Raw genomic sequence first — 115,343 nt, 5'->3', positions numbered from 1 at the left:
GCCACCCAGGCGGCAGCGGACGCGGACGCCGCGGCGACTCGCGCCGAGGCGGCTGCCAAGCGCTCCCGCGCGGCAGCTGACCAGGCACAGGCGGCGAAGCTGCGGGCGGACGCCGCGGTGCGCACCGCGACCAGCGCGGCAGCCGACGCCATCGACGCCTCCGAGCACGCCTCGGCCGAGGCGGCGCTGTCGGTCGAGGCGGCCGACGAGGCCGAGGCGAAGGCGAAGACGGCCAAGACGGAGGCGGACGCGGCCAAGGCCGAGGCCGACAAGGCCACCGCGGCCTCGGCGAAGGCGGCGGGGTTCGCCTACGTCACCGCTCAGGCGGCGGTGGACGCCGGGAACTCGGCGGCCCAGGTCGCCGCTCCCGCGAACGACGCGATCCAGCTCGGCTCGCCGTACGTCACCAAGGACTCGGCCGCCTCCCTGGTGGTCCTGTCCGGCCAGGCGGCCAAGACCATCGCCGAACAGCAGAAGGCCGTCGCCGACGCCCACGCCGTCAACGCGGCCCAGGAGGCGGCTGCCGCCCAGGCCATCGCCGACCAGGCACAGGGCGACGCCAAGGCCGCCTACCAGCACGCGGCGAATGCCGCCAAGCACGCCGCGGACGCCCGCGGCTACTCGAAGGAGGCACTGACCTACGCGGCCGCGGCAGCGACCGCGGCGGCGAAGGCCCAGCAGTCGCTGGCCCGCACCATCGAGTACGGCCGGCAGGCCACGGCCGACGCGGAGGCCGCCGACAAGGCCGCGGGCCGCGCCGAGGGCCACGCGGCGGCCGCCCGTACCTCCGCCGACGCCGCCGCCCTCGACGCCGAGGCCGCTCGTTCGGCCGCCACGCGCGCGGAGGAGTCCGCGAGCCAGGCCAGGGACGCCGCCGACCGGGCCGACGCGGCGGCGACGGCGGCGGAGGAGGCCGCCAAGGACGCCCAGGCGTACGCCGAGTCCGCCCAGGAAGCCGCCACGCAGGCCGAGAACGCGGGGAACAAGGGGCAGATCGAGACCGGGACGGTCCCCGACGGGGCTGGCGGCCTCATCGGGGGCGTGTTCTACGTCGTCAACGACATCGAGCAGGTCGGCGAGCCCCAGGTCCTGAAGAAGACCGAGGGCTGTGACGGCTGGTGGGACCAGCTGTTCTACGACGGCGACTGCACGATGACCCAGAAGATCGGCTACAAGGCCGATCTCGACCTCTACCTGTGCCGGACGGAGGTCTGGGAGAACTCCTGCTACTCCGGGGACACGCTGTACCTCGGCGAGCACCGGACGGATACGCAGTACACCGAGGTCACGCACACCATCACGATCGGCGAGTACCAGAAGGGCGTCGACCCCGTCGACATCCTCTTCGGCAGCTGGATCCGATGCGCCCAGAAGCTCACCCCCGGGGGCGAGAACGGGAGCTGGGGCGGCTGCGCCTGGGCCGTGGTGGACGTGGCGTCCCTCTTCGCCGGCAAGATCATCCGGCCGATCGCGGACGCCGTGCGGGCCCTGGACGGCGCGGCCAGGACGGGCATCGGGTTCATCGACGCCTGGGCGGCGCTGCGCTCCCTCCGGATCTCCGAGGTCGCCGTCGCGGGCATCGCCGGCAAGATCATGCAGGCGGTCTTCGAAGCGTGCGAAGCGGCCTCGGCACGGGGGCCGTCGCGCCTCGCCGCCCGGGCACTCGCCGCCCAGAACTCGAACGAGGACTGCATCCGGGAGGTCCTCAAGGGCCTGGTGAAGGAGGGCGACCACGTCGTCCTCGGCATCAACCCCCGGGCGGACCAACTGGCGAAGGCCATCGGCGCCAAGACGTTCAACAACGGCGCCTACGGCACGAACCTGCCGGCGGCCATGGGGATGGGCGAGCGTCCGATCTGGACGGTCGGAGTGGAGAGGACCGTGTCCAACCCCAACATCCGGTTGACGGTCTCCCTGGACGGCGTCGCAGGCGCCACCAACGCCGACGACGCGCTCCGGCTGCTCCTGGAGCGGGGCGAGACGATCAAGGGCAGCGACTGGGCGACGATCCGGAGCGACGGCTTCGGCACCGCGTGGGAGATGATCAAGCTGCGCACCGCCGTCAGGGTCGGCGACCGGCCCTGGTCCTCGATCGAGTGGCAGTTCGGCGGCAAGAAGGTCACCCCCGAGCGCTTCAAGCTGGCCAACGGGGAGCCGGTGCCGTGATCGAGAGAGGAACCCTGGCATGACCGACTTCGTCCGCACCGGGAGGCTGTTCCGCCTCCACGGCTACACCTCGTCCCACCGGCAGCTCTATCTCCGGAGTGACGCCGATCCGCTCGATGGCACCTCGACCCACATCGAGGTGCACATCGGCCACGTGCGGCTGATGCTGCTGCTGCCGTACTACCTCGACGGCCTCCACATCCGGCGCGCCGGCCTGGAGGAGTTCGCGGTGCTGGCGGAGCGGCACGGGCTGGAGCCGGACGAAGCGCCCTTCACCTGGCTGCTGGACCCTGACGGGAACAGCTTCGTCGTCGCCAGTCCTCCGGACTGGCGCGAGGCGGAGGCCGCGCTGATGGGCGACCGGACGTCGCTGTTCGACGGTCCCTGGCCGCCGGACTTCCCGACGGAGTCGGGAAACCTCTTCTGACGCCTCGGCGCCACGGAGAGGAAGGTGAGGGCGGCACCCGCATCACGGGTGCCGCCCTCACCGACGAGAGGCCCTTCGGCGCCTGGCGCCCGGATCGGTCCCGCAGGCCCGGCTCGATCCGAACGAGCTGGACCTAACGAGCTCAGGCATGGTTCGTGGGGGTGCGTCGAGGGGTGCGGTCCCGCCCGGTATTCACATTCGCTCATCGGCCGAAAGGGTGCTGGTCCGCTGGTGAGACAGCAGACCAGCGATGGCTTGGATGGTGTCGGTCATGTGCCGGCGGCGGCCGTGGTGGCGGGCAAGCGCCCGCCAGTTCTCCAAGTGCGCGATGCCGTGCTCGACCCGGATGCGGCGGGACGAGTGAGCGTTGCGCCGGCGTTCGTGCATCTCCCCATACCAGTCGGGGGCGTCCTTCCTGAACTTGCGGTGTGGCGGCGTCACGACTCGACTGATCGCCGCACGTGCCCGGTTTCCCACCACACAGAGCATGATCAACAATCACAGTCGCGACGCCCACCGCTCACCATGCACGAACTTGTCAGGTCGCTGCGGAGTGCTTGCCGGTGGAGAAAATGCGGTGCGTGCCAGCACCGCGCTGGTCAGACTCGCTGATATGACTGAGAAGATCACCCGCATCAACCCCGAACAGCTGCATGAGACACCGGGCTACCACCACATCACCGTGGTGGAGGCAGGCCGTACCGCCTATCTGGCGGGTCAGTGCCCGCTTGACCGGAATGGTGGCCTCGTCGGTTCCGGTTCCCTCGATACGCAGGTCGACCAGGTTGTCGCGAACGCTCTCGCTGCCTTGGCAGCGGTGAGTGCCCAGCCTGAACATGTGGTGCGGTCAGTGATCTACGTGCGGAGCGATGAGAGGGACGACCTCGGAGCCGCATGGCGTCGGCTCACCGAGTCTGCCCTGGGTCCGGCGTTCACTACCGCCAGCACGCTCTTGGGCGTCGCCCAGCTGGGTTTTTCGGACCAGCTCGTCGAGGTGGATCTCACCGTGGCGCTGCCTGACTGACTTCGAACGGCACCATGGGGTAGATCAGCTGGGCATGCGCGGGACGCTGGGGAGGCCTACGTCTGATCATGTGCCGCGACCAAGGCGTACCGATCGACATGAAGGCCGTGAGGGTGATTCCGCTGCCTGACGCCGGTTCCGGCCTCCGCCCGTACGTGCACCTCCCGGGGCGCACCCCGGGGCGCACCCCTCAACCCTCGGAGCTGGCAGTCCACTTGGCTCCATCGACGGCTTCCTCGACCTCTCGACCTGGATCGCCACCATCATCGGCTGCGTGTTCCTCCTCGCTGGCTACCGGCTGATCACCGGCAACAAGCGCAGCCACCGCCACGCCTGACCAACCCAGTCACACCGCAGATGGGAAACGGCTCCCCTTCTCAAGCGAGGGCGGAGCCGTTCTGCTGCTGTCAGGTAGTTCCACAAGGACCGCCGTATCCGTTGCCAGACTGCGAAGACCGAGGTGGTGCAGACCTGACAAGGCCTCTGCCCGCTGGCTGGTCCGCGCGGGCGAACGCGGGAACGCGGAGGCCTGCCTGCGCGCCGAGTATGTCCACTGCGCCACCGACTTCGCCCGAACCGCCGCCCGCGGCCTCCCCGGAGTCGACGTCGTCGGCGGTCGGCCGGTGAAAGCCGTGGGCAGGCCGGGGCATCTGTGCGTTCGCGATAGGTGTTCGGCGGTTCAACCCTGCTTGGCGACGTCCCGACAATGCTGGTGCGCGCGGCGTGATGACCGCCCCCGGGGGCAACTCATTGTGTGTCCGCGACTGCACAATGTAGTTGCTGCAGGATGTGAGGGGTCACCATGCCTGTTTCCACCACGCCCGGGACCAACTGGGGTACCTGGATCAACCTCGAAGGCGACATCTTCGCCGAGCCCGCTCCCGTGCTCAACGCCGACAACCGCGTCCAGGTCTTCGTCCTGGGCGGGTCCAACACGCTCTGGAGCAGCGCGACCCGGGTCGAACGTGGAGCCCCTGGTACCACCATCAGGACGTGGCCATCGTGGGCGCCCCCAGCCCGGTGCGTGGCAAGGACGGCAAGATCCGCGTGTTCTACCGTACGCCCGCGGGCCACCTCGAGGTCATCACCCAGACCTCCCCGAACGGCACCTTCGGCACCCCGCAGCAGCTGGTGACCAACGTCGGTGGCGAGCCGGCCGCGGCACTCAACGCGGACGGCCGCATCCAGGTGTTCTTCCGCGGCACCGACGGCTCCCTGTGGTACGTCCGAAACCAGGGCCTGTACTACGAGGCGTACACCAACCCCGTCTCCCTGGGCGGCACCATCTACGCCACCCCCTCCCCGGTCCTCGACGGATCGGGCCGCATCGTGGTCGCCGTCCGGGGCGGCAGCGACACCCTGTACACCATCCAGCAACGTACCCCCAACGGACTCGACAACTGGAAGCCGTTCCAGCAGGAGACCACCGGCGTGACCTCCCGCCCCTCGGTGGTGCTCGACGCCGCCGCGCGGGTGCAGGTCCTCTACCGGGGCTCCGACGGAGCCGCCTGGCGAGTCGGCCAGCACGACGACCACGAGGGCTTCCACACCTCCGTGAGCCTCAACGGCCAGATCATCGACCGGCCCACCGCCGCCCTCGGTCTGGACGGACGGATCAACGTATTCGTCAAGGGCACCGACAAGGCCCTGTGGGTCTCGGTCCAGGCCGCCGAGAACGACAACGCCTACCAGGACTTCCAGTCCTTGGGCGGCGTCATCGGCGACGCTCACGTCAGCCCCGCCATCGCCAACCACGAAGCCCTGCTCTACGTCTTCACCCAGGGCTCGGGTACCGCGCGCGAGCTCTGGACGCACCGCCAGACCTGGTCCTGACCCCCGCCCGGAGCAGGCAGGGGCCCCGGCCAACGGGCGGGACCCTGCCTGCTCCACGCCGCTCCGAGCTGGTTCTTCGGGCCCGTGTCGTGCTCCCCTTCGAGGCGGTTCCGCCTCCACGCCTCCTTGGCCGCCGGCGACGACGCTGATGAGGGCGGTGGCGCGGTTGTCGTGCCGCAGGGTGGTGATTGCGGTGGGGGTCAGGCGGTCTCCGGCTGCGCCGTAGGGCCCGCCGAGGGCGATGGACCCACCGCGCGGGTTCATCCGCGCAGAATCCAGGCCGAGTTCGGTGCAGGGGGCCAGGACCTGGGCGGCGAAGGGGGTACGTTGCCGGCGATGGTGTCGACATCGGCCAGGGACATGCCGGCCCGGGAGAGAGCACTGCGGGTGGCTGTGACGGGGACGGAGCCCTTCGGTCTCAGGGGTGCCGGCCGAGACGGCGCTGGCCAAGATCCGCGCGGGCGAGGTGTGGCCGTGCGCGCGGGCGTAGTCCTCGGACACGACGACGACGGCTGCGGCTCCGTCGGACAGTGGTGCGCTGTTTCCGGCAGTGGCGCGCCCGTCAGGCCGGAGGCGAGGCGGCAGCCCGGCGAGGGATTGCTCGCTCAGGCCGGCGCGTGGGCAGTCGTCGGGCGTGGCGGTCGTCCCGTCCTGAACCTTGACCGGGACGACGTCACCGAAGCGGAACCCTCGGCGATGGCATGCCGGCAGAGCTGGTGAGAGCGGGCGGCGTACGCGTCCATGTCGGCGCGGGTGATGCCGTACAGGTCGGCGGTGCTCTCGGCGGCCAGGCCGACGAGGATGCAGGGGACGGGGTGCTGGCCACCCTGATAGCGACGGGTTCGGGGCGCGATGAACAGGCTTTGTCGCCGCCAAGGCCGATCTTGCCCCACCGGCGTACGGGCGCGCATGTCCCCTGGCCTCGCGAGGTGCGCGCCTACGGCCACACGTAGTGTGAGGTCACCGTCTTCGCTCCTGCTAGCTGGGCGAGGCTGACCGGAAGGTACGTGGAACATGACTGGGCGACGCGACCGTTGGGCGGAACTGACCGACGGACAATCCGGACAGGAGTACGCTGAGCGTTTCGCGCAGCTCGCCGAATCAGGCCACGACATCCACGGCGAGGCAGCGTTCTGCACCGCATTGCTCGATCCCGCCGCCCGGGTGCTCGATGCCGGCTGCGGCACCGGTCGGATCGCGATCCGACTCGCGGAGCTGGGCCACCACTGCACCGGCGTGGACGTCGACCCCTCGATGCTCGCCGTGGCCCGCCGAGACGCCCCCACGCAGGAATGGCGCTTCGGCGACCTGGCCCGCCTGGACACCCTCGACCTGGATCAGGGTTTTGACATGGCACTCGCCGCCGGAAACGTCATCCCCCTGCTGGCCCCGGGCACCGAACCCATGGTTGTTCGGCACCTGGCCGCCGCACTGCGCCCCGGCGGTCTACTGGTCACGGGCATGGGACTGGACGCAGCGCACCTGCCGCTGCCGGAACCCACAGTGACCCTGACGGAGTTCGACCACTGGTGCACGCAGGCCGGACTGACCCTGCGGCAGCGCTACGCCACCTGGAGCGGTGATCCCTACCACCCAGGCTGCGGCTACGCCGTCAGCGTCCACGTCCGCCCCGTCACGTGAGTCCGAGCCTTCGTACGACGGTCTGGCCGGGCAGGCGTGCCCGAGTGCTCCCATGACTTGACGGTCTGCACCCCACGACGGGGGACAGGGCGTCGGACCCGACCACGCATCCGATCCCGACGGGTCAGAAGCAGAAGGTCAAGCGGTCAGGGCTTGGTCGAGGGTGGGGTGGCAGGGGATGACGGTGTCGATGCCGACCAGGGTCAGGACGCGCAGCACGCCATCCTGGGCGGCCGCGATACGCAGCCATCCCCGTGCGCCTTCGGCCTGGCGATGGGCGAAGATGAAGACGTTGATACCGCTGGAGTCCAGGAAGGTCACCCCTTCCAGGTCCGCCACGATCCGCGGCGGAGCGGCCCCGTGCGGGGGCATCAGAGCGGCACTGAGGGCTTCCCTGCTGGTGTGGTCGATCTCGCCCGCCAGGGCCACGACACGAACGCCGTCGACCGTGCGGTGCGTGATCAACAGCCGTGCGGGCCGGTCCGTTTCTTCGTTGCCGCTCATGCTCTCCTCACCTGCGCATACGCTTCTCCCCGGGCGGGAGTGAGTGGGACGATTCTGCCCCACCGCACAGGCCGGCTACACCCGGATGGCCGGACCGCTCACCTCGCATTGCGTAGGGATCAGCCGGGCGGGTAACCGCGCCGCGTGGACGGGAAAGAGGATGAGGCCGTGGAACCCCAGGGTGATGGCGAGGGCAATGACCAACCCCTCCCGGACAGGTACCTGATGCGCGCCGGCTACGCGTTCGAGGGCGACAGCGGATGCATCGCCGCAGCCCGCCACCAAGCCACCACCTTCCTCGAGCAAGCCCGTACCGAGCACCGTCTGCCGGTGTCGGAACGCGCAGAGGATCTCACCGTGCTCGTCGTCAGCGAACTGGTCACCAACGTCCTCAAGTACGCCCCCGGACCCGTGCTGATGGAGCTCCGTGCCACCACCGGCTTCGTGGACATCGTCGTCTGGGACAGCAACCCCGCCGTTCCTGCGGCCCGGGCCGCCGACCCGAGTCGGATCGGGCAGCACGGCATGGAGATCATCAAGGCTGTCACCGAGGCCCTGCTCATGGAGCAGGAACCGGTCGGCAAACGCATCACCGCCCGCCTCGCCCTGGCCGACACCCTCAGCCCCGCTTAGCGGTCCTGCCGAAGGACCAGTGGCCCCGCGAGTAGGTGGGAACGGGCGAGGCTCTGGACACCCCGGACGGTGAGCGGCTGAACGAGGGGGAGATGGAGCGGTCCCGCAGGCATCGGCGGAACGCGAAGCCGTGGAGCGGGAAGTAGAGAGGCCGGTGGTGCAGACCGTCACCAACCTGGTCGGCGTCGTTCATCTCGTGGCGACGGTCGCCGCACTCGTCAGGGTGACTCTCGGGGCCCCGCCATCGCGGCCGGCGGGGCGGAGGAGTCACGTTCGAGGGAGTGGCCACGGTTGGCAGGAAGATCGCGAGTTACGTAACGTCGCACACGGAACGTCGCACACGGAGTAACCACACAGGTGCGTGCCCTCCCGCACGGGGGAAACTAAAAGGGCACGAATGGGTCGGGCGGCCTCTCTCGGGGAGCCATCGGCGGCGCTTTCCCCGCCAAGGTGGTTGCGGCAGGCAGCCGTGACCACAGTTCCGGCCCCAGGATTGCGTGATCATGCGACGTGACCGGCACGGTGCGTCTGCGGACCGGCCCGAGGACAGCGCACACCTCGAGGAGTTCGCCTCCCGACGCGTTGACCTCGTCTCCGCCGTGGCGACGGCGCACCGCAGGTAAAGCGGGTGGGGGAACAGGTCGCGGAGCCGGAGTAGACGTCGGCGAGAAAACGTCTGATCGGGGCGGACGAGGTAAAGCATGAACAGTTGGAGCAGGCCCCGCACCTGCTCCATATCGACTTGCCCACGGCCGAGTGGTAGGCGATCACCGAGATGATGTACCGGTCCGCGACGGCCGGGCCTGTCGGCAGGGATCCACGGATCAGGTCGGTGGAGGGCAGCCCCCCGGACAGGTAGAACGCGAACTGCGACAGCGCACCGCAGTCGCAGTTGACCGCCGCGCACCACGGATGATGCGGCGCGGGCACGGTGTGCAGACTCGCCGGATCAAGGCGCGCCGACAGCGTCCGTGCGAGCGTGGATTTCCCGATGCCGGAATCCCTTCGAGGATCGCGAACGGTCCGCCCCGGTCGACGGGCGGTCCCGGACTGTAGGTTCCGTGAAGGAGAGTCACAGCAGTCCTTCCGTGAACGCGTCCACACGCCCGGCCACGCTCTCAGCGAGCCGGTCGATGTCGTCGACGAGCGGCAGCATGTCCAGCCGCGTGTCGGAACCGGAGGACGCAAGGCTGCAGCCCGCCGGAGTGGTCCAGGCGCAGCGCCCTGAACCCCTCGACACAGTTCCGTGTGCGCGGGCACCTACCGCACTGCCCGACGTGGCGCCAGTCGGGACCGCGTTCGCTCACATCGACCTCGACGTCGTCGATCCGGACACCCACCGGCCCTGCCCCGTGCCGGCGAGTTCCACCCGCTCCTGGCTCGTGAGCGTCCCAGATGGTTGACGATGCCGCGCGCGGAGACGGCCGAGGGCCGGCTCTCCTGGTTGAACCCGGTGTCGACGAGCTTGATGAACTGGACCGGTAGCCCGCGCGTCAGCGCGTACTCCAGGATGGGCGCGATCTCGTTCTGCTTCTGCAGCAGCGTGTTGTGCCCGACCTCGCCCCCCCTCGCGGGCAACCTCGATGCACTCGAGGACCCTGCCTACCGGCAGCGGCGTCTTGGCGATCTGTGCGGACGCCGCGTCGCTGAAGTAGCGCAGGACACCTTGACCTTGTCCAACCGACGATGGGCGCCCGCTCGGTCAGCCCCGTCGGCACCTCACCCGCCACCGGCGACGTCACAGGCGACGTCACAGGCTCCCTGCCGGTGACGAACACGCGCTTGATACCGGCGCGTACCGGGGCGGCGATGATCTGGGTGTAGTGCTCTGCCCGCAGTTCCTTGGGCCGGACGGCGTGGTGGGGCTGTTCGTCGGGAGGGGCGTCGCCTTCCTTGTGACAGAACCAGCACTCGGTGTTGCAGTACGGCGTCAGGGGCACGCGCAGCTGGCCGCGTAGGGCGGCGAAGTTGTGTAGCGCTGTCCAATGGGTGATGTCCGCGAGCCGGTGGTGGGCGGGCATGACCGGTAGCGTCGTGATGAACCCTCCCTCTGTCAGGGGATCCACTTGCGGGAGCCCTCCCGGCACTACGAGACTGTGGCTCGATGCGAGGGGCAGACCTGACGCTCCGCCCCGCGCCGTGCCAGGAGGCTGGATTCGCCCCTGTTGGCTCCAGGTCAGCAGCCGGTCTGGGGCGGTGGTCTGAGGTGCCTTCCAGCCGGGCATCGCAGAACCCCGGCGTCGGGTGCCGTGGAAGAGGGACGCGGTTGCACTTGACCAGTGCAGGCCTGGGTGCGGTCGCGATGTCTGTGAGGCGCTGCCCTTCGCGGGACTTCGCGGCTGTCGGCTGCGGGCTGTGGGCTGCGCGGGCTGCGGAGGAAGCGGAGAGAAGACCTGATGAGTCAGTTCACGCGCCGGACGGCGGAGACGTCGGTGCCGAACTCGACGTGGTCGGGGCCCGGTCGACCACCTGCCGACGCCTCGTACGGCGGGAGTGCGGTGACCACCTTCGCTGCAGCGCGCAGGGCGGGCACCGCGGTACCGCGTTCAGGGGCGGCGACCTCATGCCCGCCCGACAACGCTGAGCGTTTGCCATTGAGTGACGGGCTGGCGGGCAGCTGGGGAGCGACAGCGAATCGGCAGCGGAACGTTAGCGGTGAAACGGACACTGATACCTAAACCGGCGGCACCCCCGCCCCCGGGCCTGCACGTGACAGTCCCTCACCACCTTTGGGAGCAGCAGCCCATGTCCAGTACGAAGAGATTGCAGGCCGCCCTGGTCGCGGTCACCGCCGTTGCCGGCCTTGCGGTGTCGGCCGCACCGGCCCAGGCCTCCACGTGCTACGGGAACGGTGGCGCGTACATCTGTGAGTACGGCGTCTCAAGAACGACCCTCGCCGACGGGACGGCACAGGAGTACGTCGTCGGTACCGACAACGCGGTGTGGGCGAACCGTGCCCGCCCCGACGGCACCTGGAAAGGCTGGGTTTCCTTGGGCGGTTGGGTCAAAAGCCGCATCGAAGCCACCCCCCGGCAGGAGTCCCCCCACGACAGCATCAGCATTTCGGCCATCGGTATGGACGGCAAGGTCTGGTTCCGTGTAGGGAGGTCCGACGGCTCTTGGGGCACCTGGCAGATGAACTGCTACGACAGGCCGAACGGTCCGTACTGCCCGTGACCGCCGTGGGTATACGGCCCCGGCCCTGATCCGGACCCGTCTGACACTGGGCACGTCCTGGCTCACTCGGTGCCTCTACGTCACCGTGGGGAATGATCGCGTCGTTCGTCTGCGCGTTCGTGGGCAGCGTCGAGAACGGCGGCGGGAACATATACGGCGACGGGGGAATCGGGCTCGGGGCCTGGCCCAGCAGAGGAGTGCGTCATGCCGACGAATCAGTCCGCCGTCGCGCAGACCGCCCGCCAGACCCCGCATCCTCAACACGGACTATGCGGCTCGTGCCAGCGTAGTTGGTGTGAGGGCGAGGGCGTTCTCGTACGCGATCGGTGATCGTTGTCCGAGTGCCTGCGTGAGGTCCGGCTCGGTGTCGAACGTCCCCGTAGCACCTGGTGACTACGGGCGCACAGACTGACTGACCCGGTGAGCCACCACGTCCCGCGCCGCGCCTACTGCGGCACCAGCCCCGCCAATCCCGACTCCGACCCGGCCCCCGGCCGTTACTACGCCGAAATCGGCGGGCCGCTCGACGGCGAGCTGTTCGACGCCACCGGCTGGAGTCCCGACGAGATTCGAGACCGGCGCCTACGGGCCCGGTGGGCGCTTCCTGTACGACCCTCGCCTGGTGACTCCGGCCGCTGGGACTGGAGCGGCGACACCCCCCAACCCGGCCGGGGCTTGCCCGAGCCGTCCCTGGCCCCGAGCGTGCGCCGTATGCTCCAGGCTCGCTCAACTGGGAGGGGACGGAACGTGAAGACGGCGTTGCTGAAGCGGACGTGGGTCGACTGGGGTGTGTGCCTCTCCACGGCCGTGATCGCCGTCAGGTGCCAGAGCCCTTTCCTGGTGGTCTTCCTTGCCGTGGTCGCGCTGGTGGCGGCCGGAGTCGGTGCCCGCAAGACCTGGCAGATGACCAGGCCGCAGAACCAGAACCTGGGGTCGCGCGTTGCGCGGCTTGCCCAGGACGCGCACGGCAGGGCAAGCCTTTGCGCCTCGCAGCGACAGATGTCACCAGTTGTGCGTCATGACGTGGTTCTGTGCGGCGGGTCGCAGCGGTGGTTGTCACCAGATACGCGCGGCAATTGTCACTCCTGAGCTGGTCTCAATCGTGTTGTCACCAGCATGGAGATCGCAGGCTGGCCGGGATGCGATGGCCGTTCGCTGGGTGGGTGAACGAGGAGGCGCGTGAGCGCGTACGGCCCCGGGCTGTGGTCGCATGTCTGCGGTTGGGAGGATCTTCTCGTTCCGCTGGATGTGGCACCGGGCCGGATGACGTGGGCATGGGGGAGGGGTGGACGCGTCGCTGGTCGGTGGCGTGGCGGAACGGCAGGGGCGAGGTGTCGTGCGGGGTGCGCGATCTGGCCCAGATGCCGCTGGCGGACGGCGGCCCGACTCGCTGGTTCTCCTGGCGGCGCGGAATTGTAGGGATGGTCAGCGAGCCAGTCCCGGACTTTCCTGGAGCAGTGGGCTGAGTGCCCGTCGACTGCGAGATGGGCCTTGCGGTTGAAGTGGCCGGCGAGCCATTCCAGGAAGCGGCACATCGCCGCGGCGGTGAAGCCCTCGGCGAGAACCACGAAGTGCATCCGGCCCTTGGTACTGATCGCCGACATCGCGTTCACCGAGAACCGGTTCCCGCTCCGTCGCACCGCGGGGGTCCTGCCCTTCTCACCCCAGGGGCGGCCGGCGACCTGGTCGGATCGGATGCCGACCTGGCCCGCGAGGAGGATCTCGCCGCCGTACATATTCGCCTTCGCCCGGATCTTCGGCCAAGTCTCCCGAAGCCAGTGCCGGACGGCCTCGGAGTCCTGCTCGGCGGTCCGCTTGTCCGGGTGCTGCAAGGACAGCCCCCGCTGCTTCAGGTACGTGCCCACCCCTGGCTCGGTCAGCCGCACCCGGTACAGCTTCGCGATCAGCTCGCCCACCAGCCGCCGCGTCCACAGCTGCCCGGTCAAGCCCACGTCACAGGGGCGGTGGTCGAGGACCGCCTGCCGCACCGCTGCCTGCTCGGCCTCTCCGAGCACCTGGTGCACCTCGACCGGCTTGTCCCGCGCCTGCATGACCAGCGCCTCTCGCCCGTCGGCCTGCCACGTCGCCCACCAGATGCCGACCCCCTTCCGCGACGCCCCGAACACCGCCTCCACGTCCTCAGGGTCCCGGCCCGCCACCGACGCGGCCACCGCCCGCAGCCGCAGGACCTCCTGCGCCCACGGCGACAGATGCCGCGCGTCCTCCACCGGATCGCTCACCCTTGCGTCTGCCCGGGAAATTTCAGGTCTGTTCTTCGACGCCGATCACGGTGCGCAGTGCGTCCCGAGCTGGCCCGGACTTGCCCTCATGTGCTTCCAGCAGTGCGGCAGCGATGGCGTTCAGTTTCTGTTGGACTGCATGCTCGGCGCGGCGCTCGCTGTTCTTCAGAAGCGCCAGGAGCAGGAGCGTGACGGCGGTCATCGACTCGCCGGCGAGTAGCATCCATGTCACCGGCACCTTGGCGATGTGGACACCGATGACCACTCCGACCATCAGTATGCACAGAGCGAAGAACGCCGGGCTGCTTGTGAAGTTCGAGGCTCGTTCTGCGAATCGCGCGAAGAAGCCAGGCTGGTTCCCGCCGCGCTCGGCCGGATGTTCGAGAGTCATGTTCGGTACTTTCCCATGTCCGATGGTCGGACCAGCACAGTGTGCCGGGGCGCGACCCGAGGGAGATCGGTAGCCGCGCGGCTGCTGTCTCCGGCTCGGTCAGACCATCGCCTGAGCCACGAGTCATAGATGTGCACGCCCTGATGATGCGCGTTCGGACCACATCTCGGGATGATCCCTTCGAAGTCGGCAACGTCCTGAACCGCTGGGCAACGACTGAAACGCTGTCCGCGGGGCGCCCCTTCCAAGGCGCGCAGCACACGATCACGCCCTTCAGCCTGGAGACGCTCCAGCCTCCGCACGACCTCGGCAAGATCGCCCCCAACCGAGGTCACTGCTCGTCCGCAAGGTCGAGATCGTCGCTGCGCTTCTCGGGCTCGGCCTCGGCATGCCAGGGGAGGCGCCACGGGCGCGCGATCGGACGGGACACCACCCGCCACCACGACTCCCCGGACAGCTTCCCCGCAGGCTCTAACGGCTCAGCAGGCCGAGGGAACGCCACCGCCTTGCCAGCCTCCACGGCCGCGTCCCTCGTTCACCCGGCTCCGCCCGCGCGTGCAATGCCAGGCTGAAGGTGCCCCAGTGGAGCCATCTGGTGGACCTCCCTGCAGGTCAAGGCGGGCATGGCCCCTGGGCGGCGGGCTACATGTGAATGTCCGGCCACCCGCTGACCAGCGCCGCACAGTCCGCGTGGTTCTCGGCCGGCGTGAGCTCTATCGAGTCTCAGAACCCCGCCACTTGCCGACCCGGCACACCTGACGTCGGCTCATGGCCTTCCCGAGCTACCTTCATCGCGAGGTTCCCGTTCCCGGGCCTGAAGGGGTGCTGGGCGGCAAACTCCGGGCCCTCAGCGCCGCGACTTCGCCCCGTAGCTCGGTCAGTTCCCGGTGCAGTGCCTGAATGGCGACGAGCGCCACCCCGTTGGCATCGGTGCAGCAGATCGTCCTGTCGTTCTCACCCACCCCGAACGCCTTCCACCAGTCCTGCGCCATCGGCCCCAGGTGGCGTACGTGCGGAGGGTCCCAGTGGTACCGCCACGTGCTGACCGGTAGTCGTACCACCTGTTCGAGCAGCTGGTGGCCGTTGACCGGATCGCTGTCGCTCACCGCCCCGGACACGGCCCCCGACGCCAGGCCCGCCGCTGAAGCATCTTGCCGAAGACGCCTCCAGACCAAGGTCGGGATCCACATCCTGACCAGGATTCCCCTCAACCGCAGGCCGCTCATCGCTCCCAGACCACCGCGGTGATCTCGGTCTTCAGCGCACGATCCGAGAACAGCAGGCTGCCGCCGCCACCACGGTTGGCGGGGTGGTCCACCGGCACCTGGACAAGACCGTTCCCCAGCCCGCTGCTGTAGGAGGTCTCACCGACCGCCGTGGAGTCATGGTTCTTGTTGATCATCGTGGTGTCGTAGGCGGCGTTCCCGACCGCCAGAACGTTCGTGCTCGCCACGGCTGGAACGCTCAGGGCACCCGTGCAAGTAGCCGCCGTGGCCGACAGCACCAGCAGACGACGGGTAACGCGCTTCGTGGACATGGGGCATCCTTCCGGCCGGGGACGCCGAATGCGTCCGTGACACCCCTAACGGCCTAACGCCCCGAAAGGTACGTGGCCTTCCGCACACGACTCTGCGGGCTCTCTGGAGCAACAGGTGTGACACGACTGTGTCCTGGATAGACCCCTGGCCCTGGGAAGGGGCATGCACCCGAGCGAGGTAGCCCCCGGAGCGTGGACACGGGGGGCTCATGCTGGGAGTGAGAGTTCAGCTGTCTTGCGGTGTTGCTGTTCGAACTCGATGGGGGAGAGGTAGGAGAGTGCGCTGTGGACGGCGGGCGTTGCAGATGGTGAGTCACCGGAAGATCTCCAGCCTTGCCTGCCACGTCGTCAAGAACAGCTTCCCCTGCTTCGTTTCTCGCTTCAGTTCTTGAGCCGTTTCCAACCTCACGCTGATGCGTGGTGAAGGACGAGGACGGCCGTCATGACGTCGGGGAGTCGGTTGGTGCTGTAGCGGAGCTTTCGCAGGAGGGAGATGGCGGACGCCTTCTCCCGGATCGTCCGCATCGCCTCGGCCAGGGACGGGGGCGAGGGTGGCCAGGACCTCGGCGGCTTCACGTATTTAGCGGTAGACGGACGCGATCTCGATGCCGACCCCGGCGGCAGCTGGGCGTAGGTGTCACCGCACCGCGGTGGACCATGACGAGCAGGGCCTGTCGCGAGGCAGGAAGGCCGCGCCCGCGCTGCCCGCCCGCGCGTCGAAGGACCCGCCCCGACGGCGGGCGTGGCCCCAGCCAGCTGCTCCTCGAACGGCGGCTGAAGCCGCTCGGTGGGCACGTTCTCGTACGAGATCCCGTCCACGGGCGAGATCCCGCCCACGGGCTTCAGGTGGTCTTGCGGGCGAAGCCACGTCCGGTACTCCGCCGGCTCCACCCCACCGTCCTGCCGGTGAAGAGGCGGTGTTCCGACCGTGCGCCATCCGTTCACTCCCCGACCGTGGCTGTACGCAGAAGCCGTTGGGGGACGCGCCTGTCGTCAACTCGCCTCTGGCCCGAACCGACGCTTGTATGCCGATGGCGTGATGCCCGTCTCGCGACGCATCAGCGTGCGCAAATTGGTAGCGGTGCCCAGCCCACTCCGCCGCGCGACCACCTCAAAGCGTGACTCGCCTCGTTCGATCAATCGGCAGGCCAAGGCAAGTCGCTCTCCCGTGAGCCACATCAACGGGGTCGTTCCCATCTGTGCCCGGAAGCGACGATGCAGCGTCGCCGGGCTGACCGCCGCCTGTGCCGCGAGGTCTGACACCGTGAGCGGCGAGTCGAGCCGTTCCTGCGCCCAGGCGAGGAGGGGTGCCAGGGACTCGTCGGGGAAGTCGGGCATGGGGCGCTCCACGAACTGCCGCTGTCCGCCGTCCCTATGCGCCGCGAAGACCAGTCGCCGACTCACGGAGTTGGCAATCTCGGCGCCGTAGTCGCGGCGGACCACATACAGACCGAGATCGAGTGCGGCCGCGCTTCCCGCAGCGGTGAGGATGTCACCGTCATCCACGAACAGCACGTCCGTTTCGAGGTGGACAGCAGGGAAACGGGACCGGAAAGAAGCCGCCCACTGCCAGTGGGCGGTGGCCCGCCGCCCGTCGAGCACGCCGGCCTCGGCCAGGGTGAAGGCGCCACTGCAGAAGCCGATCAGGCGTGCGCCACGCGCGTGCGCCCGCCGGATGGCGTCGAGCACAGCGGGTCGGCGGGGCACCTCGATGTCGGGGCGGTTGGGGACGATCAAGGTGTCCGCCGCATCGGCCGCTTCCAAGCCGGCGACTCCCGTGAGCGTGAAGAATCCGTCTCGCATCGGGGTGCGGGGCGCGGGGGAGCAGAGCCTGAAGTCGTAGAGAACGCGGCCGATCTCCGGCCTGCGGAGGCCGAAGACCTCGGTTGCACAGCCGAGCTCGAAAGGGTTTGAGTTCTCGTCCACGATCACGACCACCCGGTGTATGCCCGCCACGTGGGCTTGATGCGAGGATTCTTTCGCCATGTGCGATTCCTAGCACTCACGCTGCCCCTGCGAAACCGCGGAGGATGAGCCCATGAGTAACCAGCCCATCCCCCTCAGCCAGGCTCTGGCCTCCTTCGATGCGGTGTGGAGCCCCCGCATCGTCACGCGCGTCAACGACTACGACGTCCGGATCGCCAAGGTCGCAGGCGAACACATCTGGCACGCCCACGACGACACCGACGAATTCTTCATGGTGCTCGACGGGGAGCTGCACATCTCCTTGCGTGAGCCCGAGGGTGAGCGCACGGTCCTGCTTCCGCAGGGAGCGGTCTTCACCGTCCCCGCAGGTACCGAGCACAAGCCGTACGCACCGTCCGGTGCCGCGATCCTCATGTTCGAGCCGACTGGGACACCAACCGTGGGCGACCGCCACGATGAGATCCCCGATCACGTGGACGCCACGACTGGACACTCCCTCAAGGCCTGAGCGGACAGGCCGCATCGGCAGTCGACCACCCCGGATCAGACCTTCCCGATGCGTGATGCGGACTTCCTGCGCTCGGAGGGTGCTGTTCGAGGAACCCGATGCCGCCGACCTCGACGGGTCTGAGGTGGGCGGGCCGCGATCTCGGTGTGGACAAGCAGTACACGGACGTATCGCGTGGCCGGCTCCTGCGGCAAGTCATCGAGAAGTTCACGCGTGATCTCAGTCCGCCTTGCCGCGAGCGCGGCCAGGAGGTGGGCACTCGGGCTCCGGCGGAGCCATGCCATGAGGGACTCGGGTCGTGGCGCCGCGGTGAGAGTTTGGGCAAGCGGTACGAGTACCTCAGTGACCTGCCCGTTCTCGTCGGCGAGGAGCTCGTGGACGCGGTCGCTGGCAACGCAGCGTGTGCGGCATCCGTCCGTGCTGATGTCCGCCGGCGACCCGCATCGGCGGCAGGTGAAGGCGATGGCGACGCCGCAGCACGGGCCGCAGGTTCCGAGGTCGTCGTCGCTGCGGCCGACCCGCACGCGGGTGACGCCGCAGAGGGTGCATGGCTCAGGGTTGCGTCGACGTCTGGAGTAGCAGAAAGGGCGAAGAGGACTGATCGGCCATGTGGTGACGGTGGCCTTCTTGTTGCGTCCGCAGTCGACGCATCGGTGCGAAGGCCGAGGTCGTCACGGGTCACGGAGGAAGGCTCCGTCGGCCCCGTGCGCGCGCCATCGCGGAAGCGCCCTACGAGATCCCGACGGCGGGAGTGGGTGGTCCTGCGGCCCGAATCCCATCCGGTACCCCGCCGGCTCGACCCCACCGTCCTCCACGTTCCGGTACGCAGGAATCGAGACCAGGTTGACCCACCCGTCCGGCGGTTGCCGCCGCGCGTGCAGACGCCCGACGACCTCCTGGTCCCCGGCGAGCATCAGCACCAGGATCGGCACCGGCTCGAACTCGGAGGACGTCGTCGTCACGTGCTCGCCGTAGAAGCCGAAGCGGTGAGCGGTCTCCAGTGCCTGCCTTCGAACCTCACACGGCGCCGGTCCACGGGGTGTCCGCCATGAAGCGTTTCCGGAACACCGTTCCGGGACTGGTGAGGGCTGCGGCGACTGCCGCTCCCGGAACCCTGCCGTACATAACCCGCCTGGGAACCTTCCGGTAGCCGCATGCTCTGAAGAGATCCGCTGCTGAAGCCCAACTGTCGGCGGCCACCACCACCTCATCCAGCGCGTCACAGGCGTTCGACGCGTCTACCAGAGCCGCGTACGCCACGACGAGACCCCCCACACGACTCCTGGCAGCCATGGCCATATCCACTCCCCTCCGACAACCGATCGGGCCGAAGACCCCTACCCATCGTCCTACTGCCGGGCTCTGGACTCTCCAGGGTCCCGTACAGGAGTAGTCAGCGCCCCGCCCTCTCGCCCGCACCCCTTGACCACCTGGCCACAGCCCCGCCCGAAGCTCCAGCGCCAGGACCTGGAGGCGGGTTGAAAGGCAAGTTCCAGGGCTAGCTGGTCCGCCGCGACGTTGCTGTGGCCAGTCCACGACGCGGGCACGGAGCGGCCGGCATGCGGCTGGCCGGTAGGAGGATGTCCGTGCGACCCGGATGTGCCAGCCGCCGAGGCTGCTGGCACATCGCCGTCCTCCGCACCTTGCCGATTCAGCACAGCAGTTTCAGTGCCGCTGTGGCCAGTCTTTGGGCGGTGAATTCCGGTTCGCAGGCCGGCAGGATCAGATGACTGATGGTCATGCGGACGATGACATCCGCTGCCATTTCGAGATCGTTTGTGCCCTGTTCCGGGTACCGTGTGGCCAGCCAGCTCTGGACCAGGCTTTGGCCTGCATCGAAGATCGGGTCTGCTCGGGCAGTGAGAAAGGGGAGCAGGCTGTCTGATCCCTCGCGGGCGGCTGTGATCACGGCCCGGACCAGAGGCTGGTTGTCAGCCTCCGTGAGTGCGTACAGGATGGCGGCTTCGAGGCAGGCGTGGGTGTCCGGGAGGCCGGGGTAGAGGGTGGCGGCTATGCCTGCGAGGAATTGTTGGGTTTCACGGACTACCAGGGCGCGGCCCAGGCCGGCTCGGCTTCCGAATTCCTTGTACACCGAGGGGCGTGACACCTCGGCTCGGGCTGCGACGGCTGAGAGGCTGACCTGGTCCCAGCCGGCGTCGCAGGTCAGGTCACGAGCTGCGTTGAGTACGCGGAGTCTCATCTGCTTCCGCCACGCGACGCGCGGGGGGTCGGGTACCGGTTCACCGGTGGGTGACTCCGTTCTGCTCTGATGCTCGTCCGCCATGGCGTCAAGTCTGTCAGTGACGTCGTACACCTGGTTCGGCAGCCCGGCGACGTGCGGTGGTGCCGGCCCCTCTGAGTACGGGGTGGGGCCAGCACCACGTTCTGGTGGTCGAGGTGTTTAGAGGCCATCTCATTTGGGTGCATCGGTATTCTGTGAGTCATGGTGGGGATCGTTGAGCGGTTGGTGCCGGACGAGTTGTGGGAGTTGTTCCAGCGGGTGGTGCCGGAGGCGCCGTCGCGGCCGCAGGGCGGTGGTCGGCGTCGGCACGGCGACCGGGAAGTGCTGGCCGCGATCGTCTTCGTGGCCACGTCGGGTTGTACCTGGCAGCAGCTGCCTACGGCGTCGTTCGGCCCGTCCGGAGCGACCGCCCACCGGCGGTTCTCGGAGTGGTCGAAGGCCAGGGTGTGGGCCAAGCTCCACCGCCTGGTCCTCGACGAACTAGGTGCCCGCGGTGAGCTGGACTGGTCGCGGTGCGCGATCGACTCGGTGAACATGCGGGCCCTGAAAAGGGGGACCTGACGGGTCCGAATCCTGTCGACCGGGGCAAGTACGGCTCGAAGATCCACCTGATCACGGAACGGTCGGGTCTGCCCATATCCGTCGGCATTTCCGGGGCCAACCTGCACGACAGCCAGGCCCTGATCCCGCTTGTGAAGGGCATCCCGCCGATCCGCTCGCGCCGCGGCCGACGACGGCGCAAGCCCGGCAAACTCCACGCCGACAAGGGCTACGACTACGCCCACCTGCGGCGATGGTTACGCGAGCGCGGCATCACCCACCGCATCGCCCGCAAGGGAGTCGAGTCCTCGAAACGGCTGGGCCACCACCGCTGGACCGTGGAACGCACCATGGCCTGGCTCGCCGGCTGCCGCCGCCTCCACCGACGCTACGAACGCAAGGCCGACCACTTCCTCGCCTTCACCAGCATCGCCTGCACCCTCATCTGCTACCGCAGACTCGCCAAATGAGATGGCTTCTTAGTGCCGGGAGCGCTTGCGCCGGGCGAGGAAGAGGAGGCTGCCGCCGATGCCGAGGACGGCCGCCGCGATTCCGACCGGGAGTACCGGGTTGGAGCCGCCGGTCTCTGCGAGCGGCTCGCTTTCGCCGTTCGGCTTCGGCCCGGAGCCGCTGTCGGTGCCGAGGGTCGCTTCTGCGGCGGGCGACGTGCCGGCGTCAGATTCTCCGGAAGGCTCTGCCGGGGTGGCGCTCGACTGGCTGGGAGAGGCGGACTCGTTGGCGGAGGGCTTGGATGCCCCTTGTGTCGCGTCGTTGCCTTCGGCTGTGAAGCTGAAGGCTCCGCGGTCGGGTGCGCCGCCGGACCGGCGTGTTTGGGTGAGGTCGGTGGTCACGGCGGCGAACGGGGTGCCGGAGCCGATGGCGGGGGAGCCCTTGCTCAGCCGGAAGTCGGCGTCAGCGCCGGTACCCGGATGGGTGAGCTTCGGATCGGAGACGATGTCGTTCGGGCCCTTGACCTCGGGGGCCTTGCCGCCGAAGTAGACGTTGTAGTCGTACGTGACATCTACGTTGCGGGACTTGCTGTTCGTCGCCTGGCCCGGACGGCCGTAGGCGATGTTGTTGAGCAGCCGGACGTCGGTGCTGTCGTGCGCGAAGATGTTGGCGTAGCTCTCCATGCGGGGGCTGCGACCGTTTTTGTACGCCGTGTTGTTGACGATGTCGACGTGCTGGCTCTTGAAGGAGTGGATTCCTGAGCCGCCGTTGTTGTAGGACAGGTTGTTGGCGACCAGGACCCTGCCCTGGTAGTCAGGGCCGTTTTCTCCGGCCTTCGACTTGTCCTTGAGGGTGTCGATGATGATGCCGTTACCGTCCGAGTAGCACTTGCAGCGCTCCCACTTCACCTTGGTCTCGTTGTCGTGGACCGTGTTGCTGGTGACGCGGATCTTGTACGTGCGGGGGTTGCCGCGGTCGATGTCGTGCGCGGCCAGGATCGAGATGCCGCTGGTGGCGTAGACGGTGTACCACGAGGTCGCGTAGACGTGGTTGCGGTCGATCGTCATGTAGTCCGCGCCGCGCGAGCCTATGCCCAGGCCGGGGCAGTGGTGGACGGTGTTGCCGACGATGTCGATGTGGTGGGGTTTGGCGCCCGTGGCCTTGTTCGGCTCCGCCCAGATGCAGTTGGTGTTGTACGTGGGATCGTTCTTCTTCGCATCGCGCTCCGCCCCGGCCAGGGTCAGCGCGTCGCTGTTGCCCTTGACTTCGAGGTTCTTGATGGTGATGTAGGACGTGCCGTAGACACTGATGCCGTTCCACGCGTTCACGGGGTGGATCACCGGGTTGTGGCCGGGGTGGGCGGTGAAGGTGATAGGTGCGCCGGGGCGGCCGGAGCGCCTGACGGTCAGCACGTTCGAACCCTTGGAGCGCTCGGAGTACGTGCCGTTCATGATCGAGACAGTGTCGCCCGGTCCGGCGCTGTCCGCGGCCTTCTGGATGGTGCGGAAGGGAGCCCCGGCCGAGGTTCCCGGGTTGCTGTCGTCGCCGCTCGGGCTGACGAAGTACGTGCGGCCGGCAGCGTGGGCGGTGCCCGCTCCCAAGGTGACGAGACCGAGCGGGGCGGACGAAGCGAGCAGTGCTGCGGTCACGGCAAGGGTGCTCGTGCGTTTCATTGTTGCCTGATCTCCGAGATCGTCCTGGCGGTAGCGGTGGGTGTCCTGCGCCGGCGGAGGCCGTGGGCAGGAGGACGGGCGCAGAGGGACGAGTTGTCCGTGGCACGGTGCCGGGTCAGGGCGCCGTGCGTCGCGCTCCGAAGTCCGCTGTGAGGGGGGTGAGTTGCGTGAGTGACAGTCGCAGACCCCAAAACCGAACGCAACCCCGTACCTGCTGTAAATGTTCTGACGGAACGTCAGTTTTGTTTCTGTTTCCGGCTGTCGTCCGAGGCGTTTCGAAGAACTTCATGCATGGGGCTTGCGGCACGGCATGCTGGTATATCAGCATGCCGCCATGTCACAGATCGACTATCCAGTGAACAGTGCGGAAGCTTCGGCCCCTCTCTCGCTGCCCCCGCTGCGGCAGGCCGTTTCCCGGACCGACCGTGTCCGGGAGGCGTTGCGGCAGGCGATCCTCGAAGGCGCGCTCCCCCCGGGGAAGGCGCTGGTCGAGCGGGAACTCGCCGAGATGTACGGCGTGTCCAAGACCCCGGTGCGAGAGGCGCTCAAGCAGCTCCATTCCACCGGGCTGGTCGAGATCAACACCTACCAGGGGGTCAGCGTCCGACGACCCGACAACCGCCTGGTAGAGGAGCTCTACACCGCCCGCTGCGCGGCGGAACCCGAGGCCGTACGTCTGGGCGCACTGCGTCTGGGCGCCGCGCCTCTCGCCGCCGCCCGACAGGCTCTCCAAGAAGCGACCGTGCTCGTCGGCTCGGGTGAGACACGGGGCCTGGGCGTTGCGAACCGGCGGTTCCACCGCGAGCTCTACAGCGCCTGCGACAACAGCTTCCTCTGTGGGTTCCTGGACCGGCTGCAAGACCTCACCGCGTTCGTGGCCGGCCTGGGCTGGCGGCTCCGGGCGACGTGGGAGGAAGAGGCCGCGGAGCACGCGGCGATCCTCGAAGCGATGGAGCAGGGCGATGGCCCGCTCGCCGAGCGGTTGACCCGAGCGCACATCGAGAAGGCCAGGCGGACCATCTCCCGCGCGCTCGAGGTCGACCCCGGTGACGGCCGATGAACATCGGACTGTTCGCCCATCCGCTTTCCTTCCGTGAGCGGCCTCAGGCCCAGGCGGACTGGCTGGCAGCCCATGGTGTGGATGGCGTGCGCCTGGCGTTCAGCTATCACAGCGGGCGGTGGCTCCTGACGACCAGCGACCCCTGCGCTGTGGCCGACTTCGGGGCCGGCCAATGGTTTCGTGACGGATCGGCCCCCCACGACGCCAGCCGACTGCAGCTGGCAGTCCTCGGGGACGAGGCGACGACCGCTACAGCGTCCTTGCTGGAGTCCGGCATCGAAGTAACGGCCTGGCTCGTAGGACTTCACCAGTCCGGCCCTGCCACCCGCCACCCGGAGTCGGCCCTGCGCAACGCTTTCGGGCACCCCTACCGCCATGCCCTGTGCCCGGCCAGACCCGAAGTCCGCGCCTGCGCCGCCGACCTCGTCGCCAGGGCCGCCCGCCGCCCCGGCGTCAGCGGACTCGAACTCGAAGCCTTCGGCTACCTCGGATGGCAGCACCAGAGCGCCCATGACAAACTCGGCGTCGTCCTTCGCCCGGTCGACCGCTGGCTACTGTCCCTGTGCTTCTGCTCCGCCTGCTCCGAACGCTTCACCGACGCGGGCATCGACGTCACGGCCATGGCCGAAACCGTCCGGACAACGTTGCGCGCTCAGCTCATCGACCCGTGCGAAGCCGGCGACATCGAAGCTGACGCACGCGCCGTTCTCGGCTCCGAGCAGCACGACACGGTCCTGGGTGTACGCTCGCGCGTCACCGCCGAGCTCGTACGGGAAGCCGTCATCGCAGCCGCAGGACTGCCTGTCTCCGTTCGTGCCACCAGCAACCCCTACGCCTGCGACGGTAAGTCCGCCGCCGGCCTGGACACCCTGGCCGGGGCGACAGGCGCTCTCACCGTCACCGATCTGACCGGTGACCGTGACGCCCTGCGCCGCGAGCTCGCCGCAGCATCCCAGACCGGGGCCCGGGTGACCGCCGGATGGAACCTGGCCGTGAACCGGACCACCGACGAGCAGCAGCTCGCGGAAGTCGCCGAGGACGCCCGGGCCGCCGGAGCTCGCTCGCTGGTCCTCTACGCCTACGACCTCGCCCCCGCGCAGCGCCTCACCTGGCTACGTAACCTTTCCCGCTTCTCAGACCGCCCCGAAGCGGCTGCCGTGACGCCCCCGCCCCCTATACCGGAGCCGGTGAAATGACCGGATACCTCGTACGCAGACTCTTCCAGCTGATCCCGGTCGCCCTCGTCGTCTCCATGGTGCTCTTCATGCTCCTGCGACTGATGCCGGGCGACCCCACCCTCGCCATTCTCGGCCAGGAGGCCACCGAGCAGGACCGAGCGGTACTCCGAGAGGACCTCGGCCTCGATGCGCCGCTGTGGGAGCAGTTCACCCAGTGGCTCGGCGATCTCGTCCGCGGCGACCTGGGCAGCTCATGGCTCACCGACGAGAAGGTGGGCACGGTCATCTCCGAGCGGTTCGCCGCCACGGTCGAACTCGGAGTCATCGCGTTGGTCTTCGCCGTCCTCGTCGGGATCCCCGCAGGCATTCTCGCGGCCGTCCGCCGTCGCACCCGCACGGACACAGCGCTGAACTCCGTCGGTCTGCTCGCCCTGTCCGCCCCTCACTTCTACCTTGCCGCACTGCTCATCCTCGTCTTCGCCCTGTGGCTCAAGGTCCTCCCGCCCTCGGGATACGTTCCCTTCACCGAGGACCCCGTCGAGAACCTGCGCCGCATGGTCCTCCCAGCCGTCACGATCGGCTCCACCATCGCCGCGGTCACCATGCGCCAGACCCGCGCCGCTCTCCTCGCCGCGTTCAACGAGGACTACATCCGCACAGCCGAGGCATCAGGTCTCTCACGCGGCCGGATCGTGGGCGTCTACGCCCTGCGGAACGCCATCGTGCCGGTCGTGACCGTCATCGCTCTCCAGATCGGGGCGCTGATGAGCGCCACCGTCGTCACCGAGACCGTCTTCACCGTTCCCGGCATGGGCACCCTGATCGTCAACGGCATCTTCAGCCGGGACCTCCCCGTCGTCCAGGGCGCCGTGCTGATGGTCGTGGTCCTCGTCCTCCTGGTGAACCTTCTGGCAGACCTGGTCTACGCCTGGCTCGACCCGCGCATCACGTACTGACTCGGCCCTCGCCCACGACCTCACCCGATCCGCGCCTCCCCGCGCGCCGATCAGCACGTCCCGCACCGCACGTCCCGCACGCACATCCTGGAGCGCCGATGGCCATAGACCTCGCGCCGAAAGTCTCCCGCAGACCGGTTCTGGACCGGCTCCGCCGTGACCGCCGCGCCCACATCGCCGTACCCCTGCTGTTCCTCCTGCTCTTGGCCGCCGCCGCCGCACCCTTCATGTCGGACTCGGCCGGCGCCACGGACACCGGCCGGCTCCTGACCGGCCCCAGCCTCCAGCACCTCCTCGGCACCGACGAGATCGGACGGGACGTCCTGGCCCGGATCGTCGCCGGCGCCGTGGTCACCGTAGGGGTGGCCACCATCACCGTGGGCGCCGCCCTGATCGCCGGCACGGTGCTCGGTCTGATCGCCGGATACCGCGGTGGCTGGGTGGACACCCTCGTCATGCGGGTCTCCGACGGACTGCTCGCCTTCCCCCTCCTCGTCCTCGCCCTCACCGTCGTCGCGGCCCTCGGCCCCGGGCTGCGCAACGCCCTGATCGCGATCGCCGTCGTCACCACCCCGCGTTTCGCCCGTGTGGTCCGGGGCGAGGTGCTCTCCCTGCGCACCCGCGAATGGGTGTCCGCCGCACGTATCGTGGGCGTCACACGGACCACGATCATGCGCCGCCACCTGCTGCCCCACCTCGCCGGCACCCTGCTGGTCTTCGCCGCCCTCCAGGTCTCCACCGCGATCATGGCCGAGGCCGCGCTGAGCTTCCTGGGACTGAGCGTCCAGCCCCCGCAGCCGAGCTGGGGCGCGATCGTCGCCAGCGGCACCGACCACCTGAGCGCGAGCTGGTCGCTCAGCGTCTTCCCCGGCCTCGCGATCCTCCTCACCGTCGCCGCCTTCAACCTGCTCGCCGACGCCCTGCGCGACGCGCTGGACGCCCACCGCCCGGACCTCGCACCCGCGCGCTGAGCCGTCTCCCAGGCCTCCACCCCTTTCCCCCCGTACAGAGGAAGTACTTCGTCATGCCCAACGCCACGCCGCCCCGGATACCACGTCGCACCATCCTGGCCGGTGCCGCAGCCACCGCGGCCCTCGCCACCCTGGCCGGATGCGGCTCCTCGGACCCCTCCGACGGCGCCTCCGGGGGAACGCTCACCGCCGGTTTCGACAACGAGCCCGTCACCCTCGACCCGGCGCTGAGCTCCGCCATCTCCTCCGACCGCAACGTCCTCAACCTGTTCTTCGACACCCTGCTGCGTCAGCGCCGCGACGGGACCTTCGAACCGGCCCTCGCCACCCAATGGACCGACACGGGCACCGAGATCACCTTCGAGCTCCGCCAGGGCGTGAAGTTCCACGACGGCACCCCGTTCGACGCCGACGCGGTCGTTCTCAACCTGAAGCGGATCTCGGATCCCGCCACCCGCTCCACCAAGACGGCCGCACTGGCCTCCGTCCGCGAAGTGAAGGCCACCGGCCCGCGGACCGTCACGGTCACCCTGAAGGCGCCCGATCCGCTGCTGCTCACCCAGCTCGCCCACGAGCCCGGGATGATCGCCTCGCCCACCGCGCTCGCCAAGGGGGCCGACGAGTTCGGCCGCAGGCCGGTCGGGACCGGCCCCTTCACCTTCCGCCAGTGGCGGACCAAGGTCCAGCTCACCGCCGAGCGCAACAAGACGTACTGGGCCAAGACCGCGGAAGGTGACGCGCTTCCGTTCCTCGACAAGGTGGTCCTGCGCTTCGTCACCGAGGCCAAGGTACTGCGCGCCGAACTGTCCACCGGGGGAGTGCACCTGGTGCGCGCCCTGCCCCCGGAGGAGTACAAACAGCTGGCCGACGCGCCGCGGGTCACCATCAAGGACGAGGGCGTACGCCGCAACTACTACGCCTCGCTCAACGTCACCAAGGGACCCTTCCGCGACCCGCGGGTACGCGCGGCCTTCGCGATGGCCGTCGAGCGCAGGTCCGTCGGCAAGGCCGCGGCCGGCGGCGACTTCGACATCGCCCCCTCCTTCGCCACCTCCGGCGACTGGTTCTACGACGACGCCCTCGCCCCCGTGCCGTACGACCCCGAGAAGGCCCGCGCCACCCTGGACAAGGCGGGGCTGCGCGGAAAGGTGCCCCTCACCCTCGTCGCCCGCCGTCGTGCCCCCGACCCCACCGTCGCGGAACTGCTCCAGAGCCAGCTCACCGCGGCGGGATTCGCCCCCAAGGTGGAGATCCTCGAATTCCAGACCCAGCTGGAACGCATGCGGAACCAGGACTTCGACGCGGCGATCCTCGTCATCGACATCCCCCGTCTGGACCCCTCCCTCACCTTCGACCCGTACTTCGCCAGTGACGGCCCGAGCAACTGGTCGGGCCTGAAGGACTCCGCCCTCGACGCCCTGCTGGACAAGGGACTGAGCACGGACGACCGCGCCGTGCGCAAGCAGGCGTACGTCGACGTGCAGCGCCGCATCCTGGAGAACAACTACTGGGTCTTCCTGCACCAGGCCAAGTCGCCGCTGATCCACAGCAGCGACCTCAAGGGCGTCAGCCTCGACGTCGACGGCCAGTGGCGCCTTGAGCGTGCCCGGCTCGGCGCCTGAGGGGCCCACGATGACCCTCTTCGACATCAGCCGGCTCGGCGTCACCTTCCACAGCGCATCCGACGAGCCGCCCGTGCGCGCCGTGGACGACGTCAGCCTGCACGTCGACACCGGTGAGACCCTCGCCATCGTGGGCGAGTCCGGGTCGGGCAAGACCGTCACCGCCCTGAGTCTGCTCGGCCTCAACCCGCCCCCGCCCCTGTGCGAGACCACCGGGTCGATCCTGCTGGACGGCACCGACCTGCGCGGCCTGGACCGGCGCTCCTGGCGGGAGGTACGCGGCAAATGGGTCGCCATGGTCTTCCAGGACCCCGGCACCGCCCTCAACCCGCTGCTGACCATCGGCACACAGATCATGGACGCTGTCCGCGCGCACGAACGCATGAGCCGCGATCAGGCACGGAAGCGGGCGGTCGAGGCGCTGACGCAGGCCCGCATGCCCGAGCCCGAGAAGCGCCTGACCCAGTACGTCCACGAACTGTCCGGAGGCATGCGCCAGCGCGCCGCCATCGCCCTGGCGATCGCCGCCCGCCCACGACTCCTCATCGCCGACGAACCCACCACCGCCCTCGACGCCGCCGTCCAGGCCGAGATCATGACCATGCTCCGCTCACTGTGCGACGACCTCGGCATGGGCCTGATCCTCATCACCCACGACCTCGGCGTGGTCGCCGAACAGGCCGACCGGGTCGCGGTCATGTACGCCGGACGGATCGTCGAGAGCGGACCCACCGCCCAGGTCCTGGCCGATCCACGCATGCCCTACACCCAGGCACTCCTGGCAGCGACCCCGCGCCTGGACGCACCCGCCCGCACCCGCCTCGCCTCCATCGAGGGCCGGCCGCCCCGGCTCAGCGACCGCCCCCCGGGCTGCTCCTTCGCACCACGCTGCCCGGTCCGCACCGATGGCTGCGAGAGCGTTGTGCCCCCGCTGCTCACGGTCGGTGAAAGCCATGCGGCGGCATGCCTGTTCGCCGACGCACCACGCGAACGGCCCGTGCCGCTGCCCGTGACGACGGACGAACCGCCCAAGGACGCCGAAGAGGAGGGCGGCACGCCGCTCGTCGAGTTCGACGCCACCGACCTGCGCTATCCGGTCCGCACCGGGGCGCTGCGCCGTATCACCGGGCACGTCGACGCCGTCCAGCAGGTGAGCCTGAAGGTCGAGCCGGGGCGCACCCTCGCTCTTGTGGGGGAGTCCGGCTCGGGCAAGACCAGCCTGACCAAGATGCTGCTGCGGCTCGAGACCCCCTCCGGGGGGACCGTCCGCTACGACGGCATCGACGTCCGACGGCCGTCCGCGCCGGAGCTGCGGCGCCTCCAGCGGGAGATCCAGGTTGTCTTCCAGAACCCGTACGCCAGCCTCGACCCCCGTATGACGGTCCGCGAGATCCTCGCCGAGCCGATGCGGGTCCACCGGCTCGACACCGCGGAACCCGAGCTCGTACGCCTCCTCCAGGACGTCGGCCTCGACGCGTACGCGCTGGACCGCTTCCCCTCCGCCTTCTCCGGCGGACAGCGCCAGCGCATCGCGATCGCCCGGGCGCTGTCCCTGCGGCCACGGCTGATCGTCTGCGACGAGGCCGTCAGCGCCCTCGACGTGTCGGTCCAGGCCCAGATCCTCAACCTGCTCGCCGACCTCCAGGCCGCGCACGGCATGGCCTACCTCTTCATCACCCACGACCTCGCCGTCGTCAGATCGGTCGCCCACCGCATCGCCGTCATGCGGCAGGGCCGGATCGTCGAGGAAGGCCCGGCGGACCGGATCTACGAAACCCCCTCCCACCCGTACACCCGCGAGCTGCTCTCGATGGCTCCGGGGCGCACCACACCCCGGCTCGTCGACGCGCGCAACGCTGCCGGCACCGACAAGGAACGGAGCACCACATGGCCAAAGTGACCCGAGTCCGCCTGACCTCGATCAACACGCCGCGGCACAACAGCATCACCTGCGGACACATCCTGGTCGAACTCCTCACCGACGACGACGCGCTGACGGGCATCGGTGAGATGTCCGACCTCCAGCACCTCCCGCGCTACCACCTCGACGTACCCGATCTGGAGGCCACCCTCAACGAACTCCTCGTCGGTCTGGACGCCCTCCAGATCACGGAGATGGAACGCCGCCTGGAAGCGAACTTCCCGCAGGCCGGATACATCTACGACAAGAGCCGCGCCATCAAGTGCGGCGTCGACATCGCCTTCTGGGACCTGGCCGCGAAACAGCTCGGTGTCCGGGTGTGCGACCTGCTCGGCGGCGCGGTCCGCGAATCGGTGCCCATCGCGTATCCGATCTTCCGCCAGCAGCACGAGGAGGACGTCGAACGCAACCTCGCCATGGTCGAGCGCCGGCTGACGGAGGGCTTCACCTTCTTCCGCGTGTATGTCGGACGCCGCCTCGACCTGGACGAGCGGTTCCTGCGCACCGCCCGCGAACGGTTCGGCGACCGCATCACCATCAAGTCCCTGGACTTCTCCAACCTCCTCGACGCCAAGGCGGCATGCGCCTTCGCCGAGCGGGTGGCCGACGTCGGCTACGACCTCATCGAGTCGCCCGCCCCGCACCACGACATCCGCGGTCTGGTCCAGGCCCGCGACCGGCTCGCCGTCCCGATCAGCGAGCACGTCTACAGCTTCCGGTGGGCACTGGACCTCGTCGCCGCGGACGCGGTGGACGTGTTCAACGTCAGCGTCATCGCCATCGGCGGCATCACACCGGCCCGCCGGATCTTCGCGATAGCCGACGCCGCCGGCAAGGCGTGCCTGGTCGGCACCACGCAGGAGCTGTCCATCGGCACGGCCGCCGCCGCCCACGTCGCGATGGCCATGTCGGCCGTCACCGTCCCGAGCGACCCGGTCGGACCGCTCCTCTACACACGGGACGTCGTCACCGACCCCGTCCGTTACACCGGCGGGCTGCTGTCCGTGCCGCACGGCCCCGGCCTCGGCATGACACTCGACCCGCAGCGGGTGTCGGCCTCCGCCGGACCGCTGACCTGGGCGGCCACCAGTGCCGCCGCTGTCGTCGACCGACAGGTGGCCGCCACGTGAGCGACGCACCGCAGCCGGCGAGCGACGCCCGTGCCGAAGGCCGCTTCACCGGCCGGGTCGCGCTGGTCACCGGCGGCGCACGCAACATCGGCCTCGCCATCGCATGGCGGCTCGCCCAGGAAGGCGCGGCGGTGGCCCTCAACGGCCCCGATCCGGCCGAGACCGAAGCAGCAGCCGCTGCCATGCGCGACAGGGGCGTGTCCGCGGTGGCCTGCCCCGGCGACGTATCCGACGCCCGCCAGGTCGACGCCTGCCTCAACCGTACGGTCGATGTCCTCGGCGGACTCGACCTACTGGTCAACAACGCGGCCGCCCCCATGCTGGCCCGTGGTCCGCTGCTCGACATCGACGTCGCCGACTGGGACCGCAGTTTCGCCGTCAACGCGCGCGGGGTGTTCCTGTGCACGGTGGCGGCCGCCCGGGTGATGCCCGCCGGCTCCTCGATCGTGAACATCTCCTCGGTCGGGGCCACCCGCGCCCACCGGGCAGCCGTCGCCTACGACGCCAGCAAGGGCGCAGTCGACGCGGCGACCCGAGCGATGGCCCTGGAACTCGCCCCCCGGGGGATCCGCGTCAACGCGGTCGCGCCCGGCCCGGTCATCAACGACCGGTTCGCCCTCCTCGATCCGGACCAGCAACGAACCCGCGCGCAGCCGGTCCCGCTGGGCCGGGTCGGTGACGGATCCGATGTCGCCGGGGCCGTCGCGTTCCTCGCCTCGGCGGACGCGTCCTTCATCACCGGACAGGTCGTGAACGTCGACGGCGGTCTCAGCGCGCAGCTCAGGCCGCCGGGCGTCGACCTCAGCCTCGACAACCCCACTTCCTGACCAGCCCCGTCGCCGCCCATCCGGCACCTGCCATCCGTCCTGACGCACCGAAGGAAGCACGAGACATGACCCAGACCCCCCGGCCGCCCCTCGACCCCGACGATCTGGCCGCCCTGGGAGAGGCAAGCACCGCCACCATCACCACCCAGCTCTTCAAGCACGGTCTGCGCAACACCTTCCTGGCGGGCCTGACCTGTGTCACGCCCGACGCCAGGCGCATGGTCGGCGAGGCTTTCACCCTGCGTTACATCCCGGCCCGCGAGGACATCGACACCCTTGAGGTCTACGACGACTACGACCACCCGCAGCGCCTGGCGGTCGAGCAGGCCGGCCCCGGCCAGGTTCTCGTCGTGGACTGCCGCGGCCAGGGACGTGCGGCCGCCGCGGGCAACATCCTGCTGACCCGCATGGCGGTCAACGGCGCCGCCGGTGTGGTCACCGACGGCACCCTGCGCGACATCGAGGAGATCAGCCGCCTGCCCCTGCCGGTCTTCGCCACCGGGGCGGCGGCCATGACCAACCTTGCCCAGCACCACGCGGTCGACCTGCAAGTCCCCATCGGATGCGCCGGCGTCGCCGTCTACCCCGGGGACGTCATGGTCGGCGACGCCGACGGTGTGGTCTGCGTACCCCGCCACCTCGTCCCGGTCATCGCCAAGGCGGCCCGCGAACAGGAACTGCAGGAGGCGTTCATCGTCGCCCGCGTCGCAGGCGGCGCCCCCCTGCGCGGCACCTACCCCCCGGACGAGGCGACCCGCCGCGCCTACGACGAATCGCGCGGCGCGCTCCCTTGGGCCGACTGACCCACCCGGCCACCTGCCCGGTCACCGACCGCGCTGGCGACCCAGTCTCCGGAGCGCCGGAACCGGCGCTCCGGAAGCACGGCTCAATCCCGTCCACCGATCGATCCGCCCTCCCCCGCAGAAGGCAGGAATCATGGTCAACCCCGCCACATCCGGTTCCGTACGGTCCCGTACGGGAAGGACCGTCCCGCTCCTCCTGACCGGCGCCCTGGTCGGCGCCCTGATCTCCGTCGCCTCGGCCGGCCCGGCCGCCGCGGCGAACCTCTCCAGCACCTTCGACACCATCGCCCCGGGTGCTCCCGCTCCCGGCTGGACCGTCAGCGGCGACGTCACCGTGCAGGACGTGACGGGCACCGTCGACCGGAGCCTTCGCCTGCGAGACGTCTCCAGCACCGCCAACGCCACGGCCACCGCCACGTTCGGGACCACGACGTCGACCGTCGTCGCCGGATTCCGGCTGCGAGCGGCACAGACCACCGCCACGGTCGGTGTACACCTCGACAGCTCGGGCGGCCACAGCGTCACGGTCGCCATGAGCCCCACCGGCCGTCTCTACACCTACGACGGCGCCACCCAGGTCGATCTCGGTGCCTATGCCCCCAACCGCTGGTACGACATCCGTCTCGTCGCCCGGCCCGGCACCGCCAGCGCCGACCTCCACATCGACGGCGAACGCCGCGCGGCCGGGCTGGACTTCCGCACCTCCACCACCGATCTGGGCAGCCTGCAGGCCGGGGTGTCCGTAGCCGACACCGGCACCGCCTACCTCGACGACATCCGCACCACCGTCGAGGCGTCCCCGACGGCCTGGCCGCACCTCGGCACGATCGCCCCCCGCACGGCCGCGCAGGTGGGCACCTCCCAGCTGCTCGTCGGAGCGGAGACCCTCGACCGCGACTACACGAACTACCAGGCGTACGCCCCCTACCTGGGGCGGCTGGGGGCTACCGGAGTCCGCCTGCAGGGCGGCTGGGCCAAGACCGAGAAGACGAAGGGGGTCTACGACTGGACATGGCTCGACCGGATCGTCGACGACGCCAGGGCCCGCGGCGTCAAGCCCTGGCTCCAACTGTCCTACGGCAACGGCATCTACACGGGCGGCGGAGGCTCCGGCCTCGGCGGCCAGATCCCGACGTCCACCGAGGCCCTGGCCGCCTGGGACGCCTGGGTGACCGCCATGGTCAAGCGGTACGAGAACCGGGTCACCGAGTGGGAGATCTGGAACGAGCCCAACCTCGCCGGCATCCCGGCGGCCACGTACGCCGACTTCTTCGCCCGCACCGCGGCCCGTGTCCGCGCCGAACAGCCAGGCTCCGTCATCTACGGGCCGGGCGAGGCCGGCATCGACGTCCCGTACACCAACGACTTCCTCGTCCGGCTCTCCGGACAGGGCAAGAGCCACCTGCTCGACGGCATCAGCTACCACCCCTACAACCCCAACCCCGACGACGTCTGGACCTACCAGCAGGTCGACAAGATCCGGGCCCTGATCAACCAGTACGCCCCCGGAGCCGTACTGAGGCAGGGCGAGAACGGTGCCCCCAGCGCGCCCAACAGCTTCGGCGCGCTCGGTGACCTGGACTGGACCGAACTGAGCCAGACCAAGTGGTTCCTGCGCCGCCTCACGCACGACCTCGGCCAGGGCATCAGCACCAGCGCCTTCAGCATCTCCGACCTCCACTACCCCTCGAAGATCAACAGCAAGGGCCTGCTCCAGACCAACAGCGACAAGTCGATCCGCTACGCCAAGCCGTCCTACTACGCGGTCCAGACCCTCGCCTCCGTCATCGACAGCACGGTGACGGCGCTGCCGGCCTACCCCTTCACCACCGACTCCGCCACGACCCTGACAGTTCAGGGCTTCGCCAAGCGCGACACCGGGCGCCAGATCGTCGGCGTCTGGAACGGCACCACCACCCCCGGCGACAGCACCACCCGCACCCCGGTTCGCCTGACCCTCCCCAACGGCAACTTCACCGACCCCGTCTACGTCGACGTACGGACCGGCGCCGTCTTCGACATCCCCGCCGCTGACTGGACGGTGTCGGGCAGCACCCACACCTTCCGCAACGTGCCCGTGTACGACTCGCCCGTTCTCATCGCCGACCGCTCCGCGATCAGGCTCTAGAACCGCCGGGCCCCGCTCCCTCCCCCGGGCGGGGCCCGGCTCCGAGGAGAACCCCATGCACGCCACCGCACGAGCGGCCATGCGGTCGGTCGTCGGACCCGGTCACTTCCGTGAGACGGACGGCGAACTCGTCCCCTACAGCCGGGACGCGACACCGCTGTTCCACGCCCGGCCCGACGCCGTCGTCTTCCCGGCGGACACCGCCGAGGTCGCCGCCGTCCTGGACATCGCCACCCGCTGCGCCGTCCCCGTGATCCCACGCGGCGCCGGCTCCAACCTGTGCGCCGCCACCGTCGCCTCCCAGGGCGGCGTCGTCCTGGTCCTGACCCGTCTGAACCAGATCCTCGAGATCGCCCCGGCCGAACTCCTGGCCCGGGTCCAGCCCGGCGTCACCAGCGCCGCCCTGGCGGATGCCGCCGCCCGCGACGACCTCCTGTGGGCCCCCGACCCCGGCAGCCGCACGGTGGCCACCATCGGCGGCACGATCGCCACCAACGCCGGCGGCCTGCGCGGCCTCAAATACGGCGTCACCCGCGACTACGTCCTCGGCCTGGAAGCGGTCCTGCCCACAGGAGAGGTGATCCGCACCGGCGGCCGCCTCCACAAGGACGTCGCCGGATACGACCTCACCCGACTCCTCACCGGCTCCGAAGGCACCCTCGCCGTCATCACCGAAGCCACCCTCGCCCTGCGGCCCGCCCCCGCGACGGCCGGTACGGGAGTCGCCTACTTCCCCGACCTGGCAGCCGCGGGCCGGGCCGTCACCGCGATCATCGCCGCCGGCATCCTCCCCGCCACCCTCGAATTCCTCGACCGGTCCTGCGTCCGGGCAGTGGAGGACTTCGCCCGTCTCGGGCTGCGCACCGACGCCGGCGCACTGCTCCTCTTCGGCGACGACGGCGAAAGCGACACGGTCGCCCGCGCCCTGGAGCGCATGAGTGACGTCTGCACGGCCCACCATGCCCTCGACGTCACGACCGCAGCCGAAGTGGCCCAGGCCGAGGCCCTGCTCGCCGCCCGGCGATGCGCACTTCCCGCCCTCTCCCGGCTAGGTGAACTGACCATCCTGGAAGACGCCACCGTGCCCCGGCCCCGCATCGCGGAGATGGTCGACCGCATCGACGCGATCGGAGCCCGCCACGGCGTCACGATCGCCACCTTCGGCCACGCCGGCGACGGCAACCTCCACCCCACCTGCGTGGTGAAGTCCCAGAACGACACGGACACCATCGCCCGCGCGGAGCGGGCCTTCGCCGACATCTTCGCCGCCGCGATCGACCTGGGCGGCACCATCACCGGCGAACACGGCGTCGGCGCGGCCAAACTCCCCTATCTGACCGCGCAGCTGGGCGCCGACCAGATCACCCTCCTGCGCCGACTGAAGACGGCCTTCGACCCGGCCGGCATCCTCAACCCCGGAAAGCTGGGCTCATGACCGACCGCACGGGCGGCCCCCTCCCGAAGCCCGTCCTCGACCCGGACCTCCTCTCCCGCTGCATCTCCTGCGGCTTCTGCCTCCCCGCCTGCCCCACCTACGCCGAGACCGGTGACGAGGCCTCCTCTCCCCGCGGTCGGATCAACCTCATGCGTGCCCTGCAGAACGGCGATCTCGCACCCGACGACCCCACCCTGAGGGAACAGTCCTCGCAGTGCCTGGGCTGCCGCGCCTGCGAACCGGTCTGCCCGGCCGGCGTCGAGTACGGGCAGCTGCTGGAGCAGTGGCGCGACCACCAGTGGCGCGGGCGCCGGATGCCCGTTCTCGCCCGTGCCCTCATGCTGGTCGCCGACCAGCGGGGCCTCTTCCGCCTGCTGGGACGGCTTCGGGGCACCCCGCGCACGAACGTCGCCGAGACCCCGGCCGCCGCTTCCGGCAGGGCCTCACTCATGCTCGGATGTTTCGAGCGCGTCCTCTTCCCGCGCGCCGGCCGCGCCGCTCTCGCCCTCGTCCCCGGACTGACCGTCCCCCCTTCCCAGGGTTGCTGTGGCGCGCTGCACGCCCACAACGGCGACACCGCCACCGGCGAACGCCTCGCCCACCGGATGGGCGAGGATCTTCCCGGCACCATCGTCACCACCTCCGGCGGCTGCGCCGCCCACCTCGCCTCGGTCCTCGGCAGGGATCGCGTCCGTGAACTCTCCGACCACCTGGCCACCGGCTCCTCGTACCGGCCCCTCGGTGAACTCCGGGTCGACGGCCGTCGAGCCCGTATCGCCCTCCAGGACTCCTGCCACCTGCGCAACGGCCTCGGAGTGTGGACCGCCCCGCGTGATCTGCTCGCCGGAATCGCCGACTACGTCGAACTCCCCTCGGCCGGCACCTGCTGCGGCGCCGCCGGGACCTACTCCCTCCTGCGGCCCCGGGAATCGCGCCGCATCCTCACGGCCAAGATCGACGAGGTCGAGGCCGCGGGCGTCGACTTCGTCGCCGCGGTCAATCCGGGCTGTCTGCGCCAGCTCCGCACCGGCCTGCGCCGCAGACGCTCACAGGTCAAGGCCGTGCACCTGGCCGAACTCCTGCTCATGGCAGGAGAGAACACGTCTCCGATCACCTAGCGCCGCCCGACACCCCGCCCGGGACACCGACTTCAGCCCACCCTGCGCCACACCACGGAGAGAAGACATGTCCTCCCGCACCCCGCTCGACCCGCTGGCTACCGAAGCCGCCCGCGGCGCCGCCCCCGCCCTCGCCTCACACTCCCCGGCCGAGGCCGGCACACTCCTCCGCGACCTCGCAGACGTGCTCCGCGAGCACACCGACGAACTGGTCGGCCTCGCGGAGGAGGAGACCCGCCTCGGCGTCGACAGACTGCGGAGCGAGGTACTGCGTACCCGCGTACAGCTGGAGATGTTCGCCGAGATCGCCGAGGAGGGCGGCCACCTCGACGTCATGATCGACCGGGCGGACGACACGGCCGCCCCCGCCCCGCGCCCGGACGTACGGCGCATGCTCGTCCCGCTCGGCCCGGTCGCCGTCTTCACCGCTTCCAATTTCCCCTTCGCCTTCTCCGTCCTCGGCGGAGACACGGCCAGCGCGCTCGCCGCCGGCTGCCCGGTCGTGATCAAAGCCCACGAGGGCCACCCCCGTCTCACCGACCGCACCGCCGCCCTCGCCGCCGAAGTCCTGCCACCGGGGGCGCTTTCCGTCGTCCACGGTCGCGAGGCGGGCCGCGCCCTGGTCACCGACCCCGTCGTCCAGGCCGTCGGCTTCACCGGTTCCACCACCGGCGGCCGGGCGCTGTTCGACCTTGCCTCCGGCCGCCCCCACCCGATCCCGTTCTACGGAGAACTGGGCTCCCTCAACCCCGTGGTGGTCACGCCCCACGCCCTCGCCACACGCGGGCCCGCCCTCGTGAGCGAGTACATCGCGTCCGTCACCCGCAGCCAGGGCCAGCTGTGCACCAAGCCGGGCCTGCTCTTCCTGCCTGACCACCACGACCTGCACGGGCTGCTCCGCCTGGCCGTCACGCAGACCTCCTCCGAGCCGATGCTGGGGTCCTGGATCGCCGAGGCCTACCGCGCGACCCTCGACGAGCTGGCCACGCACCCCGCCGTCCAACGGATCGAGGCCGCACCCACCGGCGCCCACCGCGCCGGGCAACCCACCGAAGGACCCTCGGCGACGCTCCTCACCGTCACGGCTCACGACCTGCGCGCCCACCCCGAACTCCTCCGGGAATGCTTCGGCCCGGCATCGACCGTCGTCACCTACGCCTCCACCGAGGACCTGCTCACCACCCTCCGCGAGCTCCCGGGCAGCCTCACGGCCACGGTGCACGGCCAGGAGGACGCGGACGAGGAACTGTCGCGGGACATCTGGTCGGCCCTGCGCGCCGGCCGCCTGATCTGGAACGACTGGCCGACAGGAGTGGCGGTCACCCGAGCCATGCACCACGGCGGCCCCTGGCCGGCCACCACCAACCCGCTCCACACCAGCGTGGGCGCCGCCGCCGTCGCCCGGTGGCTGCGCCCGGTCGCCTACCAGAACATGCCCGAGGCCCTGTTGCCATACCCCCTGCGGACCACCAACCCATGGCGGGTACCGCAGCGGACAGGGGCGTAACAGAGCGGACCACGGTGCTGGCCTGGTCGCTCTGCGGGAGGCCGGGCAGCGGGAGCCGAAGGCCGGCGGGGCCGCCCCGGACCCCGCCACATCGGTGTCCTCGTTCCGGTGCCGGACGCCGGTGTCCAGCCCGCGCAGACGGAGAGGTATCTCGGCGGGACCGAACCGGGTGCCAGGGCGCGACAGACCAGGACGACCGAGCGGTCGGCGTCGTCGGCCACGAACTGCACCGCTGTCAGCGGGCCGTCACCGGGGTGCGGCACACGGCGGAGCCGGCCGTCCTGGACCACGAAACGGATGTCCTTGTACAGCCGCACCAGGTTTGCGGCCTCGGCCAGCTCGTCCCGTGTCCAGCGAGTCAGCTCGTCGCCGATGGCCCGCACGCCAGCGCGTGCGCCGAAGGCGGCCCTCGACCTGCGGCAGTGGGTTCCCGGCCCAAGGGGCGGCGGGGGTGGGGTTCGAGGAACCAGGTCGAGGCCGCGGGTTCGGAGCCGCGTGAGTCGGCGCTTGCGTATATGCAGGGGCTGATCGCCCCGTTGGAGCGGAAGAATGGCCGGACGCTGGCGGAGGAGGCTGGGCCTGCGGGTCCCGACCGGATCCACCGGCTGCTGAACGGATCGACCGCGCCGAACGGCGCCGCAGCGGCGAGTCGGACCGGCGGGAACCCCGGCCGCCTCCGGACCGAGGCTTCGCTCGCAGCCCTGTGCGGCGTCGCCCCCGTCCCGGCCTCCAGCGGCAAACCAACCGTCGCCGCCTCTCACGAGGCGGCGACCGCGCCGCCGACGCGGCCCTCTACCGGATAGTCCTCGTCCGCATGACCAGCGGCAGCCGGACCCGCGACTACATGGTCCGACAGACCGCGGCCGGCCGGACCAAAAAGGAGATCATCCGGCTTCTCAAGCGGGCTATTGCCCGCGAGGTGTTCCGCTACCCCACCACCACGGTCACGGTCCCGGACATCGCGGGGGTGCAACACCGCACTGCGGTTCCCCGGCCTACGCGTTCTGATCGACCGGGGAACGTGCCGCGACCCGTGAGGAATTCCAGGGTTTCTGTGTGGTGGGTGGCTGGTCGCTGAGACGATGCCAGTGACCCGCCAGGTCCGGTCATCGGGCTGGGTCGTCAGGCTTTCGCGGTGCGATTCTGCCGCGATGGTGCGCGAGGGGCGTTGTGTGCCTGCGGGGTGGTTGGCCGCTGGTGCGGGGCGTCGTGTGTGACCGCGTGACTGCCGGCTTCCGGGGCCCTCGGTCCCCGCCGTCGTGCCGCGGCTGATGAGGGGGGAAGCACCGTGTCCTCGATATCCCCGTTACATCCATCTCGTGTTCCCTGGCGCCGGCGCATCGCGGCGGCCGCTGTGTTCGCGCTCGCCGTGAGCGGCTTGAGCGCCCTGACCGTCACCCGGCGGCCGCGGCGACACCGACCGTGATCGCCACCGCGCCGCTCGCATCGACCTCGGAGCACCTGGCCGTGGCACCCGACGGCGCGCACGTCTACGTCACCAACTCCGACAGTTCCACGGTCACCGTCCTGAACACGGCCACCAACACCGTGGGTGCCACCATTCCGGTCGGTACCTATCCCACCGGAATCGCCGTCACGCCGGACAGCGCGCCTGTGCGTGGCCAACGCCGACGACGGCACGGTCAGCGTCGTGAGCACCGCCACCAACACGGTGACCAGCACCATCGCCGGGTTCGTCACCCCGGGGGCGGTGGCGGTCAACGCGGCGGGCACCCGGGCCTACGTCACCGACGACATCGGCTTCCCCAACGGCTCGGTCCGCGTCGTCGACACCGCCACCGACGCGATCATCGCGTCGGTCGCCGTCGGCCCGTTCCCGAGGGACATTGCCCTCAGCTCCGACGGCACACGCGCCTACGTCACCACCTTCGGGAACAACAAGGTGGCCGTCATCGACACCACCACCGACACGCTCACCACGAACGTGGCGCTGAGCGACCAGCCGTTCTTCGTGGCGGTCAACCCCGTCACCGGGACGGCATACGTCAGCCACTCCAACGACAACTTCATCTCCGTCGTCGACCCGGCCACGCTCACCGTGTCCACGACGATCACCACCACGAGCAACCCCACCGGTTCCGCGTTCAGCCCCGACGGCGCGACCGCCTACGCGGCGCTCGCCGGCGGCAACAGCCTGGCGGTGATCGACACCGCGACGAACACCGTCACCGAGACCGCTCCGATCGGCAGCGGCCCCGTCGCCGTCGAAATGAGCCCGAACGGCACGCCGCCTACGTCATCAACAGCGGCAACGACACCCTCGACGTGCTCAGCCTCGCCGCACCCGCCCCCGCCGTGACCTCCCTCAGCCCCACCTCCGGCCCGGCAGCCGGCGGCACCCCGGTCACCGTCACCGGCACGAACCTGACCGGTGCCAACCGCGGTCACCTTCGGCGGCACCCCCGCCACCGGGATCACCTGCACCGCCACCACCTGCACCGTCACCGCCCCCGCCCACGCGGCCGGCACCGTCGACGTACGGGTCACCACCCCCGCCGGGAGCAGCCCGGCCACCACGGCCGGCCAGTACACCTACCTGGCAGCCGCGGACATCGACGTCAACCTGACCGTACAGCCCCACCTGGGCATCCTGGTGCCCTACCTGACCTACACCCTGACCGCCCACAACACCGGGCCCGCCGCCGTCACCTCCGCGACCCTCACCGCGAAACTTCCCACAGGCGCCTCCGCGACGAACCTGTCCACCGGCTGCACCACCGCCGACACCACGGTCACCTGCACCTACAAGACCATCGCCAACGGCGCGAGCGTGAACAAGACCTTCCGTGTCCCGCTGCACCTGCTGACCCTGGGCCCGGTCAAGGTCACCGGCCTGCGCACCACCTCGGCGCCCAGCGACCCCAACCCGGTCAACGACAGCGCGTCCGTGACCTGCACCGCTATCTCCATCGTGCTCGTCACCTGCCCCTGACCACCACCAGCACCAGCACCAGCATCGGCACCAGCACGTGATCATGTGCTGTGCCCTGACAACTGCCTCCCTCCGCCGGACCCGAACCGGTGGAGGGCAACCGAGAGGACTCGCATATGTCGTGGCAGGACTACGTTGACAACGACTTGGTGGGAACCGGCAAGGTACGCCAGGGGGCGATCGACGGCTTCGACGGCAACGCCTGGGCGGCCAGCCCCAACTACCGTCCCCTGGCCGGTGAGGGGGTGGCAATCGTCAAGCTCTGCCAGAACCCGGGGAATGTCATGGTCGGCGGTGTCACCGTCGTGGGCGTGAAGTACCACGGCAGCAAGGGCGACGCCCGCAGCATCATCGCCATGAAGGGTGCCACCGGCGTCGTGCTCGCCAAGACGGGGCAGTGCATCGTCATCGGCCGGTGGGACGAGACACAGAAACCCGGAGACGCGCAGCTGACGGTCGAGAAGCTGGCCGACTACCTGATCGCGAACGGCTGCTGATCCACCTCGGTCAGCTCCTCAGCGCCACGCGGTCCAGGCCCCCGTGGTGGCGCTGCTGGGTTGACGGCCTTGACGGGGGGATCAGCACGACTCGGCACGTCGGTCACAACTCCACAACCGGCCGCGCCGCAACCCAGCGGCTCGAACCGGTTCCACGACCTTCCACCTGTCTCACGCCCACTCCACGCCCAGCTTCCGCAGCGCGTCCAGCTGCTCAACAGCACCCCCATCCGGTACTCGGCGGGCAGGCTCGGGGCTCAGCGCGGCGGCCGCGGCGCCGTCGATGCGGCCGTCCCGGGGTCGGGGGGATACCGACGCTCGCGCGTCGCCCCGCTGGCGTTCCCGAACCCGTGAGCCAGACAGTCACACGCGAGAGTAGCTGAAGTGGCCCCCACTCCCGCGGTGCCGTAGAAATGTGACAACAGGGCTTCGTGGACCGCACGTTGGATCCGACACCCTTCGAGCGACCAAGAGGCCCTGCAGCCGCCGCAGTCACTTGATCGACTGACTCCTCGACGCGATCGGGATGACGGCAGCCGCGTCGCTTCTCGTGATCGCTGGGACGGACAAATTCGCACTGCCATCCAGGTAACCGGTCGGCTTGGTGACGCCCCGAGGCCGCCTCGCGGGTTTGAGCCCGGTGCCGCGACTGACGAACCTGGCGAGGAGTCGTGTCTTACCGGCTCGAGGCGCGGCAACCGCCCCGCTACGTCCTACTTCTCCTCCGGCTCCCAGGCGCGGAGCAGGTCGAGCAGCCCTGAGTCTCCGTCAACGTGCAAGGAAGCGGCCTGGATCCGGTCGTACAGGTAGAGGACCAGCTCACTGGCCGTGCCGTGGACAGAGGCCCCGGCCGCGTCCGAGTCTTCGCCGGTCGCGGCGGTGGGCGCGGGGATGCGGGTGGTGCGTGCCCCGTCGCCGTCGACGGTGAGGCGCCAGGAGAGGCCCTCGGCGGCGTGGAAGTCGAAGGCCGTGGGCTTGTGTGGCCAGGCACTCGGCGTTGCGCAGACGGTGAACAGGAACTCCTCCACACCGTCGAGTGCCAGCTCGACCGGCAGCGGCTGCGGGGCGCCCCCGGCGAGCTGGGCGTCGTAGGTGTGCACCGCGGTCTCCTGGACCCGGTGCCGCGCGGTGCCGCCGGCGGTCTGCGGTGACTGCGACGCGGGCCACCACGTCCAGCAACCGCTCTCCGGTCCCGCCGCACGCAGGGCGCCCAGCAGAAGCTGCGTCGACGCGTCCAGCCAGTCCAGCAGGGCCTCACGCTCCTGCGGCACTTCCAGCGCGGCGCGCGCGGCGACGGCCTCGGCCGGGGGAGCGTCGGCAGACCCCGCGCCGACGATGGCGGCCCAGAAACGGTCTCCCCCACCCAGGTGCTTCACCAGATCGAACAGCGTCCACCCGGGGCAGGTCGGCACCTGCGCGTCGAGACCGGGCGCGGCGGCCACCACGGCGCGGAAGGCGGTCGACCGTTCATCGATCAGTCGCAACAAGTCAGGGAACTCAAGATTCTTTTCCACGCAGGGTGTCTACCACCGTGCACCGGTGATCGGACAGTCATTTTCACAGTCGCCGCCGGTTGGCCATTGCGGACGTCCTCGCCTCCCACCGCTCGGGGGACAAGCTGCCCACTGCTGAGAGCGGTCCGGCTCATGGTCGCCTGCCAGGGAGACAGGCATCGAGTCGTTGACCGGACTACGGCTCATCGGAGTCGCAGAACGCCAGGAGCGTGATCGTTGAAATCTCGATCAGCCAATCGAAGACAGTGGTCCCGCGCTCTTGTCTCGCTGCGGCAGGATCGGCGTTGCCCAAGGGCCGGTTCGTGGGGTGACAACGTGACAACCGGGTCTCGAGCTGGCGAGCTGTCTCCGGATGGCCGATATGCTGGCGAGGCAGCTGGGGGTCGCGCCACTCAACCACGTAGTCATCGTCGTCGGGCGCTCCGAAGCCACCGCTGAGGCACTCAGCGAAGGCGTCGAGGTTCGACCGAAGTAGCCCCCCGGACCGTTGATCGCTTCGCCGATCACTCGCCAGAAGTCCTCCAGCGTCCTGATCTGCCTGCTGTCCAGCACGTATGTCGGAGTCACGGCGCGGAGGATACGTGCGGCTCCGAGGCTGCGTCCCCCTCGATTCTGGCCGCCTCCGCTTAGCCCGGAAGAGGAATGTTGCGGTCGCGGGAGCGGTCGCGGCCCGTGTCTGAGCCGCGTGGGGCGACGCGTACGGGGTGGAGGTCGAGCACCACCACATCGGCCGCCCGGTCCTGACCTCCTCCACTCCGGCCTGACGGCCCGTTCCGGCCCTGTCGGCGCCTTCGTGGTGGGGGAGCTGTCCCCACGTCGTAGGCCGGTCAGGAGTAGCCGGACCCGAAGCGAAGACGAGCCCCCTCCCCGCGGTGCGCGGGGAGGGGGCCTCTTTGCGTTCTGGATCAGTCGGTCAGTCCGAACTTCCGTGTGGTCAGCTCGGCCTGACGGGTTGGCCAGTGACGCTGGTGAGCCAGCGGCTTGTTAGCCGACGATGGCCCAGGACTGGGGGTGGTTCCAGGGCGTGCCGCAGGTCCACAGGGTGAGCCAGGTCCCGTTGCCCAGGGAGTTGCCCTTGGCAGTGATGCACTTGCCGCCGTGGCGAGTCCAGATGCGCTCCTCCGCAAGGTTGCTTTCGAAGCGCTGCGGGTTGTTGGTCAGGTAGGGGTTGCAGTCCCACAGGGTGAGCACGGCGCCGTTGGTGCCGGAGGCGTTGCCCCTGGGCGTCAGGCACTTGCCGCTGACGTCGTGACGCAGCATCGTGCCGTCATACCAGTGCCACTTCTGGAGGCTGCTGCCCGTGCAGGACCAGACCGTGACGACGGTGCCGTTGGCGGTGCTGTTCCCCTCGGGGGTCGCGCACTTGTTCTCGGTGTTCCACAGGACCGAGGTGCCGACGGCCTGGGCCGGGCTAACGGTGAATGAGGTGAACCCGATCATGGCGGCCAGTGCGAAGAGCGCCGTCGAAAACTTGCGAATCATGCTTCCCCGTATCTTGGATTTCTTCGTGTTTCGGCCTGCGGGGCCGAAGGGTGCGTGCCCATGCCGAAGGGAGCCCCGAAGGGCTGGAACTTTCGGCAAGGGGCGTTCGCCCGCCGGGCACACGGCGGCGACCCGCGAGCACTGAAGCCCGGGAGCGCCGATGAGGGAACGCCCATGGTGGGAGGCGCTTTGAACTGATCGTGTGTCGCATGGCGTGCGATCCGGCCACAGTATGATCATTAAGCCTGGTCAGTGTCTAGCCGTGGCCGAAAGCACTGCCTCCGCAACGGGGTCGGCCGCCCGGTCCGTGTGCGATTCGGCAGTGGCTTTCAGTGCTTCGGCGCCGAGCCCACAGGCGGCCTCTGCGCTGTTCTGAGCGCCCCCGACTTGTTCGCCGACCCGGTCTACGTCGTGCAGTACGACGTGGACGGCGAGGGGCGGGCCCGCGCACTGGCCGCCACTGTGCACGCCGCCTTCTACGGCGACCTCGAACCGCTGGCCCGCGCCGCGCCTCTACGCCCTGGCGGTCATCTGCCCCTCGGCGTCAGGCGTTTCCTGTGGTCACAGCGCGTACGGGCGTGTACCGTCCCGGTTAGCTGTCGTGGTTCGGATCCTCCCTTTGCCCATGCCTTCGGCGTGGGTCTTTTGCTGTGCTGTGCCGCAGGAGCCAGGGCGATCACCTCCGCCTCCCGCGCCGTGTGGGCGGCGATCATCGGCTGGAAGGCATGAGACATGGCTACGGGAATCGTGAAGTGGTTCAACTCGGAGAAGGGCTTCGGCTTCATCGAGCAGGATGGTGGAGGCCCGGACGTCTTCGCCCACTACTCCAACATCGCTGCCCAGGGCTTCCGCGAGCTCCAGGAGGGCCAGAAGGTGGAGTTCGACGTCACCCAGGGCCAGAAGGGCCCGCAGGCGGAGAACATCCGCCCGGTCTGAGCCCCGCCTGCATCCCCGACGCCCCGCGGGCCGCTCTCAGCCGCCCGCGGGGCGTCGCCCCATCACCAGGACGCCGAGGAGCGCCGCCGCCGCGACGTCGCACACCGCGAATCCGCTTGACGTTCAACCTGAGTGCGACCGTTCCACGACGGGCAGTCAGTATCAAAGTCAAGCCGGAGCACACTCTCGAGCCTGGATCCGACGAGGTCACGGACCCACGTTGCCTTCAAAAGCGCCCAGGTTGATCAGGCTTAGAGGTCATCTCATTTGGTGGCTACGTGTGTGGAATCCGCGACAAGTTGAGCCATCTCGCGCAGCCGGTGCCAGTACTCAGGGGCGTCCGCTTCGCCGAGCACAGGTACGACTCGGTCTAGGCGGGCGATGCAGCGAAGCAGAATGCTTCGACCCCGCGCTTCGAGCTCGCCGCCGTTCTTGATCCACGTGAAAACGCAGCCTGCGGTATCCGAGTCCAGCATCACTAGGTCGAAGCCAGCCCGGTCGCCTCCAGCCAATCTGGGAGGAAACGGTAGTTCCATGAACTCTTGGTACAGGCGCGATACGGCCTCAAACGCAGTCTCTTCGCTCACGCGGACCATCATGACGCAGCTTTCACAACGCCTGGAGTCGTCTTGAGTCTGCGGTAGCAGATGAGGGTGCAGGCGATGGCGGTGAAGGCGAGGAAGTGGTCGGCCTTGCGTTCGTAGCGTCGGTGGAGTCGGCGGCAGCCGGCGAGCCAGGTCATGGTGCGTTCGATGGTCCAGCGGTGACGGCCCAGCCGCTGCGAGGACTCGACACCCTTGCGGGCGATGCGGTGGGTGATGCCGCGCTGGCATAACCATCTACGCAGGTGGGAGTAGTCGTAGCCCTTGTCGCCGTGGAGCTTGCCCGGCTTGCGCCGCCGGGGCCCGTGGCTGGAGCGGATCGGCGGGATGCCCTTCACCAGCGGGATCAGGGCCTGGCTGTCGTGCAGGTTCGCCGCCGAGATCCCGACAGAGATGGGCAGACCGGTCCGCTCAGTGATCAAGTGAATCTTCGAGCCGTACTTGCCCCGGTCCACAGGATTCGGGCCCGTCAGGTCCCCCTTTTCAAGGCCCGCATGTTCACCGAGTCGATTGCGCAGCGGGACCAGTCCAGCTCGCCTCGGGACCCGAGCTCGTCGAGGACCAGGCGGTAGAGCTTGGCCCACACACGGGCCTTCGTCCACTCAGAGGGCGGTATGCAGGCTTTTGCCTTGTATCTGACTCTGCTATGGGATTGGCGTGCAGATCAGGGCTCCCCGGCCCGGGCTCGGCGACATACTGCGGTCATGAGTGGAGAGGATTCGACACGGCTGGCGAGAGCCCTCATCGAGTTCCGTGAGGCCGAAGGCATCTCGGAGCGTGAACTCGCGCGCCGCACCTGGCTGAGTGAGGCGACCATCAGGACCTTCGAAAGCGGCCGTGGGGACCTGCCCACCCCGACCGTTGCCCGAACCTTCGAGGAACTCCTCGGCTGGGCTCCGGGCAGCATCAAGACCGCGCCGTCCGAGGCGATGGGCCGTGAGGCATCGGCCGACTCCGCCGTGGACCTCGAGTAGGCGCGCTGGTCAGGGCTGAACTCCGGGCGATTGCGGACGTGGCCTGGTGAACAGTCCTGGCTCGGTTTCGGCCAGGATTCCGCGGTCGGCCAGCCGCTTGAGCTTGAGGCGGGTGTTGTTGATGTTGTTGGGCGCGACCGGCAGGTCCATCGCCTCGCACACCTGCCGGGCCCGCAGCGGATGGTCGGCCGCGGTGAACACCGCCATGATCTGCTGGTAGGCCGGATGGTCCGGCAGTTTCAGTGCCGGCGGCGCGGGCGGCTGCGGGTCCGGCAGCTCCAGTAGCGTCTTGCGGGTGATCCGGACTTCTTCGGCGGCCCGGCCGAGTTCGTCGAGCTGGGCGGTCAGCTGCGTGATGTGTTCCCGCGTCGTCTCGGCCTGCGCGGCGATCTCGCGTTCCCGCTCCTCCAGCACCGCGCCGAGCGTCAGCTCCCCGCCGGCCATGCGGTGCGCCAGGCGGGCACGATCGCCGAGGTCAGCCGGCGCAGTATCACCGCGGTCATCGCCCGGTACACCCGCGACTCCGAGCTGCGGGGCAGATGCTCGTAGTCGCGCACCAGCCTGCGGTGCAGCATCAAGATCCCGTAGGCGCGTTCCACGACCCACCGCTTGGCCTGGGGAACGAACTCGGTCTGCGCGGGATTGCGCTCGACGATCTCCACCTCGATGCCCACCTTCTCCCCGTGCGCGACGACGGCGTTCTTGAAGCCCCGGTCGACCAGGGCCTTCTGCACGGTGTCGGTGTCGGCGGCGACCTTGTCCAGCAGCGCGATGCCGACGGCGTTCTCGTGCGCCGACGCGGCCGCCACGACCACCGCGATCACCAGCCCCAGAACGTCAACGGCCAGGCCGCGCTTGCGGCCCGGTACCTTCTTTGCCGCGTCACGCCCCGTCGACTGCGCGGGCACCCCGGCCGCCGCGTGCACGCTCTGGGTGTCAAGCACCACCAGACTCGGGTCCGCCTTCCGACGCGCCATTTCCCGCACCTGCCAGCGCAGCAGGTCGTGAATGGTCTGGTCGATACCGTCGTCATGCCAGGTGTAGAAGTAGTACTTCACCGCGCCGGGCGGCGGAAAGTCGTGCGGGAGCAGCTCCCACTGGCAACCGGTCCGGCCCTGGTAGAGCAGTGCGTTGACGATCTCCCGCATCGCGTAACGCCTCTGATGGCCGCTGACCGAGGGATGCGCAGCCTTCCACGCGGCGATCACCGGCTCGACCAGCACCCACTGCTCGTCGCTCACGTCGGTCTTGTAGGGCTTGCGCTCACTCACGGCGCCCAGCCCAACACGCTCACGGCCGTCGGCCGGCCGGGATACCGCACCGCCACACGTTCAGGTGACGGCAATCCCCCTATGCACTCTCATACCGCCCTCTGAGAGGCCGGGGCGGGCCGGGGCATGAAAGCGGCCGGCGCCCTCAGTCCGCCGAAGCGGGGCGCCGGCCTCCAAGACACCCGCTCGATCCGGAGACCTCGCACGGCGTGAGCAGGACACTACAGGACCGCACCCAGACGGCATGGAAACCGGTACAGTTTTCCGGACAGGTGAGTGTCGGCCGAGTCTCACGCACCGCCACCCTCCCTCCAGCCCTCACCGGCAGTTCACGTGATCCGTAGGTGAAGCTTGTCGATGGCGGTGAATACAGCACCGATCTTTGACGTCTGACGGACCGCATCGTGGAGCATCTCGTGATACCCGTCCTCCAGGCAGCTACCGACCCAGGCACTGGGTATCCGCAGGAAGACCCATCCGATTTCTTCTTCGGGAAGCTGCGTGGCTGCCTTCTTGAGGATCCGCCGGACGGCGTTGTCCGTGAGCGCGGAGTCGTCGTCCTTGTTCTTGACCTCGACGGGGATTCGAGGCTGCCCGCCGAGCCGCTCGACGAGAACGTCGAAGTCCTGTCCCTTCATCCCCGTGGCCTGGTTTCGCGTCACGGTGGCCGGCAGGTGCATCAGGGCAGAAAGGACGTCGGCTTCGAACAGGGCAGAGGGGATCTCGTTGGTGCGGGTGTGATCCACGAAGTGTTGGAACCAGGGGAAGCTCTGAAACTCGTAGACCCGTCGGGCCAGCTCGCGTCGGCGGTGGGCGGGGAGGAGCCACCGCAAGTCCGCCAGCCCCTGCGTGTCGGCCAGTGCAAACCTCTTGGCTACCCACTCGGGGCCGAAGAAGGTCTCCAGTAGGTCCTCGGCCAGGATGTCGGTTGCGAGCCTCTCGCTGCCCTGGATCACAGGGTCCGTCAGCATCATGAGCACGCGCTCGGAGATGGCCTGATCGTAGACCGCCCACTGGGCGTGGACGGTCGTGTCGCCCGGGTGTAGCCGGGACCAGTCTGTGGTCAAGAAGTCGTTGAAGGTCGGGATCAGTGTCACCCCCCGGACTTTAGGAGCCGTGGCCTCCACCCGGAGCGTGTTCGCCGCCATCCCGAGCAGCGGGGGCATCCACGGCACAAACGTACCGCCGGTGGGCCCTGCTCTCCCCCGACGGCGAGCCCACGCCCGACCTGGAAGACGCCGTGGAATACCCCGGAAACTTCCTCATCCTCGACCAGCTCGACATCCAGGCCCCCTTCGACGAACAGACCATCGTCACCGCCGTCATCGCCGAAGTCATCGACCGGCTGACCGATACCCACTACGCCGTCGTCCTGCCATGCGCGCAACCGGACGCCGACACCAGCACCTGCCTCCTGGCCCATGCCGCCGTCGAACTCGCCGCCGACCCCTACGACGACGACCTCCAGCTCATCGACACCTGCCTCGCCAAACCCGAGCACGCCGCCGCCCACGCACGCTCCCGGCTCGCCTCCCGCATCCAGCACCCGCACTGGCACCTCGACGACGAAGACGAGGAAGCGTGGCCGGACGAGGAAGAGGACGTACTGACCTCGCGCACCGCCGCCGTACTGCGCCTGGCGGCCGAGGAACTGTCCACCCTCGCCTGGCAGGAGGTGACCGCACTCGGCGACGAACCCCTTCCACGACGCGCCGGCGGGGTATTCGGCCAGCTCCCCCCGATCACGCTGCGCCGCAACGGGCAGTGGCGCCAGCAGATGGCCCGGACCTTCGACGACCTCTCCACCGACCTGCGCGAGGAGGGCCGTGCCGGAGTCGAGCCCCGGTGCACGGCCGAGGAGATAGCACTGCACCTGATGATCCGCCAGGCCCGGTCGATCACCGTCAACCGCCCCAACGCCGTCGCCAAGCTTGTTGCCGGCCTGCCCGGAAGCGGCGCCGCCTACGACTGGGACGGCTGCCTGAGCGACCTCTTCGAGGACCACGACGTACTGATGCTCTTCGACGCAAAGCTCGACGGCATGGAAGACCCGGACAGTGAGGTCCATCAGGCCATGGGCATGGTCAACCTCGCCGCCGACGACTGGTTCGAACCGTTCCGGCCGGACCACGCCCGGGACCCCGACCGCGGCTTCCGCCTCTGACCGACCGCCCGCCCCAGACCAGACGAACCACCCACCGCGCACGACCGCTGCTTTGCCCCGCCCGGCCGTCAAGGACCGGCAGAACCCACCACGTACCCGAAGCAGCCTTCACCGGGATTCGAACCCGGGTTTCCGATTCCGGGCGAACCGGAGACCGGTGTCCTTGGCCGCTAGACGACGAAGACCACCCCGGCATCGTACGCACGCACACGGCAGCAGCCCACCCGTTGCTGGAGCGCTGACCAGGCGGGACGACGCCTAGGCCCTCTCCGGCCGATCATGTGGCTGTTCCCCGCTCAGGTCGTTGATGTGGTCATGGAGCGGGGTGATCTGAGCGATGCTGAGTGGGAACGGCTACGGCCGTTTCTGCCGGTCAGCAACAGGCGTTGTGGCAGGTGGCGGGATCACCGACAGGTGATCGACGGGATTCGGCACCGGGTGCGCACCGGCGTTCACTGGCGTGACCTGCCCGAGCGCTTCGGGCCGTGGAAGACCGTCTACGAACGTCACCGGAAGTGGTCGGCGGACGGAACGTGGGAGCGTCTGCTCCAGCAGGTCCAGGCCGCGGCCGACGCGGCAGATGAGATCGACTGGGACGTCTCGGTTGACTCCACCATCGTGCGGGCGCATCAGCACGCGGCGGGTGCCCGCAACGACCCGCCGCCCGCCCCCGCATCAAAGGGGGACGCGTCAGAAGAACACCAGCACGAGACACCGTGGCAGAGCCTCGTCGCCCGCCTGGTGGAGGTGGTGCTGAAGGCGAGGGCTTGGGCCGCTCGCGCGGCGGGTTCACCACCAAGCTTCACCTGAGCGCGGACGGCCGCTGCCGCCTGCTGTCCCTGATCGTCACACCAGGACAGCGGGCGGACTGCACCCAGTTCAAGCCGGTCCTGGAGAAGATCCGCGTCCCCAAACCCGGACCCGGCAGGCCCCGGAACAAGCCCGACAGCGTCGCCGCGGACAGGGCATATAGCAACGGGCCGTGCCGTGACTACCTGCGGCGCCGCGGCATCCGGCACACGATCCCGGAGAAGACCGACAGCCAGGCCGCCCGCCTGCGCAAAGGCTCACGCGGCGGACGGCCACCAGGCTTCGATGAAGAGCGGTACAAGAAACGGAACACTGTGGAACGGGCCATCAACCGGCTGAAGCAGCACAGGGCCGTGGCTACCCGCTATGACAAGCGCGGCTACGTCTACCTCGGCACCACAACCGTCGCAGCTCTCACTATCTGGCTCCGCGCATGATCGGCAGGAGTCAAACGGCGACCCGCTCAGTGGCTGTTCAGAGTGAGGGGAGGCCGTGCTCGTAGCCCTCGACCTCGTAGTGCTTGAGCATGTGCGACACCCGCTCCCAGACTGGCCCTCGCAGGTAGGGGATGGCATTCTCCAAATACGGCCTTGCCTCAAGGAGGCACTCCAGTATCTGGAAATAGATGGCGCCGCGCCGACTCTCTCCGGCGCCAGCGTAGATGTCCTCCACGAAACCGGGTTCCGCATGCTCCAGGGCCGGCAGGAGAACCGGCCTCGTCAGGAGGCCGATCAGGTTCGCCCACAGATCCAGCTCTGTATCGACTGTCGGCGGTGCCTCATCCTGCCCGAGCTCGTACTTCTCCTCGACCAGATACCTGGTCTCGGGATTGCGCTCGACCAGGAGAGTCAGGACATCGTCGTCAGTGATCACAGCATCGCCTATCCCCGTCACGCGACAACAGTAGGGCATCCGTGCAGCCGCCCTGGATCTACCTCCGCACGTGATCGGCCGGACAGCTCCTAGGCCAGACGGTCGGTGAAGCTGGGGTCCCGCGTGGACCAGGCTCCCGTCGGCGGCCTCCACGCCTGGCCCACTGAAGTGTTCTTCCCCGAGAACCCAGGAATAGGGGAACAGGAACTCCGGCACACCCCCGCCCGGGCGTGAGCTACACGCACGGCGACCTGGGCGCGATCCGCTCGAAGGTTTCGCAGTGCGCCTCCGACGCCGGCGTCACCGAGGACCGGCTGGCGAAGCTTGCCGTCGCTGTCACCGAGATCGCGACGAACAGCATCCGCCACGGCGGAGGCCACGGCATCCTGCGCACCTGGGCGCGCGACGAGACGTTCCTCTGCGAGCTCCGCGACTCCGGCTACATCCCCCGACGTGACGCTGGGCCGCACGCGTCCCGAAGCGACCCAGACCGGTGGCCGGGGCCTGTGGCTCGCCCACCAGCTCTGCGATCTCGTCGAGATCCGATCCACCCCCGACCAGGGCACCACCATCCGCCTGCACATGGATGCGCCACAGCGGTAGGAGCCGCCCGGGGCCTGCAGCGTCGGGCCGGGGCTGAAAGACCCCGCCAAGGTCCCTGGCGGCGGCTGAGGCTACCGGGGGAGCAGGGCGTTTCGAGGGCCTGACGCCGGCCTCTGTGACCAGCTCAAGGCCGCCTGGTCGATGGGCGCGGTCGGCACCAGCGCCGACAAAGGCCCTGCGAAGCACAGGAAGAACCTTTCTTGGGGGCGGGCGTCTTGAACAGGAAAGCTTCGTGACTGCGGCGAGCCGGGCAGTCCGGTACTGCGCTGGCTGCCCGTGAGCCGGGTGCGAGCTCACCCCTGATCAGAGGGGTGAGCTGGGTCGTGCCGCAGGGGGCGCATAGTGGCCCTGGCCTCCCGCCGGCCGTATGGAGGTAGTTCGGCGCTCGCGAGCGCGACATCGCAGGTCAGGGGCGGTGTGGGAAGAGACTGATCTCGAGTGCCGGTGTTCGATCGGTTACGGGGAGCAACGGGGCCTAGGGTCGTCACGCCCGTCGGCATCCGTCGAGCCCACACGTCACTGTGCGCTCGCCCGGCTGATGCGCAGCCTCAGCCGACTCCTATCCGGCCGGCTGCAAAGCCCAGTAGTGAGGTTCGATGGGGGCATGCCTCACCACGATCCGGCCGGTCACGCCGGGATCGTCCACGATCTTTCCGTACGAGGGGGAGAAGTCGCCGGGTGTGTGCTCGATGTCCGCCCACACCACGCTGCCGGGCCCGTCTGAGCCGTAAGTGACGGTCCACTCGGCGTACCTGTCACCGCAGCTGGTGACCGACACGCTGTGCTGCGAGGTCACCTTCAGGCAGGTGCGCGGGTTCGAGCCCGACGGGGAGACTTCCATCATTCCGTCGGGGCGCTGCAGCACCTGCCAGTTCGCCGAGGTGGACGCGGTCTCCGCGCAGTCGCCCAGCGACACCACGCCGATACTCGCGTGTGTCTTGGGCCAGACCAGACACTTGCCGTCCGTGAGGGCCGCGAACCGGTAGACCCCGTCGACGAGCGGGACGGCGTGCGCGGGTTGCGCGAGTGCCGCGGTGGTCGCGAGCGCGGCGGCCATGACGGCGATGATGCGTGAACGCATGAAGTGAAACTCCTCGAACAGCCGTGGTCGATCCGATCACACGGCACAGACGCGGTGGAGAGCGGCTGCCGCCCGAGACGGCGGCGGCACTGATCTTGGAACACCGGTTCCACCAGCAGCGGCTTGCGGCGGCCGCTGCCACTCGTCTGGCCGAGCCGTGTCATCCGATGGCCTGGCGGTCCGGGATGCGGCCTCGCCGCTGAGAACTCCTCCCTGATCACCAGCCGAGCGCGGATCCGCCGGAGCACCCTGACCGCCGAAGACCTCCGCCCCGCAGATGAAGGTCCCGGCACACCGACCTCCCTCGACCTCGCCCGCGAGCAGCATGTCCGGGGCCGGAATCCGGTGCGCCCTCACCCGAACCCCGGCCGAGGCGGCTCACGCCCGGGTGGACTGACCGTCACCCGGGCGCGGCCGACGGGCTGGGGCCGTCACCGGGCCGCCGTCTCGACCGGCCCGGTTCGACGTCGGCGGGCGGGTTCGGACGTGGGTCGCTAGGGTCGCTCTCAGCCCGTGCCGATATGGCGTGCACGGGTGAGGCCCGGCACCCAGAGCGCTCTGGGGGGAGTACTGCCGGGCCGCCCCAACTCCGTCAAAGCCGCGGTGGCATCCCCCGGTGAACCGGCCCGGGTGCGTTGCCTGTCTTACCTTCTTGGCGGGTTCGAACTGGTCACTCGTACGATCGGCGGAGCCCATGGGCTTTGTGTATGGCTCGTTGCCCGTTGCAGTCGGCATGGTTTACGCAACTTGCCCGCCCCGAGCCCCGCGACGACTCGACCACCAATTGGGAAACGCGACTCGATCGCTCCGTAAGACAACGTCGGCGAGGTCGTCTGCGGGACCGGATGTTACGACGAGCTGACGGAGGGGAACGTGCCCGAGATCTGGGCCGGACTGGACATCGGCGAGAAGCACCACCACGCCGTGGTGATCGACGCCGACGGCAAGCGGCTGCTGTCCCGCCGCGTCATGAACGACGAGACCGAACTGCTCCAGCTCATCGGGGACGCCCTGGAAATATCCCGCGACGTGCTGTGGGCCGTGGACATCAACACCGGCATCGCCGCCCTGGCCACCGGCCTCATTCTCAACCACGGACAGCCCGTCGCGTACCTCACCGGCCTCACCATCCACCCACCAACCCCACAGAACTAACGAAAAGATCAGTAGGGCCTGTTGCGAAAGTGCATTGATGACTCAAGGTCCGCTTCTCGGAGCACGGTATCGAGGGTCAGGAGTGCCGTTGAAGGAACTGCACGATCGCGAGGTTCACGCTGTCCGGCTCCTGCTCTGCGGGGTAGTGGCCGGATTGCTCGAGGACGAGTGGGGTGACATCGGTGGCAAGGGCGGCCATTCCCTCCGCGACTGCCGTCCCCATCGCGTGTCTGCCTCCGACCGCCAGGACAGGCGTTGGAATGGGCTGGGCGGCAAGGGCTTGAATGTCGTCGATATCTTCTGACCTGGTGCGGTAGTAGGCCAGCCCCGCGTTCAGTACACCTGGAGTGCTGTACGCCTCGATGTAGGCCGGAAGGGTGTCTGGGTCGAGGCCGCTTGGTCCGGCGCTCTGTTCCAGAAACGTGCCGTAGTAAGCCGCTTCCCGGCCGGGCACGAGCTTCTCCGCGAGGCCGGGCGTACGGTTGAACGGGCTGTGCCAGGATGGATAGTGGTCCCGGCCGGCCTCGGGAATCTCGACATCGACACCGGGAAGGATCTCTTCCTCGACCACGAGTCCACTGACCGATTCCGGCGCTTGGGCCGCGATGAGGTATCCGACCGTCGCACCCCAGTCGTGACCGATGACGGCGAAGCGCGTGACGCCCTCCTGCGCCAGCCGTGCCCGGACACCGTTGGCGAGTGCCGTCTTGCGGAAGTCGGTCACGCCGGAGTCGGGAGCGGTGCCCAGCCCGGGAAGCGTGACCGGGACTGCGGTGATACCGGCGGCATTGAGTGCCGGAATGAGGTACCGCCAGTGGTCGGCCGTGACCGGCCAGCCGTGCAACAGCACCGCCGTCGGGGTTCGATTTTCGCTCATCGCCCTATGATCCCTCTACTCCGGAACACGCGTTCGCCCGCCTGGCGCTGATGCCACAGGGCCTGTCATGGAAGTGCGACGTGCTCACATCCGGGGCCTCCCCGGCTTCTTCCCCACCGGCAGTAACGGCTCCAGCCGAGCCCCCTGCCGGTCCGTCAGGTCCCTTCACGCCACGGCACGTGATCATGCACAACCTTGATCCACTTTCTCAACAGGCCCTAGGTTCTGTCTCTTTGGTCAACTTGGGTCCAGATGAGGATGCCCGCGAGGTGGAGTGCGGCCTGGTAGGCGATGCCGAGTTTGTCCGTCCGTGTGGCCAGGCCGCGCCACTGCTTGATCGGCTGCTCCAGCAGCGGGCTGACCAGTAGGACCACCTGGCTTGCGGCGGGTGGGGCCAGCCGTTGGCCGTGATCGCGTGTGGGTGAACACCCTGCTCGGGTTCCAGCGCGACGGGCCCCGGTGCCAGGCCGGCGCCGCCAACCGGGGTCGGCGTGGTGGCCAATGCCGGCGCCTATTAGGTCAAACGGGTGGCCATTTCGGCGAAGCGACCCCTACGAACCGGAGCTCTGTGATCTTCTTGCCGCCGATCCCCGGTTGGGGAACCATGCGAACAGAGGACTCTTATGACTTTCAAGAAGTGGGTCAAAAAAGCCTGCTTGGTAACCGCGCCCGTGGCGGCCTCGGCCATGCTGGTTGTGGGCCTGTCCACCAACGCCCAAGCCGCCACCGGCACTCTGACCTGGCAGGGAGCCCAGGGCACTCAGTGGACCTGGAGAAACCCGCCGAGCGGCACGTGCAGCAACTTCGGTGGGAACACGGTTGCTTACAGGCCCCACAACAACACAGGGGAACGGCTCACCGTGTACACCGAGTTTGGATGCTCCGGCTCCAAGGCGGAGTTCGGCCCCGGCGCCTACACCGCAAGCTGGACCCCGTACTACAGCTTCCGGTACTAGGCATCGTCTCGTCGATCACGCCTGGAGCCAGATCAGAGTGCTGGCCGGGGTGATAGCCGCGAAGTACCGGTCGGGCAGCTCGTCGCAGCGGGCGGTGATACCCCGCCACTGCTTGAGGCGGTGGAAGCAGCGTCCGACGACGTTGCGGCGTCGATAGACGGCCCTGCCGAAGCCGCAGGGCCGTTCGCGGCGCCGGCGTCGGCCCGCGAACTGGCCGACGCGCTCGGGGATGGTGCCTTGATTCCGCGTCTGCGCAGCAACCTACGGTGGCGCGGACTGTTCCCGTCGCTCCCCAGCCGGAGAAGGGGCGGGATCCATGCTCATCCAACGTGTTCTGCGGGATCGACTGGGCGGAGGGACATCACGACGTCGCGCTCGTCGATGACACGGGCAAGCTGCTGGCCAAGTGCCGGATCAACGACGATCTGGACGGCTACCGGCTGCTGCTGGACATGCTGGACATGCTGGCCGAGCACGGCGACACCGCTGAGACGCCGATCCCGGTGGCCATCGAGACCAGCCGCGGCCTGCTGGTCGCCACGCTGAGGCAGGGCCCCCGCAAGATCTACGCGGTCAACCCGATGGCTGCTTCCCGCTACCGCGATCGGCACGGATTCAGCCGCAAGAAGTCGGACCCGGGTGACGCCCTGGTCCTCGCGAACATCATCCGCACCGACGCGCCGGTGCACCGCCCGCTGCCCGCCGACACCGACCTGGCCCAGGCCGTCGCCGTCCTGGCCCGCGCACAGCAGGACGCGGTTTGGAACCGCCAGCAGGTCGCCAATCAGCTGCGGTCCCTGCTCAGGGAGTACTTCCCGGCGATGATCGAGGCGTTCAGGGACAAGCCGGGAACCCTGACCCGGCCCGATGCCCGCCGCATTCTCGCCGTCCCACCCACACCTGCCCTGGCCGCGAAGCTGCAGATGTGGAAGCTGACCGCCATGCTCCGGCAAGCTGGCCGCCGCCGGGGCATCGAGACGGACGCCGAACGAATCCAGCAGCTCTTCCGTCAAGAGGCCCCGCGGCAGCTGCCCCTCGTCGAAGACGCCATGGGCAAGCAGGCACGGGCCCTACTCCTGCAGCTCGACGCCGCCTGCGAGGCGGTCGATGACCTGGCGCGTGCCACCGAGGAGGCCTTTCGCTCACACCCCGACGCGGCGATCATGCTGACCTTCCCCGGGATCGGCCCCCAGGTCGGTGCCCGCATTCTGGGCGAGATCGGCGACGACAGGAGCCGGTTCGCCACGGCCGGAGGGCTGAAGGCGTACGCCGGATCCGCCCCGATCACGCGGGCCTCGGGCAAGCGGCGCTACGTCGGACGCCGGTTCGTCAAGAACAACCGGCTCAACCACGTCGGCCACCTGTGGGCTTTCGCTTCCCTCAGCGGTTCATCCGGCGCGGGCTCCCATTACCGGCGCCGCCGGGCAGGAGGGGACTGGCACATGCAGGCCCTGCTGCACCTGTTCAACCGCATGCTCGGCCAACTCCACCACTGCCTTCAGACCCGAGTTCCCTTCGACGAATCCATCGCCTTCCCCACCGTTTGCGCTGGACAGGCGGATTGAGTAGGAGAACTCGGTCGTGACTGATGCTGTCGGTGGGATACAACGGCTGGTATGACGGTCTTCTACTGTGCGAAGTGCGGTGCCGAACTCACCCCGGACCTGCAGGAGCTTCAGGGCGCCCCCGACATCTCGGTGCGTGACAGGGACCGGCACGGCAAGACGCGGCTCGCGCCTTCGACAGTCCCGCGAGGCAGCTACGCCATCGATCCGGACCCCTGGGGCGCCCCCTTCGTGGCCCCAGGCACCCAGGCGGTGTCCGCACTTGTGAGCCGGGCTCTTCTCATGCCGCCCGGCATGACCGACATGGTGCCCGCTGGCCCCCGGGACTCTGTCATCGTGCACCCGGAGGACGTGCCGAGCCTGCAGCTGGCCAGCTCTCTGGGTATTCACCACGGTTGCTGCGGACCTCTTGGAACTGGAGGCCCCAACATGACGTGCGTGTGCGGGGCGGGCGTGGCAACTCTTGCCGCGGACTGTATGGGTCCGCACGAGCTACATCTGGATCCGATTCGGACGTACGCCTTCGCACCCAACACATCCCTGTGATCATGAATTACTTGACGCCTTCAGACCGGTGTCCCTGCCGGACACCTTGACTCCTTAGCTGCATGAGGTGTTCTACCTTCTAAGGGTTGTCTCGCAAAGATCTTGAAGCCGCTTCGGGCATGGTGCCCGCCTTGCGACTGGCTTGCCTATCCGGTGAGCGCGAGGTTGTGCATCCGGGCGATGCCGAGCATGGCGTGGTGGACGACGTCGCCTTTGAGGCGGCAGTCGCGGAGGATCTTCCAGTTCTTCATGCGGGCGAAGACGTGCTCGACGCGGGCCCGGACCTGCTTGTGGGAGTGGTTGTGCTCCTCCTTCCAGGCCGGGAGTTCGCGCTGGCCGCGCCTCCGGCGGTGCGGGATGACGAGTCCGGTTCCCGGGTAGCCGCCGCCGGCGATCGTGGTGGTCTTGCCGACGGCGGCCTTGGCTCCGGATTCCTCCCAGGCCTTGCAGTCGTTGCGGTTCCCGGCGAGTGGCCGGCCGGCCACGACGGCCAGGTGGGTGTCGGCGTCGATGACGACCTGGTGGTTGGTGGAGTACCGGTAGTTCTTCGACCGCTCGGCGATGCTGTGGTCCCGGGTGGGGACCAGGGTGCCGTCCACAATGAGCACGGCGTCCTTGGCGAACCACTTGCGGGGCTGGAGTGCGAGCAGGGGGCCGAGGTGGTTGATGACCCGGCCGGCCGTGGACTTCGAGACGCCGAACAGCGGAGCGAGCTGCCGCAACGTCAGGTTGGTTCGCCAATAGGCCGTGACCAGCAACACCCGGTCCTCCAGCGGCAGACTCCATGGCCGGCCTCGGTGGACCACATCTGCTCCATCGCGCCGCAGCATGGTCAGCAGTTTGCCGAAGCAGCGCGGGCTCAGCCCCGCGAACGGGGTTATCCAGGACGGCTCCGATGCCGTGATCACACTCGCCACATCATGATCATCACTCAGGCCCGCCCAATGCCGAGGCAATCCCACAGTTACGCTGATCGGGGCAGTCCACAGTGCACAAGACCGGGGGAAACCGTGAACCGACCGCTGCTGTTCCTTGACGTGGACGGGCCGCTCAACCCTTACGCAGCCAAGCCGGAGAGGCGTCCCGACGGCTACACCACACTAAGAGGTCCTAACAAAGGCGCTGGACGTGTCGGTGGGTGATGAGGCAGGTGGCGAGGCCGAGGAAGGCTTCGTGGATGTCGTCGCGTCGTTCCCATCGGACGCGTAGGCGGCGAAAGCCGTGCAGCCAGGCGATAGTCCGCTCGACGACCCAGCGGTGGACGCCGAGGCCGGATCCATGCGGGACGCCGCGGCGGGCGATCACGGGTTTGACGCCCTGAGCCCAGACGAGACGGCGGTATTTGTCGTGGTCGTAGCCCCGGTCGGCCAGCAGTGTGTCCGGTCGTCGCCTGGGACGGCCGAGCAGGCCCGCGACTGAGGGAACCTTGGCGAGCAGGGGCATCAGCTGGGTGATGTCGTTACGGTTTCCGCCGGTCAGCGACACGGCGAGCGGGATGCCTTGCCCGTCGACAAGGACGTGGTGCTTACTGCCCGGCCGTGCTCGGTCGACCGGGCTGGGCCCGCTTTTGGGCCGCGTCGAGCGGCCCGGACATGGCTGGAGTCGATCACCGCCCGAGACCAGTCGAGTTGCTTGGCGGACTGCAGCTTCTTGAGGAGGACGAGGTGCAGCTGGTCCCACACGCCGGCCTCGTTCCAGGCGGCAAGCCGTCGCCAGCACGTCATGCCGGAGCCGAAGCCGAGTTCCTGGGGCAGGTACTCCCACTGGATGCCGGTGTGGAGCACGAACAGGATCCCGCACAGAGCCTGCCGGTCAGGAACCCGCGGCCGCCCTGCCACCAGTTTCGGCGCCGGGGCTGGCAGCAACGGCATGACCAGCGACCACAGTTCGTCCGAGACGAGCCACGGTCGGGAGTTTCTCTTCGCCACGAACGGACCAACGACCAACCAAGCCGACAGTCACATGATCAACAGCTTCTGTTAGGACCTCTAAGAGTCCCCCCGGAACGACGCCCATGAGGACGACAGAGGCCTCTCGCCTCGACGACCCCTGCGAGTCTGGCTCAACCCGGAGCACGGACGAATCCTGCTCCAGCTCGGTTTCGAGTTGTGCTGGGCCACCACATGGATGGACGACGCCAACCGGTGGATCGCACCGGTTCTGGGCCTTCCAGAACTTCCCTTCGTGGACTTCGGCGGCGTCCTGCTCCAAGAAAGCCCTGATGGAGTCCACTGGAAGACCGGGCCGCTGGTGGACTACGCGGGCGGCCGTCCCTTCGCATGGGTGGACGACGAGCAGAGTGAGCTGGATCAGACCTACGTGACCGCCCACCACCAAGGTCCTGGGCTTCTGCACCACGTCAACCCGCGGATCGGCCTGCGGGAGAACGACTTCCACTCGCTCGCCGACTTCGCCCGATCCCTGGACACCTCTCGAACCACCGGTTGAGCATCTCGCCAGCTCTTCAGGCTGCTCCGCACTCGGGGCCAAGATCTTTGCGGGACAGCCCTTAGAGGCCATCTCATTTGGGTGCATCGGTATTCTGTGAGTCATGGTGGGGATCGTTGAGCGGTTGGTGCCGGACGAGTTGTGGGAGTTGTTCCAGCGGGTGGTGCCGGAGGCGCCGTCGCGGCCGCAGGGCGGTGGTCGGCGTCGGCACGGCGACCGGGAAGTGCTGGCCGCGATCGTCTTCGTGGCCACGTCGGGTTGTACCTGGCAGCAGCTGCCTACGGCGTCGTTCGGCCCGTCCGGAGCGACCGCCCACCGGCGGTTCTCGGAGTGGTCGAAGGCCAGGGTGTGGGCCAAGCTCCACCGCCTGGTCCTCGACGAACTAGGTGCCCGCGGTGAGCTGGACTGGTCGCGGTGCGCGATCGACTCGGTGAACATGCGGGCCCTGAAAAGGGGGACCTGACGGGTCCGAATCCTGTCGACCGGGGCAAGTACGGCTCGAAGATCCACCTGATCACGGAACGGTCGGGTCTGCCCATATCCGTCGGCATTTCCGGGGCCAACCTGCACGACAGCCAGGCCCTGATCCCGCTTGTGAAGGGCATCCCGCCGATCCGCTCGCGCCGCGGCCGACGACGGCGCAAGCCCGGCAAACTCCACGCCGACAAGGGCTACGACTACGCCCACCTGCGGCGATGGTTACGCGAGCGCGGCATCACCCACCGCATCGCCCGCAAGGGAGTCGAGTCCTCGAAACGGCTGGGCCACCACCGCTGGACCGTGGAACGCACCATGGCCTGGCTCGCCGGCTGCCGCCGCCTCCACCGACGCTACGAACGCAAGGCCGACCACTTCCTCGCCTTCACCAGCATCGCCTGCACCCTCATCTGCTACCGCAGACTCGCCAAATGAGATGGCTTCTTAGAGGCCATCTCATTTGGGTGCATCGGTATTCTGTGAGTCATGGTGGGGATCGTTGAGCGGTTGGTGCCGGACGAGTTGTGGGAGTTGTTCCAGCGGGTGGTGCCGGAGGCGCCGTCGCGGCCGCAGGGCGGTGGTCGGCGTCGGCACGGCGACCGGGAAGTGCTGGCCGCGATCGTCTTCGTGGCCACGTCGGGTTGTACCTGGCAGCAGCTGCCTACGGCGTCGTTCGGCCCGTCCGGAGCGACCGCCCACCGGCGGTTCTCGGAGTGGTCGAAGGCCAGGGTGTGGGCCAAGCTCCACCGCCTGGTCCTCGACGAACTAGGTGCCCGCGGTGAGCTGGACTGGTCGCGGTGCGCGATCGACTCGGTGAACATGCGGGCCCTGAAAAGGGGGACCTGACGGGTCCGAATCCTGTCGACCGGGGCAAGTACGGCTCGAAGATCCACCTGATCACGGAACGGTCGGGTCTGCCCATATCCGTCGGCATTTCCGGGGCCAACCTGCACGACAGCCAGGCCCTGATCCCGCTTGTGAAGGGCATCCCGCCGATCCGCTCGCGCCGCGGCCGACGACGGCGCAAGCCCGGCAAACTCCACGCCGACAAGGGCTACGACTACGCCCACCTGCGGCGATGGTTACGCGAGCGCGGCATCACCCACCGCATCGCCCGCAAGGGAGTCGAGTCCTCGAAACGGCTGGGCCACCACCGCTGGACCGTGGAACGCACCATGGCCTGGCTCGCCGGCTGCCGCCGCCTCCACCGACGCTACGAACGCAAGGCCGACCACTTCCTCGCCTTCACCAGCATCGCCTGCACCCTCATCTGCTACCGCAGACTCGCCAAATGAGATGGCTTCTTAGGACAGCCAGATTTCAGGCAGGTCGACTGTGGCAGGAACGGGAGTACCGACTGCGGCGAGAAGCCCACGCGGGCGTGTCCCCGTCGCGTCGCTGAAGGACACCGTGCGGCCGGTGAACGCCGCGCGGCTGAAGGACACGGTGCCGCCGGAGAACGTCGCGTTGTGGAAGGACACCGTGCCGCCGGAGAACACCGCGCCGAAGAAGCTCACCCTGCCACCGGAGAACGTCGCGCCGTTGAAGAACACCTCGCCGCCGGAGAAGATCGCGCTGCCGAATGCCACCGCGCCGTCGGAGAAGACCGCGTCGTTGAATGTCACCGTGCCGTTGGAGAACGTAGCTCCGGTGAAGTCGATGGTGACGCCGGTGAGGTCGAGGTCGCAGCCCTGCCAGGAGCGGCGGGTTCCCTGGGGGCGGCGGTAGTGGTCGCCGATGAGACGCAGGATCGTGTGCCGGACCTTGCGCAGGGCCGGGTGTGAAAAGTGGCGCCGGCGCCCTGGTAGGCACGGTCCGCGAGTATGAGGATCTGCCGCATGGTCGCTTTCACCAAGGCCGGTGAGGGCTTCGTGGAGGCCCGGCGCCCAGCCGGCCAGAACGTCCAATGCCTCGTCAACGTAGCGCCAGGCGGTGGCCTGGGATATCCCGAATCCGGCTCCGAGCTGCGAGAACGTCTCGTTCTTGCGCAGATGGACGAGGGTCAGCAGCGCCTGCTGGAAGCAGTCGAGCTTGGGCCAGCGGGTGTTGCGGGCTTGGCGGTGTTCGTACAGCAGCCAGGCGACATGTTCGACGAGCTCGTGCGAGACATCGAGCGTGGCTGGATACGGATCCAACAGGGCCCCTTCGGTCGCCGGTGTGATGAGTGGAATCACCACGCCAACGACGAGGGGCCCTGCCTCGTTGCCACAGCCGCTGACCAGCCCACTTCACCCCCCAGTACAGGATGAAGGAGGCTCACTGACAGAGTCTCAGGGACCGTCAGTCGTGGCCCGTATGGTCTTTGTGAAATTTCGCGACCGTAAGGATTTGTAGATGAGAATGCAGAAACTTGTCTCTCAAGTGTTTCAGAAAGCGGTTAGGGAGTACTTTGCGGACTCTCCTTTGGGGGTTTCGCGCATTCCGGTCTTGCGTCGCCCTGCCGACGTGGCCTCGCTGGATGAGCTGAAAGATAGACTAGATGGTCACATCGAGTCGTCTTATCGAGACTTTCTCCTGGTCTCTGATGGGATGGATGGGCTACCGCTTATAATCCTGGGTTGCTCTGATTGGGAGCCGGACGGCTTGGGTGAGAGGGCGATCTCCTACAGGGATGAACTCGACGGGATCGGTACTCCGCAAGATGTGGGCGTTGAGGAAGGGGTGCCATTCTTTCCCGTTGCGATCAATGAAGACGGAAGCGATGGGATCTTCATGGGCGAATTCGCTCTAGGCGGCGAGTATCGGTTCTGGTGGATCGGAGAGGGATCAAGTAGGTTCTTCGCTGACTTCTATGACGTGCTTGCGTATATGCATGACAAGACTTCCTATGATCCGGTTGAAACTCTTGATTAGAGCTCGTAACACGATCATGATCGGCGCTTCTTGAGGCGTCGCCAGCAGATGAGGCTGCAGGCAAGGGAGACGAACGCGTCGTGAAGCTCGGTGCGGCGTGCCCATCGGACGGCGAGTCGTTTGAACTGGTGGAGCAGGGCGAAGGTCTGCTCCACCACGTACGCCACCAGCGCGGAGCAGGCCGGGGCCAACGCCCAGGACTACGCCACCCAAGCTGACAAGGCGGCCGACAGTGCGGAAGCCGAAGAAGGGCGGCGCGCCGAGGAAGTCCGCGAGGAGGTCGTGTCCTCTGGCGGCTCGACCGCCGAATACGTTCTGACCACGGACGAGGAAGCCATTCTGCTCGCGGAGTGTGGGCAGGCTTGTGTGGACCAGTACCGCAGGGCCATGACGGACGCGAACCAGGACGTAATCGACTGGGTCATCGCCAACGGCGGCCAGATCATCCTCGACCTGATCGGCGTGCCGGACGCAAAGAAGTGCTTCTCGGGCCCCGACATCGAAAGCTGCTTGTGGACTCTCTTTAACGTCCTGACCCTGGCAACCCTAGGACTTGTCCGGCCGATCATGTGCGGAGCCAGATCGCGACGGCCGCCGCAGTGGCGGTGCCGAGGAAGACGTAACCACGCTTGTCGTAGCGAGTGGCGACCGCCCGGAACTGCTTCATGCGGTTGATCGCCCGCTCGACGGTGTTGCGCTTCTTGTAGCGGTCCTCGTCGAAGCCGGGCGGCCGTCCACCTCGTGAGCCTTTGCGCAGGCGGGCTGCCTGGCTGTCACTCTTCTCCGGAATCGTGTGGCGGATGCCCCGCCGTCGCAGGTACTCGCGGACGGGGCCGTTGCTGTAGGCCTTGTCGGCCGCAAGGCTGTCGGGATTCTTGCGTGGTCGTCCCAGGCCCGGTCTGGGGACTCGGATCTTCTCCAGCACCGCGATGAACTGGGTGCAGTCAGCTCGCTGACCTGGTGTGACGATGAGGGACAGCGGGCGGCAGCGACCGTCCGCGCTCAGGTGGAGCTTGGTGGTGAACCCGCCGCGCGAGCGGCCCAGGCCCTCGCCTCCAGCACCACCTCCACCAGGCGGGCGTGCAGACTCTGCCACGGCGCTTCGTCCTGATGTTCTGGCTCTTCGGCCCCCTTTGACCCGGGCGTCGGCGGTGGGTCGGTGCGAGCGCTCGCCGCATGCTGATGCGCCCGCACAATGGTGGAGTCGACCGAGATGTCCCAGTCGATCTCACCCGCTGCATCGGCTGAGGCTTGGACCTGCTGGAGCAGACGCTTCCAGGTGCCGTCGGCCGACCACAGGCGGTGGCGTTCGTAGACGGTCTTCCATGGTCCGAACCGTTCGGGCAGGTCACGCCACTGCACTCCAGTCCGCACCCGGTGCAGGATCCCGTCGATCACCTGCCGGTGATCCCGCCACCTGCCACACCGCCGGTTGCTGACCGGCAGGAATGGCCGCAGCCGTTCCCACTCGGCATCACTCAGATCACCCCGCCCCATGCTCGCATCAACGGCTGGAGCACGCCGGCCGTCACGTGGCCGGCACGACACCTTCGTGCTGGGCGCTCTTCGGCCTGGAAAGAAAAATTCGGCGGGTCGGCAGGTCGATTTCCGTGACGATGACGGTGATCTCCTCTCCGGCCCCGAAGCCTTCCACCGGACTCACCGCGGGCCGACCGTCGATCTCTCTGGAGGGGATCAGCCCGACGATCCCGTCTCCGAGCTCGACGAAGACGCCGATGGGAACTGTCTTCTCCACTGTCCCGCGGATTTCCTGACCCACCGGCGTGCGGTCGGCGAAAGCCCGCAGGGGGTCGGGCTCCAGCGCCTTCAAGGACAGTCTGGCCTCCGCGTGGTAGGTGTCGAACTGGAGGAACTCGCACGAGACACGCTGGCCTACGTGAACGACATCGGTGGGGGCGTCGATGTGCCGCCAGGACAGTTCGGGGATGACGATGAACCCGACACCGGGGAAGAGGGGATGGGCAGGTCCGTCGTCCAGGGCCACGAAGACCCCGAACCGCTCGATCGCCGCAACGGTGCCAGACAAGATGTCGCCGCGGTGCAAGGTCTCCAAAAATGCCCAGAGTTCCGGGCTCTCAGACTGCCAATCCATACCGTCACCCTGGCACACGACATCGCGGGCCGACTATGACCTCGACAGACTGAAGCCCCGCCGTGCCCCATGATCGGCCGGACAAGTCCTAGTACTGCAACGGTGTTTGCCGTGACTAGTGGCCAGGTTATGGGGGTGTGTGGCCGCGTTGGTTGTAGTGGCTGATGCGGGCTTGGTGTTGTCGTCGGCGTCGCCAGGTCGACCAGTGCAGGACGTGGTTGACCGAGACCGTCTGGCGGTGGGTGAGTTGATGGATCAGGCGTCTGAGTTCGGGAAGGCTGAGGGGGACGAGGCCGGAGGATCCGTTTCTGCTTTGTCGGTGTCGAGTTCGCGGGCCCGCAGGACGGTGAGGCAGGCGTGGGCGGCCATGGCCAGGGTCATGTGGCGGTGCCAGCCGGGATAGCGGCGGACCTGGTAGTCGTCCAGGCCGCACTCCTGCTTCGCGGTCTGGAAGCACTCCTCGACCGCCCAGCGAGCCCCGGCGACACAGATCAGCTGGTCAAGTGTGGTGTCGGCGGGACAGTAGGCGATGTAGTAGGAGATCTCGTCGGGTCTGCGGACGCTGCGGCGGGCGATTACCCAGTGCCGCCGGTCTTCCCGGTGCCAGGGGCGGACCTCGACCCTGGCCCAGTCGAAGACGCGCGGTCCGTTGGCCCCGTTGCCGCAGGAGCGGCGTTTCCACTTCTGCCTCGGCAGACCGTGGAACAGGTCGTGAACCGGATGGTCCATGGCCCAGCGGGTGACGACCGTGTCGTGACGGGTGGTGGCCATGACATGGAAGACATCGGCCCGCTCCAGCTCGGACCGCCAGCTTTTCAAGTAGCCGTAGCCGGCGTCCGCGGTCACCCACCCGAACGGGATCTTCTCCTCGATCGCCCGGCGGACCATCGCCCTCGCCATCGCGACCTTGGTCTCGAAGACGACCGTGTCGTCGATACCGGCCCGCCGGCACCGTTCACGGTCGTCGGTCCAGGACGCCGGCAGGTAAAGGCGCCGATCGATCAGGGTGCGGCCGCGGCCGGTGGCATAGGCGAGGAAGACCCCGACCTGGCAGTTTTCCGTCCGGCCGGCCGTGCCGGAGTACTGCCGCTGAACCCCGGCCGACCGGACCCCTTTCTTCAGGAAGCCGGTGTCGTCCACGATCAGCACCGCACCTGGGTCTCCGAGGTGCTCGACGACGTACTCGCGCACGTCGTCCAGCACCTCGTCCGCGTCCCAGTCGATCCGGTTCAGGAACCGGTGGAGCCGGTCCGGGCCCGCATGCCCGGCCTCCTCGGCAAGCGTCCAGCCGTTCTTCCGCTCCAGCGGAGCGATCAGTCCCCGCATATACGCAAGCGCCGACTCACGCGGCTCCGGCCTGGCAAAACGGTGCACGAACCGCTCGTGCAGAGTCCTCAGTTCACCCGCCCACGACCGGGCATCAGCAAGTTCCCCACCCATGAACACACCAACGAACGACCTGGCCACCAGTCACGGCAAACACCGTTGCAGTACTAGTTGGCAAGGTCCCGGCGTTCGCCGCAGCGGTCGTACGCGTCAGTTCCGGGATCGGAAAGTTCTTCGAGATCACCACCACTGCCCGTAACACCCTCAAATCGCTGCAGACCATCATCGACGCCCGCCTCGCCCTGGCTGTCTCGTTCTGCATCAAGCACAGCTTCGTGGCGGGCACCAAGGTCAAGATGGCCGATGGCAGCCTCCGCAACATCGAGAACGTGACCGCCGGCGACCTAAGGGCTGTCCCGTAACTACGGCCGAGAGCTACCCTCGCGTACTTCTGCACCACGCACCTGGGGCCGGTGTCGGCGGTGTGACATCGTGGCGATCATGGGTGACTCAAGGGCGTACCCGCTCTTCAGGAGTGCCAGCGCAGCGGACACGCTCACGCTGGCACGGCGTCTGTGCTCGCTGATGGAGAAGCGGGATTCGGTTGTCGAGCTGACCGCTGAGCTGCAAACGGCCGAGGACGTGTGGAGGATGGTGGGGGTGCTGCCAAAGGCTGTCTACAACGCACAAGGCGTGCCATTCGACTCATATGAGTGGACTCATGAGTACCGGGCGGACACGTTGCCCAGGGATTCATATGGGCTCGTGACGTTGCTGCCGTTCCGCGTGGACGCCGAGGCGACGGTGGGTGATGAGCTGGAGGATCTCTTCGTCCAGGCCCTGGGCCGTGGCCCCGCCTCGATTTACTGGGACGGCAGCTGGCCAGACGTGCCGGAACTCGATCTTGAGGCGTATGCGAAGTACGAGGCAGTCCAAGTGGTGTTCAACAGCCTCGACATTGACGGGGAGCCTCCCGCCGATGAGCACACGGTGTTCGTGCACCTGTCCAAGTTCGGGGATCTCCCCCGAGCGGAGTGGCTGGCGCGACAGGTCGGTGCGGAGGTACTCGGGGAGTCCGTGCCTGGCAGGTGACCGAGGCGACGGACAGACGCGCCGTGGTCAGCAGGCATGATGCGACGATCTGTTTGTGGCTGGTGTGATCACGGCGTCGGATCCGTCCTGGATAGCCCCGTTTACCGGGCTCAGCCCACGAGCCTTCGGGAAGCTGGTGACGGTTCTGCGGCGCGAGGGTGCGGACGTGGTCCGCAAGGGCCGGCCGTGGAGTCTTCCACTGGAGGACAGGGCCCTGCTGGTCGCAGCGTACTGGCGCACGAACCTCACGATGCGGCAGCTCGCGCCGCTGTTCGGGGTCTCGAAGTCAGCGGCGGACCGAAAAATCGATCACCTCGGGCCGAGGTTCGCGCTCCAGTCCCGCAAGCAGTTCGCCAAGGACGCCGTGCTCATCGTGGACGGCACCCTGGTCCCCACCCGGGACCACAGCATCGCCGAGCGGTCGAAGAACTACCGGTACTCCACCAACCACCAGGTCGTCATCGACGCCGACACCCGCCTGGTCGTCGTGGTCGGCCGGCCGCTCGCCGGGAACCGCAACGACTGCAAGGCATGGGAAGAATCAGGGGCCAAAGCCGCCGTCGGCAGGACCCTCACGATTGCCGACGGCGGCTACCCGGGCACCGGACTGGTCATCCCGCACCGCCGCGGGCGCGGGCAGAGCGAACTACCCGACTGGAAAGAGCAACACAACAAGTCCCACAAGCAGGTTCGGGCTCGTGTCGAGCATGTCTTCGCCCGTATGAAGACTTGGAAGATCCTTCGCGATTGCCGCCTCAAAGGCGACGGCGTCCACCACGCTGTGCTTGGCATCGCCCGAATGCACAACCTCGCCCTCGCCGGATAGGCCAGCGGGCTACACGACCACCAAGCCTGCCCGAGGAGACTCGGAGATCATTTACGGGACAGCCCTTAGGTTCTGTCCGGCGGATCATGTGACTGTCGAATCAGTGGCTCGTTGTTCTCGGCATGGGGCGGGGTGATCTGACGAATGCCGAGTGGGTCCGGCTGGAGCCACACCTGCCGGTGTCGGGGCAGCGTGGCGGCCGGTGGAACGATCACCGCACGGTGATCAACGGGATTCTGTTCCGGGTCCGGACGGGCATACCGTGGCGGGACCTTCCGGAGCGTTTCGGCAGCTGGAAGACCGTCTATGAACGGCACCGGCGCTGGTCGGCGGACGGCACGTGGGACCGGATCCTGCATGCCGTCCAGGCTGACGCCGACCTCGCGGGCCGGATCGACTGGAGCATGGTCAGCGTCGACTCGACGTCCTGCCGGGCCCATCAGCACGCGGCCGGAGCCCGCAAGAAGAAGCCACGCGTCCCGAAAAAAGGACCACGCCCCGGCACCACCGCCCCGACGAAGGACTCGGACGGTCCCGTGGCGGGCTGACCTGCAAGATCCACCTCGCCGGTGAAGGAGAATGCAGGCCGATGGCCTTCCTGGTCACGCCCGGCCAGTGGGGCGACGCGCCGCAATGATCGAGGTCCTGAAGCGCATCCGCGTTCCCCGCCCGCAGGGCGGTCATCCGCGCACCCGGCCGGACCACCTGGGTGGCGACAAGGCATACAGCTCACGCCGCAACCGACGCTACCTGCGAAGACGCCAGATCAAGCACGCCATTCCCGAACCGAAGGACCAGCGGGCCAACCGCAAACGGCGCGGCAGCAAGGGCGGCCGGCCTGTCGGCTTCGACAGCGAGATCTACAAGCGCCGCAACGAGGTCGAGCGGACGATCAACCGGCTCAAGAATTCCCGGGCCGTCGCCACCCGCTACGACAAGAGGGCCTACGTCTTCCACGGCACCGTCACGCTGGCTTCAATCCGCCTCTGGCTCAAGACGTGATCCGCCCGGTTCCAGCGCGTCAGCCCGCTTCATCAGGTCCGCTGCAACGTCGTCCCAGTCGGGACCGAAGATCTGCAGGACCATCGCAGCCTCCCGCATCAGATTGGGCTTGTTCGGCCGTTGCAGCAGCACCAGTCGATACGAGAGGTTCCGAATCCAGACAGGCAGATTTCCATCGACGTACTGCGGGCAGAGCTCGCGCAACATGGCGAGGATCGCGTCCGCATCGGCGAAGGTCAGCTCTTCGACGAAGTAGTACTCCCGGTGTTCCCGGCCGCACTCCGGTGTCGGCCGATACTCATCTCCATAGAGGCACCGAGCGTGCTCTGTCAGGGTGCTGTGCATGAACCGGAGCCTACGACGCCATGATCCGCCGGACAGAACCTAGGTCAGCGTGCCCGGGCGAGGTCCAGCAGGTGGTGCATGACCGCCACCGGCAGTGCCGGATTGCCTGCGGCAGCGGCGGCATGTGCCGGCAGGGTGAGCCGCCGGAGCAGTTCATCGGCGGGCAGCCTGGGGTCGCGCACCGCCCAGCCACCCACCTCAGGGTCGTCGGCCAGCCGCAGCACCAGCTCCGGCCCGGCCTCCGGGTCGTCCAACGCGGCGTGCCGCAGCCGCGGGTTGGGGTCGTCGGCGAACCGCGCCAAGCCGGGCCGGGCGAAGTTGCGGTGGTTGCGGTACCCCGACCAGTACCGGTCCTGCACCGTGGCGTACAGCTCCACCAGCAGCTCGTGCGGCGCGTCCTCGCACGATTCGCCCAATGTGCGCCGCACCCACTCGTCCTCGTCCGCGGCCAGCAGGGCCACCACGCCCGGCGCCAGGTGCGGCTGAGCCGCGAGCACCCGCCGCAGCCCGACGTGCGCCGACCGCGCGATCCGGCGGGCCGCCTCCGGGTCGGTCGCCTGCCGTGCGATCCAGGGCGGTGGCGACCAGAAGTGCTTCCACACCGTGCAAGGGATGGCCGTGCGCTGTTCCTCCGTCAGCTCCTCCCGCATCGATACCGCGAGCCGGACGTCGTTCTCGGGATCCTCCGCCAGTCGCAGGGCCAGGACGGTCGGTACCTCGGGATCAGCAGCGGCCTTCATCCGCACCGCCAGATCCGGGTGAGTCACCCGCTGCTCCGCCATCAGCACGGGCTGCGGCTCCTGCACCGCGACGGGCGGTTTCTCACTCTCGCCGACGATCCGCCGGATCTTCGGTTCCAGGTCCTGCGCCAGGATCTCCAGCACCCCGGCAGGGATACGGCGCTTGTACTCGAAGAGCATCACCGCGTACACGAACCGGACCCGTGGTTCCGGATCCCGCGCGAGCCGGGCCAGCACGTCGACGTCCGCCGTCGCGTTCTCCGTCACGTCCAGCCGGTGCTGGATCTGCGGCGAAGCCACCAGCAGCTCCGTCGCTGCGGCATCCAAGGTCCTGTGCTTGAGCCAGAAGCTCGGCATCGGCAGCTCGTCGAACTCCAGCAGCCGGGCCAGGATCTCCACCGGCAGCACCTGATTGCCCGCCAGCCCCTGGAGCCAGCCGTCCACCACATCGCCATCTGCAGTTGCCCGCTCCAGGGCCCCACCCAGTCCGTCCATCCCGCCATTCTCGCTGCCCCGACGCCATGGGTTCGCCGCTGGCCGGCGCCACCAGGCCCGCCCAGCACGGGCGCACGCCCGGCCATGACCGAAGCAACAGCTCGCAATAGGCGAGAGAAGGGGAGGCAGGCACAGGAGTGTTGCGGTCGCGGAAGCGGTCGCGGCACGCGTCTGGGCCGCGTGGGGCGGGGCGTACGGCGTGGAGGTCGAGCACCACCACATCGACCACCCGGTCCTGCCCGCCTCGACCCCGGCCTGACGGCCCGTTCCGGCCCCGCCGGCGCCCTGTTGGTGGGAGAGTTGTCTCCACGTCGTAGGCCGGTCCCCGCGTACGCGGGGATGATCCATTTCTCTGTTTCACGGCAGCGTTGCTGTCCTTCGCCAGCGAAGTTAGTCGTGTGCAGCGCCCCGAACTGGGTCGACTGCCTTGGATGTCAACACCAGAGCTGGACTGGCTCGGGCGAGGGCAGCGTGCACCCGCCGGTGGCTAAGGCGTCAACTCGGCCATGACGTGATACGTCCCCTTATATGAGAGGCATCCAGAGCCCCAGCATCACGGCCACACAGACGCCGGTGAGGAGCAGTGAGGCTCTGGCGGCAGAACGGAAGGACTCCGGTCTGTTCCGTGCTGCGCGGAAGCCGATCTGCAGCAGAAAGCCACCCACCGCACAGCCCAAACCCATGCTCGTCACCGCGAGCGAGAGAGCCTCCTCGTCGTTCGCGACGAACTGGCCATCTCCGGCGAGGGTGTCGCGGTAGGTGAGAATGGCCCCGATCAGGACCACGAGGCTGATGCCGAGCCCGATGAGCCCCACCGCGAGCCCCGTCCCCCCGGTCATCCTCGGCTTGGTGCGCGACAGGTCCGTACTCAGGATCACGTGTCTGCCCTGCGTGAGGGCGAACAGTTGCACGGTGGAGCCGCGGCCGACCCGGGCCGTAATCGGCTCGCCGCGACCGGGCAGCGTGGCTCGGACCCGCTCGCAGCGCACAGCGTGCACTCCGGGCTCGACCTTAACGGTGTTGCTGACGCCGCTCTCGACGTTGACGCACCAGACGCCATCGACGATGACCTTGAGCCGCACCCCACTCCGATTGGTGACCGTCAACGCTCCCCGCTCCTCCATTGGCGAGGACGCCGGAGTGATAGGCCCGCCGCCGCGCAGTGCGTCCCGGGCCGCCTTGGCGACCTTGCGCCGCACCCCGCTCAGATTGGTGACCCGCAACGCTTCCCGCTCCTCCGTTCGCGGGGATAACGTCCCGGGCGAGGCATGTGCCACCTTTTCCGTGATCGTCGCCGTGGACCCACCGCCGCGCAGCATGTCCAGGGCCGCTGTGACGGTCGGGCGGTCGCCGGGTTCTTTGGCCAGCAGGCGGGTGATCAGAGGGGTGAGGGCGCCGGCCCGCTCCGGGGGCGGGGCCTGGGCCAATGCCACCGCCGCCAGGGTCGCGGTCGGGGTCTCTCGCCGAAATGGTGAGACGCCTTCCACTGCCTGGTACAGCGTTGCTCCCAGCGAGAACAGATCACCGGCCGTCTCATCGATGCCGTTCAACCGCTCTGGTGCCATGTATTCGGCGGAGCCGATGACCCCACCGGTGGAGGTAAGCGCGGTGTCCGTCTGATGCACGGAGATACCAAAGTCGGTCAGCAACACCTGTCCGTCGCGGGCGAGCATCACATTGGCCGGCTTCACATCCCGATGCACGATCCCCATCACGTGGGCCGCACCCAACGCCTTGAGCAAAGCGCCGGCCACCTCGGCCACGCGCGGTGCGGGCAATGGGCCCTCGGCGCGTAGTCGCTCCTCCAGGGAACACCCGTCGACCAGCCGCATCACCGTCCACGGCACGCCGTTCTCGACCACCACATCGTGGACGGCAACGATGTGCGGATGATCCCGCAACTTCGCCGCGTTACGTGCCTCACGCGTAGCACGGGCCACCCGCTCGCGATGTAACTCGTCCGAGCCGGCCGGCGGCAGCCAGATCTCCTTGACCGCCACCTCCACGCCCAACGTCTCATCGTACGCGGCCCACACACGCCCGAACCCACCAGACGCCAGCCCCTCGACAAGCCGATAACGCCCACCGACGACTCGCCCTACCCTCGCTTCCCCTGCCAACCCGCCGCCCCTAACTCCTAGTTCAGCGCAATCGTGCTCAGCGTACGGACACGATACCGAGCATCAATTAGCAAGCCCACGTCAAGTTGGTGGCTAGGTTCGCTGCTATGGAAGCCGAAACGGCTGGGTTCACTGTCAACCGCCTCGGTTGGATGTCAGGGGACAGTTGCCCCCGCGCACGCGGGGAGATTGGCTCCAATTGGAGCCAATTCGTTCGAGCCTGCTCTCGAACCGAAGTGGAAACTATTGTTTCCAACGGTCGGCTGACCGCCACCGATCACCGGGCCCGCCGACCTGACGGTCGGCGGGCCCACAACAGTCAGGTCCCCGATCGCAGCCGGTCCAGCTCGCTGCCGATCGCTTCCCGCAGCACGCCATGTTGCGGGCCGAGCCTGAACTGCTCGTCACTCCACCGTTCACGCGGATAGAGCCATACAGGCTTGTCCACCACATCGGCCGGCTCCCACGCGAACCGCGGCCAGACATGCGCATGCAAGAACGGGTCCGTGTTCCCCAGGATCTCCAGGTTGACCCGTCGGAATGCCGGATCCAGCCGCCGACAGGCCCGCTCGACCGCCTCACCGAGCTGGTCCATGTCAGACAGGAACGACAACCGCTTCGCCCTCGGCAGGTCCGACAGCCGCTGCACATCCGGCTCGTCCACGAGGAGAACCGAGTAGCCCGGCAGGAACTGAACATCCCCGATCACCGCGAACCCCGACGTCAACCGTCGCAGCACCGTCGGGTTCTCGTCCCTCAGCGCAGCCCCGATCCGGTCCATCCGCCAGTCACCCGTCATGGCCAAAACCTACATTCTGGCGATCAAGGACCGCTCTTCGAACCCGACCCTCCTCGCACAGTTCAAAGGCCAAGCAAGTGAGGCGAGGAGCGGCCCCGGCCGTTTTCAAGGCTCTGACCGGAGTTCCGTGAAATCCCAGGTCAGGAGCCGTGTGGCGGAACGTTCCGGCAGGGCATATCTCGCTGGTGGGGGTTTGCTCGCTGGATGATGTGCTGTTCCCGGACGTCGATGTGCGGTTGGAGGCCGTGGAGTTCACGGCCGAGGTATTGGTGGTGGTAGCTGCCGCTTGCGGTCCGCCGCCCAGATGCCCGGGGTGCAGTGCCCGGGCTCGGCGGGTGCATTCCTGCTATGAACGGTGCCTTGCCGAGCGGCCCTTGTCTGGGAGGAGTTGCTGGTCAGGCTTCGGGTCCGAAGGTTCTTCTGCGACCGGGCCGCGTGCCGGCGGCGAACGTTCGTCGAACAGGTCGGCGGGTTGAGCGAGCGGTATCGCCGCTCCAGTCTCGGGCTGAAGACCCGGCTCCGTCAGGTCGCGGTCGAGCTCGGTGGGCGGGCCGGCGAACGGCTGTGCCGCCGCATGCACCTCGCCGCCGGACGCACGCGGCTGCTGGAGCTACTGGATCCCCCGCCGGTGCCGGAGCGAGCCCCGCGGGGGCTCGGTGTCGACGAGTTCGCCTTCCGAAGGGGCCGTACTTACGGAACCATCCTGGTCGACGTGGAAGCCGGTCGAGTCGTGGATGTTCTGCCCGACCGAACCTCCGAGAGCTTCGCCGCCTGGCTCCGCGAGCATCCAGGCGCCGAAGTCATCTGCCGCGACCGGGCCTCGGCCTACACTCGCGCGATCAAGGACGCCGCACCTGACGCTGTGGAAGTCGCCGACCGCTGGCACCTGCTCCAAAACCTCGCCGCCGCAGTGGAGAAGACCTGCCACCAGCACCGCGCCTGCCTGCGCAAACGTGTCGACGAGGTGACCGGTCTTATCCCGGAGGCGCCGCCCCTGATGCAGCTCCCACTCCACGAACTCCCGCGGACACCGATCATGGAGCGGACTCGGCACCGCCACGCTGACGTCCAGAACCTCGTCGCCGCGGGCTGGACCATCAGCGCCATCGCCCGCCGTCTCCACCTCGACCGCGAGACTGTCCGGCGTTTCCGTGACACCGACCTCGACCAGTGAGCTGCACTGCGTTTCGTGGAGTCCCTGATGCCAGGGTTACGATCCTGGCGAAGGAGATCCACGAGCACCATGCCTGCACCACGTAAGTACCCGGACGAACTCCGGGAGCGCGCGATCCGCGAGGTCCGCAGCACCGGCCGCCCGATCGCGCACGTCGCGAAGGACCTCGGCATCCACAAGGAGGCCCTGCGCGGCTGGGTCCGCCAGGCCGAGGCCGACCGGGGCGAACGCGACGACCGGCTGACCTCCGCCGATCAGGACGAACTCAGGCAACTTCGCAAAGAAAATGCCGAGTTGAGGCGGGCGAACGAGATCCTCAAGGCCGCGTCGGTGTTTTTTGCCCAGGAGATCGACCGTCCCCGGACGAGGCCGAGCGGGTGATAGACCACCTGCGCCAGACGGGTCTCGGGGTCGATCCCGTCTGCCGGGTTCTCGAGCTGTCGCCGTCGACGTACTTCGCCCGCAAGAAGCGGCCGAAGTCGGCCCGCCGGCTCCGCGACGAGCAGCTCATGCCGCTGATCGAGGAGATCCACGCGGAGTCGGGCGGCACCTATGGCGCCCGCCGGATCACCCGCGCGCTTCGGCGCAAAGGCGTCGTCGTAGCCCGCTGCACGGTCGAGCGGCTGATGGCCGAGCTGGGCCTGGAGGGCGTCATCCGTGGCCGGCGGCGCCGCACCACGGTCCCGGAGCCGTCAGCGCCCCGGCCGCCGGACCTGGTCGACCGCGACTTCACCGCCTCGCGGCCCGACCAGCTGCGGGTGGCGGACATGACGTATGTCCGGACCTGGTCCGGGTGGGCGTACGTGGCGTTCGTCCTGGACGTGTACTCGCGGATGATCGTCGGCTGGCAGGTCGCGAACCACATGAGGACCGAGCTCCCGCTGGACGCTCTGGAGATGGCGCTGTGGAGGTGGAGGATCAAGAAGGACTCCGGCCTCATCCATCACAGCGACCGCGGGTCCCAATACGTATCAATTCGGTATACCGACCCGCTCGCGGACATCGGCGCCTCTGCCTCCGTCGGGTCGGTCGCGGACTCGTATGACAACGCGATGGCCGAGGCCCTGAACGGCACCTTCAAGGCCGAACTCATCGAGATGCAGGGCCCCTGGAAGGACGTCGACCAGGTCGGACGGGCGATTTTCCAGTGGATCACCTGGTACAACGAAGAACGCCTCCACTCTGCGCTCGACTACGTACCGCCCGCCGAGTACGAGGAAGCCTTCTGGTGAACCCAGGAGCAGACCCCGCAGTCCGCCTGAACCAAGACCACCGGACTCTACGGAACTCGGGGCAGCTCACTGGAGCTCAGGCGTCGTCGAAGGCCACGTCAACAGAGTCAAAACCCTCAAGAGGGCGATGTACGGCCGAGCCTCCTTCGAGCTCCTTCGTATCAGGATCCTCACGCGGGCCTGATCTGCCCATCGCCGATCCGGGTGGTCTGCAACCCGTGCTCTCGGCTTCGGTCGGCCCTGCCACAATCCGGAGATGACGAACGATGCCGTGGGTGTACCCGCAGATCTACCTGATCCTGCCGTGGTGCTGGCAGGCACCGACTGGGATGTGCTGGAACACGGCATGGGGTCAGCCGAGGACGCTCCTCAGATCCTGGCCGAACTCCTCGATGCCGACCAGCGTGTGAGGTCAGAGGCATTGGATTACCTGCACCACGTGGTGCACCACCAGAACACTCTGTATGACGCGACGGTCCCCGCCGCCCTCTACGTGGCCGGGATCCTCACCGACCCGCGAGCTGGCCTGCCCTTCGACAAGCAGCCCCACGACTTCCCTGGGCCCCTGCGCGCCGCATTGCTGGGCTGGCTGGGCTCGGTCGCCGACGCGGCCAGTGACGAAGCCGCCACGATCAGCCGCAGCGTCGGCTTCCCACCGGAGGAATACCCTCCATTCGTCCAGACCTGCCTGATTCGGCCCTCGCTCCACTCCGCGGTCGCAGTCTTCCTCGACGACTCAGACCCGCATGTGCGCGAAGCGGCAGTCGCTGCCTGCATCCCTCTGCTGGACGACCCACGCCTGAACCATCACCGAGAGAAGTTGGTCCCGCTTCTCCGGGACCCGTTGGCCGTGAGCGAGCTCTGGCAGTACCGCGAACGGGCGATCGAGACGCTCGAAACATGGGGCGAGGACATCGCGGGCCTGCACCTGAGGCGAGACGCATTCGCGGTCTGCGATCCACAAGGCACCACCACAGCGTCGCCGACGGCGAATCCGGAAGCCCACTGGGGCGGCGCTGACGATCTTCCGTTCTGACCAGCGATCGAGCCCCGGTCGAAGATCGTTCACGAAATTGCGGTCAGAGCCCGAAAATTCCTCAGTGTCGCTCTTCGTCCCAGTTGGTTCACGAAGTGAATCAACTGGGGAATGTGGGGAGCGGAAAGCACAAGGACTCACCTATCGACTGTCGGTGAGTCCTTGAGTGCGGGTGCGTCAGTGGGACGAGACGAACCCTGCTGACTGGTCGAGGTGGAAGGGTGAGCCGGGGCTTTCGGCCGTCCAGCCCTGGGTGAGAGCGGTGCGGATGGCGGCAGCCACCTGGGATGGCAGGACTGGGCTGCTTGGGGTTCCGAACCAGTTGGTCGGATGCGGCTGGTTGGTGGTGATCACCAGTGTGGTGCCTGGGTTGTCCGCATGCTCGACCGCGTAGGTGAGAGGCCAGTGGACGAGTCCCTGGTCGTAGGTCGGCCGTCCGCGCAGGCGCCATCGGTAGGTGGTGCCGTCCACGTTGATGAGCCGCGATCCCTTTTTGACCAGTGCCATGTCCACATCCTTTCCCATGTGACAGTAGTGAACGGCGACTGATCGTGTCCTGCCAATTCCTGTCGGACGGTGTCAGTGTCTGCGCATGGGGATCACGTCCCGACTTGCTGCTGGGATGGTGGGTCGCGCGGCTTCAGGGGTGGCCAGCAGGGCGACGATGGTGACGGGCTTGTCGCAGTGCGGGCAGTTCCGGACGGCCGTGGGCGCGAGTGGTGTCGGGTCTGGCGACGCTGGCGTCATCGGTTCGCCTTCAGCGACGTCGGCGGCTTCGTCGCGTTCGCGGCGTCGGCGTCGGCGCCGAGCGGCCTCTGCTTTGCAGCGGGGGGTGCAGTAGGTGTGCCGGGCTGCAGCATTGCGGTTGACCTGGAATGACGTCCAGCAGATGGGGCACTCCCGGAATTCAACCTGCACGTCCGGTCACTCCTTTGCGGAGGTTGTCGGCGTGGGACTGGTGTGATCGGAGCCGGTAGGAGGGTCCGTCGATGCCGACCACGGCGGCGCGGTGAAGGAGCCGGTCGAGCATCGCGGCGGCAACGGTCGCGTCGCCGAAAGCGCCTGCCCAGTCGGCGATGCCGACATTGGTCGTGAGGATGGTGCTGGACTTCAGATACCTCTGGTTGATCACCTGGAAGAGGGCTGAAGCGCCGTCGCCCGGCAGTGGGAGGTAGCCCAGTTCGTCGATCACGAGGAGGCGGGGTCCGGCGAAGAACCTCATGATGCTTGACCAGCGGCCTTCGAGTGCGGCTTTGTGGCACTTGGCGGCGAGTTCGGCTGCGGTGGTGAAGTAGACGCGGTGGCCGGCATCGACTGCGGAGCGGGCGAGTGCGACGGCCAGCATCGTCTTGCCGACGCCGGGCGGGCCGACCAGCAGGACGTTCGAGGCGTTGTCGAGGAACCTCAAGGTGGCCAGGTCGCGGATGAGTTTCTCATCGACGCCGGGCTGGGCGGCGAAGTCAAAGTCGTTCAAGGTCCACGGTTCTGGCAGGCAGGCGAACCGCAGCCGGGAGAAGAGCTTGCGTGCCTCAGTCGCCTCGACCTCGATCTCTAGGAGTTTCTCCAGGGCGGTGGTGAGGGTCATTCGCTCGGCTCGGGCCTGGTCCAGGACGCGGGGAAGGGCTTCGGCGGCGTCGTTGAGTTTCAGATAGGACAGGTGGCCTCGCAGCTGTTGGTAGCGGCGGGCCTCGCTCATCGGCATGGGGTCACTCACTCTCTCGCTCCTGGTCCTCGTGGGTGGGGGCCTGCCGGAGCCGGTCGGCGACGGCGGCGTAGTGGGACAGGTCGATCACGACCCGGTTCGCGACATCCGATTCAGGTCGGCCGCGAAGCTTCTCGGCTTCCGCCTGGGCCGCGGCCGATGGAGGCCGACGGACCTTGGTGCGGCAGGGCGCCTTGTCGGAGAACGAGGCAAGTACGGCTCGTTCGAGGGCGATGACGTGTCCGGCGTCCCGGATGGTCTGCCCGGCTCCGTCCGGTGCCCGGCGGGGGTGGGCGATGACCGCGCGGCCGGCGGTGAACACATGCAGGTCGTCCTCGCCGAGTCGGATCCGGACCGTGACGTGGGCGCCGGTCAGACCAGGTGGGACCGAGTACTGATTGCCGGCGAAGGAAACCAGTCCTTGGGGGCTGACGACGCGCGTCTGTTCCAGCTCGGCGGGGAACGGTCGGGTCGGCAGGTCCAGCAGCGGCTCGGCCTCGGCGAGCGAGGCAACCGTGGTCGAAGTTCCGTCGAGCTTGCGTTTGCGGCTGTCCATCTGCACGGCCAGTTTGTCGATGCCGTTCTGGCCTGCCTCGATGCTGATGCCGTCCGGGACGGTTCGCCACCAGCGTTGGGCCGCTGAGTGGTTGGCCTTCTCGACGACACCCTTGCGGTTTCCTCGTCGCGGCGGACAGATATCGACGCCGGCTCCGTAGTACTTCGCGACGGCGGCGAAGCCCGGCAGGACCCGTCCGGTCGGCGGGTGGCAGACGGTGGCCATCCGGTCGAACCGCCACCTTCGGGCGGTTCCGCCCAGGCGCCGCAACACGGCGTCGATTGACTGCACCAGGTGCGGGAAGGTCTCTGCCTCCGCAAGTACGGCCCGCCATCGGCCCGAGTGAGCCAGGGCGCCGACCAGGAGATGCGCGTTGGCGCCGACGCCCCACTCCGCGGGCGGGTCCGGGAGCTCGACCCAGTCGAACTGGATCTCCTCGCCCGGAGGATGCGCGATGATCGCCACGTCGCGACCGTTCGAAGCCCGGCATGGTTCGCAGTGCGGTCGTGCCTTGTATCGCCGCAAGGCACGGGTGAAGGTAGAGTAGCCGCCCAAATAGCCGAGTTCCACCACTTCGTCGAAGAGCGTCGATGCCCACAAGTGCGGGTCATCGGCCAGCCGTTGGCGGCAGTACTCCAAGAAGGGCGTGAACGTGTCCGGCGACTGGCGGCGATATCCAGAGACTCGCTCGCCGTTCAGATATGCGCGGATCGTCTTGCGGTCGTGCCCCAGGTGCCGGGCGATCGCCGAGATCGACCAGCCCTGGCGACGCAGTGCGTGAGCATCCACGTCTTCCTCCCAGGTGAGCATCCAGGGCCCTTCAACAGGCCGAACTCCGTGCTCACGCAGGCTCTCCACGACACGCCGGCACCAGTTCGACACGCCGGGAAGATCACGCAAAGGGTGGGGAGATCACCTGAGCAGGTTTGGCCACCTGAAGAGCGGCACCTGAGGAGATTCAAAGAGCGCCATCAGTGCCGCCTGGCACCGACGCAGGACCAAGGAGACACGCTCTAGGTCAGAACGACGAGCAAGTCACACAGACCACTACCTTCCGCTGGGATGGCGCACAGCTGGCCGAGCAGCAGGACGATGACGCGACCCTGGTGTGGGACTACGCCGGACTAAACCCCCTGAGCCAGCGTGAAATGAAGGCCGGCGGCACTCAGCAGGAGGTCGATCGCCGGTTCTTCGCGATCGTCACCGACCTCGTGGGCAGCCCCACGGAAATGGTCTCGGCCGACGGGTCCCTGGCCTGGCGAGCCCGCAGCACCGCTTGGGGCTCCACCCAGTGGAACAAGAACAGCACCGCCTATACCCCGCTGCGCTACCCGGGCCAGTACTTCGACCCCGAGACGGGCCTGCACTACAACTTCAACCGCTACTACGACCCCGAAGCGGGCAGGTACCTCTCGCCCGACCCATTGGGCATCGCTCCGTCGATCAACCCCTACGCCTATGTCGCGAACCCGTTCATTCTGGCTGACCCCCTGGGCCTGGCAGCCTGCGAGCCGGATCCGACATGGGCGGGGCAAGTCAGGTGGGTTCGCGACGAGCACGGACGTCCCTATGAGATGCACGCCATCATCACCCGCAACATGCTTGATGAAGGCACACACGCCCGTAACTCGATCATCCCTCCTGGCTACCAGCCGGACAAGGGACAGGCCCGCGGGCACATGCTGGCGCGGCAGCTCGGCGGATCCGGTGATCATGACGACAACCTGTTCACGATCTCCCAGAACCCGACGAACACGCCAGAAATGAGCATGTTCGAGCAGCGTGAGTACGACGCTGTCGCCGGAAACGATGTCGTCCAGTACAGCGTGTACCTGGAGTACGTCAACGATGATCCTGACTCACCCCCCAAGACCATCCAGCTCGAGGCGTTCGGAGCCAAAAAGGACCGGGACGGCAACCTCCTGTTCGATGAGGGGTCCATCCTCAACAACCCTGCTCACGACGAGCCCCGCCCCCGGCGCCGTCCTTAGCCTCCAAGGAATCGGATGACTGCCCTCACAGCACTGACGGCCCTGTGCCCACCTCCCCCTACCGTCCCGCCAGCCCCTGACTGGTCCCGGATCGAGGCTGCACTGGGCATGAACCTGCCCCAGGACTACAAGCAACTCGTCGCCACCTACGGTCCGGGCCAGTTCTGCGACTTCATCACCCTGTACCAGCCTCACGCCCCCAGCGAGTGGGCCGACCTGACCGGGCCCATGCCAGCCCGTCTACGAACGCAGATCGAAGAGGTCCGACAAACTGCCCGACACCCCTGGGCATTGCCGCACCCTCCCGAGGACCTCTTCGCCATGGGAGTCACGGGCAACGGGGACTACCTCTTCTGGGTCACCCAGCCCGCCGGCACCCCGGACGAGTGGACCGTCGCAGTCAACGAAGCCTTGCGCGCCCCCTGGTTCATCTACGACGGGTCCTTGACCGAATTCCTCGTCGCCACTCTCAGCGGAACAACACACATCCCCATGTTCCCCAAGGACCTCCTTGACCGCGGGGCCACCTTCACCGCTTCAGCTCTCCGTAGCAACACACCGGTTGCAGCCGCCCGGCCGTCCGTCAGCACACGCACCATCCGCGACTGGGCCCGCGCCCACGGCTACGACCTGCCTGAACGCGGGCGCATCCCTATCGAGATCATCCAGGCCTGGGAACAGGAGAACTCCAGCAGCGCGTGAAAGGGGCAAACGAGACGTGTGTCGCTCGGTGTAACTTCTGATCAAGAGCATGCGCCAGAGCCCACAACCGGCGCCCCTCCCGCGACAAGCACTCCGACTGCCACGCCGCCATCCAGCGCGATTTCTTCAGCCGGCTGCTCGGCCAGCTCCGCCCGTTACGGCGAACTCGTCACGATCGACGCCAAACAGGCCCGCACCGAGCACACGGCCCTGACGCCCCCAAGGGTCCCTGCGACGGCGTTGCCGAGTGCCTGCTTCCAGGCGGGCAGGGGGCGCGCAGCGTGACGCGCGCAACCGATGTGCCTTTGGGATATGCCAACTCACTGCGCGGCAACACCTTGACGCTCCACCGCGGATACGGGGGTGGCCGTTCGGTACGCCCTGTGCAGACGAGGAGGCGGACCGGGGTGTCCTGGAAGCGTGATGGGTTCGACTCGCACGTGGGTGAGATCGGGGTGCTGCTGGCCGATGGCAGCGAGCCGGGACCGGTCTACATCGACATGGGCAGCAGTGGCCATATCCCCAGCTTCACCGACTGGTGGGTGTACGACGGAACGGTGCGCAGGCCGACGGCGACGACGATGCGAGGCAGGTGCGCATGCGGATGGCGCGGCGAGCGCACCTTCCCGATCGACTGGCAGCAGGTCGACCACGACGACCTCGACGCCTACGACACCTCCGGGCCCGAGCGGGACTGAGAGAGCCACCTGGATGAGGTCGCCGCAAGAGCGGTGCCTCTCCCCGAAGACTTGGCTGGCCTGCTGCGGCAGTTGCGCGAGCGCCTGGACGAGCTCGTCGACGACGATCCGCTCATGGTGGTGAAGGCGGCAGGTGAGCTGGAGGCGACCGTCGCGTTCTTCGGTCCCCTCGCGACCAGGATCGTCACCAGCAGCGAACAGCTCCCTCTCGCTCGGATCGCCGAGGTGCTTGGTATGACCGAGCAGGCCGCCGGCTCCCGCCTGCGGCACTACGAGTACATGGACCTGTGACCACGCGCCTCCTGGCGTACGGGGGCGGGGGCGACCCAGCGTCCGGCCGACGGCGAAGCCGCACGAGTGCCAGGATGCGCGACGAAGCGCAGACAGACATCCCACCGCCATCGGAACGCTCGTCTCGCGTAGTCGAAGGCGACTGAGTCCTCACCGGGACCCGTCAAGGCCCGGTACGCGCTGTCGTTCGTCTGGGTCATCCGCGTCGGCAATCGGCGGACCGGGCGGCTGAGGCCCGCTACGGTGCTCCGGGGTAGTCGTGCCGACTGGTCGTTGGAGCGCCGCCCTGTGTGGCCCCGCACCTCGGTGCGGGGCCACCGTTCTACCGGGGTCCCGGACCCACTCCCGCCGTCGGAACGTGCGACGCGGGGGAGGGGCGTCGAGTCAGGACTCTTAGGTGGACCGGGTGTTAGGGGGCGGGGGTGAAGATGACGGCGGTCTTCGCGCAGTCGCCGTGGGCGAAGACGGCGAGGGCGTCCATCTCGGCGTTGTCGGCGGCCAGATTCCAGCGGAGCTTGGTGCCGACCCATTTGTAGCGGCAGTGCGCGCTGGGGAGCGGCGGCATCCAGTCGCGGGGGTCCTGGTCGGCCTTCTGGCGGTTGGAGCGTGCGGTCACCGCGACGAGGGACGTGCTGGCGTCCTGGTCGTTCGCGTATGCCTCGCGCCGGGCCGGCGTCCAGGCGCTCGCTCCCGAATCCCAGGCCTCGGCGAGGGGCACCATGTGGTCGATGTCGAGTTTGCCAGGGTCGTTGACCTCGACGCCGTCGTAGTAGCTGGTCCATTCCCCGCCGCTCAGCTTGCAGCCGGCAGCGACGGTCGGTGCTTCGACGGCTTCGGCCAGGAGGACTTCGGCGCGGGTGTTACAACCGTCCCCTCGGTCGAGACCCGAGTTCTAGTGCTTGAACTTGTCGCGGGTGTAGCCGGCGCGGGACTCGTCGGCGACGCGGACCTGGTCGAGCGCGGCGGCGAGCTGGAGGACCTCGTCCGCCTGCGCGGGCGCCGGCGCGATGAGGGGGGTGAGGGACAGGGAAAGCGCGGCCAGGTCGCGCAGCATGTTCTTGATCACGCCCGTAGAGATAGCGGCCGCGGGCTGGTGACATGTCGGTGGTCGGTGGCGGATCAGCCGGGCGGGTGAACAAGTTCACCAGGGGAACCGTTCCCTCTTCTCCCGATGGCAGCCGAGTTGGATGCCCCGCATGTCTGGCGTGAGGCGCAGTACAGGGCGGTGACCCGGCAGCTTTGTGGGCGGACCTGGCCCACGCCGTGGCTATGAAGCGAACCCGCCGCTGCAGAACACGTCGTCGTGGGCCAGGGCCTGGGAGCGGCTGTTCTGGTCCGGCCGCACCGACCGCATCACCGAATTCAGCCCCGAGCTGCCGCTACTGCTCGTGGTGATCGACGAGGTGGCGAACTACACCCGACACCCCGACCGCAAGGCCCGCGAACGCTTCGAGGCCGAACTACTGGCCATCGCCAGCCAGGGCGCCAAGTTCGGCATCCGGCTGTGGCTGCTCACCCAAAAGCCCTCCGCCGACGTGCTCACCACCGCCATCCGCACCAACCTGTCCGCCCGGATCTGCCACCGCGTCGACACAGTCGAGGACTTCCTGCACCTCTTCCCCGACGGCCGGGACCTCGACATCACCGCCGCCGACCGCACCATGCCCCAGGGCGTGTCCATCGCCTCCGTCGGCGACATGCGCACCCCCGTCCGGCTGCGCTCGGTCTACCTGCCCACCGAAGCCTGCTGGCAGATCAACGACCTGATGTGCAACGCCGGGCTCAAGGTCCGCGACCTGCCCGACCACGTCGACCTGGACAAGGCCGCGTGACCGCCGCCTCCTGGTCCCGCTTCGCAGTGATCCCCGGCAAGGGCGTGTAGTCGCCAAACCCTCGCCCCTGCCGGGGCCTCCCTCCCATCCATCCACGGCACGCGTGTGTGCCGCAGTGCAGAGAGGTCCCGCCAGCATGCCACCGCACGACTCGACCACCACAATCCCCCGCCCCGAACTCGCCACGGCCGCGCTGCCCACATTCACCGGGTACCGCGACCTGCTCGGCCTTGTACGGCAGCTGTCCTCCCTGGGTGGCTGCGCCCAGCCGATCCGGCTCGAAGGCCAGCGCACCGAGATCGACGCCCTCACAGGCGAGATCCTGCGCGAACTGAAGTCCAAGGAACTTCCCGCCGGACACCTCCTGGTCCGCTGCGGCAACCGCCGCACCACCCGCTGCCCCTCCTGCGCCGAGCTCTACCGCCAGGACACCTACCATCTCATCGCCGCCGGCCTGCGCGGCGGCAAGAGCATCCCCGACCAGGTCGCCACCCACCCCCGCGTCTTCGCCACCCTCACCGCACCCTCGTACGGCCCCGTCCACGGGCGACGCACCAGCGGCTCCGCCCGCTGCCGCTGCGGACGCACCCACGCCAAGGGCGACCCGCTCCTCGGCACCCCGCTCGACCCCGAGCGGTACGACTACACCGGCGCCGTGCTGTGGAACGCCCACGCCCCCGCCCTGTGGGCCCGCTTCATGCTCCACCTACGCCGCACCATCGCCGCCGCAGCCGGTGTTCCACAACGACTGCTCTCCAAGGTCGTCCGGGTCTCGTACGCCAAGGTCGCCGAGTACCAGCAGCGCGGACTGATCCACTTCCACGCCGTGATCCGCCTCGACGGCCCCGCAGGCGCCTACACCCCGCCACCCGCCTGGGCCACACCCGAACTCCTCGCCGATGCCATTCGGATCGCGACCACCCGCGCCCACATCGACGGACCGGAGATCAACGGCGGCACCCGCTCCTTCGCCTTCGGCGAGCAGATCGACACCCGGGTCATCCGGTCCGCCGCCTTCCAGGGCGGGACCACGATTACCGAGGGCAGGGTCGCCGGATACGTCGCCAAGTACGCCACCAAGGGCACCGAAGCCGCGACCGGCACCCTCGACCACCGGCTGAAGAAGATCACAGATCTCTGGTTCGAGTCCGTGCCCGAGCACGCCGCCCGGATGATCCGCACCGCCTGGGCCCTCGGCGCCAGCGACGACCTCAAGCACCTGAACCTGCGCAAGTGGGCCCACATGCTCGGCTTCCGCGGCCACTTCTCCACCAAGACCCGCACCTACTCCACCACCCTCGGCGCCCTCCGGGCCGCCCGAGCCGCCTGGCACCGCCGCCACACCCCTCCGGCCCACCCGACCACCCTCGTCCTCACCCACTGGGCCTACGACGGCACCGGCCTCACCCCCGACCTCGAACGCCTCGCTGCACTCATCGGCGGCGGCCCGACGCGCGAACAGGCGGTGACCACTCGTGCGTGACAACGAACTCCTCACCGTCCCCGAAGCCATGGCCCACCTCAAGATCGGCCGCTCCGCCCTCTACGACCTCCTGCGCACCCGCCGCCTCGCCTCGCTGACCATCGGCCGCGCCCGCCGCATCCCCACCCACGCCCTGGACGACTACGTCCAACGCCACCTGGAAGAGGCCGCCCGATGACCGCCCCCAAGCGCAAGACTGCCCGTGCCAATGGCGAGGGCACCATCTACCAGCGCAAGGACGGGCGCTGGGAAGCCGCTGGCTACGTCCTCGCCGCCGACGGCACCAGCAAACGCGTACGCGTCTACGGCACCACCCGCAAGCAGGCGGCCGACAAACTCGCCGAGAAGATCGCCGATAGCAACCGCGGCCTCCCCGTCGCCACCGCCGACAGCACCGTCGGCGACTACCTGACCTACTGGCTCGGCAGCGTCGCCGTCCACCGGCTCCGCGAGAACACCCACACCCGCTACGCCACCTGCGTCCGCCTCCACCTCATCCCCGGCCTCGGCACCAGGAAGATCGCCCGCCTCACCGCCAAGGACGTCCGCACCTTCCTCGACCGACTCCGCACCACCTGCCAGTGCTGCACACAGGGACTCGACACCAAACGGAAGGAGTGCTGCGCGATCGACGAGTGCTGCCAGAAGCGGCTCTCCCCCTTGACCGTGACCTACGTGCACTCGGTGCTCAAGTCCGTGCTGGAACACGCCGTCCGGGAAGACGAGCTGCCCCGCAACGTCGCCCGGAACGTGAAGCCCACCACGCACCGGCCCAGGCGCTTCCAGCCGCTCACCAGAACGGAGGCCCGCCAGTTCCTCGACGCTGCCCGCGCCGATCGGCTGTACGCACTGTACGAACTCGCTCTGCGCACAGGCCTCCGCAAAGGCGAACTCCTCGGCCTCTGCTGGGAAGACCTCGACCTCAACGCAGGGACGGCCGCCATCCGCCGCTCCCTCCAGCGCACCCGCACCGGCGGCCTCACCCTCCTGCCCACAAAGACCCGGGCATCCGAACGCCGCATCGCCCTCTCCACCGAATGCCTCCACTCCCTCAAGAAGCACAAGGAGCGGCAGGACAGGGAGCGAGGACAGGCCGGGTCGGCCTGGAGCGACAGCGGCCTCGTCTTCACCACACCGACTGGACTGCCTCTTGACCCGGCCAACCTCACCCGCCGCTTCCGCAGCTTCCTCGACCGGGCCGGGCTCCGCCGCATCCGCTTCCACGACCTCCGCCACTCGACCGCCACCCTCCTCTTGGAGCAGGGCGTCGACCTCGTCGTAATCAAGGAACTTCTGGGCCACGCCCACATCGGCGTCACCGCCGGCGTCTACGCCCACGTCCGACTCCAACTCCAACGGGACGCCATCGACGCCCTGGGCCACGCTCTCGGCGGCCAGGACGACGACCCCGACGACCCACCAGCCGCAGCCGTCGTCCGCTGACGTTGCCGTCAGCGTTGCCGTCAGAATGCTATGAAGTCCTCCCCGGGCCGTTCCGGGGAGGACTTCATGCACGTTCAGCTTCGATCCGAGGAAAGCGCCCCTGAATCAGCCTTCATCGAGAAGGCCGATAGCCTCTGGAAGCCCCAGAATTGCCCTCTTACGCTCCGGGTTCTCTTCTAGTTCGGCGCACTCAAGAATCAGGGAAGTAACTTCCCTGCGCCCCTCTTCCGAGAGATCACGGAACAGGGCAGCTGCAGGTTCAAGAATGTCCGTTGCGATATCCGGATCAATGTCTTCGTCGTCCGTCAAGTCGATCGAGACGACGACGCTTACGAATGCGCGAACCAGGACCTTGTTAACGTCCATCAGGGTACGACCCTCACTCGAATGTTGGTGATCAGGAGGTTGCCGAGGACCCTTCGGGCCCGCACAGCCTCGGCTTCAGTGGGAACTTCCCACCGGCCCGTATAACCGTTCTGCTCAAGCGCCAGAGATTGATTCGTGGCCTGCCGGTATGTCTTGTTGAAGGTCGTGACGCTTACCTTTCGGTCGATCATCACTCCATTGGCCGCATCAAACCCGTCAAACTTGATCTGGGATAGGCTATTCCCGCCAGCCTTGTAGTACTGAAGCGCCGGAGCTACACCAGCCCTGGAGCCCGCTGCCCCAGCATCATAAGCGCGCGCCGCGGAACTCATGTTGGCGTTCTCATTGACCCAACTGACGTCGCCATCGCAGTTGTGAACCAGGACCGGCGTCGCCCCCGCCAGCACATAGTACGTGTGGATGTCATCGATCGACAGGTCGTACGTGCGCTGCTGCTTGATGTAGCGAGTGACCTGGGTTATCTGGACATGCGTCCCCGAGCTGGTGCGCAGGAGCTGGCCGGCCTTGAGGTTCCCAGCCTCGACCCACTCACGAAGGTCCGGCACCCAGAAGGGGTGGGTGTCCGTTGCGATGATTTCGGAGAGTTGCCCGTTGACGGAGATGGTGAGGCTTGTGAAACTCTTGTCGTCTTCGGTGCGGATTACCTCGGCAACGCGCTTCTTGTAACTTCTTCCGGTGCCAGGATCGGTGGCGATGACGACATCGCCGACCTTTACATCCTTGAGCTTCTTCCGGCTTCCATCCCCCATGAGGACCTTGGTGTCGGGGAGGAAGCTGTGATTGCAATCGGTTGACTTGGACTTTGGCTTCTGGCGGGGCGCCCGCCATTTCGCTGCCGAGCCGTCCAGGCCGTACTCTTGGGCCTGCTTAGTGTAGCGCTCCTCATGTAGGTCGTCTGCGCATTCGACGCCTTTTGAATGGCAGGCAGTGAAATGCGCGCTTATTTTCAGGGATGACTCATTGTACCTATCGCTATCGACCGTAAAGTTGACTGCGCTAAGGCTCTTGTGGTATATCTGCAGATATTTCGCGAGGCCCTTTGTCGGGGCAGGGAGGGGCTCGCTTCCCAGGCCGTGCTTCAAGTACATGGTGTCGTTGAGCGAGGGCCCGGGGAGGTATCCCACGTACTCGCCGAGGGCGAACTTCCCTCCGGATGTCACCGTTACGTTGGTGCCGTTGGTGCGATGGTAGTCGTCTTCGTCTCGCGCGTTTCCGCCGGAGGCCATGGGGGCGAGGCCGGTGGGGTCACTCTTTGAGACGGGGTTGTTATTGGCGTAGGTGTACCCGTTCATCTGGAGCGGGTCGGCGAGGTCGATGAGGGGGTCGGCGGAGAGGAAGCGGCCGGTTTTCTGGTCGTATTCTCGGGCGCCGATGTGGGTGAGGCCGGTTGCGGTGTCGTCGATGCCTACGCCGAGGTAGCTGCGCTTGTTCGGCCAGGTAGTCGGCTTCGGGCCGCGGAGTTCGCCGTAGGGCTTGAAGCTGCGGCGGGTGACCGGCTGGCCGGTGGACAGCTCGACCGTGGTGTTGGCCGTGCCGAGGTGGTCGGCGATCAGGGCGCTGAGCGTGTGGCCTGTGGTGGTGCCGTTGGTGGTGCGTACGACGGTGGGGGCGCCTGTTTGGCCGTAGGAGCGGGACGCCCGGGTGATCAGGCCGACCTTGTCGGTGGTCAGTTCCGTTTCGCCGAGGTAGAGGGTGCTGCCTGTGGGGGAGTTCTCCAGGAGGCGGTTGCCTGCGGCGTCGTAGACGTAGGTCGTCTTCGTGGCCGTGGTGCCTGTGCCTACGGTGTTCGACTCGAGCTTCTGCTCGGACGTCCACATGAGGTTCTGGTCCAGGGCGTCACCGGGGAAGCCGCGTGTTCGGGTCGTGCCCGTGGAGTTGTAGGTGTACGTGCTGCTGTTGGCGGTGTCTGCGGAAGCGACGGAGGCCAGTGTGTGGGGCTGGGTTGCTAGGTAGTTGTAGGTGTAGCTGGTGTTGTTGGCGGTGTTGCCGGCCGGGTCGTGGTCGGTGTGGGTGGCGCGGTTGCCGAGCCAGTCGTAGGTGAAGGACTGGCGGTAGGCGGTCGTGCCGGTGGCGACGGTGCCGGCGAAGGGTGCCGTGCCGGTGAGGTTGGCGGGCGCTGCGGTGCCGGCCTCGTGGGAGGCGTCCGCGACCGGTCCGCTGGAGGCGGCACCGTCGAATCGGTGGCCCCATGTGGCTCCGGACGCCGACTTGCAGCCGGTGCCGCCCACCGCTCCTTGCGTCACGGACGGCGGTGTGATGGAGGACGTCCAGGCGTTGACCAGCTGGCCCATGGCGTCGTAGGTGAAGCACTGGTTGTCCCAGGTCCTCACGGACCCGTCGGCCAGCTCCCGGGCGCTGGCGGTGATCATTCCCGACGTGTCGTAGGCGTACCGTGCGTCGGCGATGCGGTGGTAGTTGGTCGCTTCCCGGTCGCTGACGGTGCGCTGGAGGCGGCCGGTGTGTTCGTCGATGAAGTTGGTGGTCCAGACCCGGTAGGGCTGGGCGCCGGAGACGGTGCGGAGGACTTCGCCGTAGGGTGAGTAGGTGACGTCGGTGGTGTACCAGCTGTGGCCGGAGGTCGACTCGGGAAGGCCGTCCTCGGTGTAGCGGGTGATGACCTTCTCGCTGTTCAGAGCCCCCTTCGCGGGGAGCGTGACCGACAGCGGCTTTCCTGTGGGCGTGTACGTGTACGCGTAGGAGTAGGTGCCCGACAGGCCCGTGGTCATGGTGTTCTGCGGGATGACCGTCTCGCGCCCGGTCGGCCGGTACTCGGTGTCGTATCCCGTCACTCGGTCGATGTACTCGCCGGCGCTGGTGACCCGCTTCGACTCCCAGGGCAGGCCGAGTGCCCCGGTCATGTCGTAGGTGAACCTCTTGATCTGCGGTGCGGTCGTCGGCCCGCCGTTCACCTCGGTGATGCGGCCGAGGGTGTCGTAGGTCGTCTTGGTCGACTGCTGGAGGTGGTCCTTCACCTCCACCGGGCGGTCGGCTTGGTCGTAGTGCGTCTCGGTGGTGCCGGTGTCGGGGTCGGTGGAGGAGGTCACCCGGCCCCGGGCGTCGTAGATGTACGTCCAGGCGTTGCCGGCCGGGTCGGTGACGGAGGTGCGGTTGCCGCGCCGGTCGTAGCCGTATGTGGTCGTGCGGTAGGGACCGCTGCTGGCGAGGGTGGTGTAGTGGCGGATGTCGGTGACACGGCCGAGGGCATCAGAGGTGGTCGTCGTCTTCGGCACGGTGGAGCCGGGCGGCTCCACGGTGACGCTGTTGTCGCCGTAGCCGGTGTACGAGGAGTACTTGGCGGTAGCGCCGTGGAAGGTGGTCTGGCGCGTGGCGCGTCCCAGGCCGTCGTAGACGGTCTTGACCCGGCTGGGTATGAGGGAGGCGGACTTGACCTCGAAGGCCTTGGTCTCGGGGTTGCCCTTGGCAAGGTATCCACTGGTCTGCTCTTCGGGCAGGCCCTGATCGTTGTACTTGGTGTCGCTGATGATCCGCCCGGGGCCGACGGCCTCGGACTGGGTCTGGATCTGGCGCATCAGCCCGTCGTAGACCGTGACCTGGGTGGCGTACGTGCCGTCGTCCTTGAGTGACTTGACGGTGACCGCTGCCGGGCTGGTCTCGGTGGCAGTGGCGACGGCCGGCTGGTAGCCGATCTCGACGTTGGGATTCTGGACGCCAGAGGAACGGGAGGCGGACCAGCCCTTGACCAGGCGGCCGAACGCGTCGTACTGGGTGCGGGTGACTCGATCGTTGGGGTCGGTCACCGTCAGGGGCAACGCTCGGCCGGGGTCGAAGGTCGTGGTGGTCGCGTGGACCTTGCTGTTGACCGTCTTGCTGGTCTTGACGGTCGTGACGGGGCCACCCCCGTCACCGGGGGTGTACTCGGTCTCGGTCGTGCCGGAGCCCGGTGCGGTGACCGTGCGGATGCGGCCCAGGGGGTCGTAGGTCGTGGTCGTGGTGACCGAGTGGGAGGTTCCGGTTGCGTCGATCTCGGAGACCTTGGTGGGCAAGCCCTTGGTGAGGGCGCCGCCGTCGTAGGTGATCTCCACCGAGCTCTTCAGCTCCGTGGCGGGAATGGCCGTATCGACGCTCGTGCAGGGGGTGGCGGTGGTGCGCTTGGTCTTGGTCAGGCCGATGAGCCAGTCCGACGTGCTGTTGATGTACACGGTCTTGGTGCAGGTCTGCTCGGAGAGGTTCTCGCCGCCGGTGCCGTTGGGCTTGACGACCGCGGTCTCCACCTTGGTCGGCAGGCCGTATTCGTCTCGAGCCAGAGTGGCCGTCCGCACTGCCTGCCAGCTGGTGCCGATCGTCTGTATGGCGTCGGTCTGCTTGACGGCGATTCTGTGAGCGACGAGTGGTCCGGGGTCGCTGCCGTCCTCGGCCTCGCGGCTTCGCGAAGCGGTCGGTGTGGACTCCGGAACGCTCAGGGTGCGGCTGACGACCTTCGGCATGCCGCCGGCCGGCCTGTCGGAGTTGAGATAGCTGATGGTCTCCGAGGTCATGCCCGCGTACTGCCGCTCGTTGGCCACGGGCAGGGCCTTGCCCGTGGAGTCCTTGATCTCGCCGCCGATTCCCTGGAAGTAGCGGGCCTCGGAGAACGACTGCGACTGCGGGGTGTACCACGTGCCGTCGCCGACACTGCTGCCCTTGGTGACGGTGACCCTGCCGTAGCCGCGCCAGTCGCTGTACGTGCGCAATGCCGGTCGGGTGAATTCGTCGTTGCTCTTCGCCCATGCCGGTCCGTAGTACCGGTACTTGGTGTAGATGGGCTTGCTGAACGGCGAGGTGACCTTGTCGGTTTCGGTGACCGAGTCGACGACGTACTTGTTGAACCACGCCTTGGCCGGTGTCTTCTCTTCACCGTCAGGGGACCAGCGCACCGGGTAGCAGTACGTGTTGGCCTGCCCCTTGTCCTCGGCCGGTTCGGTCGCGCAGCCTCCCGTGTACTCGACTTCGATGCTGCCACCGGTTTCGGTCGCCACCGTGCCGATGCGGGGGCGCGTGAACGGGGGTCGCTTGTCGGTTGAGCCGGTGGGAACGAGATTGCGGAGCTGTTGGTCCTTGAGCCGGCCGCGCAGTGGGGAGGTGGTTCCCACGGTGTACTTGGCGAAGCTGACGCCGTCCTTGGACTGCCTGGTGCCTGTGGTGTCACCGGGGCCGAAGCCGGTCCGGGTGATGGAGTTGAGCCACAGGCCCGGGGAGGAGTCGTACCAGTCCTCGGGGAACGACTGGTACAGGTTCCAGGTGTCGACCTTGCCCAGGCCCGTCTGACCGGCCCGTGCCGCCCATGTCGTCACCGCGCCCAGACGCATCTGGGTCCAGAACGACGGGAATGCGGGGCAGAGGCTCGAGGTGGACTTGCAGTTCAGAGAGCCCGGGGTGTCCCACCACGCGCGGTAGGCGCCGGCGTCGCCCGTCTTGTCGAAGTTGGCGGGGGTACAGACCGCGTCGGACTTGAGGCAGCGCTGCTGGACGCCGAACTCGACCTTCGCGGCCGGATTGGTCAGTGTGCCCGCGCGCATCCCGTACTCGATGCTCGTCGGGAATGCGAACCGGTCGTACTCTTCCGGGGTCTTCCGCTTCTCGCGGACCGCGTAGTGGTTCTTCTCCTGCTTCCAGTTGATGACCATCACGTTGCCGTGGACGTCGACGACCTTGTCGAGGCCCCAGCGCCACGCCTGCTTGCTCGTCCCGCACCGGGAGTTCGCGAACGCCTCCTGGTGACAGGGTTCGCCCGGGTGGTTGCCGAAGACGGGAACGGTCGACACCGAGTTCGTGTTGGCGTGGCCGCCGTCGACCTTGTTCTGGCCGAAGTAGTACTCGGTTCCGTCGGTCGTGGTGACGACCCAGTACTCGCCGTTGTTGTCGCCGTTCGTGCCGCCCGTGTGGCGGCGGATCCGGGTGCCGTCGTCGCTCTGAGAGCGGTACGTCTCGGTGCCGGTCTCGGCATTGGTGGTCGACGCGTCGTCGCGCACCAGCTCAGTGGTCTTGCCGCCGAGAGACATCACGGCGTTGTAGGACACCCAGCACAGGTCGCTGGTCTTGTCGGCCTTGGCGGTGTTGTTGGGTACGCCGGCCTTGAGAGTCTTGGTGTCGTCCTTGCAGGCGCGGTAGCGGCGCTCGATGTGGCCGGGGTCGTAGTCCCAGCCTTCGCCGATCCACGAGGCCTGAGGGGAGGAGACCGACGTCTTTCCGTCCACCGTCTGCGAGCTGTAATTGAACGACACGTTGGGGGCGGGCCCGGCCGGTGCGGGCGGGATGACCAGGGGGTAGCTCCAGGTGAAGGCACCGGAGGAGCCTCCCGCCGACCACTTGCCGCTCGAGGCCAACGGGGTCGCCTTGAATGAGCCGCCGTTTCCGGCACCGGAGTCGACGGCGCCGACGACGGCCTTGTCACCACCGGTCGCCGTGGGCGTCGCGGTGGTGTAGGCCGCCTGCATCATCGCGGGCCCGGAGTAGGACGTGCCGCCGGTGAAGGATGCGGGCGTCGTCGTGCCGTCGGCTGCCGTGTCGACGGTCGCGGTGATCGAGTCGGTGCCGGCGTCGTTAGCCGTTTCCAGCTCCGTGTACGCCTGGCACGCCTCTTCGAGCGGCGTGGTCAGGTAGCACTCGGGGAACTGGACGAGGCTCAGACGGGAGGACCAGTCGGCGCCATAGAGATTCTCGAACGAGCTGTAGTCCAGCTGCACCTTGATGGGCACGGACCCGGTGGTGGGCGCCTCGACGGTCACGAGTGTGCCGACCGTCAACGCGCGGTCCATACCGGCGTCGATCTCTCTGGTCCGGTCGATGACCGTGGCGGCCCAGGTCCCCGTGGGCATGGGCTGTCCGTCGGCCTGGCCGAGCTTGACCGGGACGCCTGGAACCGGCTTCGGTTCAGCAGTCGTATCGGCAGTCGTCTCCGTCATGAGAGCTGCACTGAGGACGGTACCGAAGGAAACAGTGCCCGTGTTCGCCGGCGGCGGGGTCGTGGTCCCGGTAGGGGCCTGCTGGAGATCTGCCGGAACCTCTTCCTTGAGCGTCTCGAGGTCCTTCTCGAGCGTCTCGCCCTCGACCGGCTTCTCCGTCTCGATGGCTTCGAGGTCGAGCGGCACGGTTTCGAGGGATTCCCGGCCGGTCTCGGCCGTCGCTGGGTCGGGTGGCAAGGCGAGTGACTGGGCAGGCAGCAGACCCACCAGCAGGGCTGCGCCCAGGGCGGGTATGACAGTTCGCCGCACGCGACGGCGTGCAGGCGGGATTCGACCGAACAAGGTGGGGTCCCCCCGGACCACTTGGAGCGGGACCGGAGCGGACCGCAGGTGATGACACTTCAGATTGGGAGATTCTGCGGGCGTGTCGTGAAGGAACGCCAGGGCGTGACTGCTCTACGTGATTAATGTCACGGAGCGTAACGATGTAGTCCCGCACAGAGAAGGGTTAAGCGGTTCCTTCCCCAGCAGATGAGAGGGCAACCCACTAAGCCCGGCAAACAGCATGATTAATACATCTACCCCTGAAGTGTCTTGCGCTGACGACTGTTCACCCCGGTTTACGCCTAATTGTTCCCCTCGGGATATCCCTTCTCAGGGCTTATGGGCGTCGCTCGCTCCCGGGGCCTGCGTTCGCGACCTGCTGACAGCGATCCCTGCCCCGGCGACGCGCAGGGTGACTGCGCGAGATTGATGGGTCATCATCGGCTCGCCCAGTCATGCCCTTGCGGGAAGGTGCTCCGCCGCGGACTCACTCATCCACACGTCATGGCCGGCTCAGTGGTTTCAGCCGGTGCCGTGAGTGCCCGGGTGCCGAGAAGGAGTCCACACCGAATGAGACAGACATGGCGTCGGCTGCCCGGTCGGCGGGTGAGTGCCGTGGTGGTTGCCGCCGCGCTCGCCGCAGGCGGTATCACCTACGCGGGCTTCGAGGCCGCGACCTCCGAAGACGCCTCCCCGGCACCCGCCGCCGGCAAGAACGACAAGACCCGGCAGCAGCAAGCCAAGACGGTCACGCAGGACGTCGCGTCCGCGCAGGCCCGCAAGAGCGGCAAGCAGGTCGAGGTGACGGCGCTGCGGACCGCTCGCTCGACCACATGGGCCCGCCCCGACGGGCTCATGACGAAGAAGCTGTACGCCTCCCCGATATGGGCGAAGGTCGGCCAGGAGTGGAAGCCGGTCGACACCACCTTGCGCCGGACGGACGAAGGCTGGGAACCCAAGGCGACCAACACTCGGGTGACGTTCTCCGCAGGCGCCAAGGACGGCTCCTCCGGGCGCGCTTCGCGCACGAACGTCCGGCGCGTTTCGCTCCTGCCGGCGGCTGCTGCGGATGAGGTGGCGAGCCCTCTGGTCACCCTGACGGTGGGCGACACCCAAACCCACCAGATCCAGCTGACCTGGCCGGGCCCGGTGCCCACGCCCATCATCGACGGATCGCGGGCGCTGTATCCGGAGATATTCCCGGGCGCGGATCTGGTCCTTACTGCCGACGACGACGGGTTCGCGCAGCTGATCGTGCTGAAGAACCGTCAGGCCGCTGCCGACCCGCGGGTCGCGCAGCTGTCCTACGGACTCTCCTCGCCCACGCTGACCTTCCGCCTCGACCCGACATCGGGCATCGTCGCGGCGGAGAACTCGGACGGGGACGAGGTCGCGCTGTCGCCGACCCCGCTCATGTGGGACAACAGCGGTGCTCCCGCTGTCACCGACGGCGAGCTGGGTGCCTCGTCCCAGCCGACCGCGTCCGAGGCGCCGCAGCCGGCGATCAGCACGAGCTCGGCGCCTGCGCCTAGCCCCAGCATGACCGAGGACCTGGCCAACGACCAGGTCGACCCCGAGGGCGAAGTGCTGCCCGCGGCGACCGACGAGGCGGCCCCCGCGCTGACCGATCCGCCGCTTCCCTCAGCCCCGGCCGAGCCCACGCCGGCGCCGTCCCAGTCCGGCGCGGCCGCCACATTGAGCCTGCCCCTGCTCAACGGGCCGTCCCCCGAGTCCCACGGTGAAGTGGTCGAGGCCGAGCTGTCCGGTGGGAACTGGCTGCTGACTCCTCACCAGGACTTCCTCAACGACCCGACCACGGTCTACCCGGTCTTCATCGACCCCACCGTCAAGAAGCACACCCAGGACTGGACCACCGCCTACAGCCGCCACCCCAACGCCACCTTCTTCAACGGCAAGGATTTCAACCAGGGCGGCACGCACGAAGCCCGCGTCGGGTTCGAGTCCGACACCTGGGGCACCTCCCGCTCGTACTTCAACATCGCCTTCGACAAGAACCTCCAGGGCGCCAAGATCCAGAAGGCCACCCTGCGCGTGCTGGAGACCTACTCCTGGTCGTGCAGCGCCCGGTCCATGAGCGTCCACCACACCGGACCGATCAACGGACGCACCAACTGGAAGAACGCCCCCGCCCTCACCGACGGCAACCTGGCGGCACCGGTCAGGAGCTTCGCGCACGGATACAAGTCGGGCTGCCGCGACGCCTACGAGACCTTCGACGTGACCTCGGTTTCGCAAATCACGGCGAACAAGGGCAAGAGCACCATCACGTTCGGGATGCGCGCCCGGGACGAGAAGTCCCAGTACGCCTGGAAGAAGTTCCAGGCGAACGGCGAGAGCGCACCCGTCCTCACGCTGATCTACAACCGGCCGCCGAGCAAGCCGACCAACCTCGACCTCGGCCCCGACTTCAAATGCACCACCGTGCCCCCGTACGTCAGGGTGGGTTCGGAGTCCATCAACTTCACCGCCAGGTCCACCGACAAGGACGACAACCTCGACCTCCTCGACTTCACCATGTGGCCGACCAACAAGTGGTCCACCACCGGCGACATGCTCAAGTCCACCGGAACGGTCTCCGTGGGCGGCGACACCAGCGCGGCCCTGCGCACCACGCCCAGCTTCTCCACCAGCGGCATGGTCAACGACACCATGTACTCGTGGTCGGTCCGCGCCATCGACGATGCCGGCGCCACCTCGGCGTACGCGCCGGGCACGGTTCCCTGCCGCTTCATCTTCGACAACGCCAAGCCCAAGGCGCCGCGCGTCCGCTCCACGGACTTCCCCAACGCTGACGGTGGTGACAACGCCTTCGGCAACGAAGCCGAGGACGCCGACAACTGGTCCACCAAGAAGTTCGGCACCGCGGGCACCTTCTACTTCCGGGCTCTGAACCCCGACGTCAAGCGGTATGAGTACGGCTTCAACGCCAACAGTTACCCCTACTCCTTGGCCCGGACAGCCGGCGCCCCCATCACGGTGGAGGCAATGCTCTCCGGCGCCAAGCCTCCGGCCGCCGGCCCCAACGTGCTCTACGTCAGAGCCGTCGACGGCGCGGACCACGTCTCCGAACCCACGAAGTACTTCTTCTACGTGACCCCCCGGGATCAGGCCGACACGGCAGGCGACTTCACTGGCGACAAGCACCCCGACCTGCTGGCGATCACCTCAGGCGGCAACCTCCGCCTCTACCCCTCACACGCCGACAGAACAGACGTGAACTACCTCAAGGGCAACGGAGACCTCGACTACTCCATGTCCGGTGCGTACCGCGAAAACCCTGCCAAGGACCCCAACGGCGGTGACACGGAAGAAGCGTTCATCGCCCCGGTCTCCGGCTACTTCTCCGGCGCGCTGATCACCCACAACGGCGACTTCTACGGCGGCGACGGCCTGCAAGACCTCATCGCGGGCGTCGGCGGAAAGCTGTGGGTCTATCCCGGCGACGGCTACGGCGCCGTGAACACCACCAAGCGCCGCGAACTCCTCCTCCCGCCCAACGCACCCACCAACACCTCCTTCACGTACACCCAACTCCTTGCCACAGGTGACGTCACCGGAGACGGGCGCCCTGAACTGTTCGCCACCGTCGGCGACCAGCTCTGGGTTTTCATCGGCTACAACGGCGCCTCCTTCACCGAAGCCCGCATGCTGACCAGCTCACCCTGGGCCAGCCGCGACCTGGTCATGGTCGCCGACTTTGGCGGCGACGGCGTACCCGACCTGCTCTTCCGCACCGACGAAACCGGGCGCGGCCTGCTCCTGCGACACGGGAAGCCCGGCACGGGAGGCGGCGTCGACCTGAACTCGCTGGCAACGGCCGCCGACTCCAAGACCGGCCGGGACGAGACGTACGGAACCGGAGGCTGGGACAAGGCATCCATGCCCAAGATCATGGGAACCCCCGATGCCCATGGCGACAGCGAAGGCATCCCAGACATCTGGGCAGTCGCATCCGACGGATACCTCTACTTCTACGCCGGCGGCCGCACCGAACACGGATCCCGCTTCGCCGCCAGCGGCGTCGGCTGGGGCAGCAACCGCGCCATCGGCTGATCACAAGCTGGGGCACGGCCCGTCACAGAGTCCGGGAGCTGCCTGTAGCTCATGCAGGCAGCTCCCGCGTCGTCGAGCCACCCCGATACGTACATCCCAGAAGACCACATCAAGTGGCTCCGCAGGGTGAGCGGTCTCCCCGCTGCGGGGCACGCGTGGGTGGAGGACACCACTCGCGCCGCGTGGACACTGGTCACCAGGTACAGCCAGCCCCGCTGGCGTCGTGGTGTTCGCCATGGCACCCCCGGGGAGCATTGGCTGTCGACCTCGTAGCTTGCGCTGTACACGGGTGGGCTCCGAACCGCTCTCATTGCCCCGGCCCCGATCAGGGCCGGGGCACTGCTGTGCCTGCTGCTCGCTGGAGCCGGACCTGGACCGCGGCGGTACTGCACTGGACGTGCGACGGCCGGCGCATCCGCAGCGGCATCCCCGGCCCGGCGCTCGCCGATAGCCTCGACGCGTAGGCCGCGGACAAGACCCCTGGCACGCCCCGCCCGTCACCGACGGCTTCGACGCGTCCCGCTTCCCCAGCTCGGCGCAGTATGAGGCGCATCAGCGTGCCCGCGCCGAGCGCCTTCACACGGCCCTGGCCAAGGCCATCCAGGAGCGCGCCGAGGCGTGGGACGACCTCAACGCGCTGGCCCACGTTCTGCCGGGGGATGTCAGTGCTGCCCGGCATAGTGCCGGTCATGATCAATGACCTGGAACGTATCGACTGGGCCTCCTTGGAGCACGCCTACGGTCCCGCGGACGATGTGCCGGGATGGCTGCTCGGTATGGCTTCACCTGACGCCGAGGTCCGGGACAAGGCATTCCGCGACTTCTACAACCAGGCCCTCCACCAGGGGAGCGTATATACGAGCACGGTGGCCAGTCTGCCGTTCCTTTTCGCCATGGCGGACGATCCGGCGACGCCTGATCGTGGGGCGGTCGTTGCGCTGCTGCTCAGTGTCGGGCGGGAGGTAATCGACGCCGAGGAGATCTACGCCGTCATCTGCGGCCCCGACGGCGCAGAGTCTACGATCTACCCGGACACCGCGAACCTGATGCGCGAGCACGCTGACGCCTTCGTCTCCTACGCCAGTGACCCCGACCCCAGGGTGCGCAAGGCTGCGATTGAGAGCCTGGGGCTCTTCCTGGACGATGCCGAGCGGGCGGTAGCGCTGCTGCGGGACCGTTTGGTAGAGGAGAGCGGGGTCGCCGCGCGGGGGCTGGTGGTGCGGACGATGGCGGATCTGGTGCTCCGCCTGCCCGCTGCCGCTGTACCGGCGCGGCGATGGTTCGACGCCCTGGCCGACAGCAGTGCTACGGACCCCGACACCCGCCTTGCGGCCCTCGTCCACCGGGCCCGCTGCGCTCCCGAAGGCATCGACGACCGCACGGTGCCCACCGCGATCGGACTCCTCCGCCAGATCACCCCGACACCCGCGCCCGAGGAGAACAAGGAGGGCAGGGACGCTTCGCGTCCCTGCACGTGTGTTTCCGAGCCCGAACCCGAAGTCGACGCGGATGTTCCCGGGTACATCGTCGCCGCGTTCGCCGACCTTGAACGTCACGGACGCGTCCACGCCCCCACCACCGCTCTGCTGACGGCCTTCCACGAGACCCTGGACGCGCGCCTCGACGACCGGACGGCGCTGCTCGCCGAGCAGCTGAGCAGTCCGGATCCGGGCACCCGGTACGACGCGATCGACATGGCACGCCGTTTGATCACCTCCTGGCGGGGTGATCACACCCGTCTCGTACGGCTCATTGGCGACTGCCTTGCGCCGCGCGACGCCTACACCGCCGCGGCCGCTGCCGAGGCCCTCGGCTCCCTGGCCGCCCTCGCCGAACCGGCCCGCGAAGCCCTCGCCGCCTACGTCACCGACCACCGCACCGAGCACCGCCCAGATGCGTGGGCGAGCCCCCACCCCGAGGTGCGCCGCGCCCACCAGCTGGCCGTTGTGGCACTGGCCGGCCTCGGAGACGAACGTGCTCTGCCCAGCCTGCTGACCGCGCTGGACACCGGCACCGACGCCTGGCGCGCGGTGAACGCGGCAGGCCACCTGCCCCAGGCCGCCTCCGAACTCACACCCCGCCTCATCCGCCACCTCGCCGACATCGACCTCTCCCGGGACCAGCCCGGTTTCGGCTTCACCAGCCTCACTACCGCTCTGTCCAGGCTCGGTGATCCGGCGGCCGTGCCCGCCCTCACCGACGCCCTCCGGGCCGCCGTCCGGCACGAGCAGTGGCACACCGCACAGGCCGCCCTCAAGGCGCTCGCCTTGTTCGGTACCCGCGCCTCCTCCGCACTGGACTTGGTCCGTCCCCTCACCGAGGCGGACAACGTGACCCTCCGGACGGCCGCGGCGAGCGCCCTCTGGGGACTCGAACGCAGCCCCGGAACCGTCGTGCCACTGCTCAACGGCCTCCTGGAGCACCACCGGAACTTCGACGCGATGGACCTCGCCGGCCGGATCGGCCCTCCCGCCGCTCCCGTACTGCCGCGTCTGCGGCAGATACTGGCCGGGCAGGTCGAGGAGAACAGGCGCAACGAGCAGAACGGCTCAGCCGTGCTGAACGACTCGTGGACCCTCGTCCATGCCGCGTCGGCCCTGTGGGACATAGGCGGCGACAGCGAGGCCGACACGGTGCTGCCGGCGCTGCGGGACGCCTGGAAGGACAACGACGCCACCGCACCCACGGTCGTTGCGTGCCTCGACCGCATGGGCCCGGCCGCACGTCCCGCCCTGCCTCAGATCCAGGTGGCACTCGCACAGTCCCACCGCTACGACCAACGCTGGAGCGGCGCGGTCGCATCCGACCTCGACATCGTGCACACCTGCCGCACCATCCTGACCCGCCTGCACAACCGAAGCGACCACAGGCGAAGACGACACCGACGGCATCGGCGTCCGTGACGCCGCCGCCATCGGCATGCTCGCGGCCGGAAGTCTGCTCGCCACCCTCGGCCTCAAGCGCATGCTCCAGCGCCGCCGCCGCCGACCCGGCGAACTCCCCGCGACGACCGACACCACCACAGAGCAGAACCTGCACGCCGCCGCCGACCCGGGCAGTCTCGAACTCCTCGACCTCGCGCTGCGCACCCTAGTCCACCACGCCACCGAACACGGCCTCCAGCTCCCGGCGGTGGCCGGCGCCCGCATCACCGCCCGCACCGTCGAACTCCTCCTCCCCGCACCCGAGACCGACGGCGACGCCGACGAGACGGACACTACGGCACCCGCCCCGTTCACCCAGGAAAGCCCAGGACGCTGGACGCTCGACCGCACCGAGCCGCTCCTCGACCCCGAGACGGCCGCCCACGTCCCCGCCCCCTACCCCGGCCTCATCACCCTCGGCACCGACCCCGACGGCAACCACCTCCTCATCAACCTGACCCTCTCCCGAGTTCTCCTTCTCGACGGCACCCCCGACGCCGTACGCGACACCGCCCGCGTCCTGGCCCTTGAAGCGGCCACCAGTACCTGGAGCGACCACTCCGAGATCATCACCGTCGGCCTCGACGACCAACTGCCCTCCCTGCTCCCGCAGAGCCGCATGCGTGCCGTTCCCCACCTCAAAGCCGCCCGCACCGACCTCGCCGAACTCCTCCTGGAGCAGCGCCAGACCGCCGGCGGCGACGACGCCCCGACCGGCTCCCCTGGACCCTGGTGTGCGCCGCCGACATAGAGGAGGACGAGGCCCGGATCCTGGCCGCCACCCTCACCGCCGCCCACGACCTCCCCGTCGCCCTGGTCGTGCCCGCCCAGGGCACATCCGGCGCCTTCGGCTCCTTCGACGAAGCCGTTCACCTCGCCGTCGGAACGACCGGCACCCAGTACGTCGACGCCCTCGGCTCCGACCTGATCGTGCAGTCCCTGCCCGAGGCCGACTACGAAGACTTCGTCGGCCTGCTCCGCCGGGCCGAGGAGCCCGCCCCGCCCGCCGAAGGCCCGTGGAAAGAGGTCCCGCCCCTCACCATCGGCCTCGACGACGGCCCGGCCGCGACCAGTCCCACCGCCCTGCCCGCCACCCCGTTCGCGGCCTTCACCGCCTCCCGGGCCCTGGCCCCTGTCCCGCCGATCCCCGCGCCTGCCGCCGAACCCGACACGAACACCACCTCGGCTCCCGCGCCCAGTACCCCCGCGACGACCACGCCCGAGGACCCGGCCGACACGACCGCCCAGCCCCAGACCGAGCCCGCGGAAAGCCCCACCAGCGCCGAGGAACCGGACGAGACCGCACCTGGCACCGACGAGCCGGCCGACACGACCGATCTGCACGCCCCTGAGATCCAGATCCTCGGGCCGGTCACCGTCACCGGGATCTCCTCCACCGGCCACGGCCCCAAGCTCGCCCAGCTCGCCGCCTACCTCTACTTCAAGCCCGGCTCCCCTGACGCCGTCCGCGAAGCCATGGACCCGCGCGCCCCCTGGGCCAAGCCCACCCTTCAGACCCGGATCTCCCAGCTGCGCAACCAGCTCGGCACCGACCCGGACGGCGCGCTTTACCTCCCCCGGGACCGCACCGGTATCTACAAGCTCTCGCCCAAGGTCCGGTGCGACTGGGAGCGCTTCACCACGCTCGCCGAACGCGGCCTGACCAAGGGACCCTCAACCGGCGTCGGAGACCTGGAGACCGCCCTCGCGCTCGTGCGCGGCTACCCCTTCGGCGCCACCCCGCCGGCCTGGGCCGCCGCCCGCGTCCAGGAGATCCTTGTCCGCGTCACCGACACCGCCCACACACTCGCCACCTGGCACCGCACCGGCCCCAGGCCCGACCTCGACGCCGCCCGCCGTGCCGTACGCCAGGGCCTGGACATCGACGACAGCGCCGAACTGCTCTACCAGGACTGGATGCTCATCGAGGCCCAGGCGGGCAACCACAACGGCGTGACAGCCGCCTACGAGACCATCCTCACCATCAACCGGCGCCTCGACGTCAGCACCGAACCCGAGACCGACGACATCTACCGGCGCCTCACCACCCGCACCGCCTGAGCCAGTGACGAGCAAGCCGCACATGTCACTGGCTTCGAAGAACGGATGCCGCCGGATCGTGGCATCGGTCTCGATTGGGACGTTCAGGAACGGTGGTGGGGACTGGCGCCATTCGTTCGGGCGTGGTCCCGAGCGGCTTGGGCGATGAACCGGCGGCTGCTGTATGGGTTGAGTGCTGTGGCCTGGAGATGCTCGTACATGACGCTGTAGTGCTGCACGTCGGATCGTTTTTCCAGGTACAGGTCGCTGGTGAACCGTTCCAGATACACCGTGCCCTTCCCGGGGGCGTCCGCGAACGCGAGGATGGAGAACTGTCCCGAGATGCCTGGGTGGGCACCCACGTCGTGCGGGAGGACCTGCACGGTGATGTGCGGCTGGGTACTGAGGCGGTTCAGGTGTTCAAGCTGTTCGCGCATGATGTCGGGGCTGCCGACGACGCGGCGGAGTGCCGATTCGTCGACCACGGCCCATAAGCGGAATGGGCGGGCCGGGTGGTGGGCCCGGTGCTGGCGGCTCAGCCGTAGCTGAAGACGCGCAGCTCTTTGTTCAGGCGTGGCCAGAGGGATCGTTTCCGCGAGGACCGCGGCGGCGTAGTCGGGCGTTTGCAGCAGGCCCGGCATCACCAGGGACTCGTAGGAGTGGATCGAGGAGGCGCCGGTCTCCAGTCCGATGTAGACGGCGTACGGGACCTCGCCGAAGGCGACCCACCACCCCTGGCGGCCCGATTTCCGGGCCTGGCGCATCAGCACGTCGACGAACTGGGCGTCGTTGACCCCGTAGAGGGCGCAGAGGTCCCGCACATCACGGGGTTTGATGATGCGGCGGCCGTTCTCCAGATGGCTGATCTTGGGCTGGGAGATCATCAGCCGCTCGGCCACCTGGGTACTCGTCAGGCCACTGGCCAGACGCAGCCGCCGCAGTTCCGCGCCGAGTCGGCGCCTCCTGACGGTGGGATTCTCGTTCGCCGCCACGGGCGGTCTACCTCCGGCTCGGGACCGTCTACCAGCCACGCGAATGCCACGGCCGGGCCCCGGCGAACGCGTTCGCCGTGCAGAAACGATCAACGAGTCTCGAAGGCAAGCGTCACCTGTCGCGCGCCGCTCCGGCGCCAGCGACAAGAAGAGAAGGTCTCGAAGGAGGTCGCCGATAAAGACCGCGAGCAGGGAGCCGTCCGACAGGTGCGGCTCCCTGTTCTGGCATGCCCATCGGGCGCTCACCATGAGGAGTTACCACTCTGTGAGGGCCTGACGGCGACCGTTGTCAGCACCGTGGTGAGGACCCTGCCGAAGAGTGATACGGCCCCTGCCCCCGTCTCCTTCGAGGAGCCGCTCGTGTCCCGCCCCCAGCCTTCGCATGACCTCGACAAGGCTCTGGACAACCTGTCCACGGCCGCTGGCCGGTTCCTCGCTGGGCAGGACCTCGACGGAGTCCGGCGCACCGACGCGACGTTCTGGCGCCCCGGCACCCGGATCCGGACGAAGGACGTCAGCGGCCCCGTACGCCGGACGTCCTACCGGCCCGGCTGGCAGCGCCTCGCCATCCGGCTCGGCGTCCTGACCGCGGCCGCCGGCGGCGGCTACGGCTACCTCCTGCACCCCGACGGCCTCACCCAGGCACTCATGTATGGCAGCCCCCTGGCGGCCCTGACCACGGCGGCCGGAGGCATGGCCTACCGGGTGGCCACCAGGGAAAGCCGCGAGCTGACGACGGAGTGGATCGAGCCCCTGCACCAGGCGCTCGCCGTGCCGCTGGGAATCTCCGAGCACACCGACCCCCGCACCTACATCCACATGCCGCCCGACTTCACCGCCGACGACGCCGATCCGCATCGACCTGCCGGCGAACCTGCGCTTCCAGCGGGAGGAGATCGCCCAGGTCGTCACCCAGAAACTCGCCCTGGAGAACCCCTCCTTCTCCTGGCGGCTGGCCGGACGCGACACCCACGTCCTCATCAGGAAGAAGCACCGCCCGCCCACCCGGCTCGGCCTGGACGACCCCGGCGTACGCGACCTCCTCGCCTCCATGCCCGAGTCCGCCCCGCTGATCGGCCTCGGCGCCGCAGGCAAGACCGTCTCCGTCGACCTCGACCACGACTCCCCGCACGTCCTGATCAACGCGGGCACCGGCGGCGGCAAGTCCACCATCCTGCGCACGATCGCCTGCCAGTTCCTCCACAACGGCGCCCAGGCCCAGGTCAGTCGGCCGCACCCCACTCGGGCTCACGAGCCTTACCCCAACCGGGGTCCGCGCCCCACCCGACGTCCACGCCCCAGCCGATGTCGAAACCCCACTCCGGGTCCGCCCCCATGATCCATCCGGTGTCGCGCATAGGTGTCCCTCCGTCCGTAAGAACATGGGCACCTACTTCGACGGTGGCACCAACTGGTCCGCCGGCTGGGGACGCTTCGTCAACGGCAAGGACCTCGGCCACCTCCGCTTCGGTGACGCGACCGGCGACAAGAAGGCCGACCTGTTCGTCTACGAGCTGCCCAACGGCAAGGTCTCCGTGCGCACCAACATGGGCACCTACTTCAACGGTGGCACCACGATGATCACCCTTCCGTAAGGCCCCCACGGGATCAAGCGCGCCGACGGGGTCCGGGCCGATAGCCCGGACCCCGTCGGCGTCGTTCGTTCAGGCAAGCAGCTTGTGAGGAGCGTTATGACGGCCAGGCTGAGGGGGACGGCGCTTCGCCCGAGTCTGGCGCTTCGAACACGCACACGAACTGGCGGCCGCGCAGGACCCACTCCCGTGGGCCGATGTGGCGACCGTCTCTGGCTACGCAGACCAGGCACATCTCGTCCGGGATTGGCGCGAGTTCACAGGCCGGTCGCCGACGGCCTGGCGCCGCAGCGAAGTCCTCCTCGGGGCCGGGTAGCCGGCCACCGTCTGCCCGCCGCGTCGGCTCCTCCTCTCTTTCCTTCAAGACCGCCCGATCGATGTCCTGTGACGATCGTCAGCATGAGACTCGTCAGCGACGAACGCAACGCCCTGGACCTGCGGACCACCCCCGTGCACCTCGGACTGGGATCGAGAGCGAAACCCGTCGAGGGCTTCGCCTGACACCGGGAGGTGCTCCAGGCTTACAGCGCCGCGGTCGCGGCAGATGGTGCCGAGGTCGGGCAACCATCAACCCGGCCGGGGTACGACGCGGTCGACATGGAGGGCCCGACGTCCATCATGGCCATCACCGCGAGCCTCGGCACCGACCACCGTCCTCGGACCTACACCCGTCCGACCGAACGCGTCGGCACGCCCGGCCCGCCGGAAGCGCCGTGACGACACGCGTCGCGTGCCTCGGCGACAGCCTCACCCGCACGCAGTTCAGCGTCGACCACCTGCACGGAGGGGGCGTGGAGCCGGGCGTCAGGTGAAGTGAGACGGCCCCAACTGCGGGGCGTGCCGAGCCAGCTATCTTCGTGATCATGAAATGGTCACGATCACGGCCGCGAAGACGGCCCGTCGCTCTCCTCACCGCCCTTGCCTCCTGCGCCTCATTGCTCGGTCTCACCGCCGCGCAGCCGGCGGCGGCGAGCGGTACCGAGCTCTCCGGTGCGGCGCGCCTCGGCGTCCAGCAGGTCCTCTTCCGCTCCGGAACCGCCGGCTACGGCTGCTTCCGTATACCTACCCTGACGACGACGAAGAACGGCACCCTCCTCGCGTTCGCCGAGGGCAGGACCTCCCCGTCGTGCGCCGACCGCGGCCCCATCGACATCGTCATGCGCCGCTCCACCAACGAGGGGCGCACCTGGTCTCCGATCAGGGTCGTCCTCTCCGGCCGGGCCAGCGCCGCCGGGCCCGCGCAGGTGCGGGGCAACCCCTCGCCCGTAGCCGACGTGTTGCCGGACGAGAAGGGGGGATCCGTCTTCCTCTTCTCCAACTCCGAGCCGGCGTTCCCCGGAGGCACCCGTATGTCCTGGGTGCAGCGGAGCGACGACGACGGCCTCACCTTCCGGGCACCCACGGCTGTGCCGCGTCTGACGGCCGGCAAGAAGTGGTTCGGAACCGGGCCCTCTCACGGGATCCAGATCCAGAAGCAGGGCCACCCGCACCACGGACGTCTGATCGTCGGCGCGTACGAGACCGGGGACGACGACTCCCAGCGCGTCGGCGTCCTCTACAGCGACGACCGGGGCGCGACCTGGAAGAGCAGCATCACCGAGGACTCGTTCCTGCGGGCCGAGCAGGTCTCCGGCCTGCCGTTGGCCCCGCAGCGCGATCCCGACGGGCCGGTCTGGGGCCCGGAGTCTCCCGTGGCGAAGCCCGGGGAGCCGGTGGTCGCCGAACTCGCCGACGGCAGCGTGTACGTCAGCGCCCGCAGCCCGTATGACGTACGCGTCAACACGACGCTGCCGGCGAAGTACGAGGCCCGGCACCGCATGCACGTCACCGCCACCGAGGCGGTCGACCCCGCGGACGGGATGACGAAGGTCAAGGTGCCCGGGCTCGGGTTCACCAAGGGCTGGGTGGGCCCCGATGTCCAGGTGTCGGTGCTCGCCCCGCGCAAGACCTACCGGGCCGCCCCGGGTGATCTGCTCCTGATGTCGACCCCTTCGCATGCGAGTCTGCGCGAGGGCATGAGGATCCGCTACTCCGAAGACAAGGGGGCGACCTGGAAGGACGCGCCGGGCGGGCAGGTCAGCACGGACCTCGGTGACCGGGCCAGCTACTCCGACATGGCGGAGCTGTCGGCTGGTGATATTGGCATGTTGTATGAGAGCGGTACGTCGTTCTCTGCCCAGCACATCTACTTCAACCGTTTCACGGTGGACGAGCTCGATCTTCCCGGCACGTTCGCGGCCAAGGGTTTCGGCCTGCCGCAGAAGGTGCCCGCCGCCGGGCGGACCACGCCCGACACCACCGTCGAGGCGAACGACGCCTACCTTGGTAACGGTGCCGCCTCCGGTCCGGGTGGCGTTCTCGAGACCCGGAAGTTCGGTCAGGGGCTGAAGCTCAACGGAGGCGCGGGCGGCACCAAGGGCCACGCCGACCTGCCGTGGACCGCGTCGCTGAACGCGGGCACGGTGGACATGACGTACTCCCTGTTCTTCAAGTACAGATCCACGTCCGCCTCGCCGCAGCAGGCCCTGATGTGGGCGTATGGCGTGGGCGATCCGACATCGCAGGTGTGGATCCGGGTGCAGCCGGCGGAGAACCAGGTCATGGCGCGCGTGAAGGGTGAGAGCGGCTATGTGACGCTGACTGTGGACGCGCCGGCGGACAAGCTCGCCACGCCGGCCTTCGGCGACGACGCCTGGCACCACCTGGTGCTCACTCGCGGCGGCGCCGAGATCAAGCTCGCCGTCGACACGATCGCACCGGCCGTCACGTCCGTCGACGTCGGCCGGCTCGGCCCCTGGCGCAGGGACGACGTCCAGGGCATCCGCCTCGGCGACAAGCTCGACACAGGTACCGCTGAAATTGACGTCCAGGACGGATTCACGGGCACCCTCGACGAGTTCCGCGTCTACCGCGAGGCGCTCGACGCGACGCAGTGGCCGGCTCTGCGCGGCGCCGAGCCGGAGAAGGTGGCCCCGCGCTCGCTCAAGGCCCACCTTCCGTTCGAGGTCATCGACACCGCCGGGTCCGTGTCGCTTACGGACGTCCGTATCCAGGACGACGTCTCCGGCCAGTGCGCCGATGGCACCCTGCTCGGCACCGCGAACCCGGAGACGAAGGAGGTACAGGTTGCGGGGCGCATCAACGGCGCCGCCCTCGGCGTCTCCTCGGCCCTCCCGGGTGTGGAGGCGCCCTGCGTCCCCGCCGTGGACAGCGGCGCAGGAAACTTCACCTTCGCCCTCTGGTTCCGCTACGACTCCGCGAAGAACCCCTCAAACGCTGCGCTGCTGTCGGCGTACGGGTCCACCAACGGCAAGCCGTTGCTGTCGGTCGGCGTGACGCCGTCGACGGACCGGCTGACCGCCCGCGCGGCCACCACGTCCGCCTCAGCCACGATCGAGCTGGAGGACACGGGGGCCAGCTGGGCGTTCGGCGACAACGCGTGGCACCTGCTGACCCTGACCCGCGCCAACGACACCCTGTCCCTGCGCGTCGACGCCGGAACCCCCGCCACCGCGACGGGAGTCAGCGGCTCCTTCACGGACGGAGTCACCGTCCCCGAGGGCGTCAGAATCGGCTCGAAGCCCGATGGCACCGAGGTCCTCACCGGAGAGCTCGACGACTTCCGCTTTTACAAGCGGGCGCTGAGCGACATGGAGAGGGCCGACATCCTTGACACCAAAATGGGGGGCTGGAGCCCACCGCTGCACCCCGCGCCCACCGTCTGGTGGACCATGGAGGGCGGCAACACCGAGCAGCACCTGGTGATGAGGCCCGCCGTCGACGCCACTGCCCGTGGCACCTTCGACACCTCAGCGCAGTGCAACCACGCCATGGTGCGCGGCGGTGCCACCGTCACGGACGGGGACGGCAGGTACGGCCGCGGCCTCGGCTTCGACGGGGTGAACGACTCCGTGGAGCTCCCCTACGGGGAGGCAGAGGCGCTCGGGGACGGCGACTTCACCCTGGCGACCTGGGTCCGCTACCAGGCGGCCGAGAACGACGAACCGGTGTTGGTCAGGGCCTACGGGGCTGGGACCGCCGAACGCCAGCTGTGGATCCGTGCCAGGACCGACACGAACGACATCGTCGCCCACGTCCAGACTGACCGGGGGATCACCAGCCTGGTGGCCAAGGCCCCAGAGAAGACAGTGTTCGGCGACGGCACCTGGCGGCACGTGGTCCTGCGCCGCGACGCCGGGGAGCTGACACTGTCGATCGGTGACGGGTCCCAGCTCCTGAAGACCGCGACAGGCGCCGTGGCCGGCTCCCTGACCTACCAGGACGGCTTCGACGTCCAGGGCATCCTGCTCGGAACCCGCCCTGAGGCACAGCCCAAGGACTGGTTCCAGGGCTCGATGGACGACTTCATCCTGGTCCGCAAGGCCCTGTCGGACACCGAGATCACGAACGGGGCCGAACCACTGCCCGTGGACGGCTCCACGGTGGCCCGCCTGCCCTTCGAGACGATCACACCGAGGGGAACGCACGTCCGTCTCTGACCGACCCACCAGGCACCCCCGAATCGGCGGACACACCCACAGAAATGCTGGCGTCCAGATGTGAACACAGGCCCGTACCGTCCCCGCTGGGAGAGGTGATCGACGACGGCGGTGTCGCAGGCGTGAGCAGTGCCGACGGATATGGCGAACCCGGCGGCGATCCGTGCGAGCGTGTCGTGCCGGCGAAGGTGGATCAGGCCGACAAGAGCGTCCTGGTGAGACGGAAGTCTGCAGCGGCGGTCACCTTCACAGGTGACGATGAGCAGGGTGACCCACTCGACCAGGGGTGAGGCAGGTCGAGTACGGCGGGAGAGGTGACCAACTAGGCTTTGCGCTGATGAGTTGAGACGTCGAATACCCCTATCAACAGCTCAGGAGCCTCGTGCGTTGCGGGAGGCCGGCCCGT

At 68.3% G+C, this 115,343-nt stretch carries 94 protein-coding genes, 1 tRNA gene and 14 pseudogenes (1 of these 109 running past the window's edge); 65 read left to right on the top strand and 44 right to left on the bottom strand.

Annotated elements, in window-relative coordinates:
- Both ACRRSS_RS19150 and ACRRSS_RS19145 read left to right on the top strand, forming a co-directional pair.
- Positions 1–2,166, top strand: the end of a protein-coding gene (locus tag ACRRSS_RS19150; RefSeq protein WP_435972325.1) for a polymorphic toxin type 27 domain-containing protein. The gene continues 2,364 nt to the left of window position 1, outside the view; only the last 2,166 of its 4,530 coding nucleotides appear in the window; its start codon lies beyond the left edge, outside the window; it ends in the stop codon at positions 2,164–2,166.
- Positions 2,167–2,185: 19 nt separating this feature from the next.
- Complete coding sequence (locus tag ACRRSS_RS19145) at positions 2,186–2,593, top strand: hypothetical protein (protein ID WP_435972324.1); 408 nt, start codon at positions 2,186–2,188, stop codon at positions 2,591–2,593.
- Positions 2,594–2,785: 192 nt separating this feature from the next.
- Here ACRRSS_RS19145 and ACRRSS_RS19140 read toward each other — a convergent pair whose 3' ends face one another.
- Positions 2,786–3,082, bottom strand: a complete 297-nt coding sequence (locus ACRRSS_RS19140) for a transposase (RefSeq protein ID WP_435972323.1) — start codon at positions 3,080–3,082, stop codon at positions 2,786–2,788.
- A 124-nt stretch (positions 3,083–3,206) separates the two neighbouring features.
- On the opposite strand from ACRRSS_RS19140, the gene ACRRSS_RS19135 reads away from it, so the two are divergent.
- The 3 genes and pseudogenes from ACRRSS_RS19135 to ACRRSS_RS19125 all read left to right on the top strand — a co-directional run bounded on the left by ACRRSS_RS19135 (position 3,207) and on the right by ACRRSS_RS19125 (position 5,450).
- Complete coding sequence (locus ACRRSS_RS19135; protein ID WP_435972322.1) at positions 3,207–3,617, top strand: RidA family protein; 411 nt, start codon at positions 3,207–3,209, stop codon at positions 3,615–3,617.
- A 220-nt stretch (positions 3,618–3,837) separates the two neighbouring features.
- A pseudogene (locus tag ACRRSS_RS19130) lies at positions 3,838–3,954 on the top strand (GlsB/YeaQ/YmgE family stress response membrane protein); the annotation flags it as partial.
- A gap of 656 nt (positions 3,955–4,610) precedes the next feature.
- Positions 4,611–5,450 (top strand): hypothetical protein, encoded by an 840-nt coding sequence (locus ACRRSS_RS19125; protein WP_435972321.1) that lies wholly within the window; start codon positions 4,611–4,613, stop codon positions 5,448–5,450.
- A gap of 132 nt (positions 5,451–5,582) precedes the next feature.
- Here ACRRSS_RS19125 and ACRRSS_RS19120 read toward each other — a convergent pair.
- Positions 5,583–6,326 (bottom strand): annotated as a pseudogene (locus tag ACRRSS_RS19120) (hypothetical protein); the annotation flags it as partial.
- Between the two features lie 138 nt (positions 6,327–6,464).
- On the opposite strand from ACRRSS_RS19120, the gene ACRRSS_RS19115 reads away from it, so the two are divergent.
- Complete coding sequence (locus ACRRSS_RS19115) at positions 6,465–7,091, top strand: class I SAM-dependent methyltransferase (RefSeq protein ID WP_435972320.1); 627 nt, start codon at positions 6,465–6,467, stop codon at positions 7,089–7,091.
- Positions 7,092–7,229: 138 nt separating this feature from the next.
- Here ACRRSS_RS19115 and ACRRSS_RS19110 read toward each other — a convergent pair whose 3' ends face one another.
- Positions 7,230–7,595: an STAS domain-containing protein gene (locus ACRRSS_RS19110; protein ID WP_435972319.1), complete on the bottom strand. Its 366-nt coding sequence runs from the start codon at positions 7,593–7,595 to the stop codon at positions 7,230–7,232.
- A gap of 225 nt (positions 7,596–7,820) precedes the next feature.
- On the opposite strand from ACRRSS_RS19110, the gene ACRRSS_RS19105 reads away from it, so the two are divergent.
- The 3 genes from ACRRSS_RS19105 to ACRRSS_RS19095 all read left to right on the top strand — a co-directional run bounded on the left by ACRRSS_RS19105 (position 7,821) and on the right by ACRRSS_RS19095 (position 12,494).
- A complete protein-coding gene (locus ACRRSS_RS19105) occupies positions 7,821–8,228 on the top strand; it encodes an ATP-binding protein (protein ID WP_435975375.1) in 408 nt (135 codons plus the stop codon).
- Positions 8,229–10,973: 2,745 nt separating this feature from the next.
- Positions 10,974–11,405 (top strand): hypothetical protein, encoded by a 432-nt coding sequence (locus tag ACRRSS_RS19100; RefSeq protein ID WP_435972318.1) that lies wholly within the window; start codon positions 10,974–10,976, stop codon positions 11,403–11,405.
- Positions 11,406–12,152: 747 nt separating this feature from the next.
- Positions 12,153–12,494, top strand: a complete 342-nt coding sequence (locus tag ACRRSS_RS19095) for a hypothetical protein (protein WP_435972317.1) — start codon at positions 12,153–12,155, stop codon at positions 12,492–12,494.
- Here ACRRSS_RS19095 and ACRRSS_RS19090 read toward each other — a convergent pair.
- The 6 genes from ACRRSS_RS19090 to ACRRSS_RS19065 form a co-directional block, all read right to left on the bottom strand.
- Entirely contained in the window at positions 12,485–13,645 is a 1,161-nt protein-coding gene (locus ACRRSS_RS19090; protein ID WP_435972316.1) for an IS630 family transposase, read from the bottom strand. The genes ACRRSS_RS19095 and ACRRSS_RS19090 overlap by 10 nt on opposite strands.
- A 22-nt stretch (positions 13,646–13,667) precedes the next feature.
- The gene (locus tag ACRRSS_RS19085) at positions 13,668–14,036 is read right to left on the bottom strand and encodes a low affinity iron permease family protein (RefSeq protein ID WP_435972315.1); all 369 of its coding nucleotides are present in this window, start codon (positions 14,034–14,036) and stop codon (positions 13,668–13,670) included.
- A 788-nt stretch (positions 14,037–14,824) separates the two neighbouring features.
- Positions 14,825–15,142, bottom strand: a complete 318-nt coding sequence (locus tag ACRRSS_RS19080; RefSeq protein WP_435972314.1) for a tail fiber domain-containing protein — start codon at positions 15,140–15,142, stop codon at positions 14,825–14,827.
- Between the two features lie 116 nt (positions 15,143–15,258).
- A complete protein-coding gene (locus tag ACRRSS_RS19075; RefSeq protein WP_435972313.1) occupies positions 15,259–15,573 on the bottom strand; it encodes a hypothetical protein in 315 nt (104 codons plus the stop codon).
- A gap of 405 nt (positions 15,574–15,978) precedes the next feature.
- Complete coding sequence (locus ACRRSS_RS19070; protein ID WP_435972312.1) at positions 15,979–16,149, bottom strand: hypothetical protein; 171 nt, start codon at positions 16,147–16,149, stop codon at positions 15,979–15,981.
- Between the two features lie 417 nt (positions 16,150–16,566).
- Positions 16,567–17,559 (bottom strand): GlxA family transcriptional regulator, encoded by a 993-nt coding sequence (locus tag ACRRSS_RS19065; RefSeq protein WP_435972311.1) that lies wholly within the window; start codon positions 17,557–17,559, stop codon positions 16,567–16,569.
- Positions 17,560–17,611: 52 nt separating this feature from the next.
- Here ACRRSS_RS19065 and ACRRSS_RS19060 point away from each other — a divergent pair, with 52 nt between their 5' ends.
- Positions 17,612–18,007, top strand: coding sequence for a cupin domain-containing protein (locus tag ACRRSS_RS19060; protein WP_435972310.1), 396 nt, complete (start codon positions 17,612–17,614; stop codon positions 18,005–18,007).
- Between the two features lie 671 nt (positions 18,008–18,678).
- Here ACRRSS_RS19060 and ACRRSS_RS19055 read toward each other — a convergent pair.
- The 3 genes from ACRRSS_RS19055 to ACRRSS_RS19045 form a co-directional block, all read right to left on the bottom strand.
- Positions 18,679–18,969: a hypothetical protein gene (locus tag ACRRSS_RS19055; RefSeq protein WP_435972309.1), complete on the bottom strand. Its 291-nt coding sequence runs from the start codon at positions 18,967–18,969 to the stop codon at positions 18,679–18,681.
- Positions 18,970–19,024: 55 nt separating this feature from the next.
- The gene (locus ACRRSS_RS19050) at positions 19,025–19,300 is read right to left on the bottom strand and encodes a hypothetical protein (protein WP_435972308.1); all 276 of its coding nucleotides are present in this window, start codon (positions 19,298–19,300) and stop codon (positions 19,025–19,027) included.
- Positions 19,301–19,658: 358 nt separating this feature from the next.
- Positions 19,659–20,207 carry a TetR family transcriptional regulator gene (locus tag ACRRSS_RS19045; protein WP_435975374.1) on the bottom strand — a complete coding sequence of 183 codons (549 nt, stop codon included), beginning with the start codon at positions 20,205–20,207 and terminating at the stop codon, positions 19,659–19,661.
- Positions 20,208–20,450: 243 nt separating this feature from the next.
- Here ACRRSS_RS19045 and ACRRSS_RS19040 point away from each other — a divergent pair.
- Positions 20,451–21,259 (top strand): IS5 family transposase gene (locus ACRRSS_RS19040; RefSeq protein WP_435972276.1). Its coding sequence is split into 2 segments (ribosomal slippage): positions 20,451–20,799 and positions 20,799–21,259, totalling 810 coding nucleotides; the frame shifts between segments, so codons are not numbered across the junction.
- 9 nt (positions 21,260–21,268) lie between these two features.
- Here the strand turns inward: ACRRSS_RS19040 and ACRRSS_RS19035 are convergent.
- Positions 21,269–22,888 (bottom strand): right-handed parallel beta-helix repeat-containing protein, encoded by a 1,620-nt coding sequence (locus ACRRSS_RS19035; protein WP_435972307.1) that lies wholly within the window; start codon positions 22,886–22,888, stop codon positions 21,269–21,271.
- Between the two features lie 358 nt (positions 22,889–23,246).
- Between ACRRSS_RS19035 and ACRRSS_RS19030 the strand changes: the two genes are divergently transcribed.
- From ACRRSS_RS19030 to ACRRSS_RS18940, 19 genes and pseudogenes are all read left to right on the top strand, one after another.
- Entirely contained in the window at positions 23,247–23,972 is a 726-nt protein-coding gene (locus ACRRSS_RS19030; RefSeq protein WP_435972306.1) for a GntR family transcriptional regulator, read from the top strand.
- A complete protein-coding gene (locus tag ACRRSS_RS19025; RefSeq protein ID WP_435972305.1) occupies positions 23,969–25,168 on the top strand; it encodes a hypothetical protein in 1,200 nt (399 codons plus the stop codon). Before ACRRSS_RS19030 ends, ACRRSS_RS19025 begins: the two co-directional genes overlap by 4 nt.
- The gene (locus ACRRSS_RS19020; RefSeq protein ID WP_435972304.1) at positions 25,165–26,106 is read left to right on the top strand and encodes an ABC transporter permease; all 942 of its coding nucleotides are present in this window, start codon (positions 25,165–25,167) and stop codon (positions 26,104–26,106) included. Before ACRRSS_RS19025 ends, ACRRSS_RS19020 begins: the two co-directional genes overlap by 4 nt.
- 98 nt (positions 26,107–26,204) lie before the next feature.
- The gene (locus ACRRSS_RS19015) at positions 26,205–27,077 is read left to right on the top strand and encodes an ABC transporter permease (RefSeq protein WP_435972303.1); all 873 of its coding nucleotides are present in this window, start codon (positions 26,205–26,207) and stop codon (positions 27,075–27,077) included.
- A gap of 53 nt (positions 27,078–27,130) precedes the next feature.
- Positions 27,131–28,699, top strand: a complete 1,569-nt coding sequence (locus ACRRSS_RS19010) for an ABC transporter substrate-binding protein (protein ID WP_435972302.1) — start codon at positions 27,131–27,133, stop codon at positions 28,697–28,699.
- Between the two features lie 10 nt (positions 28,700–28,709).
- The gene (locus ACRRSS_RS19005) at positions 28,710–30,599 is read left to right on the top strand and encodes a dipeptide ABC transporter ATP-binding protein (protein ID WP_435972301.1); all 1,890 of its coding nucleotides are present in this window, start codon (positions 28,710–28,712) and stop codon (positions 30,597–30,599) included.
- Positions 30,587–31,750: a mandelate racemase/muconate lactonizing enzyme family protein gene (locus tag ACRRSS_RS19000; protein WP_435972300.1), complete on the top strand. Its 1,164-nt coding sequence runs from the start codon at positions 30,587–30,589 to the stop codon at positions 31,748–31,750. The genes ACRRSS_RS19005 and ACRRSS_RS19000 overlap by 13 nt, the downstream gene beginning before the upstream one ends.
- Positions 31,747–32,577 carry an SDR family NAD(P)-dependent oxidoreductase gene (locus ACRRSS_RS18995; RefSeq protein ID WP_435972299.1) on the top strand — a complete coding sequence of 277 codons (831 nt, stop codon included), beginning with the start codon at positions 31,747–31,749 and terminating at the stop codon, positions 32,575–32,577. The genes ACRRSS_RS19000 and ACRRSS_RS18995 overlap by 4 nt, the downstream gene beginning before the upstream one ends.
- Positions 32,578–32,642: 65 nt before the next feature.
- Positions 32,643–33,380 (top strand): ribonuclease activity regulator RraA, encoded by a 738-nt coding sequence (locus ACRRSS_RS18990; RefSeq protein ID WP_435972298.1) that lies wholly within the window; start codon positions 32,643–32,645, stop codon positions 33,378–33,380.
- Positions 33,381–33,513: 133 nt separating this feature from the next.
- Complete coding sequence (locus ACRRSS_RS18985; RefSeq protein ID WP_435972297.1) at positions 33,514–35,508, top strand: GH39 family glycosyl hydrolase; 1,995 nt, start codon at positions 33,514–33,516, stop codon at positions 35,506–35,508.
- 55 nt (positions 35,509–35,563) lie between these two features.
- Positions 35,564–36,943 carry an FAD-binding oxidoreductase gene (locus ACRRSS_RS18980; RefSeq protein WP_435972296.1) on the top strand — a complete coding sequence of 460 codons (1,380 nt, stop codon included), beginning with the start codon at positions 35,564–35,566 and terminating at the stop codon, positions 36,941–36,943.
- Positions 36,940–38,061 (top strand): (Fe-S)-binding protein, encoded by a 1,122-nt coding sequence (locus ACRRSS_RS18975; protein ID WP_435972295.1) that lies wholly within the window; start codon positions 36,940–36,942, stop codon positions 38,059–38,061. The genes ACRRSS_RS18980 and ACRRSS_RS18975 overlap by 4 nt, the downstream gene beginning before the upstream one ends.
- Before the next feature lie 67 nt (positions 38,062–38,128).
- Positions 38,129–39,568, top strand: a complete 1,440-nt coding sequence (locus ACRRSS_RS18970) for an aldehyde dehydrogenase (NADP(+)) (RefSeq protein ID WP_435972294.1) — start codon at positions 38,129–38,131, stop codon at positions 39,566–39,568.
- Positions 39,569–39,990: 422 nt separating this feature from the next.
- Positions 39,991–40,182: pseudogene (locus ACRRSS_RS18965) on the top strand (hypothetical protein); the annotation flags it as partial.
- Between the two features lie 808 nt (positions 40,183–40,990).
- Positions 40,991–41,107: pseudogene (locus tag ACRRSS_RS18960) on the top strand (hypothetical protein); the annotation flags it as partial.
- Positions 41,108–41,219: 112 nt separating this feature from the next.
- Positions 41,220–41,888, top strand: a complete 669-nt coding sequence (locus ACRRSS_RS18955; protein WP_435972293.1) for a YncE family protein — start codon at positions 41,220–41,222, stop codon at positions 41,886–41,888.
- Positions 41,855–41,926: pseudogene (locus ACRRSS_RS18950) on the top strand (hypothetical protein); the annotation flags it as partial. The gene ACRRSS_RS18955 and the pseudogene ACRRSS_RS18950, both read left to right, overlap by 34 nt.
- A 34-nt stretch (positions 41,927–41,960) precedes the next feature.
- Entirely contained in the window at positions 41,961–42,521 is a 561-nt protein-coding gene (locus tag ACRRSS_RS18945) for an IPT/TIG domain-containing protein (RefSeq protein ID WP_435972292.1), read from the top strand.
- Between the two features lie 116 nt (positions 42,522–42,637).
- Positions 42,638–43,018, top strand: a complete 381-nt coding sequence (locus ACRRSS_RS18940) for a profilin (protein WP_435972291.1) — start codon at positions 42,638–42,640, stop codon at positions 43,016–43,018.
- A gap of 713 nt (positions 43,019–43,731) precedes the next feature.
- On the opposite strand, the gene ACRRSS_RS18935 is transcribed toward ACRRSS_RS18940, so the two are convergent.
- From ACRRSS_RS18935 to ACRRSS_RS18925, 3 genes and pseudogenes are all read right to left on the bottom strand, one after another.
- Positions 43,732–44,532, bottom strand: coding sequence for a maleylpyruvate isomerase family mycothiol-dependent enzyme (locus tag ACRRSS_RS18935; protein WP_435972290.1), 801 nt, complete (start codon positions 44,530–44,532; stop codon positions 43,732–43,734).
- Positions 44,533–44,714: 182 nt separating this feature from the next.
- Positions 44,715–45,099, bottom strand: a pseudogene (locus tag ACRRSS_RS18930) (barstar family protein).
- A 417-nt stretch (positions 45,100–45,516) separates the two neighbouring features.
- The gene (locus ACRRSS_RS18925; RefSeq protein ID WP_435972289.1) at positions 45,517–46,014 is read right to left on the bottom strand and encodes an RICIN domain-containing protein; all 498 of its coding nucleotides are present in this window, start codon (positions 46,012–46,014) and stop codon (positions 45,517–45,519) included.
- Positions 46,015–46,746: 732 nt separating this feature from the next.
- Here ACRRSS_RS18925 and ACRRSS_RS18920 point away from each other — a divergent pair.
- On the top strand, positions 46,747–46,950 hold the full coding sequence (locus tag ACRRSS_RS18920) for a cold-shock protein (protein ID WP_030219333.1): 204 nt from the start codon (positions 46,747–46,749) through the stop codon (positions 46,948–46,950).
- A 263-nt stretch (positions 46,951–47,213) separates the two neighbouring features.
- On the opposite strand, the gene ACRRSS_RS18915 is transcribed toward ACRRSS_RS18920, so the two are convergent.
- Together ACRRSS_RS18915 and ACRRSS_RS18910 are read right to left on the bottom strand one after the other, a co-directional pair.
- The gene (locus ACRRSS_RS18915) at positions 47,214–47,537 is read right to left on the bottom strand and encodes a hypothetical protein (RefSeq protein WP_435972288.1); all 324 of its coding nucleotides are present in this window, start codon (positions 47,535–47,537) and stop codon (positions 47,214–47,216) included.
- A gap of 8 nt (positions 47,538–47,545) precedes the next feature.
- Positions 47,546–48,159 (bottom strand): annotated as a pseudogene (locus ACRRSS_RS18910) (IS5 family transposase); the annotation flags it as partial.
- Between the two features lie 97 nt (positions 48,160–48,256).
- On the opposite strand from ACRRSS_RS18910, the gene ACRRSS_RS18905 reads away from it, so the two are divergent.
- A complete protein-coding gene (locus ACRRSS_RS18905; protein WP_435972287.1) occupies positions 48,257–48,526 on the top strand; it encodes a helix-turn-helix domain-containing protein in 270 nt (89 codons plus the stop codon).
- 9 nt (positions 48,527–48,535) lie between these two features.
- Here ACRRSS_RS18905 and ACRRSS_RS18900 read toward each other — a convergent pair whose 3' ends face one another.
- From ACRRSS_RS18900 to ACRRSS_RS18890, 3 genes are all read right to left on the bottom strand, one after another.
- On the bottom strand, positions 48,536–48,970 hold the full coding sequence (locus ACRRSS_RS18900) for a hypothetical protein (RefSeq protein ID WP_435972286.1): 435 nt from the start codon (positions 48,968–48,970) through the stop codon (positions 48,536–48,538).
- Complete coding sequence (locus tag ACRRSS_RS18895; RefSeq protein ID WP_435972285.1) at positions 48,952–49,797, bottom strand: IS5 family transposase; 846 nt, start codon at positions 49,795–49,797, stop codon at positions 48,952–48,954. The genes ACRRSS_RS18900 and ACRRSS_RS18895 overlap by 19 nt, the downstream gene beginning before the upstream one ends.
- Positions 49,798–50,126: 329 nt before the next feature.
- On the bottom strand, positions 50,127–50,963 hold the full coding sequence (locus ACRRSS_RS18890) for a hypothetical protein (protein WP_435972284.1): 837 nt from the start codon (positions 50,961–50,963) through the stop codon (positions 50,127–50,129).
- A gap of 74 nt (positions 50,964–51,037) precedes the next feature.
- Between ACRRSS_RS18890 and ACRRSS_RS18885 the strand changes: the two genes are divergently transcribed.
- Positions 51,038–51,961 (top strand): hypothetical protein, encoded by a 924-nt coding sequence (locus ACRRSS_RS18885; RefSeq protein ID WP_435972283.1) that lies wholly within the window; start codon positions 51,038–51,040, stop codon positions 51,959–51,961.
- Between the two features lie 103 nt (positions 51,962–52,064).
- Here ACRRSS_RS18885 and ACRRSS_RS18880 read toward each other — a convergent pair.
- A tRNA-OTHER gene (locus ACRRSS_RS18880) sits at positions 52,065–52,146 on the bottom strand.
- A 130-nt stretch (positions 52,147–52,276) separates the two neighbouring features.
- Here ACRRSS_RS18880 and ACRRSS_RS18875 point away from each other — a divergent pair.
- Positions 52,277–53,208 (top strand): IS5 family transposase gene (locus tag ACRRSS_RS18875; RefSeq protein WP_435975373.1). Its coding sequence is split into 2 segments (ribosomal slippage): positions 52,277–52,609 and positions 52,612–53,208, totalling 930 coding nucleotides; the frame shifts between segments, so codons are not numbered across the junction.
- A gap of 37 nt (positions 53,209–53,245) precedes the next feature.
- Here the strand turns inward: ACRRSS_RS18875 and ACRRSS_RS18870 are convergent.
- A complete protein-coding gene (locus tag ACRRSS_RS18870) occupies positions 53,246–53,665 on the bottom strand; it encodes a hypothetical protein (protein WP_435972282.1) in 420 nt (139 codons plus the stop codon).
- A 209-nt stretch (positions 53,666–53,874) separates the two neighbouring features.
- Between ACRRSS_RS18870 and ACRRSS_RS18865 the strand changes: the two are divergent.
- Positions 53,875–54,057, top strand: a pseudogene (locus ACRRSS_RS18865) (ATP-binding protein); the annotation flags it as partial.
- A 40-nt stretch (positions 54,058–54,097) separates the two neighbouring features.
- Entirely contained in the window at positions 54,098–54,247 is a 150-nt protein-coding gene (locus tag ACRRSS_RS18860; protein ID WP_435975528.1) for a hypothetical protein, read from the top strand.
- 559 nt (positions 54,248–54,806) lie between these two features.
- On the opposite strand, the gene ACRRSS_RS18855 is transcribed toward ACRRSS_RS18860, so the two are convergent.
- Positions 54,807–55,328, bottom strand: coding sequence for a hypothetical protein (locus ACRRSS_RS18855; protein ID WP_435972281.1), 522 nt, complete (start codon positions 55,326–55,328; stop codon positions 54,807–54,809).
- An 873-nt stretch (positions 55,329–56,201) separates the two neighbouring features.
- Between ACRRSS_RS18855 and ACRRSS_RS18850 the strand changes: the two genes are divergently transcribed.
- Positions 56,202–56,483, top strand: a complete 282-nt coding sequence (locus tag ACRRSS_RS18850; protein WP_435972280.1) for an IS110 family transposase — start codon at positions 56,202–56,204, stop codon at positions 56,481–56,483.
- A gap of 76 nt (positions 56,484–56,559) precedes the next feature.
- On the opposite strand, the gene ACRRSS_RS18845 is transcribed toward ACRRSS_RS18850, so the two are convergent.
- Complete coding sequence (locus ACRRSS_RS18845) at positions 56,560–57,360, bottom strand: alpha/beta fold hydrolase (protein ID WP_435972279.1); 801 nt, start codon at positions 57,358–57,360, stop codon at positions 56,560–56,562.
- A 1,285-nt stretch (positions 57,361–58,645) separates the two neighbouring features.
- On the opposite strand from ACRRSS_RS18845, the gene ACRRSS_RS18840 reads away from it, so the two are divergent.
- The gene (locus tag ACRRSS_RS18840; RefSeq protein WP_435972278.1) at positions 58,646–59,881 is read left to right on the top strand and encodes an IS110 family transposase; all 1,236 of its coding nucleotides are present in this window, start codon (positions 58,646–58,648) and stop codon (positions 59,879–59,881) included.
- A gap of 692 nt (positions 59,882–60,573) precedes the next feature.
- Here the strand turns inward: ACRRSS_RS18840 and ACRRSS_RS18835 are convergent.
- Together ACRRSS_RS18835 and ACRRSS_RS18830 are read right to left on the bottom strand one after the other, a co-directional pair.
- Complete coding sequence (locus ACRRSS_RS18835; RefSeq protein WP_435972277.1) at positions 60,574–61,344, bottom strand: transposase; 771 nt, start codon at positions 61,342–61,344, stop codon at positions 60,574–60,576.
- A 193-nt stretch (positions 61,345–61,537) separates the two neighbouring features.
- A protein-coding gene (locus tag ACRRSS_RS18830) for an IS5 family transposase (RefSeq protein ID WP_435975372.1) occupies positions 61,538–62,298 on the bottom strand; the annotation gives its coding sequence in 2 pieces (ribosomal slippage) (positions 61,538–61,998 and positions 61,998–62,298; 762 coding nt in all).
- A 127-nt stretch (positions 62,299–62,425) separates the two neighbouring features.
- Between ACRRSS_RS18830 and ACRRSS_RS18825 the strand changes: the two are divergent.
- From ACRRSS_RS18825 to ACRRSS_RS18815, 3 genes and pseudogenes are all read left to right on the top strand, one after another.
- A pseudogene (locus ACRRSS_RS18825) lies at positions 62,426–62,875 on the top strand (hypothetical protein); the annotation flags it as partial.
- A gap of 103 nt (positions 62,876–62,978) precedes the next feature.
- A protein-coding gene (locus tag ACRRSS_RS18820; protein WP_435972276.1) for an IS5 family transposase occupies positions 62,979–63,787 on the top strand; the annotation gives its coding sequence in 2 pieces (ribosomal slippage) (positions 62,979–63,327 and positions 63,327–63,787; 810 coding nt in all).
- Between the two features lie 51 nt (positions 63,788–63,838).
- Positions 63,839–64,647, top strand: a protein-coding gene (locus tag ACRRSS_RS18815) for an IS5 family transposase (protein ID WP_435972276.1) whose coding sequence is annotated in 2 segments (ribosomal slippage) — positions 63,839–64,187 and positions 64,187–64,647 — 810 coding nt in all. Because the reading frame shifts where the segments join, the coding sequence is not laid out codon by codon here.
- Between the two features lie 9 nt (positions 64,648–64,656).
- On the opposite strand, the gene ACRRSS_RS18810 is transcribed toward ACRRSS_RS18815, so the two are convergent.
- A complete protein-coding gene (locus ACRRSS_RS18810) occupies positions 64,657–65,529 on the bottom strand; it encodes a transposase family protein (protein WP_435972275.1) in 873 nt (290 codons plus the stop codon).
- 157 nt (positions 65,530–65,686) lie between these two features.
- Here ACRRSS_RS18810 and ACRRSS_RS18805 point away from each other — a divergent pair, with 157 nt between their 5' ends.
- Complete coding sequence (locus ACRRSS_RS18805) at positions 65,687–66,205, top strand: hypothetical protein (protein ID WP_435972274.1); 519 nt, start codon at positions 65,687–65,689, stop codon at positions 66,203–66,205.
- Positions 66,206–66,219: 14 nt separating this feature from the next.
- Here the strand turns inward: ACRRSS_RS18805 and ACRRSS_RS18800 are convergent, their stop codons facing one another.
- From ACRRSS_RS18800 to ACRRSS_RS18785, 4 genes are all read right to left on the bottom strand, one after another.
- On the bottom strand, positions 66,220–66,396 hold the full coding sequence (locus ACRRSS_RS18800) for a hypothetical protein (RefSeq protein WP_435972273.1): 177 nt from the start codon (positions 66,394–66,396) through the stop codon (positions 66,220–66,222).
- Between the two features lie 374 nt (positions 66,397–66,770).
- Positions 66,771–67,702 (bottom strand): IS5 family transposase gene (locus tag ACRRSS_RS18795; protein WP_435972272.1). Its coding sequence is split into 2 segments (ribosomal slippage): positions 66,771–67,304 and positions 67,307–67,702, totalling 930 coding nucleotides; the frame shifts between segments, so codons are not numbered across the junction.
- Between the two features lie 31 nt (positions 67,703–67,733).
- Positions 67,734–68,318, bottom strand: a complete 585-nt coding sequence (locus ACRRSS_RS18790; RefSeq protein ID WP_435972271.1) for a S1 RNA-binding domain-containing protein — start codon at positions 68,316–68,318, stop codon at positions 67,734–67,736.
- A gap of 255 nt (positions 68,319–68,573) precedes the next feature.
- Positions 68,574–69,758, bottom strand: a complete 1,185-nt coding sequence (locus ACRRSS_RS18785; RefSeq protein ID WP_435972270.1) for an IS701 family transposase — start codon at positions 69,756–69,758, stop codon at positions 68,574–68,576.
- A gap of 378 nt (positions 69,759–70,136) precedes the next feature.
- Between ACRRSS_RS18785 and ACRRSS_RS18780 the strand changes: the two genes are divergently transcribed.
- From ACRRSS_RS18780 to ACRRSS_RS18770, 3 genes and pseudogenes are all read left to right on the top strand, one after another.
- Positions 70,137–70,736: a hypothetical protein gene (locus ACRRSS_RS18780; RefSeq protein WP_435972269.1), complete on the top strand. Its 600-nt coding sequence runs from the start codon at positions 70,137–70,139 to the stop codon at positions 70,734–70,736.
- A gap of 55 nt (positions 70,737–70,791) precedes the next feature.
- Positions 70,792–71,562 (top strand): transposase, encoded by a 771-nt coding sequence (locus ACRRSS_RS18775; protein ID WP_435972268.1) that lies wholly within the window; start codon positions 70,792–70,794, stop codon positions 71,560–71,562.
- Between the two features lie 122 nt (positions 71,563–71,684).
- Positions 71,685–72,564 (top strand): annotated as a pseudogene (locus tag ACRRSS_RS18770) (IS5 family transposase).
- Here ACRRSS_RS18770 and ACRRSS_RS18765 read toward each other — a convergent pair.
- The 4 genes from ACRRSS_RS18765 to ACRRSS_RS18750 form a co-directional block, all read right to left on the bottom strand.
- Positions 72,538–72,909: a hypothetical protein gene (locus ACRRSS_RS18765; protein ID WP_435972267.1), complete on the bottom strand. Its 372-nt coding sequence runs from the start codon at positions 72,907–72,909 to the stop codon at positions 72,538–72,540. The pseudogene ACRRSS_RS18770 and the gene ACRRSS_RS18765 sit on opposite strands and share 27 nt — an antisense overlap.
- A gap of 44 nt (positions 72,910–72,953) precedes the next feature.
- The gene (locus ACRRSS_RS18760) at positions 72,954–74,144 is read right to left on the bottom strand and encodes a hypothetical protein (RefSeq protein WP_435972266.1); all 1,191 of its coding nucleotides are present in this window, start codon (positions 74,142–74,144) and stop codon (positions 72,954–72,956) included.
- 524 nt (positions 74,145–74,668) lie between these two features.
- A complete protein-coding gene (locus ACRRSS_RS18755) occupies positions 74,669–76,264 on the bottom strand; it encodes a serine/threonine-protein kinase (protein ID WP_435972265.1) in 1,596 nt (531 codons plus the stop codon).
- A 319-nt stretch (positions 76,265–76,583) separates the two neighbouring features.
- Complete coding sequence (locus ACRRSS_RS18750; RefSeq protein ID WP_435972264.1) at positions 76,584–77,063, bottom strand: diadenosine tetraphosphate hydrolase; 480 nt, start codon at positions 77,061–77,063, stop codon at positions 76,584–76,586.
- 472 nt (positions 77,064–77,535) lie between these two features.
- On the opposite strand from ACRRSS_RS18750, the gene ACRRSS_RS18745 reads away from it, so the two are divergent.
- From ACRRSS_RS18745 to ACRRSS_RS18735, 3 genes are all read left to right on the top strand, one after another.
- Positions 77,536–78,237 (top strand): transposase, encoded by a 702-nt coding sequence (locus ACRRSS_RS18745; protein ID WP_435972263.1) that lies wholly within the window; start codon positions 77,536–77,538, stop codon positions 78,235–78,237.
- Positions 78,238–78,306: 69 nt separating this feature from the next.
- Positions 78,307–79,469 (top strand): IS3 family transposase gene (locus ACRRSS_RS18740; protein ID WP_435972262.1). Its coding sequence is split into 2 segments (ribosomal slippage): positions 78,307–78,571 and positions 78,571–79,469, totalling 1,164 coding nucleotides; the frame shifts between segments, so codons are not numbered across the junction.
- A gap of 256 nt (positions 79,470–79,725) precedes the next feature.
- Positions 79,726–80,505: a hypothetical protein gene (locus ACRRSS_RS18735; RefSeq protein ID WP_435972261.1), complete on the top strand. Its 780-nt coding sequence runs from the start codon at positions 79,726–79,728 to the stop codon at positions 80,503–80,505.
- 177 nt (positions 80,506–80,682) lie between these two features.
- On the opposite strand, the gene ACRRSS_RS18730 is transcribed toward ACRRSS_RS18735, so the two are convergent.
- From ACRRSS_RS18730 to ACRRSS_RS18720, 3 genes are all read right to left on the bottom strand, one after another.
- Positions 80,683–81,012: a hypothetical protein gene (locus ACRRSS_RS18730; RefSeq protein WP_435972260.1), complete on the bottom strand. Its 330-nt coding sequence runs from the start codon at positions 81,010–81,012 to the stop codon at positions 80,683–80,685.
- Between the two features lie 400 nt (positions 81,013–81,412).
- Positions 81,413–82,219 carry an IS21-like element helper ATPase IstB gene (gene istB / locus ACRRSS_RS18725; protein WP_435972259.1) on the bottom strand — a complete coding sequence of 269 codons (807 nt, stop codon included), beginning with the start codon at positions 82,217–82,219 and terminating at the stop codon, positions 81,413–81,415.
- Positions 82,212–83,573, bottom strand: coding sequence for an IS21/IS408/IS1162 family transposase (locus ACRRSS_RS18720; RefSeq protein ID WP_435972258.1), 1,362 nt, complete (start codon positions 83,571–83,573; stop codon positions 82,212–82,214). The genes istB and ACRRSS_RS18720 overlap by 8 nt, the downstream gene beginning before the upstream one ends.
- Before the next feature lie 164 nt (positions 83,574–83,737).
- Between ACRRSS_RS18720 and ACRRSS_RS18715 the strand changes: the two genes are divergently transcribed.
- The 4 genes from ACRRSS_RS18715 (at position 83,738) to ACRRSS_RS18700 (ending at position 86,445) form a co-directional block, all read left to right on the top strand.
- A complete protein-coding gene (locus ACRRSS_RS18715) occupies positions 83,738–84,754 on the top strand; it encodes an RHS repeat-associated core domain-containing protein (RefSeq protein WP_435972257.1) in 1,017 nt (338 codons plus the stop codon).
- Positions 84,755–84,769: 15 nt separating this feature from the next.
- Positions 84,770–85,456, top strand: coding sequence for an Lsr2 family DNA-binding protein (locus ACRRSS_RS18710; protein WP_435972256.1), 687 nt, complete (start codon positions 84,770–84,772; stop codon positions 85,454–85,456).
- A 407-nt stretch (positions 85,457–85,863) separates the two neighbouring features.
- On the top strand, positions 85,864–86,154 hold the full coding sequence (locus tag ACRRSS_RS18705; RefSeq protein ID WP_435972255.1) for a hypothetical protein: 291 nt from the start codon (positions 85,864–85,866) through the stop codon (positions 86,152–86,154).
- A 33-nt stretch (positions 86,155–86,187) separates the two neighbouring features.
- The gene (locus ACRRSS_RS18700) at positions 86,188–86,445 is read left to right on the top strand and encodes a hypothetical protein (protein ID WP_435972254.1); all 258 of its coding nucleotides are present in this window, start codon (positions 86,188–86,190) and stop codon (positions 86,443–86,445) included.
- Between the two features lie 409 nt (positions 86,446–86,854).
- Here ACRRSS_RS18700 and ACRRSS_RS18695 read toward each other — a convergent pair.
- Positions 86,855–87,511, bottom strand: a pseudogene (locus tag ACRRSS_RS18695) (HNH endonuclease family protein).
- Between the two features lie 175 nt (positions 87,512–87,686).
- Between ACRRSS_RS18695 and ACRRSS_RS18690 the strand changes: the two are divergent.
- The 4 genes from ACRRSS_RS18690 to ACRRSS_RS18675 all read left to right on the top strand — a co-directional run bounded on the left by ACRRSS_RS18690 (position 87,687) and on the right by ACRRSS_RS18675 (position 91,203).
- On the top strand, positions 87,687–88,277 hold the full coding sequence (locus ACRRSS_RS18690) for a hypothetical protein (protein WP_435972253.1): 591 nt from the start codon (positions 87,687–87,689) through the stop codon (positions 88,275–88,277).
- Between the two features lie 136 nt (positions 88,278–88,413).
- Positions 88,414–89,760: a replication initiator gene (locus tag ACRRSS_RS18685; protein WP_435972252.1), complete on the top strand. Its 1,347-nt coding sequence runs from the start codon at positions 88,414–88,416 to the stop codon at positions 89,758–89,760.
- Positions 89,753–89,938, top strand: coding sequence for a helix-turn-helix domain-containing protein (locus ACRRSS_RS18680; protein ID WP_435972251.1), 186 nt, complete (start codon positions 89,753–89,755; stop codon positions 89,936–89,938). The genes ACRRSS_RS18685 and ACRRSS_RS18680 overlap by 8 nt, the downstream gene beginning before the upstream one ends.
- A complete protein-coding gene (locus tag ACRRSS_RS18675) occupies positions 89,935–91,203 on the top strand; it encodes a tyrosine-type recombinase/integrase (RefSeq protein ID WP_435972250.1) in 1,269 nt (422 codons plus the stop codon). Before ACRRSS_RS18680 ends, ACRRSS_RS18675 begins: the two co-directional genes overlap by 4 nt.
- Before the next feature lie 105 nt (positions 91,204–91,308).
- On the opposite strand, the gene ACRRSS_RS18670 is transcribed toward ACRRSS_RS18675, so the two are convergent.
- Together ACRRSS_RS18670 and ACRRSS_RS18665 are read right to left on the bottom strand one after the other, a co-directional pair.
- Positions 91,309–91,569 (bottom strand): hypothetical protein, encoded by a 261-nt coding sequence (locus ACRRSS_RS18670; protein ID WP_435972249.1) that lies wholly within the window; start codon positions 91,567–91,569, stop codon positions 91,309–91,311.
- Positions 91,569–98,492, bottom strand: coding sequence for a polymorphic toxin-type HINT domain-containing protein (locus ACRRSS_RS18665; protein ID WP_435975371.1), 6,924 nt, complete (start codon positions 98,490–98,492; stop codon positions 91,569–91,571). Before ACRRSS_RS18665 ends, ACRRSS_RS18670 begins: the two co-directional genes overlap by 1 nt.
- Before the next feature lie 894 nt (positions 98,493–99,386).
- Here ACRRSS_RS18665 and ACRRSS_RS18660 point away from each other — a divergent pair.
- From ACRRSS_RS18660 to ACRRSS_RS18645, 4 genes are all read left to right on the top strand, one after another.
- Positions 99,387–102,890, top strand: a complete 3,504-nt coding sequence (locus ACRRSS_RS18660) for a DNRLRE domain-containing protein (protein ID WP_435972248.1) — start codon at positions 99,387–99,389, stop codon at positions 102,888–102,890.
- Between the two features lie 689 nt (positions 102,891–103,579).
- Positions 103,580–105,793 carry a HEAT repeat domain-containing protein gene (locus tag ACRRSS_RS18655; RefSeq protein WP_435972247.1) on the top strand — a complete coding sequence of 738 codons (2,214 nt, stop codon included), beginning with the start codon at positions 103,580–103,582 and terminating at the stop codon, positions 105,791–105,793.
- Between the two features lie 16 nt (positions 105,794–105,809).
- The gene (locus ACRRSS_RS18650) at positions 105,810–106,565 is read left to right on the top strand and encodes a hypothetical protein (protein ID WP_435972246.1); all 756 of its coding nucleotides are present in this window, start codon (positions 105,810–105,812) and stop codon (positions 106,563–106,565) included.
- Positions 106,547–107,875 carry a hypothetical protein gene (locus ACRRSS_RS18645; RefSeq protein WP_435972245.1) on the top strand — a complete coding sequence of 443 codons (1,329 nt, stop codon included), beginning with the start codon at positions 106,547–106,549 and terminating at the stop codon, positions 107,873–107,875. Before ACRRSS_RS18650 ends, ACRRSS_RS18645 begins: the two co-directional genes overlap by 19 nt.
- Before the next feature lie 83 nt (positions 107,876–107,958).
- Here ACRRSS_RS18645 and ACRRSS_RS18640 read toward each other — a convergent pair whose 3' ends face one another.
- Positions 107,959–108,846: a helix-turn-helix domain-containing protein gene (locus tag ACRRSS_RS18640; protein WP_435972244.1), complete on the bottom strand. Its 888-nt coding sequence runs from the start codon at positions 108,844–108,846 to the stop codon at positions 107,959–107,961.
- A gap of 1,051 nt (positions 108,847–109,897) precedes the next feature.
- Between ACRRSS_RS18640 and ACRRSS_RS18635 the strand changes: the two genes are divergently transcribed.
- The 5 genes and pseudogenes from ACRRSS_RS18635 to ACRRSS_RS18615 all read left to right on the top strand — a co-directional run bounded on the left by ACRRSS_RS18635 (position 109,898) and on the right by ACRRSS_RS18615 (position 114,937).
- A complete protein-coding gene (locus tag ACRRSS_RS18635) occupies positions 109,898–110,185 on the top strand; it encodes a hypothetical protein (protein WP_435972243.1) in 288 nt (95 codons plus the stop codon).
- A gap of 43 nt (positions 110,186–110,228) precedes the next feature.
- Positions 110,229–110,441, top strand: coding sequence for a hypothetical protein (locus tag ACRRSS_RS18630; protein ID WP_435972242.1), 213 nt, complete (start codon positions 110,229–110,231; stop codon positions 110,439–110,441).
- A 118-nt stretch (positions 110,442–110,559) separates the two neighbouring features.
- A pseudogene (locus ACRRSS_RS18625) lies at positions 110,560–110,754 on the top strand (helix-turn-helix domain-containing protein); the annotation flags it as partial.
- A gap of 83 nt (positions 110,755–110,837) precedes the next feature.
- Positions 110,838–111,155: pseudogene (locus tag ACRRSS_RS18620) on the top strand (hypothetical protein).
- 146 nt (positions 111,156–111,301) lie between these two features.
- Positions 111,302–114,937: a LamG-like jellyroll fold domain-containing protein gene (locus tag ACRRSS_RS18615; protein WP_435972241.1), complete on the top strand. Its 3,636-nt coding sequence runs from the start codon at positions 111,302–111,304 to the stop codon at positions 114,935–114,937.
- An 83-nt stretch (positions 114,938–115,020) separates the two neighbouring features.
- Here ACRRSS_RS18615 and ACRRSS_RS18610 read toward each other — a convergent pair.
- Positions 115,021–115,259: pseudogene (locus ACRRSS_RS18610) on the bottom strand (transposase family protein); the annotation flags it as partial.
- Positions 115,260–115,343 lie beyond the last annotated feature (84 nt).

Origin of the sequence: Streptomyces sp. Qhu_M48, assembly GCF_051305195.1 — a bacterium.
GTDB lineage: Bacteria > Actinomycetota > Actinomycetes > Streptomycetales > Streptomycetaceae > Streptomyces.
Note: the sequence above shows the minus strand (reverse complement) of the source record. Positions and strands in the feature narration are given on the sequence as shown.

Excerpts from the sequence above, each read along its gene's own strand:
- ACRRSS_RS19050 (WP_435972308.1), bottom strand. The coding sequence starts at position 19,300 with ATGGCTGCCAGGAGTCGTGTGGGGGGTCTCGTCGTGGCGTACGCGGCT.
- ACRRSS_RS18660 (WP_435972248.1), top strand. The coding sequence starts at position 99,387 with ATGAGACAGACATGGCGTCGGCTGCCCGGTCGGCGGGTGAGTGCCGTG.
- ACRRSS_RS19005 (WP_435972301.1), top strand. The coding sequence starts at position 28,710 with ATGACCCTCTTCGACATCAGCCGGCTCGGCGTCACCTTCCACAGCGCA.
- ACRRSS_RS19100 (WP_435972318.1), top strand. The coding sequence starts at position 10,974 with ATGTCCAGTACGAAGAGATTGCAGGCCGCCCTGGTCGCGGTCACCGCC.
- ACRRSS_RS18805 (WP_435972274.1), top strand. The coding sequence starts at position 65,687 with ATGAGAATGCAGAAACTTGTCTCTCAAGTGTTTCAGAAAGCGGTTAGG.
- ACRRSS_RS18670 (WP_435972249.1), bottom strand. The coding sequence starts at position 91,569 with ATGGACGTTAACAAGGTCCTGGTTCGCGCATTCGTAAGCGTCGTCGTC.
- ACRRSS_RS19065 (WP_435972311.1), bottom strand. The coding sequence starts at position 17,559 with ATGGCGAAAGAATCCTCGCATCAAGCCCACGTGGCGGGCATACACCGG.
- ACRRSS_RS18900 (WP_435972286.1), bottom strand. The coding sequence starts at position 48,970 with ATGGCCGGCGGGGAGCTGACGCTCGGCGCGGTGCTGGAGGAGCGGGAA.
- ACRRSS_RS18730 (WP_435972260.1), bottom strand. The coding sequence starts at position 81,012 with ATGGCACTGGTCAAAAAGGGATCGCGGCTCATCAACGTGGACGGCACC.
- ACRRSS_RS19135 (WP_435972322.1), top strand. The coding sequence starts at position 3,207 with ATGACTGAGAAGATCACCCGCATCAACCCCGAACAGCTGCATGAGACA.
- ACRRSS_RS19000 (WP_435972300.1), top strand. The coding sequence starts at position 30,587 with ATGGCCAAAGTGACCCGAGTCCGCCTGACCTCGATCAACACGCCGCGG.
- ACRRSS_RS19020 (WP_435972304.1), top strand. The coding sequence starts at position 25,165 with ATGACCGGATACCTCGTACGCAGACTCTTCCAGCTGATCCCGGTCGCC.
- ACRRSS_RS19010 (WP_435972302.1), top strand. The coding sequence starts at position 27,131 with ATGCCCAACGCCACGCCGCCCCGGATACCACGTCGCACCATCCTGGCC.
- ACRRSS_RS18905 (WP_435972287.1), top strand. The coding sequence starts at position 48,257 with ATGAGTGGAGAGGATTCGACACGGCTGGCGAGAGCCCTCATCGAGTTC.
- ACRRSS_RS18990 (WP_435972298.1), top strand. The coding sequence starts at position 32,643 with ATGACCCAGACCCCCCGGCCGCCCCTCGACCCCGACGATCTGGCCGCC.
- ACRRSS_RS18975 (WP_435972295.1), top strand. The coding sequence starts at position 36,940 with ATGACCGACCGCACGGGCGGCCCCCTCCCGAAGCCCGTCCTCGACCCG.
- ACRRSS_RS18615 (WP_435972241.1), top strand. The coding sequence starts at position 111,302 with ATGAAATGGTCACGATCACGGCCGCGAAGACGGCCCGTCGCTCTCCTC.
- ACRRSS_RS19015 (WP_435972303.1), top strand. The coding sequence starts at position 26,205 with ATGGCCATAGACCTCGCGCCGAAAGTCTCCCGCAGACCGGTTCTGGAC.
- ACRRSS_RS18970 (WP_435972294.1), top strand. The coding sequence starts at position 38,129 with ATGTCCTCCCGCACCCCGCTCGACCCGCTGGCTACCGAAGCCGCCCGC.
- ACRRSS_RS18650 (WP_435972246.1), top strand. The coding sequence starts at position 105,810 with ATGCTCGCGGCCGGAAGTCTGCTCGCCACCCTCGGCCTCAAGCGCATG.
- ACRRSS_RS18635 (WP_435972243.1), top strand. The coding sequence starts at position 109,898 with ATGCCCGAGTCCGCCCCGCTGATCGGCCTCGGCGCCGCAGGCAAGACC.
- ACRRSS_RS18655 (WP_435972247.1), top strand. The coding sequence starts at position 103,580 with ATGATCAATGACCTGGAACGTATCGACTGGGCCTCCTTGGAGCACGCC.
- ACRRSS_RS18675 (WP_435972250.1), top strand. The coding sequence starts at position 89,935 with ATGACCGCCCCCAAGCGCAAGACTGCCCGTGCCAATGGCGAGGGCACC.
- ACRRSS_RS18710 (WP_435972256.1), top strand. The coding sequence starts at position 84,770 with ATGACTGCCCTCACAGCACTGACGGCCCTGTGCCCACCTCCCCCTACC.
- ACRRSS_RS18720 (WP_435972258.1), bottom strand. The coding sequence starts at position 83,573 with ATGCTCACCTGGGAGGAAGACGTGGATGCTCACGCACTGCGTCGCCAG.
- ACRRSS_RS18985 (WP_435972297.1), top strand. The coding sequence starts at position 33,514 with ATGGTCAACCCCGCCACATCCGGTTCCGTACGGTCCCGTACGGGAAGG.
- ACRRSS_RS19115 (WP_435972320.1), top strand. The coding sequence starts at position 6,465 with ATGACTGGGCGACGCGACCGTTGGGCGGAACTGACCGACGGACAATCC.
- ACRRSS_RS19085 (WP_435972315.1), bottom strand. The coding sequence starts at position 14,036 with ATGACTCTCGAACATCCGGCCGAGCGCGGCGGGAACCAGCCTGGCTTC.
- ACRRSS_RS18630 (WP_435972242.1), top strand. The coding sequence starts at position 110,229 with ATGGGCACCTACTTCGACGGTGGCACCAACTGGTCCGCCGGCTGGGGA.
- ACRRSS_RS18765 (WP_435972267.1), bottom strand. The coding sequence starts at position 72,909 with ATGCACAGCACCCTGACAGAGCACGCTCGGTGCCTCTATGGAGATGAG.
- ACRRSS_RS19060 (WP_435972310.1), top strand. The coding sequence starts at position 17,612 with ATGAGTAACCAGCCCATCCCCCTCAGCCAGGCTCTGGCCTCCTTCGAT.
- ACRRSS_RS18760 (WP_435972266.1), bottom strand. The coding sequence starts at position 74,144 with ATGGACGGACTGGGTGGGGCCCTGGAGCGGGCAACTGCAGATGGCGAT.
- ACRRSS_RS18735 (WP_435972261.1), top strand. The coding sequence starts at position 79,726 with ATGACGAACGATGCCGTGGGTGTACCCGCAGATCTACCTGATCCTGCC.
- ACRRSS_RS18940 (WP_435972291.1), top strand. The coding sequence starts at position 42,638 with ATGTCGTGGCAGGACTACGTTGACAACGACTTGGTGGGAACCGGCAAG.
- ACRRSS_RS19045 (WP_435975374.1), bottom strand. The coding sequence starts at position 20,207 with ATGAGACTCCGCGTACTCAACGCAGCTCGTGACCTGACCTGCGACGCC.
- ACRRSS_RS18785 (WP_435972270.1), bottom strand. The coding sequence starts at position 69,758 with ATGGGTGGGGAACTTGCTGATGCCCGGTCGTGGGCGGGTGAACTGAGG.
- ACRRSS_RS18855 (WP_435972281.1), bottom strand. The coding sequence starts at position 55,328 with ATGCGTTCACGCATCATCGCCGTCATGGCCGCCGCGCTCGCGACCACC.
- ACRRSS_RS19025 (WP_435972305.1), top strand. The coding sequence starts at position 23,969 with ATGAACATCGGACTGTTCGCCCATCCGCTTTCCTTCCGTGAGCGGCCT.
- ACRRSS_RS18925 (WP_435972289.1), bottom strand. The coding sequence starts at position 46,014 with ATGATTCGCAAGTTTTCGACGGCGCTCTTCGCACTGGCCGCCATGATC.
- ACRRSS_RS18890 (WP_435972284.1), bottom strand. The coding sequence starts at position 50,963 with ATGCCCCCGCTGCTCGGGATGGCGGCGAACACGCTCCGGGTGGAGGCC.
- ACRRSS_RS18750 (WP_435972264.1), bottom strand. The coding sequence starts at position 77,063 with ATGACGGGTGACTGGCGGATGGACCGGATCGGGGCTGCGCTGAGGGAC.
- ACRRSS_RS19140 (WP_435972323.1), bottom strand. The coding sequence starts at position 3,082 with ATGCTCTGTGTGGTGGGAAACCGGGCACGTGCGGCGATCAGTCGAGTC.
- ACRRSS_RS18980 (WP_435972296.1), top strand. The coding sequence starts at position 35,564 with ATGCACGCCACCGCACGAGCGGCCATGCGGTCGGTCGTCGGACCCGGT.
- ACRRSS_RS19030 (WP_435972306.1), top strand. The coding sequence starts at position 23,247 with ATGTCACAGATCGACTATCCAGTGAACAGTGCGGAAGCTTCGGCCCCT.
- ACRRSS_RS18845 (WP_435972279.1), bottom strand. The coding sequence starts at position 57,360 with ATGAGCGAAAATCGAACCCCGACGGCGGTGCTGTTGCACGGCTGGCCG.
- ACRRSS_RS18685 (WP_435972252.1), top strand. The coding sequence starts at position 88,414 with ATGCCACCGCACGACTCGACCACCACAATCCCCCGCCCCGAACTCGCC.
- ACRRSS_RS19105 (WP_435975375.1), top strand. The coding sequence starts at position 7,821 with ATGCGCGCCGGCTACGCGTTCGAGGGCGACAGCGGATGCATCGCCGCA.
- ACRRSS_RS19145 (WP_435972324.1), top strand. The coding sequence starts at position 2,186 with ATGACCGACTTCGTCCGCACCGGGAGGCTGTTCCGCCTCCACGGCTAC.
- ACRRSS_RS18790 (WP_435972271.1), bottom strand. The coding sequence starts at position 68,318 with ATGGATTGGCAGTCTGAGAGCCCGGAACTCTGGGCATTTTTGGAGACC.
- ACRRSS_RS19110 (WP_435972319.1), bottom strand. The coding sequence starts at position 7,595 with ATGAGCGGCAACGAAGAAACGGACCGGCCCGCACGGCTGTTGATCACG.
- ACRRSS_RS18920 (WP_030219333.1), top strand. The coding sequence starts at position 46,747 with ATGGCTACGGGAATCGTGAAGTGGTTCAACTCGGAGAAGGGCTTCGGC.
- ACRRSS_RS18665 (WP_435975371.1), bottom strand. The coding sequence starts at position 98,492 with ATGACGGAGACGACTGCCGATACGACTGCTGAACCGAAGCCGGTTCCA.
- ACRRSS_RS19075 (WP_435972313.1), bottom strand. The coding sequence starts at position 15,573 with ATGTCCACGAAGCGCGTTACCCGTCGTCTGCTGGTGCTGTCGGCCACG.